This window comes from Caldimonas tepidiphila, assembly GCF_003569765.1.
GTDB classification, from domain to species: domain Bacteria; phylum Pseudomonadota; class Gammaproteobacteria; order Burkholderiales; family Burkholderiaceae_C; genus Caldimonas; species Caldimonas tepidiphila.
The window spans coordinates 1-87,580 of record NZ_QXMG01000021.1 but is presented as its reverse complement, the minus strand read 5'-3'; the positions used below and the strand labels follow the sequence as shown (position 1 = coordinate 87,580).

The window sequence follows — 87,580 nt, the reverse complement described above, 5'->3', positions numbered from 1 at the left end:
AGCGTAGTGGTCGACAGTCTCACAGGATGAGCCAAGCTGAGCTTCGTGACGAATCAGGCGCCAGCGAGCAAAAGACGTCCTCCAGACGCGCCAGAAGGCCCGCAGTAGCGTCATTTCGCATAGGTGAAAGGGTAGACAACATCGCGCCAAAAGAATCGCCCAGAGGCCCTCGGACTCCGCTGCATGCCACAAAATGGGGTGAAAGTGAGTTATAACCACTTGACAAAGCGGGGTACTCGTGGTATACTGCAAAGTGTCTGAGAACTCGCTTTCTCAGCCTCACTTCTGATCCTCCCTGCATTCAGCAGGATTCGGGTCAACACACAGCACAAACACATAGACGGCTGCTCATCCTGGCGGATGCCATGGCGTGCGGTACGTCGAACGCCTTCCGAGAGAGTAGGAATCCAAGCCCAATTCGGGGTCAAACTCATGCGGTTTTTGCATGTTTTTGGACGGAATCTGACAAGCGCGCGGAAGTATTGCAATGCGTCGGGCAAGCGCGGTTTGGCCCGGTTTACTTGACTCAAGGCATGGGCCGGCGATCCCGGCGACTGCAAGACCTTGGGTTTTTTGCGGCCAACAGACAGAAGAACTCAGCCAGTGGGGCCGGTCTTAAAAATGTGCGGATGCACGGATCGCGTACTTTTCCCTCGGTGGACGCCATGCTTTCAGGCGCTTCAATCCACTACAGAATACATCTTCGACCTGAACAAAGCAGAAACACGCAACGCGTGCGAGTTTAGTGAACCCCATGTTAGACGTTGACCCCGTGCAGAGAGTGCATAAAGGGAGTGCTATGTCGCATGGGGTGTGCTGCTGCATGTGAAATGCATACATAAACAACGCATAAGCAGCATCGAAGATGCCTTATAAATCAATAACTTAGCACCGGATGATGGGTGACTACCCCCGGTGCAAATAGGAAGTGAAGGAGACAACAATGAATGAACAGAAGACACTGAATCAGGCTCAAGCAGACAAAGCGATCCGAAGGATCAAGACTCTCATTGAGGAAGGATGCCGCTATGCGGAAATCTGTGAGACGCTGAATCAGGAGGGGTACAAAACAATCAAGGGGTGCGAGTGGACGGTACAGAACTTGAAAGTGATGCTCTACCGACTCAGGCACAAGTGGCGGAGCTTCTACGCCCTCAGTCAGAAGCGGGCCGGATTCATCGTGAAGGAGGCAACAGCATGAGCAAGCCCAGCACCAAGCAGGCGAAGCCCGAGACAGTAGAAATCTGGACCCGGAACGAAGTGACGTTCTACACCGAGCTTCAGAAGTACGTCCTCGACGGTTATGAAGTGATCTTGGATGGATTCCAAGCACCGTTCAACATCGGGGGAGTAATATCTTGTCACCTGAAGCTGAAGACCGCCGAGTAAGCCTCCAAGTAAAGCAGGAACGCAAAATGAGAAAGGGGCGCTGCCCGAAAGCAGCACCCCTTTTGGGTGACCTCAACGCTTCTTGTTTTGGTCTTTTTTCTTGTCACTCGCCTTGAAACGGAAGACCGTCTTGCCCACTTGGCGAGCATAAAGACGCTTTCCGTTCTTCAGCGTGATGTAGGGCGTGTAAACGTACTCAGTGTCGCTCACAGCACATCCTTTCACAATGTGAAAAACACGCCTGTGTGCTGCGACCGCACATTCCGCACTTGCGAAAAATGCAGTCCCGGGCTATTGTTGCCACCTACTTCCGCCAAGAAGTGCAAGTGGGGGAAGGCAGCCGCAGGCTTCCGACCTTCCGCTTACCGAACCGCCCGAGGCCTCCTACAGCCTCAGGGCGGTTTTTCTTTTTCTGCCGCTGATGTTGCCCGTCTGACAGCAGGGCAGACCCGCATCAGCAAGAGCAGGATACCACGGCGGACACTATATATAGTGTCTCAAAGCTCATCAACCCCCTACGGGTAGTGTTTCGGGTCTTTTGGGGGCATCGTGATGCCTGCGACAAGGATGCCCCTACAGCAATCAGCAGAGACAGTCTACAAGTGGGTGGGGGTTTTCCCACCCCCATCCAAAGAATTCTTGTTAACTTTGTGCATAAAGCTGTGGATAAGTCTGTTGATGGCGATTGTAAGTCGTTGATCTTCTACTACTCTTTGTAAAAATCAAAAAAATCTGCATGGCACTGACTCTTGGTTGTGCAAAACCACACAAGACAGTTGGTTTTTCTCGGTGCGGTGGGAGAAGGCACTGTCCCTCAAGGCGGCAGTTGCCGTCCAGGTCAAAACTTGTAAGTTCTGAGCCACCCCGAGAAGTGGCCCTCAGTATGGCTCAAAAGATAGCTTTACATGCTTCTGATACTGGCTCATAATTAACACGGATCTTATGAGCCAAACAGGAACCTCCATGAGCAGCCGCATCGCCTACTTCCGAGTCTCAACCTCGGATCAGTCCATTGAGGCACAGCGCCATGCGCTCGGAGGCAGCTTCAACAAGGAATTTGCTGACGAAGGAATCAGTGGCTCGACGCCCGCAGCACAGCGCCCCGGCTTCGCTTCCCTGCTGAAGTACGTTCGGGAAGGCGACGAAGTTCATGTGTACGCCGTCGATAGGTTGGGCAGAGATGCACTCGATGTTCAGCAGACTGTTCGCGCACTGCTGGAACGTGGCGTGGCAGTGGAAGTCCGCGGCCTTGGTCGCATCGCCAAAGGCGTGGGCGAACTCATCCTCGCAGTGCTGGCGCAAGTCGCGGACATGGAGCGAGCCCGGATCGCAGAACGGTGCGAAGCAGGGCGCCAGAAGGCCCGCCAAGCCCTTGCAGAGACTGGCCTGACCCACAGGGGAAAGGAATCGCTTGGAAGGCCCGTAAAAGACGATCCTGCGAAGGTGAAGGCATGGCGGGATGCCAACAGCGCCAGCATCGCCAAGACTGCGGAACACTTCAGACTGTCTCCCGCCACCGTCAAGCGGTACTGCGCAATCTGAAGCCTTCAGCGAGGGCAGCAGTCCTTTGCCGCCTCGGACACTGTTCTTTTATTCTGTGACCTTTGTCCGTCCCGCCTTCACCCCGGAACGTATCGACTTGCTTTGCAAACGGCGCTGTTTTGACCCGTATGTCGGCTTGGTGGGCCGGCGTGCTCGCTGTACGTGCGCCGCTTCGGCCACCAGTTCTTGCAGACGCCTCAGGGCTTCGACCTTGTTCTGTTCTTGGCTACGCGCAGCCTGCGCCTTGATGACGATGACTCCATCCTTGCTCACTCGCTGATCAGGAAGCGTCAGCAGCCGTTCCTTCACCTCTTGTGGAAGTGATGACGCCCGGATGTCAAAGCGCAGATGGACGGCGCATGAGACTTTATTGACGTTCTGTCCGCCCGAGCCCTGGGCCCGGATCGCGGTGAACTCGACCTCCTCCTCGGAGGGCAGCGGCGGGCCGGGTGAATCGCTCATGGGGTTTGGACGCAGCCCGGGGTGAGGACGTTCCGCGCGCCGGCGGCTGCCGGGTTCACGGCTCCAGCGTCCGGCCGGCCAGCTCCTGCTGCGTCAGCCACAGGCGCAGGTCGAACTCGAGCTGGTGGTAGTCGGGCGCCATGTGCGTGCACAGCTGGTAGAAGGCCTTGTCGTGCGCCTTTTCCTTCAGGTGCGCGAGCTCGTGCACGACGATCATCCTCAGGAAGTCCGCCGGTGCCTCGCGGAACACGCTGGCGATGCGGATCTCGCGCTTGGCCTTGAGCCGCCCGCCCTGCACCCGCGACACCGCGGTGTGCGTGCCGAGCGCGTGGCGGATCACCTGCAGCCGGTTGTCGTAGGCCACCTTGGACAGCGGCTCGGCATTGCGCATGAAGCGCTGCTTGAGCTCGCAGCAGTAGTCGTAGAGCGCGCGGTCGGTGCGCACCTCGTGCGCCTCCGCGTACTTGCGCGCGAGCATCTCGCCGAGGCGCTCCTGCTCGATCAGCTCGCGCACGCGGCCGAGCAGCTCTTCGGGATAGCCGCCCAAGTACTTCAGTTGCAGCATCGGGGTCGCGCCGGGGGCCGGCGGGGTGGAGGGGCCGTGCAGTGTAGGCGGGCCGGCCGCGGCGTGTCGCCGGCGGGGGCGGGACTCCCGGGGGCCCGGCCCGGTCAGGTGCTACTGCACCCGGGTTCTTGCCTCGCTGCGCCGCAAGCGGTATCACTGCAAGGCTTGTCGATCCACAACCACCGAGGAGAGCCGCATGGCGAAGTCCCCCATCAACACCGACGCGCTGATCGAGATGTTCTCGCAGGCGAGCACGCAGCAGGGCGAGGCGCTGCGCAAGGCCGTCAGCGACGCGACGCTCAAGGCGCTGCAGGGGCGCGAGCTGACGCTGCAGAACATCCGCAGCGTGCTCAAGACCGTCACGCAGGCGGCCACCAGCGGCGTCGCGCAGCAGGCCGGCCCGCAGGTCGATGCCGAGGCGCTGCTGTCCAAGGCCTTCGCCGGCATGGATGCCGCGCTGCTGCAGGCGGTCGAGGCGAACCGCCGCGCGCTGCAGCAGTTCGTCGACCAGGGCGTCGGGCTGCAGCAGGGGCAGCTGCAGCATGCGCTCGATGACCTGCAGAAGCTCGAGGACGTGTTCATCTCCACCGTCAGCAAGACCGCGCAGAGCACCGGCACGCCGCTGCAGGGGCCGTGGCAGCAGGTGCTCGAGTCGATGCGCATGAAGGGCACCGACACCGGCACGCAGGCCCAGGCAACCGTCGCGCAGCTGATGCAGCAGACCCAGAACGCGATGCGCGACAGCCGCGCAATGGGCCTCAAGGCAGGGCAGGCACTGATGGAGAGCTACGCTGCGCTCGTCAGCGGCGTGCTGATCGGCATGTCCGAGGGCCTGCGCCAGGGCGGCGCGGCCGCCCCGGGCGAGTCCGCGCCGCCGTCCTCCAAGCCCTGAACCGGCGCCGCGCGCCGTTCGTCATCGTCGTCCCCCAAGGAGCAGGCCCATGAGCAACGACCATGTCTACAAGACCATCGAGCTGACCGGCTCGTCGCCCACCGGCATCGAGCACGCGGTGCAGACCGCGCTCGCCAAGGCGAGCCAGAGCGTGCGCAACATCCGCTGGTTTGAGGTGATCGAGACGCGCGGCCATGTCGAGGAAGGCCGCGTCGCGCACTGGCAGGTGACGATCAAGGCCGGCTTCACGCTGGAGTGAGCCCCCGCTCGGCCGCGCCGCCGCGCCACGGGCCGCCTTGAACTGGCGGCCGGGACCCCCCATCTCCCTGTCATCCAGGAAACGACGCTGCGCCCACGAGGCGCACGGGGGTCTACACGATGAACATCATCCAGGCACAGCGGATTCCGCCCCATCTCGAGATCGTGGTCGTGCTTGCGCGCCTGCTCGAGCGGCTCGAGCGCAGCCCGGCCGGCGTATCGCCGGCGCAGTACCGGGACGTGGCCGAGCGGCTGAGGCAGGCGCTCGAGGCCGCGCCCGCGGATGCCGCGCTGCAGGCGGTGCTCGACGCCTTCCCGGCGGCCGCCGAGCTGTACGAGAACCTGCACTACCGGCACGCCGGCCTGTGCCGCACGCCGCTGGAGCCGGCGCTCGCGGCCGAGCTGCTCGCCCGCGAGGTGATCGGCCGGGCGGCCCGGCGCTCCGGGAGGCCGCCGCACTGAGCGGCGGCGGTGTCGCCACGCCAGGGCCGGTTCAGCGTCCCGGCGTGTCGTCGATCCTCCCGGCATGGGGCACCTCGACGACGAGGTCCCCTTCGGGATGCGCCACGCAGGGCAGGATGAAGCCCTCGCGCTTTTCCTCCGCGCTCAGCCCCGGCCACTCGATGCGGTAGCTCACCCGGCCGCTCGCGAGCCGGCAGATGCAGGCGCGGCAGGTGCCGTTGCGGCAGGAGCTCGGCAGCCGGATGCCGGCGGCGAGCGCCGCCAGCAGCAGCGGCCGCGAGGCCGGCGCGTCGAAGCGCCAGCCGGCCGGCTCGACGCGCGCGGCGAAGACCGGGCCGTCGCCGCTCAATGCAGGTTCCCGCCCCCGGAGCGGGCCAGCTCGGCGAGCCGCTCGCGCAGCGTCTCGGCCTGCGTGTAGCCCTGCGCCACCAGGTGCAGCTCGCCGCCGTGCTCGGCCACCAGTGCTGGGAAGCCGCGCAGCCCCCAGGCCTGGCACTGCGCGAAGTCGGCGCGCGCCGCCTCGCGCATCTCGTCGGAATCGAAGGCCGCCTCGAACTCCTTGAGCGGGATGCCGAGCGGCTCGGCGAGGTCGACCAGCACGTCGCGCTGCGTCACGTCCTGCCCGCCGGCGTAGAAGGCCTGCTGCACCGACTTGAAGTAGCGCCACACCAGCTTCGGCCAGCGCGAGCGCACCGCGACGACGGCGCGGCTCGCCGGCTCGGTGTCGTAGACGAAGCCGGGCCGGTGCAGCGCGGTGTTCGGTGCCGGCGCGAAGGGCAGGCCGCTAGCCTCGTGCACGTGGCGCCAGTGCTCGAAGATCTCCCCGGCGGTGGCCGCCGCGAGCGGCTCGGTGGTGTAGGGGCGCAGGCCGCCCATCACGAGCGCGAGCTGCAGCGGGGCCGCGTCGCCGGGATCGGCGAGCAGCGCTTCCATGGGCTTGGTGAATCCGTAGCACCAGGAGCACATGGGGTCGGCGATGTAGATCAGGTTCATGGCCTCATGCTACCCGGCCGTCCCCGCCGCCGCGGTCGCGCGGCGGCTTCGCCCTGCGCACGACGCGACCGTGCGCCCCGGCGCAATGCGGCGGGGAGGAGGCTGCGCTGCACCTGGGGCAGGAAGGCAGCGGCGCCGGCCGCACCACTTTGGGGTCGGACACATCCTTGGTGCATCCAGCGCTTCCGTCGCGCCCGAAATCGGGGCGTGCGTCCGTATCTCCCGGAAATAGTGCGCACCATTTTAGGCATCGGTCTTGCATTCTTGGTGCGCTCGCGAGAGGGGTCGGTGCGCGATGCACCGGATGGGGTCGGGTGCACGCCGAGCGTCTTAGAAGGGACAACGATGGACGGCTTGAAGCAGGGCGCGGATGCGCTCTTCGTTTTGTTGGGCGGGATCATGGTGCTGGCGATGCATGCCGGCTTCGCCTTCCTGGAGCTGGGCACCGTGCGCCAGAAGAACCAGGTCAACGCGCTGGTGAAGATCCTGACCGACTTCTCCGTCTCCACCGTCGCCTACTTCTTCGTCGGCTACACGGTCGCCTACGGCATCGACTTCTTCAGCGGTGCGACGACGCTCGCGGCCGACAACGGCTACGGGCTGATGAAGTTCTTCTTCCTGCTGACCTTCGCCGCGGCGATCCCCGCGATCGTCTCGGGCGGCATCGCCGAGCGCGCGCGCTTCGTGCCGCAGCTGCTGGCCACCGCCGCGATCGTCGGCGTGATCTACCCGCTCTTCGAGGGCGTGGCCTGGAACCAGCGCTTCGGCGTGCAGGCCTGGCTCGCGGCGAGCTTCGGCGCCGAGTTCCACGACTTCGCCGGCAGCGTCGTCGTGCATGCGGTGGGCGGCTGGATCGGGCTCGCGGCGGTGCTGTGGCTCGGGCCGCGCCACAACCGCTACCGCAAGGACGGCGCGATCAGCGCGCACCCGCCCTCGAGCATCCCCTTCCTCGCGCTCGGCGCCTGGATCCTGGCGGTGGGCTGGTTCGGCTTCAACGTGATGAGCGCGCAGACGCTCGACAAGATCTCGGGCCTGGTCGCGGTGAACTCGCTGATGGCGATGGTCGGCGGCACGCTCGCGGCGCTGGTGTTCGGGCGCAACGACCCGGGCTTCGTGCACAACGGGCCGCTCGCGGGGCTGGTGGCGGTGTGCGCGGGCTCCGACCTGATGCACCCGGCGGGCGCGCTGGTGGTCGGCGCGGTGGCCGGCGGCCTGTTCGTGCTGCTGTTCACGCTGACGCAGAACCGCTGGCGCATCGACGACGTGCTCGGCGTGTGGCCGCTGCACGGGCTGTGCGGCGCCTGGGGCGGCATCGCCGCCGGCATCTTCGGCCACACCGCCTTCGGCGGCGCGGGCGGCGTGAGCTTCATGTCGCAGCTCGTCGGCACGCTGCTCGGCGTGGCCTGGGCCTTCGCGGGCGGCCTCGCGGTCTACGGCGCGCTGCGCGCGACGATGGGCCTGAGGCTGTCGCCCGAGGAGGAGTTCGACGGCGCCGACCTCAGCATCCACCGCATCAGCGCGACGCCGGAGCGCGAGGCGCACTGGTGAGCGGCAGGGGCGGGCAGCGGGCCCGCCCGCCGGTCCCGCCTGATCGGGATGTCCTCGAGGGCGCCTTGCGGTTTCGATTGCCTGAGTTCGTGCATGCGCTGTGGCGTGCCGCGCACGTTGCTTGCAAGGGGAAGCGGCTAGGATGTTCCCGGGTCGCAGGACTGCAGTGCCTGGACCTCTCCGATCCACGGACTCAAGGAGCGCACGCTTGGCCGCATCCACCCTTCTCGCCCTGATCGACGACATCGCTTCGGTGCTCGACGACGTCGCCGTGCTGACCAAGCTCGCCGCCAAGAAGACCAGCGGCGTGCTCGGCGACGATCTCGCGCTCAATGCGCAGCAGGTCACCGGCGTGAGCGCCGACCGCGAGCTGCCGGTGGTGTGGGCGGTGGCCAAGGGCTCGATGCTCAACAAGGTGATCCTCGTGCCGCTGGCGCTGCTCATCAGCGCCTTCGTGCCCTGGCTCGTGACGCCGCTGCTGATGATCGGCGGAGCCTTCCTCTGCTACGAGGGCTTCGAGAAGCTCGCGCACCGCTTCCTCCATCATTCCGAGGAGGACCGCGCGCACGAGCAGGAGCTGCGCCAGGCGCTCACCGATCCGAAGGTGGACCTCGTCGCACTGGAGAAGGACAAGATCAAGGGCGCCGTGCGCACCGACTTCATCCTGTCGGCCGAGATCATCGCTATCACGCTCGGCATCGTCGCCGACGCGCCCATCCTGACCCGCGTCGCGGTGCTGGTGGGCATCGCGGTGTTGATGACGGTGGGCGTCTACGGGCTGGTCGCCGGGATCGTCAAGCTCGATGACGCCGGCGTGCACCTGAGCGGCAAGACCGGGGAGGGCGGCTTCGCGCGCTTCCAGCGCGGCCTGGGCGGGGCGATCCTGAGCACCGCACCATGGCTGATGAAGGCGCTGTCGCTGGCCGGCACCGCGGCGATGTTCCTTGTCGGCGGCGGCATCCTGACGCACGGCATCCCCTTCCTGCACCACCTCGTCGAGCGCGTGGTGCACGGCGCCGCAGCGGCGGGCGGCGGGGTGCTGGAGCTGCTGGCCGGCCTGCTCGCGGACGGGCTGGCCGGGCTCGTCGCCGGCGCACTGGTGCTGGGGGTCGTCACGCTGGTGCAGCGCATGAGCGGCACCGCGAAGCACGCCTGAGCGCAGGCTGCGGCTGCAGCCCGCACCAGCCGGCGCGCTTCAGGGCTGCCGCGGCGCGGCCGGCGGGTTCAGCGCCGCGAGCTCGTCGAGCAGCGCCGGCCAGTTCTCGGTGCCGCGCTCCCTGCCGAGGCGCACGATCACCATCTCCTGCTGCGGCGCGACGAAGACGTACTGGCCGTGCTGGCCCCGCGCGTAGAAGTTCGGCCCGGGGCGCACGCCGAGCGGCGTGCCGGGCGCGGCCACCGGGTGGCGGCGCCACTGCCAGGCGTAGAAGGCCGCCAGCGGCGTGCCGGGCAGCTCCAGGTTCCAGCGCGAGGCCTCGCTGTCCGCCGCAGGGCGCTCGCGCGCCGCGGTGCTCTGCGCGACCCAGTCGGCGGGTACCACCTGCTGCCCGTTGAAGCGGCCGCCGTGGAGGAACACCAGCCCGAGGCGCGCGAAGTCGAGCGCGCGCGCGTTCAGGCAGCAGAAGGCCTTGGCCTGGCCTTGGGCGGCGCTGTCGAGGCTCCAGCTCGCGTCGAAGGCCGCGCCCATCGGCTGCCACAGCCGCTGCTCGGCGTAACGGGCGAGCGGCATCCCGGTGGCGCGTTCGATCGCCATGCCGAGCAGCTGCGTGTCGCCGCTGCTGTAGTGGTAGGCCTCGCCGGCCGGCCGCCCGATGCGCAGTCCGGCCACCTTCGGCGCGAGCTCCGGCGTCAAGTAGAAGCGCGCCGCGTCGGCCCAGGGCGTGCGGTAGCCTTCCTCGAAGGCGATGCCGCTGCGCATCTCCAGCAGGTGGCGCAGCGTCACGTCGGCGAAGCGCGCATCGTTGCGCAGCAGCTCGGGCAGGTAGCGCGTGATCGGATCGTCGACGCTGCCGATCCTGCCCTCGTGTAGCGCGATGCCGACGAGCGCCGAGACCACCGACTTCGCGACCGAGAACGAGGTGCCGAGGCTGTCGCGCTCGAAGCCGTGGAAGTAGCGCTCGTGCACCACCCGGCCGCGCTGCACGACGACGAAGGCCACCGTGCCGTTGCGCTCGAGCCGCGCGTCGAAGCTCTCGCCGGCGGCGCCCTGCGGCAGGCGCAGCGCCGCCTGCGGCTCGGCGGGCAGCGGCGAGGGCTGCGCGGCGCGCGCGATCGGGGCGTTGTCGAAGCGGCGGTGGTCGGCGATGGACGAGCGCTGCTGCGCGACCATCCACAGCGGCAGGTCGGCGCAGCCGCCGAGCAGCGTGGCGGCAAGGAGGACGGGAAGGGCGAGGCGGCGGGGACGCATGGTTCGTGGCGGAACGGAACGGGGACACTTATTGTTGCACCCGCCCGCTGGGAGGCCGGGAACGGGCGGTGCCCGTGGCATGCCAGGTCCGTGCCCGCCCGCTACAGTGCGGGTCAGCGCCCGCGCGACGAGCGGGCGGCGGAGCTTCCTGCATGCCGAGCCCTCGTTCACTGTCCCCTCGTCCGCTCACCTTCCGGCCGCTGCTGCCGCTCGCGGCGCTGCTGCCGCTGGCCGCGCTGGCGCAGGACCCCACCAGCACGCCTTTGCTTCCCGGGCCCGCACTCGTGCGCGCCGATCCGGGCCTGCCGAAGTGGGAGGCGGGCCTGGTCGTCGGCGGCGGCCGCGTCGCCGACTATCCCGGGGCCGACCGCTCCGAGACGCGCGGGCTGCTCGCGCCAGTGCTGATCTACCGCGGCGACGTGCTGCGCATCGAGGGCAACAGCATCCGCGGCCGCGTCGCACGCAGCAGCGACTGGGAGCTCGACCTGTCGGCGAGCGCCGCCTTCAACTCGCGCAGCAACCCGGCGCGGCGCGGCATGCCGGCGCTCGACTACATGTTCGGGCTCGGGCCGCAGCTGGTCTACAAGGGCCTGCGCGACCGGCCCGGCAGCCCGGCGCTGCACCTCAACGCGCGCGCGGTGATGTCCACCGACTTCAGCGGGGTCGCGCACCGCGGCGCGGTGGTCGATCCGGAACTGCGCTGGCGGCTCGACCCGGCGCTGGGCGTTCCGGCGCGCGTCACCTTCGGTATCCAGCCGACCTGGGCGAGCCGCTCGCTGCAGCACTATTTCTACGGCGTGAGCCCGGAGCAGGCGACCGCCTGGCGTCCCGCCTACGAGGCGCGCGCCGGCTACCTCGGCACCGAGTTCAAGCTCACGGTCAGCCGCAATCTCGGCCGCAGCGCGAGCTGGTTCGCGGGGCTGCGTGCGCTGTCGCTGCACGGCGCGGCCAACGACGCGAGTCCGCTGCTGCGCGACCGCAGCAACTTCAGCCTCGGCGCGGGCGTGAGCTGGACGCCGTGGCGCAGCGGGGACCGCGCCGCCGACTGAGAGGGACGGCGCCTGCGTCATCGGGAAACACACCATCTGCAAACCCCCTTGCAAAACGATGCATTGGGGATTTGAGGAAACTGGCGCCTCTTTCTCTACGATGCGCGGCGTGCCTGCGAGCACACCGAACCCGTGAAGTCTTGGGTCTGCCGGCCCCCCCATACGTGATTGCCGTGTTCCGGTCGTGACCGGCGCGCCATGGCTGAAACGGCCCCGTGCGTGAATTTTGCCGGGGCCCGCCTCTTCAGCAGGCTCCTGGCGGGCCGTAAAGCGTATTTACCCGGCCTCCCGGGCCGCTTCCGAATACGCGGAAACCTTTCCCATGTCTTTGCTGAAGAACGCCCTGAAGAACCGATTCGTCCTGTTCTCCCTCGCCGCCCTGCTGCTCGGTGCCATCGGCACCGGCACCTGGATGCTGAAGCAGCGCATCGCGGACGAGGCCGACAGCCGCAAGAGCCCGACCGCGCTGCTCTACGAGAGCGCCCCGGAGCAGTGGCTGAACAACCCGCGCGACATCTCCCAGTTCGAGTCGCTGCTCGAGCGCTCCCAGCTCGACAGCGTCGCCGTCAACGGCCGCAGCGTCCTCTACACCGACCGCCAGGGCGGCCGCTACAGCTCGCAGATCACCGGCTGCAAGAGCGACGAGCCCTGCGCCAGCCCGCTGCTGGCCAAGCTCGGCGAGGCGAGCGTGCAGCAGGGCTTCGCGCTCACCCATGTCGAGATCGACGCCCGCACCGACGCGCAGAAGGTCAGCGACGGGCTGGAGCTGGCGGGCCTGATCCTGCTGCGCGTCGGCTTCGTCGGCCTCGTGCTGTGGGTGGTGTGGTACTTCGTGTGCCAGTCGCGCTCGACCCGCATCAAGCTCGCCGAGAAGCCCGAGACCCGCTTCGACGACGTGATCGGCGCCGACGAGGCCAAGCAGGCGCTGCGCCGCGTCACCGCCTTCCTGAAGGACCCCGGCCGCTACGTCGACGTCGGCGCGGTGCCGCCGCGCGGCGTGCTGCTCGAAGGCCCCCCGGGCACCGGCAAGACGCTGCTGGCGCGCGCGCTCGCGGGCGAGTGCGGCGCCAACTTCATCGCGGTGGACGGCTCCTACTTCACGTCGGCGCTGTACGGCGCGGGCGTGAACAAGGTGCGCGAGCTGTTCGAGGAGGCGCGCAGGAACGCGCCCTGCGTGCTGTTCATCGACGAGGTCGACGGCCTCGGCCGCCGCCACAGCGGCCGCGAGACCTCGGGCGGCGAGGGCGAGCAGAACCGCATCATCAACCGCATCCTGGTCGAGATGGACGGCTTCTCGAAGCTCGAGAACGTCGTCGTGCTCGCCGCGACCAACCATGCCGACAACGTCGACGAGGCGCTGCGCCGCCCGGGCCGCTTCGACATGACGGTGCGCATGGCGCTGCCGACGGTGCACGAGCGCGAGCGCCTGTTCGCGCTCTACGTCGGCAAGGTGAAGGCCTCGAGCGGGCTCGATCTCAGCACGCTGGCGCGCACCGCGTCGGGCATGTCGCCGGCCGACATCGCCAACGTCGTCAACAAGGCTGCGTCGAGCGCAGCGGAAGCCGGCGTGCGCCAGGTCGACCAGGAGCACCTGTTCCAGGCGGTCGAGGCGCACCAGCTCGGCGGCGAGGTCTCCTCCGTCAAGAACATCCTGACCGCCGAGACGCGCGAGCGCATCGCGGTGCACGAGGCCGGCCACGCGCTGGTGGGCCACGTGCTGAACGCCGGCAGCGTCGAGCGCGTCAGCATCGAGCCGCGCGGCGGCGCGCTGGGCGTGACCTACATGACGCGCCACACCGAGGAGCCGCTGTACGGCGAGGCCGAGCTGCATTCGCGCCTGGCGATGATGCTGGCAGGCCGCGAGGCGGAACTGATGTGCTTCGGCAACACCTGTTCGGGGGCCTCGGACGACCTGAAGCGCGCTTCCGAACTCGCCACGTCGATGGTGGGGTCTTACGGCTTCAGCGAGACCTTCGGGCTGCTGAGCCTGGCCGGCGTGCCGAAGGAGCTGATCGGCCCGGACATCCAGCATGCGTTGCTGCAGGAAGCGCGGCGCATCCTGGAGGAGGCGCAGGCGAGCTGCCGGAAGGTTTTGCTGCAACGCCGCAAAAGCCTGGAAGCACTGCGCGACGCGCTGCTGGTCGATGAGACCGTCAGCGGCGAGCCGCTGATGGAACTGCTGGGCGACCCGGCGGGGACGCAGCTTCACGTGGCCTGAGGACGGGTACTGTGCCGCTGCCGCGAGGCCGCCCGTCGGGCGGCCTTTTTCATGGGGAACAGGGGCAGGAAACGAGGGGCGATGCTGCGGTGCAGCGAGGCGTGATGCTGCGGTGCAGCGGGAGGCCGGGAGCGCCACGCCCCACCGGAAGCGGGCGGCCGAGGGGCCGACGCCTGCCGACCCGTAAGGAAATGTCGGGCCGCGGCGCGGTCCTTCAGTTCGGCCCGCCACAGACAGCCACCTGCGGCGTCGCGAACTCGAGGCCGATGACCGCGCGGGCATAAAGATAGTTGTTGAGAGCCTTCTCGCTCAGGGTGTTCATGTCCACGTTCCCGGAGGCATCGCAGGGGAAGGAATAGCCCCGTCCTTCGTTGACGAGCGACTGGAAACGCAACTCGTAGCGTTGTTCCAAAGCCACCTGGGAAGCTTGCATGGTGTACTCCCTTTCGTTCGGTACGGCATGAAGGTTCTCGTTGACTCAAAGCCCGAGCCGGGGAGACGGGGCGCCGACCGGCGTTTCGTTCTCCAGCCCCCCGGCTCCCGCCGCCTGCATCCGTACCGGGAGGTCCCATGAGCGGTCGGCTTGAACCGAGTTACCCGGTATCAGGCAACTGGCATGCCAGGTTTTGCAGTCCGGGGGGTTCACTATTCCGAGGCTGCCTTACACGAACCCTGCAACGTATTGCTACAAGTCTGCCGGGGCTTCGATGCCCTCCGGCAGGCTGCACGAGCAGCGCCGCCCGCCCGCCAGCCCCCGGTTCGGCGCCCTCGGATGAGGCAGTGCAGCAAAGCACGCACACGCCGATGATCCGCGGTTTCCCGCGGCAGGCAGGGAGGTCTTCGCGGCGCGACTCCCGCAAAGCCCGGGGTGTTCGGGCCGAGGCGATGGATGCCGGAAATACCGTCAAGTGAAAAGCCGCATGCGCGTTTTTGCGCTGCAGCATGGCAAGGCAGGCGCAAGCCGCCGGGTGCCACCCGGCAGCCGCGCCCCGGCCTTCACTTCGCCCAGGAGTCCTTCAGCCCGGTGATCTTGTTGAACACCGGCGAGGCAGCCGAGTGGTCCTTGCGGTCGGCGACGAAGTAGCCGTGGCGCTCGAACTGGAAGCGCGTGTCGGGCGAGGCCTGCGCGAGCGAGGGTTCCACGTAGGCGGTGACGACCTTCTTGCTGTCCGGGTTGAGGACCGTCTTGAAGTCGCGCCCGCCCGCGTCGGGCTGCGCCTCGGTGAACAGGCGGTCGTAGAGCCGCACCTCCGCGGCGACGCCGTCCGTCGCACCCACCCAGGTGATCACGCCCTTGACCTTGACGCTGTCCGCGCCCGGCGTGCCGCTCTTGGTGTCGGGGATCAGCCTCGCGAGCACTGCGGTGACGTTCCCCGCCTCATCCTTGTCGCAGCCGGTGCACTCGACCACGTAGCCGTATTTCAATCGCGCCTTGTTGCCCGGGTAGAGCCGGTGGTAGCCCTTCGGGGGCTGCTCCATGAAGTCCTCGCGCTCGATCCAGACCTCGGCGCCGAGGCGGAACTCGCGCTTGCCGAGCTCGGGCCGTGCCGGGTGCGCCGGCGCGCTGCAGGACTCCAGATGCCCGGCGCTGCCGAACACCTCGGCCCAGTTCGTCAGCTTCAGCTTCACCGGGTCGAGCACCGCCATCGCGCGCGCGGCCTTGCCCTCGAGGTCGTCGCGCAGCGCGATGTCGAGCGTGGAGTAGTCGATCCAGCTGTCGGCCTTGGACACGCCGATGCGCTCGGCGAAGAGCTGCAGCGCCTCGGGCGTGTAGCCGCGGCGGCGCAGGCCGACGATGGTCGGCATGCGCGGGTCGTCCCAGCCGTCGACATGGCCCTCGTTGACGAGCTGCGCGAGCTTGCGCTTGCTGGTGACGACGTAGGTCAGGTTGAGCCGCGCGAACTCGTACTGCCGCGGCAGCGGATGCGCGATCAGCCCGCCCTCGGCCAGGCGCTCGAGCACCCAGTCGTAGAAGGGCCGCTGGTCCTCGAACTCGAGCGTGCACAGGCTGTGCGTGATGCGCTCGAGCGCGTCCTCGATCGGGTGCGCGAAGGTGTACATCGGGTAGATGCACCAGGCGTCGCCGGTGTTGTGGTGCGTCGCGTGCTTGATGCGGTAGATGGCCGGGTCCCGCATGTTGATGTTGGGGCTGGCCATGTCGATCTTCGCGCGCAGCACCATCGCGCCGTCGGGATGTTTCCCGTCGCGCATCTCGCGAAAGCGCGCGAGGTTCTCCTGCGGGCTGCGGGCGCGGAAGGGGCTGTCCTTGCCGGGCGTCGTGAAGTCGCCGCGGTTGGCGCGCATCTCCTCGGGCGTCTGCTCGTCGACGTAGGCGAGGCCCGCCTCGATCAGGTACTCGGCCGCGCGGTACATGAAGTCGAAGTAGTTGCTCGCGTAGTAGAGGTGGCTGAATCCGTTGGCCTCCCAGCCGAAGCCGAGCCACTGCACCGCGTCGAGGATCGAGTCGACGTACTCCTGCTCCTCCTTCTCGGGGTTGGTGTCGTCGAAGCGCATGTGGCAGACGCCGCCGTAGTCGCGCGCGAGGCCGAAGTTCAGGCAGATGCTCTTGGCGTGGCCGACGTGCAGGTAGCCGTTGGGCTCGGGCGGGAAGCGGGTGCGGATCCGCGCCGGGTCGAGCGGACCCGCGGCGTGGTGCGCCGCGTCGCCCGGCGTGCCGGCGAAGCGCCGTTGCGCGTAGGTTCCCGCCTCGAGGTCGCGCTCGATGATGCCGCGCAGGAAGTTGCTCGGCTTGTGTTCGTCTTTGCCCGGGGTGTTGGCTGGAGCCGTCATGGGAAGGTCGGTCTTGAAAGCGTGTGTTGCGGTCATTCTATCGAGGGGGGTGGGGCCGTCGCGGCCGCGGCCGCAGGGGCCCAGTCCCCTTGCGGGATAGGGGAAACGGGCGCAGAAGGCAACGTTTTGTTGCGCTTGAAACGAGTGCCGGTATATCTGGGAACGTGTCCCATGCGTTACTTCACGGCAGGCCCCGCTTCGTTGCGCGGGGCGAGCGGATTCGAAGGAGATCGAACATGAAACTGCTGTCCCTGCAAGTGCGCCTCTGCGGCGCCGTCCTGGCCGGCGTGATGGCGCTGACAGCCGCGCCGGCGCAGGCCCGCGACGTCTACTGGTCGGTCGGCGTGCAGGCCCCGGTCGTCGGCGCGACGATCTCGAACGCGCCCCCGGTGGTCTACGCCCCGGCGCCCGTCTACGTGCCGGCGCCGGTGGTGGTGGCCCCTGCGCCGCGCGTGGTCTATGCACCGCCGCCGGTGGTCTACACGCCGCCGCCGCGCGTGGTGTACGCGCCGGCGCCGACCTACATCGTGCAGGCGCCGCCGCACAAGCACTGGAAGCACAAGCACCATGGCCACGGCCATGGCGAGTGGCGCCACGGCGGCCACTACCACGGTGGCGCGGTCGGCCATGTGCGCCACGGCGGCGGCCGCTGGGACGACTGAAGCGGCTCGACGCAGGGCCCGGCCGCGGCGTGCTGCATCGGCTTGAAGCGCGGCGCGACCTGCCGCGGGCACGCGCCCGATGCAGGCGGGGCCGCGGGGCACGCGCCTTGCCGATGCGGGGCGTGGCAGCCAAGGAGCATCCATGAGCACGACACGCACCGAACGCGACGCGATGGGCGAGATCGAGGTGCCGGCCGATCGGCTGTGGGGCGCGCAGACGCAGCGCTCGCTGCAGTACTTCCGCATCGCCGGCGACCGCATGCCGCGCGAGCTGCTGATGGCGCTGGCCGAGGTCAAGCGCGCCTGCGCGGTGGTCAACGGCGCGCGCGGGCTGCTCACGCCCGAGAAGGCCGCCGCGATCGTGCAGGCCGCCGACGAGGTGCTTGCCGCGCGGCACGACGAGGAGTTCCCACTCGTCGTCTGGCAGACCGGCTCGGGCACGCAGACCAACATGAACATGAACGAGGTGCTCGCCAACCGCGCCTCGGAGCTGCTCGGCGGCGAGCGCGGCGCGAAGCGGCTCGTGCACCCGAACGACGACGTCAACCTGGGCCAGAGCTCGAACGACATCATCCCCACCGCGATGCATGTCGCCGCGGTGCTGGCGGTCGAGCGGCAGCTGCGGCCGGCGCTCGCCGGGCTGCGCGCGAGCCTGATCGACAAGGCGCATGCCTTCGCCGGCCTCGTGAAGATCGGCCGCACCCACCTGCAGGACGCGACGCCGATCACGCTCGGGCAGGAGTTCTCGGGCTACGTCGCGCAGCTCGACCACGCCGAGGCGGCGCTCGCCGCGGTGCTACCGCCGCTGCACTCGCTCGCGGTGGGCGGCACCGCGGTCGGCACCGGGCTCAACACCCCGCCGGACTTCGGCGACGAGGTCGCCGCCGAGCTTGCGCAGCGCACCGGCCAGCCCTTCGTCAGCGGCGCCAACAAGTTCGCGCTGCTTGCCGCGCACGACGAGCTGGTGTTCGCGCACGGCGCGCTCAAGACGCTCGCCGCGGCGCTGATGAAGATCGCCAACGACGTGCGCTGGCTCGCGTCCGGCCCGCGCGCCGGCCTCGGCGAGATCCGCATCCCCGAGAACGAGCCCGGCAGCTCGATCATGCCCGGCAAGGTCAACCCGACGCAGAGCGAGGCGATGACGATGCTGTGCTGCCAGGTGTTCGGCAACGACGTGGCGGTCAACATCGGCGGCGCCTCGGGCAACTTCGAGCTCAACGTCTTCAAGCCGCTGCTCGCGCACAACCTGCTGCACAGCGTGCGGCTGCTGGCCGACGGCATGCGCAGCTTCGACGAGCACTGCGTGCGCGGCATCGAGGCGAACACCGGGCGGATGGCCGAGGGCGTGCAGCGCTCGCTGATGCTGGTGACGGCGCTTGCGCCGCACATCGGTTACGACGCGGCCGCAGGCATCGCGAAGAAGGCGCACCGCGACGGCAGCACGCTCAAGGAGGCAGCGCTCGCGCTCGGCCTCGTCAGCGCCGAGGACTTCGACCGCTGGGTGCGCGCCGAGGACATGGTGGGTGGCGACGCGGGCGGGGCCTGAGGGCTCGGTCCGGCCCTCCCGTTCCGCGATGCGCTGGCGAGCGGCGCGAGCCGCACGTCGGCGATCGCGGTCGGGCGGAGGCCGCCCCGCAGCACGGATGCGCGGGATCGCGAGCGGAAGCCGCGCCCATGACGCGGACGCCCGGCCCCTTCCTCCTGGAGCCGCGAGTACGGACGTGAGCGCGAACAGGCCAGGCCTGTTCGCGCTCCCCAGGGGAGGCGCGCGCTCAGAGCGAGGTCTGCACGGTGCGCCTCAGCCGGTGCACCTCGTAGCCCTGCCCGGCAGCGAGCGACGCGAGCCGGTGGAAGGTCGTGTCGTCCATGCGCGGCGTGCGCGACAGCAGCCAGAGGTGGTCGCGCTCGGGCGTGCCGACCACGGCGTGGCTGTAGTCGTCGTCGACATGCAGCACCCAGTAGTCGGCCCAGGTGAAGGGCAGCCAGCGCAGCATGTCCGGCGCGAAGCTGAGCTTGAGCTTGCCGGGAGCGGCCGGGTCGGGCTGCTGCGCGATGCCGGTGACAGCCTCCACGCTGCCGTCGTCCTGCACGCAGCGGTTGGTCACCACCAGCGTGTCGTCGCCGCGCAGCGTGTAGCGCGTCGAGGCGTCGCGACTGCAGCCGCGCTCGAGGGCGGTGGGCAGCCGTGCGACCTCGTACCAGTCGCCGGCATAGCGATCGAGGTCGAGCAGCGGCACCGTGCGCGGGTCCTCGCCGCCGCCGCCGTGCGTGGCGACCGGCGGCGCGATCGTGCCGGCCGCACGCGTGACCATCGGCAGCGCCATCGCCATCACGAGCGCCGCGGCGCGCGGGCCGACGGTCTGACGCAAGCGGGTGCTCGCGAGCGGCGCGACCACCGGCACGAGCAGCGGCAGCAGGCGCGCGAGCAGCCGCATCAGCGGCTTGGCGCGCGACTGGCGGTGCGGGCGCCGCGCCTCGGCATGCCGCCCGATCGTCCTCACCGGCGCATGCCGCGACGAGCGGCCCGACTTCCACAGCACGAGGCCGAGCGCGAGGGCGCCGGCGCCGATCATCATGCCGGTGCGTGCCTGGCTGCGCACCGCCTCGCGCGCGTTGCTGCGCAGATCGTCGACGCCATGGCGCAACGCCTCGTCGTGCTCGATCACCTCGCGCTCGGTGTCGGCGATGCGCTCGGCGAGCGTGCGCGGCTCGGACGGGTGCGGCCGGGCCGGCGCCCGCCCGGGCTCGGGCGGCGTGGCGGCGGGGGCCGCTTCCACCGCTGGCATCGTCGTGTGCAGGTCGGTCGGCGTCACCGGGTGCGTGCGGGCTCGCAGGTCGGCTTCACGGGTTTCCATCGGCAGCTTCCTGTCGTGGGGACGGAGGGACGATCGGTTCGGGCTCCGAGCGGTGCGGGCCGAAGCGCAGCCGGCGCTTGGTCGCGGGGAAGCCCAGGTCGGAGGTCAGCGAACGCGCGCGCATCAGCGCCGCGACGGCGCCGCCGCCGTTGATCAGCAGCACGGCGAGCACGGCCAGCGACCAGTGCAGGCCCAGGCTCACCAGCACCATGTACAGCCCGGCCATCAGCGTGAGCCAGGCGACGCTCGCCAGCAGTCCCGCCAGCAGTGCCAGGGCCACCATCTGCGCCACGGCCGAGCCGGTGCGGCGCAGCTCCAGCGAGAACAACTCCATGCGGCCGCGCAGCGCGCCGTTGGCCTCCTCGAGCAAGGTGTTGACGGTCTGCAGCAGTGCCTTGACGCTGCCGGGCGGGCCGCTTTCCTGGGGCGGCTCGGGAGGCAGCGTGCCGGCGGCGGGGCCGGTCGCTGCCGCCGAGGCCGCCGAGGGCGGAGTGGTGGCGGCGCTCTCCATGCTCAGTGGTGGTGATCGGACGAGGACGAGGACATGCGGCTGATCAGCATGCCGGCCACCACCGCCACCGCGATCGAGGCGAGCGGGTGCTCGCGCACGGTGGTGCGGGCCATCGTGACCCACTCCTCTTCCATCTGGCCGAGCTCGCCGTACTTCTGGCGCATCCGCTCCTGCGCATCGCTGGCCATCGAGCGCATGCGCTCCATCGCCGGCCCGCTCTGGCCGGTGAGGCGGTCCACCGTCTCGTGCGCCGCCCGTGCGGCCCGGTCCACCAGGCTGTGTGCCTGCGTCTTCATGTCGTTGCCGGAGGCGTCCATGCCGGAGGAGGTGCCCATGCCGGAAGAGGTGCCCATGCCGGAGGTCGTACCCATTCCGGAAGAGGTGCCCATGCCGGAAGTCGTGCTCATGCCGGAGGTCGTGCCGGTCGAACCCATGCCGGTGGAGGAGGTGGTGCTGCCGGTGTCGTTCGGATTGGTATCCATCAGTTTCTCCTTGGGTTTGTGAAAGGTTGCGGCGCAATCTCGGCGATGCGCTCCGGCCAGGCCGTCCCCGGCTGGGAGCGGCGCGTTGGCGCCTGTCGAGACGCTTGCCACGCCATAGCATGCGGTTCAGACGGTATGCCGCAGGCCATCGCCTGCGGGGGGAGGGGGGCGGGCGCCGAAGGCGGCGTGCCGGCCCCTCGCCACCGCAAGGGACGGTTAGCGCACGCGACCTCTGCGGAAGAGATTGACGATGGCCAGCAGGATCACCGAGCCGAGCAGCGCCACGAGCAAGGCGCCGAGACTGAAGTTGCCCGAGCTCATGCTGGGAATGCCGAGCAGCGGCGAGATCAGCCAGCCGCCGAGCGCGGCACCGATGATGCCGACGACGATGTTGAGGAACATGCCTTGTTCCGCATTGGTCCGCATGATCATGCTGGCGACCCAGCCGATCAATCCGCCAACGATGAGCCAAACGATGAAGTTGATCATGGCCTACTCCTGTTGAGAGTTCACTGAACGAAAAGAACACGAGAAACACTGCGAACCGCCGTACCCGCGATCCCTGCCTCCTTGGAGGGAAGGGTTCGCAGCATGGCTGTGCGCATGTCCGACTTCGGCAAACGCCGTGCCCTCGGGGTCTTCCTTGCGCGCGCATGTCAAGACCCCGTAATCCCGATGAAAAGGGGTGCGCTTGTTGCCGCAACCCCTGCGAAGGCAGGGAGTCCGGGCGTGGCCCCGCAACATTTGCCGGCGGGTGTAAGGGGTGCGTCGGTAAAGTGGCGCGAATCTGCGTGAAACCCGGATTTCCCCTATGACGAGGGTTTTCAGGCAGCGGCACGCTTCTTGCGCAACGGGGGATATGTGCCCTGCATCGTTGGGTGGGGCCGAAGAGGTTTCCGATGGCACTTTTCCCTGATGAGAGGACGCCGCAGAGAATGGCGCTCGATGCATCGACCGATCCGGGCGCGGGCCGCACCGCCCCGTCTTCTTCCGGCTGCCCGCCGCTCGCCGAGGGCGAGCAGTGCTTCCGCCAGTTCGTGGAGAGCAGCGACGACGTGTTCTGGGTCGCCGACCTCGCCGCCTGCCAGTTGCTCTACGTGAGCCCGGGCTTCGAGCGGCTCTGGGGCGCCACGGCCGCTGAGCTGCTGGCCGACCCGCAGGTCTGGAGCCGCGCCGTCGCCGCCGAGGATGCCGCGCGGCTGCCGCAGCCCTTCTTTGCCGAGGATCCGCAGCGCCTCGCGGCCGACACGGTGCGCGAGTACCGCATCGTGTCGCGCGACGGCGAGACGCGCTGGATCCGCGACCGGCGCTTCTTCCTGCGCGGGCCCGACGGGCGCGGCACGCGCCTCGGCGGCGTCGTCGAGGACATCACCGAGCGCAAGGCGCGCGAGATCGAGCGCGAGGAGCTGCTCGACCGCGAGCGCGCCGCGCGCGTCGAGGCCGAGGCGCTCGCGTCGTCGAAGGACGAGTTCCTCGCCGTGGTCTCGCACGAGCTGCGCTCGCCGCTCAACGCGATCCGCGGCTGGGCCCACGTGCTGCGTCAGACCGGGGGGCTGCAGGCGATGCAGCTCAAGGCCCTCGACGCGATCGAGCGCAACACGCAGTCGCAGGCGCGCATGGTCGACGACCTGCTCGACGCGCAGCGCATCCTGTGCGGCCAGCTCCAGCTCGAGCTGCGCCGCGCCGGTCTCGCCTCGGTGATCGACCAGGCCGTCGAGACGGTGCGCCCGGCCGCGCAGGCGAAGAACATCACGCTCGAGATCCGGCACGACCCGGCCGTCGGCATGGTCCTGCTGGACCTCGACCGCATGCGCCAGGCAATCGCCAACCTGATCTCGAACGCCGTGAAGTTCACGCCCGAGGGCGGCACGGTGAGCGTGCGCAGCGCGCGCGGGCCGCAGACCATCGCGGTCGAGGTCAGCGACACCGGCATCGGCGTCGAGCCCGCGCAGCTGCCCTTCGTGTTCGATCGCTTCCAGCAGGCCGACGGCTCGCGCACGCGGCGCCAGGGCGGGCTGGGACTGGGACTGTCGCTGGCCCGGCAGCTGATCGAGCTGCATGGCGGCAGCGTCAACGCGCACAGCGAGGGCATCGGGCGCGGCGCCACCTTCACGATCGAGTTGCCCGACCGGCTCGCCGCCAACGAGCTGCCGCCCGTCCTCGAGCCGCTGCCGGCCGACCCGCAGGCGCCGCTCGCGCACAAGCGCATCGTCGTCGTCGAGGACGATGCGGACGGCCGCGAGATCCTGGAGCTGATCCTGCGCGGCGCGCAGGCCGAGCTCGTGAGCTTCGACTGTGCCGCGCGTGCCTACGACTACCTGTCGCACACCACGCCCGAGCAGCAGCCCGACGCGGTGATCTCCGACATCGCGATGCCCGACGAGGACGGCTACAGCTTCATGCAGCGCGTGCGCGCCTTCGAGCAGCGCAACGGCCGCCCGCGCATGGTGGCCGTGGCGCTGACGGCCTTCGCGCGTGCCGAGGACCGGCGCCGCGCGCTGCAGGCGGGCTTCGACGTGCATGTCGGCAAGCCGATCGACTCGACCAGCCTGCTGGAGACGCTTAAGCAGGTGATCCGGCCGTCGGTGTCCTCACCGCAGTGGGCGGCGAGCGCCTGAGCGCGGGATCGGGCCGGCGGGGCGGACCCGCCGCAGCCCGGGTCGAACGAAGGGGGCATGCAGGGCAGGGTGCGGGCCGGACGCGCCGCCCGCCCCCGGCTCCTCAGCGGTTCACGACCTTGAGCGTGTCGCGCAGCAACTCGTCGGCGGCGTCGTCGCCATCGTCGCCGATCAGCCGCTCGTCGAACTCACCCCCCGGATGCGGGGTGCTCGGCGGCAGGCGCAGGCGGCCGTGCAGCCGCGGCACCGCGGGCCGGGTGTCGGCGTTCATCACGCGCTGCAGGTAGGTCAGCGCCATCTGCTTGCGCTCGGGCGTTTCCGACGCGGTGCAGTCCTCGGGCACCCAGAGGTCGTAGCCCCTCAGATGGGCGTCCATCGCGGTGAACTGCACGCAGATGTCGGCGGCCAGCCCGACGATGATCAGGTGCCGGGTGCGCATTTGCGCCAGTAACAATTCCAGAGGAGTGCAAAAAAATCCGGAATGTCGCGGCTTGATGATCGTGAGGTCCTGCGGCTTGGGCGCCAGCAGCTCGGCGATCTGGCGGGCCGGCCCGCCGAGCGAGATGCAGTGGCGCAGCACGTCCGCGAACTCGGAGTGCCAGGTGCCGTAGTTGTCGTTGGCATAGATGCACTGGACGCCTCGGCGGGCCACGCGCGCCTTCAGGGCCGCCGTGTACGCGGCGGCCTCCACGGCATGCGGGGCCAGCTGCTCCGAACCCGCAAACTGCATCGGGTTAATGAAGTCGACCAGCAGCATCACGGTCCGGCTGCGGTGCAAGGTCGGCTCCTTGCCGCCGATGCCCACAGCGGGGGTGTTTCGGTGTCGTGTTGATACATCCATGGTGTACAGATTAAGGGGGCAATCGCGATACCCGTACCCCCTGATACGCATGAGGCACGCGACTTCAGGTAAGGTTTGCCTGCAATATGGAGGCCCCTGCACGCTCCACCCCGGGTGTCAGGGGCTCAAAATCGTCCGCCGCCGGAGTCGGCGAGCGGATTTCACGGGAGGACCTTCATGAGCCACGCGCTGATCGTCGAAGACGACGCTGATTCCGCCGAGATGATGGCGGCCCTGATTGCCAGCGAAGGCTTCACGACCGCCACTGCCACCACGCTGGCCGATGCCCGGCGCCAGCTGGCGCTGCACGAGCCGGACATCGTGCTGCTCGACCTGATGCTGCCCGACGGCTCGGGCATGCAGCTGTTCGACGACCCCGCCGCCCTCGCCAATTCCGAGGTCGTGCTGATCACCGGCCACGCCAGCCTCGACACCTCGATCCAGGCGCTGCGCCTGGGCGCGGCCGACTACATCATCAAGCCGATCAACATCAAGCAGCTGCAGGGCATCCTGTCGCGCGTGATGAAGCCCTCGGCGCTCAAGGCCGAGCTCGCCGACCTGAAGGCGCAGCTCGAGCGCGACGGCCACTTTGGCGGCCTGTGGGGCCGCTCGCCGGCGATGCAGCGCGTCTACGAGCAGGTCTCGCGCGTGTCGCAGACCGCCGTGACGGTGCTGATCACCGGCGAGAGCGGCACCGGCAAGGAGGTGGTCGCGCGCACCGTGCACGACCTCAGCCGCCGCCGCCGCCGCCCCTTCCTCGCCGTCAACTGCGGCGCGATCTCGCCGCACCTGATCGAGAGCGAGATCTTCGGCCACGAGAAGGGCAGCTTCACCGGCGCCGACCGCCAGCACCAGGGCTTCTTCGAGCGCGCGCATGGCGGAACGCTGTTCCTCGACGAGGTCACCGAGATGCCGCTGGAGCTGCAGGTCAAGCTGCTGCGCGTGCTCGAGACCGGCACCTTCATGCGGGTGGGCTCGACCGTGCTGCAGGAGGCGGACGTGCGCATCATCGCCGCGACCAACCGTTCGCCCGAGCAGGCGGTGGCGTCCGGCAAGCTGCGCGAGGACCTCTTCTACCGTCTCAACGTGTTTCCGATCCAGCTGCCGCCGCTGCGCGAGCGGCTGGAGGACATCCCGCTGCTGGCCAACCACTTCCTCGGCGACGTCATCCAGCGCGAGGGCCAGCACAAGCGCTTCTCGCCCGAAGCGCTGGCGCGCATGGCGCAGTACCGCTGGCCGGGCAACGTGCGCGAGCTGCGCAACGTGGTGCAGCGCGCCTACGTGATGGCCTCCGGCGGAATGATCTCCGACGAGTGGCTGCCGACCAGCGGGCCGGCGGCCGCCGTGGCCGCGCCGGCGGGCGGCGGCGAGGGCGGAGCGGCCAGCGCGCCGATGAACATCATCGGCAACGGCACCGGCCCTCTGCTGACGGTGCGGGTCGGCACCTCGCTCGCCGACGTCGAGCGCCAGCTGATCCTCGCGACCCTGGAGCACTACGGCGGGCACAAGGAGCGCACCGCGGCGGCGCTCGGCGTGAGCCTGAAGACGCTCTACAACCGCCTGAAGGAATACGCGAGCGAGGCCGCCGGGGCCACCTCCGACCAGCAGCCGGCCTGAGGGCGCGGCCGCGCGCGGCTCAGCCCGGCGCGTCGGCGTCGCCGAACAGCGGCAGCGTCTCGCCGAGGGCCTGCGCCGCCGCCCGCTGCGCACGCGCTGCGGCCGCCGCCGGCCGGCGCGCGCTGCGCGCGCCCTGCGGTCCCTGCGCCGCCTCGAGCGATCCCACCCGCACGCCGAGCAGGCGCAGGCGGCGCTCGAGCGGCACGCGCTTGAGGCACTGGCCGGCGGCGGCGCGGATCGCCCGGGCGTCGGCGGTGGGCGCCTCGAGCGTCAGGTCGCGCGTGACGGTGCGGAAGTCGTCGAAGCGCAGCTTCAGCCCGATCGTGCGGCCGACGTAGCCCTTGCGCCGCAGGTCCTCCGCGACCCGCTCGCACAGCTGCGTGAACAGCTGCGACAGCAGCGCGCGGTCGTGGCGCGGGTGCAGGTCGCGCTCGAAGGTGGTCTCGCGGCTGATGCTCTTGGGCTCGCTGTGAGTGACCACCGGCCGCGCGTCGCGCCCGTGCGCGGCCTCGTGCAGCCACGCGCCGTAGCTGCGGCCGAAGTGCGCGATCAGCAGCGCCGGGTCGGCCGCCGCGAGCTCGCCGATCGTCTCGATGCCCAGCCCCTGCAGCGCGAGGTTCGCCTTCGGACCGATGCCGTTGATGCGCCGCACCGGCAGCGGCCAGATCCGCGTCGGGATGTCGGCCTCGGTCAGCAGCGTCAGCCCGTCGGGCTTGTCGAGGTCGGAGGCGATCTTCGACAGCAGCTTGTTGGGCGTGACGCCGATCGAGCAGGTGAGGCCGGTGGCCTGCCGCACGTTGTTGCGGATCTGCTGCGCGAGCGCGCGCACGCCGCCGTGCGGGTCGTAGCCGATCGGCTCCTGCGCGCCCGGCACCTCGCTCAGCTCGATGTAGATCTCGTCGATGCCCCGGTCCTCGATCACCGGCGCGATCTCGGCCACCGCGGCCTTGAAGAGCCGCGAGTGGCGCCGGTACTCGTCGAAGTCCGCCGGCAGCAGCAGCGCGTCGGGCGCGAGCGCCGCGGCCTTCATCAGCCCCATGCCGGAATGCACGCCGCGTGCGCGCGCCTCGTAGGTGGCGGTGGTGACTACGCCGCGGCCGGCGTAGTCGCGCAGCGTGGCGAAGGCCGCCTCCTCGCCGCCGCCCTGCGCAGAGGACGCGCGCCTGCGCCCGCCGCCGACCACCACCGGCCGGCCGCGCAATTGCGGGTAGCGCAGCAGTTCCACCGACGCGTAGAACGCATCCATGTCGAGGTGGGCAATCCAGCGGCGCGGCATCGGTGCTTCGGTCAAGGGATGCGGCAGAGTATCGCCCCGGGCACGGGGCTTGCGACTGCGCGGCAGCTTTCAGGAGGGCGATGTTCCGGCAATCCGAGTCCCTGGCGCGCGAGGTGGTCGAGTGGCTGCGCCTGGCGGTCGAGACCCTCAGCGCGCTGATCATCGCGATCGGCGTGGCGGTGGCGGTCGGCTCGATCGCCGTGTCGCTGCTGCGCCGCCAGGGTGGGGGCTTCAACCGCGTACGGCTGCAGTTCGCGCGCTACCTGACGCTCGCGCTCGAGTTCCAGCTCGCCGCCGACATCCTCTCCACCGCGATCGCGCCGAGCTGGGAGCAGATCGGCAAGCTCGACGCGATCGCGCTGATCCGCACCGCGCTGAACTTCTTCCTGATGTTCGAGATGCGCGAGGAGGCGCGCCAGGCCGAGCGGGAGTCGGACGCGCATCCCGACGCGCCCCGCCCGCGGGCCTGAGGCGAAGGCCCGCTGCCCCGCCGCGCGGGCGCTCAGCGCAGGTGTCCCAGGGGGCCCGGGGGCGGCGCGGCGGCAGCGGGCGTCCCCTCGTGCTCGAGCCGCGCGAGGATGCCGCACTGCGCGCCCTCGCCCGGCGCGGTGCAGGACTCGCGCAGCACCTCGAGCTGCCCGCGCAGCTGCTGCAGCTCGGCAATGCGCTGCTCGACATGCGCGAGGTGCGACTCGATCAGCCCGGTCACGCCGGCGCAGGACGCGCGCGGCGCATCGCGCACCGCCAGCAGCTCGCGGATCTCGGCCAGCGACAGGTCGAGTGCACGGCAGTGCCGGATGAACTTCAAGCGCGCGAGCGCCGCCTCGCCGTAGTCGCGGTAGTTGCCCTCGCTGCGCGCGGCGGCGGGCAGCAGCCCCTCGCGCTCGTAGTAGCGCACCGTCTCGACCGCGGTGTCCGAGCGCCGCGCCAGCTCGCCGATCCTCATCGCTGCTCCTTCCCGCTTCGACCCCGAGGACCGCAGGGCGGCCGCGGGGCGGTGCTTGACTCTGTAGCCGCTACAGGGTTTGCAATCACTGTAGGCGAGGGCGGCCCGGCGGCGGGGCGCCTGTTCGGGAAACCATGAAAGGAGATCCGCGATGGCTTGCGACTGCCACGATCACTGCGAGGCGCCGGCAGCGCGGCGGCGCGCCGCCGACCCGCGCTGGCGCCGGGTGCTGTGGATCGCACTGCTCGTCAACGCCGCGATGTTCGCGCTCGAGTTCGGCGCCGGCGTGCGCGCCGACTCGGCCGCGCTGCTCGCGGACGCGGTCGATTTCGCCGGCGACGCGCTGAACTACGGCCTGTCGCTGGCGGTGCTCGGCATGGCGGCGGTGTGGGGCACGCGCCTGGCGCTGCTCAAGGGCGTGGTGATGGCGCTGTGGGGCGTCGGCGTGCTCGCGCAGGCGCTGTTCTCGGCGCTGCACGGTTCGGCGCCGCAGGCGACGCTGATGGGGGGCGTGGGCCTGCTGGCGCTGGCGGCCAACCTCGGCGTCGCGGCGCTGCTCTGGCGCTGGCGCGACGGCGACGCGAATGCCGAGTCGGTGTGGCTGTGCTCGCGCAACGACGCGCTCGGCAATGCCGCGATCGTGCTCGCCGCGCTCGGCGTGTTCGGCACCGGCTCGGCCTGGCCGGACCTGCTGGTGGCCGCGATCATGGCCGCGCTCGCGCTCAGTGCCGGGGTGCGCGTGATGCGGCGCTCGCGCCGGGAGCTGCGCGAGGCGCAGGCGGCCGCGGGCTGAAGCGGCCGCGCGGCCTCAGGCGCAGCTCGCGCTGCCGCAGCCGGTGATTGGCGCCTGCGGCAGCGCGGGGGCCGCGGCACCGGGGCGCAGCGCCTCCTCGGTCGTGTCGTAGCCGAGCTGCGCGCAGTGGTAGGCGAGCGCCGCATCCATCATCTCGGCGTGCTGCGGGAACCAGCTCGCGAGCTCCGGCACCAGCCGGCGGATGAACTCGGTCTCGCCGCCGGCGGCACGCTGCTCCACCTCGCGCATCACCTGCAGCACCATCGCGTGCTGCGTCTGGTGGCAGTTCTCCGGCGCGAAGCCGGTGGCGAGCATCCAGCGCTCCTCCTGCGCGAAGTGCTCGACGGTGTGCTCGAGCAGCTCGCGGAAGCCCGGCAGCAGCGCCTCGTCGTCGGCGGCGGCCACCGCGTTGAGCAGCTCGACGAACTCGCGATGCGTGGTGTCCATGCGCGGGTTGTCGAGCACGAGCGTGTCGGTCCAGGTGAGAGCGGTCATCGCCAAAGCCTCGAATCGGAAGATGCGCCCGACTGTAGGCCGCGGTGAACCGGGCCGCCTTGATCCAGGACAGTCCATCGGCAGGCCGAACGCACAGCTCCTCAGCCTCGGGGGACGCCCTTCCCAGGGCGGCGGACGCCGGCGCACCCCGGCGGATGCGGGGGCGGGCGCGCGGTCTTTTCTTGATGCAGCGCAAGTCCCCGCCGCGGGAGCGGGGGGACGGCGCGGGCTCAGCCGAGCCGGCTGCGGTGGCGCCCGATCTGCGCGCGCACCTGCGCGGGCGCGGTGCCGCCGAGGATGTTGCGCGCGTTCAGCGAGCCGCGCAGCGACAGCACCTCGAACACGTCCTCGCCGATGCCGGGGTGGAAGGCCTGCAGCTCCGCGAGCGGCAGCTCCGAGAGGTCCACGCCGTGCCCGATCGCGGTCTTCACCGCGTGCGCGACGACCTCGTGCGCGTCGCGGAAGGGCAGGCCCTTCTTGACCAGGTAGTCGGCGAGGTCGGTGGCGGTGGCGTAGCCGCGCAGCGCCGCGCGCTCCATCGCCTCGGGCTTCACCGTGATGCCGGCGGCCATCTCGGCGAAGATGCGCAGCGTGTCCTTGAGCGTGTCGACGGTGTCGAACAGCGGCTCCTTGTCCTCCTGGTTGTCCTTGTTGTAGGCGAGCGGCTGGCCCTTCATCAGCGTGATCAGGCCCATCAGGTGGCCGACGACGCGGCCGGTCTTGCCGCGCGCGAGCTCCGGCACGTCCGGGTTCTTCTTCTGCGGCATGATCGAGGAGCCCGTGCAGAAGCGGTCGGCGATGTCGATGAAGCCGAAGCTCTGGCTCATCCACAGGATCAGCTCCTCGCTCATGCGGCTGACGTGCACCATCACGAGCGAGGCGGCGGCGGTGAACTCGATCGCGAAGTCGCGGTCGCTCACGGCGTCGAGGCTGTTCTGGCACACGCCCTCCATGCCCAGCGTCCTCGCGACGCGCTCGCGGTCGAGCGGGTAGCTGGTGCCGGCGAGCGCCGCGGCGCCCAGCGGCAGGCGGTTGACGCGGCGGCGCACGTCGGCCATGCGCTCGGCGTCGCGCGCGAACATCTCGACGTAGGCGAGCATGTGGTGGCCGAAGCTGACCGGCTGCGCGACCTGCAGGTGGGTGAAGCCGGGCAGGATCACGTCGGCGTTCTTCTCCGCCAGCTCGAGCAGCGCCTTCTGCAGGTCCGAGAGCAGCCCGCCGATCAGGTCGATCTCGTCGCGCAGCCACAGCCGCACGTCGGTGGCGACCTGGTCGTTGCGGCTGCGACCGGTGTGCAGCCGCTTGCCGGCGTCGCCGACGAGCTGCGTCAGCCGCGCCTCGACGTTCAGGTGCACGTCCTCGAGGTCGAGCTTCCACTCGAAGGCGCCGGACTCGATCTCCTGCGTGATCTGGGCCATGCCGCGCTGGATCGCGGCATGGTCGTCCGCGGAGATCACGCCCTGCGCGGCGAGCATCTCGGCGTGCGCGAGGCTGCCGGCGATGTCGGCCTTCCACAGCCGCTTGTCGAAGAAGACGCTGGCGGTGTAGCGCTTGACCAGCTCGCTCATCGGTTCGGAGAACAGCGCGGACCAGGCTTCGGATTTCTTGTCGAGTTGATTGGAGGACATGGCAGACGACGGGTGGGGGCGGCGCGGCGCGCGACGCGGTCGGGGCGGGCAGGGGCGGAGCGCCTGGCGCTTGCGAAGCGCGGCGCCCGTCTTGCAGAATGCCCGGGATTGTAGGCGCCCCCTCCCTCCCGCCGCCCGGCCCCGACCCCCAGCAGCCCTTGCCGTCCTCCCGTCCTCCTGCCGCCCGCGCCGACGCGCCGGGCAGTGCCTTCGGCCACAGCACGATCTTCGACGTCGCCGCAGCCGCCCGGCCGCCCGGCGGCAGGGAGCCGCCCGCCCCGGTCTCGCCCTTCGACGCCTGCCACGTCGGCGTGGTGCTGCGCGCGGTGCTGCTCGTGCATGCGGTGCTCGCGGTGGCGCTCGCCTTCACCGCGGCCAGCGGCTGGGGCTGGCTGCTCGATTTCATGCGGGGCTCGGCGGTGGCGCTGCCCGCCACGCTGCTGTGGCTGGTGCTCGCCTGCGCGCTCAAGCGCCCGCTGGCGACGGTGGGCGACGCCTGGCAGTGGGCTGCGGCCCTCGGGCTCGGCGCGCTGTGCGGCGCCTTCGGCTGGTGGCAGGCCGGGCTGACCGGGCTGATGGAGCCGCCCGCCGGCCTGCCGGCGGCGCCGTGGCTGGGGGGCGCGGGGCTGTCGGCGGCGCTGTTCTATGCGCTGCGGCTGCGCGCGCGCAGCCGGCTGCCCGCCGACACCGCGGCGCGGCTCGCCGAGCTGCAGTCGCGCATCCGGCCGCATTTCCTGTTCAACACGCTCAACACCGCGATCGCGCTGGTGCGGGTCGACCCGGCGCGCGCCGAAGCGGTGCTGGAGGACCTGGCCGAGCTGTTCCGGGTCGCGCTCGGCGCGGGCGGCGACGCGGTGACGCTCAGCGAGGAGGTGGAGCTGGCGCGCCGCTACCTGGCGATCGAGCAGCTGCGCTTCGGCAGCCGGCTGCAGGTGAGCTGGCAGCTCGACCCCGCGGCCGGCGCGGCGCGGGTGCCGCCGCTGCTGCTGCAGCCGCTGGTGGAGAACGCGGTGCGCCACGGCGTCGAGCCGGCGGAGCAGGGCGGCTGGCTGCGCGTGAGCACGCGCGTGCGGCACGGCATGGTCTGGTTGACGATCGTCAACTCGCTGCCCCCGGGGGAGGCGGCAGCATCGCGTGCCGGACACGGCATCGCGCTGAAGAACGTGCGGGAGCGCCTCGGCCTGCTGCATGATGTGTCGGCCCAGTTCGCGGCCGGCGCGCACGGCTCCACCTGGCGGGTGCAGATCGCGGTGCCGCTGGACTGAGGCGACGGACAGGCCACGAGTACAAGAAGAGGGGAGGGCATCTTCGATGTTGAACGTGCTGATCGTCGACGACGAGGAACTGGCGCGCATGCGGCTGCGCTGCCTGGTGCAGGACAACCCCGACCCGCTGTCGGTCGCGACCGGCGAGGCGGCGAGCGCGACGGAGGCGCTGGCCTGGCTCGACGCGAACCGCTGCGACGTCGTGCTGCTCGACGTGCAGATGCCGGGGATGGACGGCACGGCGCTGGCGGCGCGGCTGCGTGAACGCAGCCCGGCGCCGGCGGTGGTCTTCGTCACCGCGCATGCCGAGCACGCGGTGGCGGCCTTCGAGCTCGACGCGGTGGACTACCTGACCAAGCCGGTGCGGCGAGAGCGGCTGCAGACCGCGCTGCAGCGCGCCGCCGAGCGGCTGCGCGCGCGCGGCGTCCCCGCGGCGGACGAGGAGCCGGTGCTGGTCGTCAACGACCGCGGCCGCGTGATCCGCGTGCCGGTCTCGGAGGTGCTCTACCTGAAGGCGGAGTTGAAGTACGTGACGCTGCGCACTGCGCAGCATTCCTACGTGCTCGACGACTCGCTCGCGGAGTTGGAGGAGCGCCTGGGCGGGCGTTTCCTGCGCATCCACCGCAATGCGCTGGTCGCGCGCCGCGCGGTGCGCGCGATGGAGCGCCGCGCGCTCGCGGCGGGCGAGGGCGAGGAGGGCGCCAAGGAGGGCTGGGCGGTGCGCGTCGAGGGCCTCGACGAGTGGCTGGCGGTGTCGCGGCGGCAGATGTCGCAGGTGCGCGAGGCCCTGCTCGGCGAAGGGGCCTGAGCCGCCCTTCTCGGGAACCCCCCCGGATGAAGGGGTCGGAGGATGCTTTGTAACAGGACTGTCACGGGCTGGTCATAGACTCGTTTTCCATGACCCTGTCTCCTGCTGAGAAGCCCGCGGCCTTCGTGCCTTCCGTCGTCCCCCCCGTCGCCCAGTCGCTAAAGCTCTTCAACCGCGAGTGCGCGATCCTCGAGTTCAACCGCCGCGTGCTGGCCCAGGCCGAGCGCGAGGACGTGCCGCTGCTCGAGCGGCTGCGCTACATCTGCATCGTGTCGTCCAACCTCGACGAGTTCTTCGAGGTGCGCTTCGGCGACTACATCGAGGCCTCGCGGCGGCCCGGCGGCGAGGTGTCGGACGTGGACCTGCAGGAGGTCGCGGCGGCCGCGCACGAGCTGGTCGACCGGCAGTACGCGCTCTTCAACGAGGTGCTGATGCCGGCGCTCGAGGGCGAGGGCATCGTGATCCGCAACCACGCCGAGCGCGACGCGGCGCAGCGGCAGTGGGTGGACCAGTTCTTCCAGCGCCAGGTGCGGCCGCTGCTGGTGCCCGTCGGGCTCGACCCGGCGCATCCCTTCCCGCTGGTGGCCAACAAGTCGCTGAACTTCATCGTCAAGCTCAACGGGCGCGACGCGTTCGGGCGCGAGAACTCGATCGCGATCGTCAAGGTGCCGCGCGTGCTGCCGCGCGTGATCCGGCTGCCCGAGGAGGTCAGCGGCGGCCAGCAGGTCTTCGTGCTGCTGTCCAGCGTGATCCGCGCGCACCTGCACGAGCTCTTCCCCGGCCGCACGGTGGAGGCCTTCTCGCAGTTCCGCGTCACGCGCGACTCCGACCTCGCGGTGGACGAGGAGGAGGTGCTGAACCTGCGCCAGGCGCTGCGCTCGAGCCTGACGACGCGCCACTTCGGCCAGGCGATCCGGCTCGAGGTGGTGTCGAGCTGCCCGCCGGAGCTGTCGTCCTTCCTGCTGGCGCAGTTCTGCCTGCCGGCGGCGGCGCTCTACGCGGTGCACGGCCCGGTGAACCTGGTGCGCCTGAACGCGCTGATCGACCAGGCCGACGCGCCGGCGCTGCGCTTTCCCCGCTTCGAGCCCGCGTGGCCCGCGGCGCTGCCGCGCACGCTGCCGATCTTCAGCCGGCTCAAGCAGGGCGACGTGCTGATGCACCATCCCTTCGAATCCTTCGAGCCGGTGGTGCAGATGCTGCGCGAGGCGGTGCTCGACCCGGACGTGCTCGCGATCAAGCAGACCATCTACCGCGCCGGCACCGAGTCGGTGCTGATGGAGCTGCTGATCGAGGCGGCGCGCCGCGGCAAGGAGGTGATGGTGGTGGTCGAGCTCAAGGCGCGCTTCGACGAGGAGGCCAACATCAACTGGGCCGAGCAGCTCGAGAAGGTCGGCGCGCAGGTGGTCTACGGCATCGTCGGCCTCAAGACCCACGCCAAGCTGCTGCTCGTCACGCGCCGCGAGGAGGGCCGGCTGCGCCGCTACGCGCACCTGTCCACCGGCAACTACAACGCCAAGACCGCGCGGCTCTACACCGATGTCGGCTACCTGACCGCCGACCCCGAGCTCACCGCGGACGCCGACGCGGTGTTCCAGCAGCTCGCCAGCCTCAACCGGGTGCGCACGCCGCGCCACCTGCTGATGGCGCCGTTCACGCTGCACCGCCAGATGCTGCGCCACATCCATCAGGTCGCCGACGCGGCACGCGCGGGCCGCACCGCGCGCATCGTCGTCAAGGTCAACGCGCTCACCGACGCGGCGCTGATCGAGGCGCTGCTCGCCGCGAGCCAAGCCGGCGCGCGCATCGACCTGATCGTGCGCGGCGCCTGCGTGCTGCCGCCGGGCGTGCCGGACGCGACCGACAACATCCGCGTGCGCTCGGTGGTCGGCCGCTTCCTCGAGCACACGCGGGTGCTGTACTTCCGCTGCGGCGAGGGCGAGGAGGACGAGGCGCTGTACCTGTCGAGCGCCGACTGGATGAGCCGCAACATGTTCCGCCGCATCGAGGTGGCCTGGCCGGTGCGCGACGCCAAGCTGCGCCAGCGCGTCATCGACGAGTGCCTCGTGCCCTACCTGCACGATGCGCGCGACGCCTGGCAGCAGCGCAGCGACGGCGGCTACGATCGCATCGGCGCCGACGGCCCGAGCGCGCAGCAGGCGCTGATCGAGCGCTACAACACCGCCGCACCCTGATCCCGGAGGCCGCATGGACCTGATTCTGTGGCGCCACGCCGAGGCGCAGATGCTGTCGCCCGACGAGCCGCACGGCCCGGACGCGGACCTCGCGCGCACGCTCACCGCCAAGGGCGAGCGCCAGGCCGCGCGCATGGCCGACTGGCTGAACCAGCGCCTGCCCCGCTCGGCGCGCGTGATCGCGAGCCCCGCGCGGCGCACCCAGCAGACCGCGCAGGCGCTCGAGCGCCCCTTCGAGACCGTGGACACGATCGCGCCCGGCGCATCGGTGGAGGCGTTGCTGAAGGCGGCACGCTGGCCCAGCGCGCCCGGCGCCGTGCTCGTCGTCGGCCACCAGCCGACGCTCGGCCGCGTGGCGGCCCGGCTGCTCACCGGCACCGAGCAGCCCTGGTCGGTGCGCAAGGCCTCGGTGTGGTGGCTGCGCCGCCGGCTGCGCGAGGGCCAGCCCCAGGTGCTGCTGATGGCGGTGCACTCGCTCGAGCTGTTCTGAGCACCGCCGGGGCGCGGGCCTTCAGTCCCTGCGCGCCGTCCTGAGCACCAGCCGCAGCGCGCCGCTGCGCTCCCACAGCGCCTTCTCCTCCTGCAGCAGGTAGACGCTGCGCGGGTGCTGCTGCGCCCAGTCGGCCTGCATCGTCAGCGTCGCGGTGGTGCCGGAGCGGCGCAGGACGAGCGCGTCGAGGTCCGGCGCGCTGCGGGCATGGCACAGCAGCACTGCGAGCCGCAGCGCCAGCACCTGCCGCGCGAAGCCGGGGTCGGCGAGCGCCTCCTCGATCTTGCGCAGGCCGCCGCGCTGGCCGAGCACCAGCGTGCCCAGGCGCCGCTGCTGCGACTGCGAGAAGCCCGCCGCGTCGACGTGCGCGAGCAGGTAGGCGCTGTGGCGGTGGTGGTCGTGGTGCGAGACCGTCATGCCGAGCTCGTGCAGCGCGGCGGCCCAGCCGAGTTCGCGCCGCGTCTCCTCGTCGGCCTTCGGGTCGAGCGCCCGGTGCAGCGCAAGTGCTGCCGCCTGCACGCGCCGGGCCTGCGCGACGTCGACCCGGAAGCGCTCCTGCAGCAGCTGCACCGACTCGTCGCGCACGTCGTGCGCGTCGTCGCCGTCGTGCCGCGCGGCCGACAGCCGCTCGTCGAGATCGAAGATCACGCCCTGGCGCAGCGCGCCCTTGGCCGGGCGCAGCGCGTCGATGCCGAACTGCGTGCTCAGCGCGCCGAGGATGGCCAGCCCGCCGCCGAGCACCGCGCGGCGCTCCTCCTTGAGCCCGCTGAGCTGCAGCCGCTCGGCGCTGCCCGCCTTCAGGCACTGCTCGATGCACCAGGCGAGGCCCTCGGGCGTGATCGAGCCGTCGGTGATCTCGTGCGCGAGCAGCAGCTGCGACACCGCGCCGGCGGTGCCCGAGGAGCCGAGCGCCTCGCTCCAGAGGCCGGGCGCGAAGGCCTCCAGCGCCTCCTCGAGCTCGGCGCCGGCGGCAACCTGCGCCGCGCGGAAGGCTTCCTCCGTGAAGCGGCCCCCGGGGAAGAAGCGCATCGACAGGCTGACGCTGCCGATCTGGAAGGACTCGGCCACCAGCGGCGTGGCGCCCTCGCCGAGGATCATCTCGGTCGAGCGCCCGCCGATGTCGATCACGAGGCGCCGCCCGCTCGCGGCGGGCGCCAGCCGCGAGACGCCCTTGTAGATCAGCCGGGCCTCCTCGCGGCCCGAGATCACCTCGATCGGGTGGCCGAGCGCGACCGCGCCGCGGTCCAGGAACTCGTCGCGGTTGCGCGCCTCGCGCAGCGTCTGCGTGGCCACCGCCCGCACCCGGCCGGGCGCGAAGCCGCGCAGCCGCTCGGCAAAGCCCGCCAGGCAGGCCAGCCCGCGCTGCATCGCGTCCTCGGTGAGCCGGCCCTCGGCGTCGAGCCCGCCGCCGAGGCGCACGGTCTCCTTCAGGTAGTCGCTGCGGCGGTAGCGGCCGCGCTCGACCTGCGCGATCTCGAGACGGAAGCTGTTGGAGCCGATGTCGATCGCCGCCAGCGGCAGGCCGGCCTCGGCGCTGCCGTCCGGGGCCGGTTGCGGCTGCTGCTGCGGGGCACGCGCGAGGCGGCCGGGAGTGTCTTGCGTCATTGTGGAATTGTCGTGGCAAATCGGCGGCATCCGCGTGACAGGCCCGCCCCCGGCTTGCGCACGGGCGTGGACGCCGCAAGCGCCGCTGCCCGGGCGCCACGGCGGCGGGCAGCGGTGCCGAAACCATTGATAAGATGAAGGCCTTGCGGGCCGTCGGCAGTGAGGCGGCCCGCCCGTCGAGGTTTGCGGCGTGCCCGGATGCGCCGCACGCCTTCCATGCCGGCTGCCGCCCGAGTCGCCGCGAGCCCGCCGCCCAGGACGGGCTGCGGCGCCGCCCGGCGTGGCAGCGGCAACACGGCGTCGCGTGGACCGAAGGCCTTGTCCCCCGGGGACGGGCCGCGCGGTTCGCGCGGCTTTTTTTTGGACCCTCCCACTGCATGACCCTGACCTACATCGTGCTGGCCACCCTGCTGGGCGGCCTGCTGTCGGTGACGATCGCCGCGGCGTTGACGGTGGCCGTGCTCGGCCGCCTGGTGCGCCATCTCGTGAGCCTGTCGACCGGCGTGCTGCTCGGCACGGCGCTGCTGCACGTGCTGCCCGAGGCCTTCGAGAGCTCGGCCGGCGCGCACGAGCTGTTCCTCACGCTCCTGGCCGGCCTGCTGTTCTTCTTCCTGCTCGAGAAGGCCGAGCTCTACCGGCACGGCCACCATCACGAGGGCGACCACCCGCACCACCACCATCATCACGGCTTCGACGCCGAGCAGGCCGGGCGCGGCGGCTGGAGCGTGCTGGTGGGCGACAGCATCCACAACTTCTGCGACGGCGTAATCATCGCCGCGGCCTTCCTCGCCGACACGCAGCTCGGCGTCGTGACCGCGTTCGCGGTGATCGCGCACGAGATCCCGCAGGAGGTGGGCGACTACATCGTGCTGCTCAACGCCGGCTTCACGCGCCGCAAGGCGCTCGTCTACAACGCGCTGTCGGGAATGGCGGCGGTGGCGGGCGGCGTGGCGGGCTACTTCGTCGTCGGCGCCTGGGAGGAATACTTCCCCTACCTGCTCGTCGTCGCCGCGTCGAGCTTCGTCTACGTCGCAGTGGCCGACCTGATCCCGCAACTGCAGCGCCGCCTCGCCTGGCGCGAGACGCTGGCGCAGCTGCTGTGGCTGGGTGCCGGCCTGGGCTTCATCGCGCTGCTGGTGGGGCAGTTCCACGGGCACTGAGCGCGGGACCCGCGGATGCAGGAAGGCCGCGCCCGGGCGCGGCCTGCGTCGTGGCGGGCGGCGGAGGCTTCAGCGCACCACGAGCACGGGAATGGTGCTGTGCGTCAGCACCTTCTGCGTCTCGCTGCCGAGCAGCAGCGCCTGCACGCCGCGGCGACCGTGGGAGGCCATCACGATCAGGTCGCACTCGAGCGTGCGCGCCTGCTCGATGATCGCGTCGAAGACGCTGGCCGACTCGACCGACAGGCCGGTGCAGGGCACGTCCGCGGCGCTGGCCGCCTCCTTGACGCGCGACACGTTGCGGCTGGCGATGCGCTCCTGCCGGTCGAAGAATTCCTGCGGCAGCGTCGGATAGGTCTCGCCCATCGCGCTGTACGGGTAGGGGTCCTTCACGCCGAGGGCGATCAGCTCGGCGCCTAGCGTCTTGGCGAGTTGCACCGCGGTGGCGGTCGCCTTGGCGGAGATGTCGGAGCCGTCGGTGGGGACGAGGATGCGCTTGTACATCTGTGCCTCCTGGGAAGCTGTTGTTGGCAGTATTCCATCTTCCCCGTTCGCCCGGGGCAGGAGTTGACGTCCGTCAAGGGATTCAGCCGCGCGCGACCGGGCGGGCGGGGTCGGCGCACCACTCGCTCCACGAGCCCGGATAGAGGGCCGAGCCGGGCAGCCCGGCGATCTCCATGGCCAGCAGGTTGTGGCAGGCGGTCACGCCCGAGCCGCACTGGTGGACCACCGTGTCGGGTGCGTGGGCGCCGAGCAGCGCGGCGAACTCCGCGCGCAGGCGCGAGGCCGGCTTGAAGCGCCCGTCCGCGTCGAGGTTGTCCTTGAAGAAGCGGTTCACCGCGCCAGGGATGTGCCCGGCGACCGGGTCGAGCGGCTCGACGTCGCCGCGGAAGCGCTCGGGCGCGCGGGCGTCGACGAGCCGCAGCGTCGCGTCGTCCAGCCGGGCGAGCAGCGTGTCGGCGGGCACCGTGGCGACCAGCGGCGCGCCAAGCGGGTAGCGCGAGCCGCCGCGCGGTGCCACCGCGCCGGCCTCCGTCGCGCCCCCCGCGGCCAGCCAGGCGGCGAAGCCGCCGTCGAGCAGGTGCACGTCGGCATGGCCGATCCAGCGCAGCATCCACCACAGCCGCGCGGCGAAGGCGCCGCCCTGGCGGTCGTGGACGACGACGGGCGTCGCGGGCGTGACGCCCCAGCGGCCCACGGTGGTCGCGAAGGCCTCGCGGTCGGGCAGCGGGTGGCGGCCGTTGCGGCCGGTCTTCGCGCCGCACAGGTCGGCGTCGAGGTCGGCGTGCTGGGCGCCGGGCAGGTGCGCGGCCTCGAAGTCGCGCCGGCCGGCCTGCGCATCGGCGAGGTCGAAGCCGGCGTCGAGCACGACCGGGGGCTGCGAGCCGGCGAGCCGCGCGCGCAGCGCGTCGGCGGAAATCAGCGGATTCATCGTCAGGACTCCGTGGACGGGGTGGCGGGGTTGTGCACCGGCAATTGTGCGCGGCTGCGCAGCAGCGTGGCGGCCAGCCCCGCGCCGACGATCAGGGCCATGCCGGCCAGCGCCATCCAGGTCACGGGGTCGTCGAACAGCAGCATGCCGTAGACGAAGGAGAACACGATGCCGAGGTACTGCAGGCTCGCGTTGACCAGGGGCGTGCCCGTCGCGTAGGCGCGCGTCATCAGCAGCTGCGCCGTCGTCGCGAGCAGCCCGACCGCGAGCAGCAGCAGCGCGCCGCCGACGGTGTGCGGCTGCATGCCGTTGATCGCCATCAGGCCCGCGCCGGCCGCCATGCCGCCGAGCGAGAAGTAGAAGACGGTGCGGTACTCGGGTTCGCCGACGCGGCCGAGCGCGGCGATCTGCAGGTAGGCGACGGCCGAGATCATCCCCGACAGCAGCCCCATCACGCCGTGCCAGAGCTGCTCCTGCTCGACGGTGGGCCGCAGGATCAGCACCACGCCGGCGAAGCCGGTGAGCACCGCGGCGAAGAGCCGGCCGTCGACGCGGCTGCGGCCCATCGCGATCGCGCCGCCGATCAGGAACAGCGCCATCCACACCGAGGACATATAGTTCAGCGTCACCGCGGTCGCCAGCGGCAGCCCGCCGATCGAGTAGAACCACAGGCACAGCGCGGTGACGCCGGCGATGCTGCGCCACAGGTGCATGCCGGGCACCGGCGTGCGCAGGCTGCCGCCGCGGCGGCGCGCGACCAGCGCGATCATCAGCGCGCCGGTCAGGCCGCGGTAGAACACGATCTCCCCGGTGCCGTAGTGCACGGAGGCGAGCTTGACGCACACGCCCATCGTCGCAAACAGCAGCGTGGACAGCGCGATCAGCAGCGGGGCGGGCAGGGTGGGCATCAGTCGATCACTTCCTCGGGGCGCATCAGCTCGGGCGGGGGCGGCGGCAGCGCCGCGTCGCGTGGCAGCGCGTAGACCGCCACCGTCTGGTCGCGGCCGCGCAACTGCTGCTCGCCCAGCGCCACCAGGTGGCGGCGCAGCGCCAGGGGCAGCAGGTCGTGGGTCTCGGCGTTGACGAGCGCGGCCATGCCGGGATGTTCCTTGTCGAGGCCCTCGAGGCGCGCGGCGATGTTCACGGTGTCGCCGATCACGGTGTAGATGCAGCGCTCGGGCGAGCCGATCTGGCCCGCGAGCGCGGTGCCGCTGGCCAGGCCGATGCCGATGCGAAGCAGAGGCGCGCCGTAGGCGGCGCGCTCGGCATTGAACTCGTCGAGCGCCTGCTGCATCGCCACCGCCGCGTAGAGCGCGCGCTCGACGCGATGCGGGTCGGGGCGCGGCGCGCCGAACACCACCACCATCGCGTCGCCGATGAAGTTGTTGATGTAGCCCTCGTGGCGCCGCACCGCCTCGGTCATGCGCGTGAAGTACTCGTTGAGCATCAGCACGATGTCGCGCGGCGCGAGGCTCTCGCACAGCGCGGTGAAGCCGCGGATGTCGCACAGCAGCACCGTGACCTCGACCTCGTGGCCGCCGAGCATCAGCTCGCCGTGCATCAGTTGGTCGCGCACCTCGGGCGACACGAGCCGGCCGAACACGTCGCGCTCGCGCTCGCGCTTCTCGAGCTCCATGCTCATGTGGTTGAAGGAGCGCGCCAGCAGGCCCAGCTCGTCGTCGCGGCGCGACTCGACGTGGGCGTTCAGGTAGTGGCCGCGCAGGATCGCGCGCGCCGAGCGCGCCACCTCGCGGATCTCCTGCGCGAGCCCGCGCGCGAAGCCCCAGGCCAGCCAGGCGCTGCAGACCGACACCACCAGCCCGATCAGGCCGAAGCGCAGCGCCTCCTGGCGCACCAGCGCCCGGTAGGCGTCGGGCGGCTCGCTGACCACCACCGTCCAGCCGGTGGCCTCGACCGGCGCGCGCGCGCTCAGCACCGCCTCGGCCGGGCGCGCCAGCGCCGCGAGGTCCTCGGCGCCGAGGCCCTCGCTGGCGGCGATCGGCATCGCCTCGGCCGTGCCGGCGCGCGGCAGCAGCAGCGCGCGGATGCGCGTGCCTTCGGCATCCCGGTTCAGCGTGAGCAGCTCGCCGAGCGCGCGCGGCGCCATGCCGAGCCGCACCCAGCCGATCGTGCGGCCTTCCTCGAGCACCGGCTCGAAGCGGTCCAGTCCCGGGGCGGCGAGCCGCGGCCGCCAGTGCGGCCCGGTCTCGGGCGACAGGCGCACGAAGCGTGCGGCCGCCGTGGTCCGGACCAGCGGCCGCCCGGCGGGGTCGAGCACCTCGATGCGGTCGACCTCGGGTCGGGCGCGCTCGATGCGGCGCAGCTCGTCGGCGAGAACGGGCGCGGCGTCGGTCCCGGACGCCGCCGGCTGCAGTGCGGCGCGCGTGGTCGCGTCGCCCGCGACCAGGCGGGCGAGCCGCTCGGTGCCGGCCAGGGCGTGCTCGACGCGCTCGGCGAGCAGCGTCGCGGTGTGGCTCAGCCGCCGCTCCTGCTCCACGCGCAGGCGCTGCGCGACGCCGGTGAGCGTCAGCACGCCGGCGATCAGCAGCGGCACGACCGTGAACAGCAGCGCCACCAGCGGCAGCGTGCGGCTCAGCGATCGGGGCGGGGGCAGGAGGGGAGGCTTCACGGAAGGGGGAAGGGATGGCGCGCGGCACGAGGCGCGAGGGCACGGCGGCTGCCTGCCATTGTCGGGCAGCACGGCATGCGGGGGCGGAAACGGCGACGCCCGGGAGGGCCGGGCGTCGCGAGGGGAGGGAGGAGCCGTCTCAGCCGCGGAAGTTCAGCACCTTGCGGTACCACTCGTGGAAGTGCTGCATGCCGTCCTCCATCGGCGACTGGTAGGGGCCGACCTCGTTGTCGCCGCGATCCAGCAGCGCCTTGCGGCCCTGGTCCATGCGCAGGCCGATCTCGTCGTCCTCGATGCAGGTCTCCATGTAGGCGGCCTGCTCGGCCTCGACGAACTCGCGCTCGAAGGCGGCGATCTCCTCGGGGTAGTAGAACTCGACGACGTTGAGCGTCTTCTGCGGGCCCTTCGGGTAGAGCGTGGAGACCACCAGCACGTGCGGGTACCACTCGATCATCACGTTCGGGTAGTAGGTCAGCCAGATGGCGCCCTGCCTGGGCGGCTCGCCGTTGCGGTACTTCAGCAGCGCGTCGTGCCAGCGCTGGTAGGTCTTCGAGCCCGGCTTGCCGAAGGTCTTGGCCACGCCCACCGTCTGCACCGAGTACTCGCGGCCGAACTGCCAGCTCAGGTCGTCGCAGGTGACGAAGTTGCCGAGGCCGGGGTGGAAGGGGCCGACGTGATAGTCCTCGAGGTAGACCTCGATGAAGGTCTTCCAGTTGTAGTCGCACTCGTGCAGCTCGACCTTGTCGAGCACGTAGCCCGAGAAGTCGAACTGGTCGCGCACGCCCATGCCGGCGAGATCGGCCTCGATGTCGCGGCCGTTGTCCTCGAACAGCAGGCCGTTCCAGGAGCGGACCTTGTAGTTGTTCAGGTTCAGGCAGGGATCGCTCGCGAAGTGCGGCGCGCCGAGCAGCTGGCCCGACAGGCCGTAGGTCCAGCGGTGCAGCGGGCAGACGATGTTGCTCTTCGTGTTGCCGCGCCCGCGCAGCATCACCGCCTGGCGGTGGCGGCAGACGTTGGAGATGAGCTGCACGCCGTCCGGCGAGCGCACCAGCGCGCGGCCCTCGCCCTCCTGCGGCAGCGCGTAGTAGTCCCCCACTTCGGGGATGGCCAGTTCGTGCCCCAGATACCGGGGCCCATGCTGAAAGATGAGCTCCATCTCGCGACGAAACAGGTCGTCGTCGAAATACACCGATACCGGCAACTGCGACTGGCTTTGCTCGAGTGCAAGGCTTAGGTCTGACATGATCCCCAGGATCTCCAAAAACCAATGTCCAACCACCACCCCAAGGTGGGCTCCTTCCCGCTGCGGCGGGTGCAAACGACCGTGCCGCGTTTTCCTGTCGGCGGGGGAGGGTCGGCGGATTTGCGCGCTCGAAGGGGAACCGGCTATTGTACCCGGTGGGGAATGCGCGGACTTGACCTGCGCCAAGCCGCCCCGCCCCGCATGGATTTCCCGCCAGCCCGCCTTCGGGCCGTGCCCCGCCGGGGTGCATACAATCAGCTCTCGACTCACCAAATGCCCAAGACGTCCTCCCCCCCACCCGCCGCCGAACCGGCGAGCTACGAACAGGCGCTCGCCGAGCTCGAGCGCATCGTCGCCGAACTCGAATCGGGCCAGCTGCCGCTGGACCGCCTGCTCGAGGGCTACCAGCGCGGCGCGCGGCTGCTCGAGCACTGCCGCGCGCGGCTCGATGCCGTCGAGCAGCAGGTGAAGGTGCTGGAGGACGGTCAGCTCAAGCCATGGATGGAAACCTGAACACCGCCAGCTTCGAGCTGTGGTCGCGGCAGCAACTCGACCGCGTCGAGTCGGCCCTGGAGGCCTGGGTGCCGGCCGACGTGCCGGCGCGGCTCGGCGAGGCGATGCGCTACGGCGTGCTCGACGGCGGCAAGCGGCTGCGGCCGCTGCTGGCGCTGGCCGCCGCGGAGGCGGTCGGCGGGCACGAGCCCGCGGCGCTGCGCGCGGCCTGCGCGGTGGAGCTGATCCACGCCTACTCGCTGGTGCACGACGACATGCCCTGCATGGACAACGACGTGCTGCGCCGCGGCAAGCCGACCGTGCACGTGCGCTACGGCGAAGCGCTGGCGATGCTCGCCGGCGACGCGATGCAGGCGCTCGCCTTCGAGGTGCTGACGCCCGAGGACGGCTCGGTGCCGCCGGCGCTGCAGGCGCGGCTGTGCGCGCTGCTGTCGCGCGCCGCCGGCCACGCCGGCATGGCCGGCGGGCAGGCGATCGATCTCGCCAGCGTCGGCGAGAAGCTCGACGAGCAGGCGCTGCGCGAGATGCACCGCGGCAAGACCGGCTCGCTGCTGCATGCGAGCGTCATGATGGGCGCGGTCTGCGGCGCGCCGTCCGCGGCGGCGCTGGACGCGCTGTCGGACTTCGGCTGGAAGGTGGGTCTCGCCTTCCAGGTGGTCGACGACATCCTCGACGTCACGCAGGCCTCCGAGACGCTCGGCAAGACCGCCGGCAAGGACGCCTGCGACAACAAGCCGACCTACGTGTCGGTGCTCGGCCTCGACGCCGCCCGCCGTTACGCCGCCGAACTGCTCGACGGGGCGCATGCCGCGCTCGCGCGCAGCGGGCTGGCGGACACCCGATGGCTCAAGCTCCTGGCCGACAAGGTCGTGGACCGGCAAAGCTGATGACTCAATCCCTGCTTCAAACGATCGACTCCCCGGCCGACCTGCGGCGCCTGCCGCGTGCCGAGCTGCCGCGGCTCGCGGCCGAGCTGCGCGACTACCTGCTGCACAGCGTCGCCAAGACCGGCGGGCACCTGTCGTCCAACCTCGGCACGGTCGAGCTGACGATCGCGCTGCACTACGTCTTCGACACGCCGCGCGACCGGCTGGTGTGGGACGTCGGCCACCAGACCTACCCGCACAAGATCCTCACCGGTCGGCGCGACCGCATGCCGACGCTGCGCCAGCTCGGCGGCATGAGCGGCTTCCCGCGCCGCGACGAGAGCGAGTACGACACCTTCGGCACCGCGCACTCGTCGACCTCGATCTCGGCAGCGCTCGGCATGGCGCTCGCCGCCAAGCTCAAGGGCGAGGACCGCCGCGCGGTCGCGATCATCGGCGACGGCGCGATGACCGCCGGCATGGCCTTCGAGGCGCTGAACAACGGCGGCGTGTCGCAGGCCGACATGCTGGTCGTGCTCAACGACAACGACATGTCGATCTCGCCGCCGGTGGGCGCGCTCAACCGCTATCTCGCGCGGCTGATGTCGGGCCGCTTCTACGCCGCCGCGCGCGACACCGCGAAGTCGGTGCTGAAGAACGCGCCGCCCCTCTTCGAGCTCGCGCGCCGGCTCGAGGAGCACGCCAAGGGCATGGTCGCGCCGGGCACGATCTTCGAGGAGTTCGGCTTCAACTACGTCGGCCCGATCGACGGCCATGACCTCGACGCGCTGATCCCGACGCTGGAGAACCTGCGCAAGCTGAAAGGGCCGCAGTTCCTGCACGTGGTCACGAAGAAGGGCTACGGCTACAAGCTCGCCGAGACCGACCCGATCGCCTACCACGGCCCCGGCAAGTTCGACCCGAGCGTCGGCCTGAAGAAGCCGGCGACGCCGCCGAAGCAGACCTTCACGCAGGTCTTCGGCGAGTGGCTGTGCGACATGGCCGAGCGCGACGCGCGGCTCGTCGGCATCACGCCGGCGATGCGCGAGGGCTCGGGCATGGTCGAGTTCCACCGGCGCTTTCCCGAGCGCTACCACGATGTCGGCATCGCCGAGCAGCATGCGGTGACCTTCGCCGCGGGCCTGGCCTGCGAGGGCCTCAAGCCCGTGGTCGCGATCTACTCGACCTTCCTGCAGCGCGCCTACGACCAGCTGATCCACGACGTGGCACTGCAGAACCTGCCGGTGGTGTTCGCGCTCGACCGCGCCGGCATCGTCGGCGCCGACGGCGCGACGCACATGGGCGCCTTCGACATCGCCTTCGTGCGCTGCATCCCGAACATGAGCCTGCTGGCACCGGCCGACGAGAACGAGTGCCGCCAGATGCTCTACACCGCCTACCGCCAGGACCATCCGGTCGCGGTGCGCTACCCGCGCGGCAGCGGCGCGGGCGTCGCGGTGCAGTCCGAGATGGCCGAGCTCCCCTTCGGTCGCGGCGAGGTGCGCCGCGAGGGGCGGCGCATCGCGATCCTCGCCTTCGGCACGCTGCTGTACCCGGCGCTCGAGGCGGGGGCGCGGCTGGACGCCACGGTGGCGAACATGCGCTTCATCAAGCCGCTGGACACGGCGCTGGTGGCCGAGCTCGCGCGCAGCCACGACGCGCTCGTCACCGTCGAGGAGGGCTGCCTGCCGGGCGGCGCCGGCAGCGCGGTGGCCGAGGCGCTGCAGGCCGCAGGGCTGGCGACGCCGCTGCTGATGCTCGGCCTGAAGGACGAGTTCCTCGAGCACGGCGAGCCGGCCCAGCTGCTGGCGCAGCAGGGGCTGGACGCGGCCGGCATCGAGCGCGCGATACGCGAGCGCTTCCCGGCGCCGCAGCCCGCCGCGCTCGCTGAGCCGGTGGTGCTGCGGGCCTGAGCGAGCCGCGCGGCGGCCGCGGATCAGGGCGGCCGCCCGGGGCGCGCCCGCGCCGCGAGCTCAGCGCAGCTCGACGCGGGCTTCGCCCTCGTGCACCGCGCCGATCACCGCGGCCGCGTCGAAGCCCTGACGCGCGAACACCTCCAGCACTGCCTCGACGCTGTCCGGCGCGCAGCTCACCAGCAGCCCGCCGCTGGTCTGCGGGTCCGTGAGCAGCGCGCGCTCGCTGTCGGCGAAGCCCTGCGGCAGCGCCACCTGCTCGCCGTAGCTGCCCCAGTTACGGCCCGAGGCCCCGGTGACGAAGCCCTGCGCGGCGAGCTCGCGCACGCCCGGCAGCAGCGGCACGCGCGCCCACTCGAGCTCGACCGTGCAGCCCGCGCCGCGCGCGATCTCCAGCGCGTGGCCGGCCAGGCCGAAGCCCGTCACGTCGGTCATCGCGTGCACGCCCGGCAATGCGGCAAGCACCGGGCCGGGCGTGTTCAGCCGCGTCGTCGCGTCGATCATCGAGCGGTAGCCCTCGGCGTCGAGCCGCTCCTTCTTCAGCGCGGCCGACAGCACGCCAACGCCGAGCGGCTTGCCGAGCACCAGCACGTCGCCGGGCCGCGCGTCGGCATTGCGCTTGATGTGCGAGGGGTGCGCGAGGCCGAGCGCGACCAGGCCGTAGATCGGCTCCACCGAGTCGATCGTGTGGCCGCCCGCGATCGGGATGCCGGCGGCGGTGCAGACGCTCTGGCCGCCGCGCAGGATCTCGCCGATCGTCTCGAGCGGCAGCACGTTGATCGGCATGCCGACGATCGCCAGCGCCATGATCGGCCGCCCGCCCATCGCGTAGACGTCCGAGATCGCGTTGGTCGCGGCGATGCGGCCGAAGTCGAAGGGGTCGTCGACGATCGGCATGAAGAAGTCGGTCGTCGCGATCAGCGCCTGCTCGTCGTTGAGCCGGTAGACGGCGGCGTCGTCCGCGGTCTCGATGCCGACCATCAGCGCCGCGGGCAGCGGCAGCGCGCTGCCGCTGTGGGATTGCAGGATGCGGGCCAGCACGCCAGGGGCGATCTTGCAGCCGCAACCGCCGCCATGCGACAGCGAGGTCAGGCGCGGAGGGGTGAGGGGGGATGAAGTGGAGTTCATGCGTAAGGTCCAAGCCCGGGATAGCTTGCATCAATCGCCCGGATTGAAGAATTTTCTTTTGATCAATCTCAACTTATCAGGCTTCCTGCCGAAAATCTATGTTGAATTGTTCCTGTAAGTCTTTGATTCGTTGGTTTCCTGTAAGCCGCGCGTGAGCTTGTTCTGAACAATACCGCCTTCATACGTGTTTCACCTAATGGTGCGTTGTACACGCTCACTTACATTCGCGCCAGCCCTCTCGACTGCTCCACGCTTTCCAATTCAAAAGACGAGCGAAAGACCGCGACATGCAAAATCGTTCACATAACAAGGCCGCCGCGGCGCCCGGCGAAAACGCCGGGCTGAAGCGCCGCGGCATGCTGTTCGGCCTCGGTGCCGCCGGCGCGATGGCGGCGGTGGCGACCACCGCGGTCGTGCGCCAGGCACCGGCCGTGGCCGAGGCGCCGCAGCAGCCGGCTCCGCAGCCCCCCGAGAACGGCGGCGGCTATCACCTGTCGCAGCGCGTGCTGCGCTATTACGAAACCACCAAAGTCTGACCCCGGGGGGCCTGTCCCCCCTCAGGAGGAGTCATGTTGCTCACGCGCAAGTCTTCCGGCGCGGGTGCGGTCGCGCCTGTGTCGTCCCAATTCGTTTCCAGCCTGGTCCGCGGCGTCTCGCGCGCGATCCCGACCATGGACCGTCGCGCCTTCCTGCGCCGCTCGGGCCTGGGCGTCGGCGCGGGCCTCGTCGCCACGCAGCTGACGCTGGTGCGCAAGGCCGAGGCCGGCAACGCCGCCGCGGCCGGCACCGCCGGCTCCACCGGCAAGGTCGAGGTCAAGCGCACGGTCTGCGGCCACTGCTCGGTCGGCTGCGCGATCGACGCCGTGGTCGAGAACGGCGTCTGGGTGCGCCAGGAGGCGGTGTTCGACTCGCCGATCAACCTCGGCTCGCACTGCGCCAAGGGCGCGGCGGTGCGCGAGCACGGCCACGGCGAGTACCGGCTGAAGTATCCGATGAAGCTCGTCAACGGCAAGTACCAGCGCATCAGCTGGGACCAGGCCCTCGACGAGATCAGCAAGAAGATGCTCGAGCTGCGCCAGCAGAGCGGCCCGGACTCGCTGTTCGTGGTCGGCTCGTCCAAGCACAACAACGAGCAGGCCTACCTGCTGCGCAAGTGGATGAGCCTGTGGGGCAGCAACAACTGCGACCACCAGGCGCGCATCTGCCACTCCACCACCGTCGCGGGCGTCGCGAACACGTGGGGCTACGGCGCGATGACCAACTCCTACAACGACATGCAGAACGCCAAGGTGGCGCTCTACATCGGCTCGAACGCGGCGGAAGCGCACCCCGTGTCGATGCTGCACCTGCTGCATGCCAAGGAGACCGGCTGCAAGGTGATCGTGGTCGACCCGCGCTTCACCCGCACCGCGGCCAAGGCCGACGAGTACGTGCGCATCCGCTCCGGCACGGACATCCCCTTCCTGTTCGGCGTGATGTGGCACATCTTCAGGAACGGCTGGGAAGACAAGAAGTACCTCGAGGACCGCGTCTACGGCATGGACAAGGTCCGTGAAGAGGTGCTCTCGAAGTGGGATCCGAAGTCGGTCGAGGAGGCCTGCGGCGTCGACGAGGCCACGACCTACAAGGTCGCCAAGATGATGTCCGACAGCCGTCCGGGCACGATCGTGTGGTGCATGGGCCAGACCCAGCACACGATCGGCAACGCGATCGTGCGCGCCTCCTGCCTGCTGCAGCTGTCGCTGGGCAACGTCGGCAAGAGCGGCGGCGGCACCAACATCTTCCGCGGCCACGACAACGTGCAGGGCGCCACTGACGTCGGCCCCAACCCCGATTCGCTGCCCGGCTACTACGGCCTGGCCGAGGGCTCGTGGAAGCACTTCGCGAAGATCTGGGACCTCGACTACGAGTGGCTCAAGGGCCGCTACGCGCCGGGCATGATGAGCAAGTCCGGCATCACGGTCTCGCGCTGGATCGACGGCGTGCTCGAGAAGAACGAGCTGATCGACCAGGACTCGAACCTGCGCGGCCTGATCTTCTGGGGCCATTCGCCGAACTCCCAGACGCGCGGCCTCGAGATGAAGCGCGCGATGGACAAGCTCGACCTGCTGGTCGTGATCGACCCCTTCCCGAGCGCCACCGCCGCGATGGCGGCGATGCCGGGCGCGGCCGAGGACAGGAACCCGAACCGCGCCGTCTACCTGCTGCCCGCGTGCACGCAGTTCGAGACCTCGGGTTCGTGCACCGCGTCGAACCGCTCGATCCAGTGGCGCGAGAAGGTCATCGAGCCGCTGTGGGAGAGCCGCACCGATCACATGATCATGGCGCAGCTCGCCGACAAGCTCGGCTTCGGCAAGGAGCTGCTCAAGACCTACAAGATGGTCCCCGGCAAGGGCGGCATGCTCGAGCCCGAGGTCGAGTCGATCCTCAAGGAGATCAACAAGGGCCTGTGGACCATCGGCTACACCGGCCAGAGCCCGGAGCGCCTGAAGGCCCACATGCGCAACATGCACGTCTTCGACGTCAAGACGCTGCGCGCCAAGGGCGGCATCGACAAGGAGACCGGCTACAAGCTCGACGGCGACTACTTCGGCTTGCCGTGGCCGTGCTTCGGCACGCCCGAGCTCAAGCACCCCGGCTCGCCCAACCTGTACGACACCTCCAAGCACGTCATGGACGGCGGCGGCAACTTCCGTGCCAACTTCGGCGTCGAGCGCGAGGGCGTGTCGCTGCTGGCGGCCGACGGCTCGCACTCCAAGGGCGCGGACATCACCACCGGCTACCCCGAGTTCGACCACGTGTTGCTCAAGAAGCTGGGCTGGTGGGACGAGCTGACCGATGCCGAGAAGGCCGCGGCCGAGGGCAAGAACTGGAAGACCGACCTCTCGGGCGGCATCCAGCGCGTCGTGATGCAGAACCACGGCTGCCACCCCTTCGGCAACGCGAAGGCGCGCGCCGTCGTCTGGAACTTCCCCGACCCGATCCCGAAGCACCGCGAGCCGATCTACTCGACGCGCCCGGACATGGTCGCGAAGTACCCGACGCACGACGACCGCAAGGCCTTCTGGCGCCTGCCGACGCTCTACAAGTCGATCCAGGAGAAGAACGCCGACATCGGCAAGACCTTCCCGCTGATCATGACCTCGGGCCGCCTGGTCGAGTACGAGGGCGGTGGCGAGGAGACGCGCTCGAACCCGTGGCTGGCCGAGCTGCAGCAGGACATGTTCGTCGAGCTCAACCCGGTGGCGGCCAACGACCGCGGCATCCGCAACGGCGAGATGGTGTGGGTCAAGACGCCGACGGGCGCGAAGATCAAGGTCAAGGCGCTCGTCACCGAGCGCGTGGACCGCGAGACGGTGTTCATGCCCTTCCACTTCTCGGGCCACTGGCAGGGCCAGGACATGCTCGCCTACTACCCCGAGGGCGCGGCGCCGATCGTGCGTGGCGAGGCGATCAACACCGCCACCACCTACGGCTACGACAGCGTCACGATGATGCAGGAAACGAAGACCACGGTCTGTCAGGTCGAGAAGGCCTGAGAACGGTCGAGGTCAGGAGAATCACATGGCAAGAATGAAGTTCATCTGTGACGCCGAGCGCTGCATCGAGTGCAACGGCTGCGTCACCGCGTGCAAGAACGAGAACGACGTGCCCTGGGGCGTGAACCGCCGCCGCGTCGTCACCATCAACGACGGCGTGCCCGGCGAGAAGAGCATCTCGGTCGCCTGCATGCACTGCTCCGACGCGCCCTGCATGGCGGTGTGCCCGGTCGACTGCTTCTACCGCACCGACGAGGGCGTGGTGCTGCACGACAAGGACATCTGCATCGGCTGCGGCTACTGCAGCTACGCCTGCCCGTTCGGTGCGCCGCAGTTCCCGAGCAACGGCACCTTCGGCCTGCGCGGCAAGATGGACAAGTGCACCTTCTGCGCCGGCGGCCCCGAGAAGAACGGCTCGCAGGCCGAGTTCGAGAAGTACGGCCGCAACCGCCTCTCCGAAGGCAAGCTTCCCGCCTGCGCCGAGATGTGCTCGACCAAGGCGCTGCTCGGCGGCGACGGCGACGTCGTGGCCGACATCTTCCGCACCCGCGTCGTCAAGCGCGGCAAGGGCTCCGAGGTCTGGGGCTGGGGCACCGCCTACGGCAAGCCCACCCAGGGTGCGTCCGTCCAGCAACCCGCTCCCACCGCGGAGGTCGCCAAGTCATGAGCAAGCAACTGATCGCAAGCGCGCTGCTCGCAGCGCTGGCCGTGGGCGGCCTCGCCGCCTGCGGCGAGAAGCCGCAGACCGCCCAGGCCGCGTACAAGAAGTCCGAGGACCAGGCCTGGAAGGGCCCGAACACGGCCTTCTCGGCACCGGGCTGGCAGGCCGGCGACCAGACCAGCTGGCAGTCGCAGATCCGCACCCGCGGCCAGGGTCAGAACGACTACGCCCGCGCGAATTGAGCGCGCCGGCAAGTTCAGGAGACACCATGCAAGGCCTCATCCCCAGCGCGCTGCGGCGCGCTGCACTCGGCGGCGCGCTTGCGCTGTCGCTGTGCGGGCCGGCACTGGCCGCCGAGCCGCCGCAGCCGGGAGCCGCTCCCGCCGCTGCAGCGGCCGCGACGGCAGCGCCCGTCCTGCCCCCGGCCGGCTTCGTCGCGCCGGCCGAGCCGCGCGCCGACGAGACCAACGCCGAGCGCGCCAGAAGCCAGCCGCAGAACAACGCGCCGATGTGGCGCGCGGTGCGCGAGTCCGGCACCACCGAGGGCTACAGCAGCCTGCCGGCCGCCGAGTCCGGCGTGCTGATCCAGCGCTTCACGCAGTACCCGGGCTCGGCGCTCACCAACGCCGGCGAAGCCTGGCGCCAGGTGCGCAACCAGTGGCTGATCCCCTACGGCGGCTCGCTCGTGCTGATCGTGCTGCTGGCGATCGCGATCTTCTACTGGAAGAACGGCCCGCTCGAGAACCACGAGCCCGACACCGGCCGCAAGATCGAGCGCTTCACCGCACTCGAGCGCGCGGCGCACTGGACGGTGGCCGGCAGCTTCTCGCTGCTCGCGATCTCCGGCCTCGTGATGATGTTCGGCAAGTTCCTGCTGCTGCCCCTCATCGGCGGCACGCTCTTCGGCTGGCTGACCTATGCCCTGAAGAACGTGCACAACTTCGTCGGCCCGCTGTTCTCGGTCGGCCTCGTGCTGATGATCGCGCTGTTCATCAAGGACAACCTGCCCAAGGCGCACGACATCGACTGGCTCAAGAAGGGCGGCGGCCTGCTGACCGGTCAGCACGTCCCCTCGCACCGCTTCAACGCGGGCGAGAAGGTGCTGTTCTGGGGCGGCGTGTTCGTCCTCGGCATGATCGTCTCGGTCTCGGGCTTCTGGCTCGACAAGATCATCCCCGGCGCGGACTACACCCGCGGCGCGATGCAGATCGCGCACATGGTGCATGCGGTGGCGACCGTGCTGATGATGGCGATGTTCCTCGGACACATCTACATGGGCACGATCGGGGTGAAGGGCGCGCTCGACGCGATGCGCACCGGCGAGGTCGACGAGGCCTGGGCCAAGGAGCACCACGAGCTGTGGTACGACGACGTGAAGGCGGGCAAGATCCCCGCGCGGCGCAGCGCCGATGCGGGCGCGACGGGCCGGGCGGCCACGCAGGCCTGAGGAGCAACTCGATGAAGAAGACGCTGACGATGATCCTGCTGGCCGCGGCCGGCTCCATGGCGATGGCCAAGCTGCCGCCGCTGTCCGACGAGGCCAAGGCCAAGGCGGACGAGGCCAAGGCCAAGGCCGACCACACCGCGAAGGTCGACGCCTACAAGCTCTGCCTCGCGCAGGACCGCACCGCCGCGCACTACCTGCGCACCGCGAAGGACGCCAAGCCCGTCGCGACGGCCCCGTGCGCCGACCCGGGTGCCTTCCAGCCGCCCAAGCCGCTCGAGGCGGCCGCAGCGCACTCGCCCGCGGCCACCGCGGTCGCGCCGCCGGCCGACAAGAAGGCCGACGCGGCGCAGGCCGCCGCGAAGAAGTAAGCGACGCGGCGCGGGCCGCGTGCCCGCCGCCGCAGGGGACCGCTTCGGCCAGTCCGGAGCGGTCCTTTGTTTTTCGGCGGTCATCGGACGGGCGCCCGGATTGCCCGTCGTTCCCGATGCCGCTCCCGGCGCCCCCCGGCGTCCCGTTCCCGCCTCTGCCGTGATGACCGACCAGCCGAACCGCTCCCGCCCGCGGATGACCGCGGCCACCACCCGCTTCACGCAGGCCCTGACCGTGCTCGACGAGCACGGCGCCGAGCGTGCGGTGGAGATGCCCGCGGAGCGCGACCTCACCCTCTACCTCGACAGGCGCGAGCTGGTCACGCTGATGACGATGGGTGCGCAGCCCGAGCTACTCGCGCTCGGCTACCTGCGCAACCAGCGCTTCGTCGCCGACATCGCGCAGGTCGAGAGCGTGCAGGTCGACTGGGAGGTCAACGCCTGCGCGATCACCACCGCGGGCGGCGTCGCCGACATCGAGGCGCGCACCTCCCGGCGCATCGTCACCACCGGCTGCGGGCAGGGCACGGTGTTCGGCGGGCTGATGGACGAGATCGACTCCTTGGTGCTGCCCGGCACGCGCCTGTCGCAGCGCGCGCTCTACGCGCTGCTCGACGCGATGCGCCGCCACGAGACCATCTACAAGTCGGCCGGCTCCGTGCACGGCTGCGCACTGTTCGAGGTGCGGGGCGACGACGCCGGGCTGCTGATCTTCACCGAGGACGTCGGCCGCCACAACGCGCTCGACGCGATCGCCGGCTGGATGTGGCTCGAGGGCGTGGGCGGCGACGGCAAGCTGCTCTACACCACCGGGCGGCTGACGAGCGAGATGGTGATCAAGGCGGCGCAGATGGGCGTGGCGGTGGTGGTGTCGCGCTCTGGCATCACCGAGATGGGGCACCGGCTCGCGACGCAGCTCGGCATGGCGCTGTTCGCGCGCTGCACCAACCGCCACTTCCTGCTCTACAGCGGGCGCGAGCGCTTCGACGGCGAGCCCGCGCTCGCGCTGCCGCGCCGCGAATGATCGGCGCGCAAGGCCGTGTGCCGCGCGCTGCCTAGAATCCCGCCCTCGACACAGGAAAGCGCATGAGCATCAAGTCCGACAAGTGGATCCGCCGCATGGCCGAGCAGCACGGCATGATCGACCCCTTCGAGCCGGGGCAGGTGAGGAACGCCGCCGACGGCCACAAGATCGTCAGCTACGGCACCAGCAGCTACGGCTACGACATCCGCTGCGCGCGCGAATTCAAGATCTTCACCAACGTGCACAGCACCGTGGTCGACCCGAAGAACTTCGACGAGAAGAGCTTCGTCGACTTCGAGGGCGACACCTGCATCATCCCGCCCAACAGCTTCGCGCTCGCGAGGACGGTCGAGTACTTCCGCATCCCGCGCAACGTGCTGACGATCTGCCTGGGCAAGAGCACCTACGCGCGCTGCGGCATCATCGTCAACGTCACGCCCTTCGAGCCCGAGTGGGAGGGCTACGTGACGCTCGAGTTCAGCAACACCACGCCGCTGCCGGCCAAGATCTACGCCGGCGAGGGCTGCGCGCAGGTGCTGTTCTTCGAGAGCGACGAGGTCTGCGAGACCAGCTACAAGGACCGCGGCGGCAAGTACCAGGGCCAGCACGGCGTGACGCTGCCGAAGACCTGAGCGTGCCCTCCCGCGCGGGCTGCTCGCCGAGTGACCCCGCCCGCTTGCCCGGCATCGCAGCGAGCACACGCGCACCGCGCCGCCCCGGCGCTACGATGGTCCCGAGCCCTTCGGGCGACTTCGGACCCTCAGGCAGGACGCGGCGATGAGATGGCAAGGCGAGCGCGAGAGTGAGAACGTCGAGGACCGGCGCGGTGCCGGCCGCGGCTTCGGCGTGCCGGGCGGCCGCGGCCTGCGCATCGGCGGCGGCGGGCTGAGCCTCGGCGGCGTCGTGGTCGCGCTGGTGCTGAGCTGGCTGCTGGGCATCAACCCGCTGGTGCTGCTCGGGCTGGCGGGGGGCGAGGCGGTGCCGGGCGGTGGCCTACAGCGTCCCGCCGCGGAGCAGGGCGTGCCGGCGGACGACCAGCTCGGCCGCTTCGTCTCGGTGGTGCTCGCGAGCACCGAGGACGTATGGCGGCAGCAGCTGCCGGCGGCCACCGGCATGAGCTACCGCGAGCCGCGTCTGGTACTGTTCCGCGGCGCCACGCCCACCGCCTGCGGACGCGGGCAGTCGGCGATGGGGCCCTTCTACTGTCCCGCCGACGAGCGCATCTACATCGACCTCGGCTTCTACGACACGCTCAGGGAGCGGCTCGGCGCCCCCGGCGACTTCGCGCAGGCCTACGTGATCGCGCACGAGGTCGGCCACCACGTGCAGAAGCTGCTCGGGCTGACCGAGCGCGTCGATGCACAGCGCGGCCGCGTCAGCGAGCGCGAGTACAACGCGCTGAGCGTGCGGCTGGAGCTGCAGGCCGACTGCTTGGCCGGCGTCTGGGCGCACCATGCCGACGCGACGCGCCGCCTGCTCGAGCAGGGCGACATCGAGGAGGCGCTGAACGCCGCGGCGCAGATCGGCGACGACACCTTGCAGCGGCGCTCGCAGGGGCAGGTCGTCCCGGAGAGCTTCACGCACGGCAGCAGCGCGCAGCGCCAGACCTGGTTCCGGCGCGGCCTCGAAAGCGGCAGCCTGCGGCAGTGCGATACCTTCGACGGACGCATCGAGTGAACTCCATGAGACGAAGCTCGCGCTCCGGTGCGCTGATCGCAGCCTATTTCGACACGCTCGACCCTGCCGCCCGCTCGACGGTGCAGGAGCTGCGGCAGGCCGTGATGGCGGCGGCACCGCAGTTCCAGCAGGTGCTGAAGTGGGGAAACCTCTGCTTCCAGCTCGACGGGCGGACCCTGCTGATGATTTCGGCCCACAAGACGCACGCGAGCCTGCAGTTTTTCAACGGCGCCGCGCTCGCGGAGCAATTCCCGCAACTCGAGGGGCCGGGCCGGAGCGTGCGCCTGCTGAAATGGCGCTACAGCCAGCCCGTGAATCAGGCGCTGGTGCGGGAGTTGGCCGCGGCAGCCGTGCAACTCGGCCTGCCGGCTTCTTCCGGGAGCGAGGGGTCGTGCTGACGCGGCGCGGGCCGGGGCTACTTCAGTGGTCGGCGTTGGCACCCTGCGGCGCCACGCGCAATTCCTCGACGGTATAACCCTCGCGGATCAGCGCGTCCTTCAGCCACTGCGGCTGCGAACCCTCGCCGTCCCAGGTATGGCCGTGCACCGGATGGCGATAGCGCGGAGCATGCTCCTGCTGCTCGATTTTCGGCGCCGGCGCGCGCGCGATCTGCTCGGGCGTGATTCCCCAAAACTCCACCAGGGTGCGTGCTGCATTGAGTGCCGCGCGGCGGCGTGCTTCCCAGACCGGGTCGCGCATTTCGACGGAATTCGACATCGAAAGAAAACTGCTGAATTTCTTGCAACAAACTGAAAAGAGTACCGGAAATATCGACCCGGGCGTTTGAATCGAACTCCGGGTTTCCTTTGGCGGCAACTCAAGCTTAACTGAGCGGCATTTGCGTGCCGGGAGATGCGCGTACAGACAACGGGGTTTATATCCTCGTTGGCGCGACCCTGCTCGAATCCCGGCTCCTTGCGACGGAGCCGAGGCGCGCATTGTGCCGTGTCCCGTCGCGGCCGGTATTCCTGCCGGCGTCCTTCTCTCCCGCTGCCGTCTGGTGGACCCGGGCGGCGGCCGAAAAGTTCACACGCCGCCTTGCGGGTCCGACGGCGGCTCGCCCTCGCGCAGGGCGTCGCCCAGCCTGTCCTTGCCGCCGAGGACCTGCGCCTCGGCGGAGCCGGGGCTGCGCGCCGACTCGGGCTGCTGGTGCGCCTGCGGACCGAGCTTGCCCTGCTCGCTGTCGTGCACGCCGGCGGCGCCCTGCTGGGCCAGGCGGCCGTCGCGCGAACTGCCCGGCTGCATCTCGCTGCTGGCGTCACGACGCTCTCCCTGCGGCCGCTGGTTCTCGAGACCCTGCTGCGTCAGCCCGCTGGCGGCGTTGCTGCGCGTGTCAGAGGGGCTGCTCGACGGGCGCGACGAGGAGGTGCCGGCGGGGCCACCGTCGCGGTCCTGGGGGTTCGTGTCTTGCGGCCGGTTCATGTCGTGCTCCTTGCGTGAGGAATCGGGGGCGGAGGGGGGTGCGGAACATGCGGCAAGGGACGTGCCCTGCAGCAGGGTGGGGCCGCGTCAGGCACAGCGCTTGCCTCGCCGCCCGGATCCCCCCAGCCGCCTTACGTCCCGCACCCGCGATGTCTCAGAACCCCCCTTCCACCGCCTCCCGTGCCGCCCGCAGCGTCTGGCGCCAGGACCTGCCCCGGCTGCTGCGCCGCACCTTCGGGCTCGCGCGGCTGCGCGACGCGCAGGAGGCGGTGATCGAGCACATCATGGGCGGCCGGTCGACCCTCGCGGTGATGCCCACCGGTGCCGGCAAGTCGCTTTGCTTCCAGCTGCCGGCGCTGATGCTGCCCGGCCGCACCATCGTCGTCTCGCCGCTGATCGCGCTGATGAAGGACCAGTGCGACAAGCTGCGCGCCGAGGGCGTGCAGGCGGTGGCGCTGCACAGCGGCCTCAACGCCGCCGAGGCGGGTGAGGCCGACGCGGCGCTCGACGACGCGGCCACCCGGCTCGTCTACACCACGCCCGAGCGCCTCGCCGAGCCGGAATTCCTGCGCCGCCTGCGTGCGCACCCGGTGAGCCTGCTGGCGGTGGACGAGGCGCACTGCATCTCGCAGTGGGGGCACGACTTCCGGCCGGCCTTCCTCGAGATCGGCAGCGCCTGGGACGCGCTCGGCCGCCCGACGCTGCTGGCCCTGACCGCGACGGCGAGCGAGGAGGTGACGCGGGACATCGTCGCGCAACTCGGCGTGCCGGGCATCGAGATCGTGAACACCGGCGTCTACCGGGCGAACCTGCACTACCGCGTCTTCGCGCTCGTCGACGAGGACGAGAAGCTCGCGAAGCTGCTCGCGCTGCTGCGGCAGACCGAGGGGGCGGGAATCGTCTACGCGGCCACTGTCAAGGCGGTCGACATGCTGCATGCCGCGCTGCACGAGGCCGGCGAGTCCGTCACCCGCTACCACGGCCGTCTCGCCGCCGGCGAGCGGCGCGTCAACCAGGAGGCCTTCATGTCGGGCGAGGCGCGCGTGATGGTCGCGACCAACGCCTTCGGCCTCGGCATCGACAAGCCCGACACGCGCTTCGTGCTGCACTACCAGATGCCCGGCGGGCTCGACGCCTACTACCAGGAGTCCGGCCGCGCCGGCCGCGACGGGCAGGACGCGGTCTGCACGCTGCTCTACCGCACGCAGGACCGCGGCGTGCAGCAGTTCTTCCTCGCCGGCCGCTATCCCGACCGCGAGGATATCGGGGCGGTCTGTCGCGCGCTGCTCAAGCCGCCGCCGGACGGGGGCGCGTGGACGCTGCCGCGGCTGAAGGACACGCTGCAGCAGCCGGCCACCCGGCTGCAGGTGACGCTGAGGCTGATGCGCGAGCAGGGCCTGGTGCGCCTGAACCGCCGCCGCGAGATCCGGTTGCGCGACACGGCGCTCGACGGCGAGCGGCTCGACGCGATGGTGGCCGACTTCGAGGAGAAGGCGCAGCACGACCGCGAGATGCTCGAGCGCATGGTGTTCTACAGCCAGACGGGCGGCTGCCGCTGGCGCGTGCTGCTGGAACACTTCGAGGAGGGGCCGCCCTTCGACCGCTGCGGCCACTGCGACAACTGCGTGCGCACCGCCGCGCACCTGGCCGAGGCGCGCGCCGCGGCCCAGGCGCATGCGCAGGCGGCGCGCGAGCAGGCCGTGCAGGACCCGCAGGAGGCGCTGCTCACCGGCGCGCCGCCGCCGCGCTCGCCGCACGCAGCCTTCGACCTCGGCGATGCGGTGCGGGTGCCGCGCTACGGCGTCGGCGAGGTCACGGACGCGGACGCCGAGAGCGTCACGGTCGAGTTCCCGGACGGGCGCCGGCGCAGCTTCGTCGCGCAGTACGTCGAGCCGGCCTGAGCGCGGCGCGGGGCACGCCGGTTGCTGCACGGGTGGACCGAGGCCCGCGGGCCGCAGTACACGACGAGGAGAAAGACATGGCGCACAGCAACATCGCCGGTTCCGACGACATTCCCCAGCAGGCCGCCGGCCGCAGCACCGCCGACCTGGGTCCCAGCGACACCACCGACAGCGGCAGCGACATCATCGGCGCCGAGGGCGTCGGCCTGGACACCGCCGACGACCTCGACAGCGGCACCACCTCCGACAGCAACAGCGCCGCGGGCGCCGGGCTCGACATCGGCGACGCCAACCTCGACAGCGACAGCGACTCCACCGGCACCGGCGAGCGCCGCGCCGCCGGGCGCGACAACGGCTTCCGCGAGGCCGACGACATCTCGCCCGACCAGATTACGCGCGACCCCGGTGGCCTGCTCGGCGGCGAGGACCCGGGCGGCATCGGCGTGAGCAGCGACCGGGACGATCCGCGCCGCACGGGCGAGCTCGACCTCGCCGACGACCTCGACGAGGGCCGCTACGCGCAGGAGCAGGCCGACCAGGACGATGCCGCCGGCAGCGTCAACACATCGGCGATCGACAATTCCACCGAGTCGCTCGGTTACACCGATCCTGAGAACGAGCAGGACTCCGACCGCGACCGGGGCATCCCGGTCGGCGGCGGGGGCGGCACGGCCAGCCAGGGCCGCAGCGGCGCGCCCTGAGCTTTCCCGGGCCGGGGAGCCCGGGACCCTGCGGGCCGTCCTCAGCCGGTGTTGCGCAGGCCTGCGGCGACGCCGTTGATCGACAGGTGGATGCCGCGCTGCACGCGCTCGTTGACGAGCCCGCTCTCCTTCTGCGCGCGGTAGCGCCGCATCAGTTCGACCTGCAGGTGGTTGAGCGGGTCGAGGTAGGGGAAGCGGTGCTCGATCGAGCGGGCGAGCGCCGGGTTGGCCGCGAGCCGCTGGTTCTCGCCGGTGATGAGCTCGAGCGCCTCGTGCGTGCGTTGCCACTCGGCCTCGATCGCGCCGAAGATGCGCTTGGCCAGCTTGCGGTCCTCGACCAGGTCGAGGTAGCGGCGCGCCAGGCCCAGGTCGGTCTTGGCCAGCACCATGTCCATGTTCGACAGCAGCGTGCGGAAGAAGGGCCACTGCTTGTGCATGCGCTGCAGCAGCTTCAACTGCTTGTCGCGCTGCGCCTCGTCGCTGCCGAGCAGCGCGGCGACCGCCGAGCCGAAGCCGTACCAGCCGGTGAGCGCGACGCGGCACTGGCCCCACGAGAAGCCCCAGGGGATGGCGCGCAGGTCCTCGATCGCGCGCGTGGCCTTGCGCGAGGCCGGGCGCGAGCCGATGTTGAGCTCGGCGATCTCGCGGATCGGCGTCGCGGCGAAGAAGTAGTCGGTGAAGCCGGCGGTCTCGTAGACGAGCTTGCGGTAGGCCGCCATGCTGGCCGTCGAGATCGCCTCGGCGGCCTCGAGGAAGGACTTCGGCGCGCTCTTGGCCGGCTGCAGCAGCGTCGCCTCGAGCGTCGCGGCCACCAGCGTCTCGAGGTTGCGGCGGCCGATCTCCGGGTGCGCGTACTTCGACGCGATCACCTCGCCCTGCTCGGTGAGGCGGATCTGGCCGTTCACGGTGCCCGGCGGCTGCGCGAGGATGGCCTGGTAGCTCGGGCCGCCGCCGCGGCCCACGGTGCCGCCGCGGCCGTGGAAGAGGCGCAGCGTGATGCGCTCGTTCTCCGCGCCGTCCTTGCCGGCCCCCGCGTTGAGCGCGTCGAACATCCCGACCAGCGCGACTTCCGCGCGGTAGAGCTCCCAGTTGCTCGTGAAGAAGCCGCCGTCCTTGTTGCTGTCGCTGTAGCCGAGCATCACGTCCTGCTCGGCGCCGCCGCGGCGCACCAGGTCCAGCACGCCGGGCAGCGCATAGAACTCGCGCATGATCGGCGCGGCATTGCGCAGGTCGCCGATGGTCTCGAACAGCGGCACGACGATCAGGTCGGCCTGCGCCTCGTCGTCGAGCGTGCCGCGCAGCAGGCCCGCCTCCTTCTGCAGCACCAGCACCTCCAGCAGGTCGCTGACCGTCTCGGTGTGGCTGATGATGTAGTGGCGGATCGCCTGCGGGCCGAAGGCCGCGCGCATCTCGCCCGCGCACTCGAAGATGCCGAGCTCGCTCTGCGTGTGCTCGCTGTAGCGCGCGCCGCGCACGCGCAGCGGCCGCGCGTCGTTGAGCAGCTTCATCAGCAGCGCGACCTTGGCCGGCTCGGCCAGGCCGCTGTAGTCGGGCTCGAGCCGCGCCACCGACAGCAGCTCGTGCACCACCTCCTCGTGGCGGTCCGAGCTCTGGCGCAGGTCCACGGTGGCGAGGTGGAAGCCGAAGACCTGCACCGCGCGCATCAGCGGGTGCAGCCGCGTGGCGGCCATGGCGCTCGCGTGGTGCGAGGCGAGCGAGGCGTCGATCACGCGCAGGTCGGCCAGGAAGTCCTCGGCCGCCTCGTACGGGACCGACGGGGCGACGGCGTGGCGCAGCGCCTCGGTGCCGGTGAGCTTCTCGAGCGTCGCCGCGAGCCGCGCGTACATGCCGATCAGCGCGCGGCGGTAGGGCTCGTCCTCGCGGTGCTCGTTGCGGTCGGGCGAGCTCTCGGCGAGCTGCCGCATCCCGGGCGTGACCTGCACCAGCGTGCCCGACATCGACAGCTCCGCGCCGAGCTCGTGCACCTCGGTCAGGTAGTGGCGCAGCGCCGTCTCGCCCTGGCGCGCCAGCGCGAAGCGCAGCGTCTCGGCGGTGACGAAGGGGTTGCCGTCGCGGTCGCCGCCGATCCAGTTGCCCATGCGGAAGAAGGGCGCGACCTCGAAGCCCGGCAGCAGCCGCTCGAGCTCGCGGTACATCGCCGGGATCTGGCGCAGGAAGGTGGTGTGGTAGTAGGAGAGCGCGTTGTCGATCTCGTTGGCCACCGTGAGCTTGGTGTGGCGCAGCATGCGCGTCTGCCACAGCTGCGTGACGCGCGCGCGCAGCTGCGCCTCGTTGTCGGCGAGCTCGCGCTCGCTGCGCAGCTCGTCGCGCTGGCCGATCAGCGCCGCGACCGCGCGCTCGGCGTCGAGGATGGACTTGCGCTGCACCTCGGTGGGGTGCGCGGTCAGCACCGGCGAGATGTAGGCGCGCTCGAGCATGCGCGCGACGTCGGCTGCGCGCACCTCCTGCTCGGCCAGGCGCTCGAAGCTCATCGCGAGCGACCCCTCCTGCAGGTGGCCCTGGCGCTCGTGGTGCTCGCGGCGGCGCACGTGGTGGCGGTCCTCGGCGATGTTGGCCAGGTGCGAGAAGTAGCTGAAGGCGCGGATCACGCTCACCGTCTGGTCGGTCGACAGGTTCTTCAGCACCCGGTCGAGCGTGCGCCCGGCCTGCGCGTCGGCCTTGAGCCGGTAGCCCACCGCGAGCTGGCGGATGCGCTCGATCAGCTCGAAGGCCTCCTTGCCCTCCTGCTCGCGGATCACGTCGCCGAGGATGCGGCCGAGCAGCCGGATGTCCTCGCGCAGCGGGCGGTTCTTCTCCTCCGCGTCGCGCAGCGCGCTGGTCTTGCGCGGTGCGGCGGCGCGGGCCGGCTCGGCGGGCTCCGGCGTGACGGCCGGGGAGGGGGGCTGGGATCGTGCGGCGCGCGGCATGGGTCTCCGTGAGGGCAGGGTTGGAAATCTTTCTTGCCGCGCAATCTAGCACCAGCGGCGCGCGGCACCCCCGCGCGGCGATCGCGACAGGCCCGCCTGCTAGCATGCCGGGATGCTGCCCCAAGACCATTCCGACCCGCGCGCACCGTGGGTCATCGCCACCCGTGAGAGCCGGCTCGCCCTGTGGCAGGCCGAGCATGTGCAGGCGCTGCTGCGCGAGCGCTTCGGCCACCCCGTCGAGCTGCTCGGCATGACCACGCGCGGCGACCAGATCCTCGACCGCACGCTGTCCAAGGTCGGCGGCAAGGGCCTGTTCGTCAAGGAGCTCGAGGTCGCGCTCGAGGAGGGCCGCGCCCACCTCGCGGTGCACTCGCTCAAGGACGTGCCGATGGAGCTGCCCGAGGGCTTCGTGCTCGCCGCCGTGCTCGAGCGCGAGGACCCGCGCGACGCCTTCGTGTCGAACCACCATGCCTCGGTCGACGAGCTGCCGCAGGGCGCCGTCGTGGGCACCTCGAGCCTGCGCCGCGTCGTGCAGCTGCGCGCGATGCGGCCCGACCTGCGCGTCGAGCCGCTGCGGGGCAACCTGGACACGCGGCTGCGCAAGCTCGACGAGGGCCACTACGACGCGATCGTGCTCGCGGCGGCTGGCCTGGTGCGCCTGGGCCTCGCGCCGCGCATCCGCGCGGTGTTCGAGCCCGGCGCGATGATCCCGGCAGCCGGCCAGGGCGCCCTCGGCATCGAGGTGCGCACCGGGCAGGCGGCGCTGCGCGAGAAGCTCGCGACGCTGGTGCACCAGCCCAGCTGGCTCGCGGTGCATGCCGAGCGCGCCGTGTCGCGCACGCTCGCCGGCAGCTGCAGCGTGCCGCTCGCCGCGCACGCGACCTGGCACGGCGAGGAGCTGCGCCTCGCCGCCGCGATCGGCGACCCGAACGCCGCCGAGGCGCCGCTGCTGCGCTCGCACGCCGCCGGCCCCGTGCTCGACACCGCCGCCGCCGAGGCGCTCGGCGTGCAGGCGGCCGAGGCGCTGCTCGCGCAGGGCGCCGACCGCATCCTGAAGAGCCTGTGACGGCGGGCCCGAGGCTGCTGGTCACGCGGCCGGCCGCGCAGGCGCACGGCTGGGTCGAGCGCCTGTGCGCTGCCGGCGTCGATGCCGTGGCGCTGCCGCTGATCGAGATCAGCGACGCGCCCGACCCCGCCGCGGTCGAGGCGGCGTGGCGCGCGCTCGCCGGCTACCGGCTCGCGGTGTTCGTCAGCCCCAATGCCGCGCAGCGCTTCTTCGCCGCGCGGCCGCCGGGGCTGGGCTGGCCGGCGGGGACACTCGCCGGCTCGACCGGGCCGGGCACCACGCGCGCGCTGCACGACGCGGGGATGCAGCCGCCGCAGTGGGTCGCGCCGCCGGACGACGCGCCGCAGTTCGACTCCGAGGCGCTGTGGGCGCTGGTCCGCGACTGGCCTTGGCAGGGGCGGCGCGTGCTCGCGGTGCGCGGCGACGGCGGCCGCGACTGGCTCGCGGCGCGGCTGCGCGAGGCGGGCGCCGAGGTCGACTTCGTCGCCGCCTACCGCCGCCAGGCGCCGCGCCTCGACGCGGCGGGCCGCGCGCTGCTGGACGCGGCGCTCGCCGCGCCGGCGCGGCACCTGTGGTTCTTCAGCAGCTCCGAGGCGATCGACAACCTGCTCGCGCTGTGCGCGGCCGAGCCCGACCGCGCCCTGCCGCAGTGGCGCGAGGCGCGCGCGCTGGCGAGCCACCCGCGCATCGCCGAGCGGGCGCGCCGCGCCGGCTTCGGCCAGGTCGTCGAGGTGACGCCTTCTCCGGCCGCGGTCGTGGCAGGCATCGGCCGCGTCCTACAATCGCCGGCACCGTGAGCGAGATTCCAGACCGACCGGCCGCCGTCGACGAGGCGGCCTCCCCTCCTTCCTCCACCCCCGCGGCGCGACCCGCCGAGAGCGGCTCCGCAAGCCGGGGCCTGATGTGGGCCGGCCTGGCCGGCCTGCTGGTGCTGACCGTCGGCAGCGTCGTGCTGGCCTACCAGTCGCACGAGCGCGTGATGCGCCTGGAGCAGGAACTGGTGCGCCGCCAGCAGGACAGCCAGGGCCAGGCCACCGAGGCGCGGGCCCTGGCGCGCCAGGCGCAGGAAGTCTCCACCGAGGCCAACGCGAAGGCCGCGCTGCTCGAGGCGCGGCTCGCCGAGGTGGCGCTGCAGCGCAGCCAGCTCGACGAGCTGATGCTGTCGCTGTCGCGCTCGCGCGACGAGAACCTGCTGGTCGACGTCGAGGCCGCGCTGCGCGTCGCGCTGCAGCAGGCCTCGATCACCGGCAGCGCCGAGCCGCTGGTGGCCGCGCTGCGCTCGGCCGAGGAGCGCCTGGCGCGGCTGAACCAGCCGCGCCTCGAAGGCGTGCGCCGCGCGGTGCTGCGCGACCTCGAGCGCATCGAGGCGGTCAATCTCGCCGACGTGTCGGCGCTGGTGATGCGCATCGACGAGGCGATCCGGCAGGTGGACGAGCTGCCGCTGCAGTCCTCGCCCGCAGCGCGCGCGCCCGCCCCCTCGGCGTCCTCCCGCGCGGCCGCCGCGCCGGCGCCGGGCGCGAGTGCGCCTGCCGCCCCGTCGATCGGCGAGCTCGCCTGGTGGCGACAGGCCGGGGCGCTGGTCTGGCACGAGGTGCGCGACCTGGTGCGCGTCACGCGCATCGACCGCCCCGAGGCGATGCTGGTGGCGCCGGAGCAGGGCTACTTCCTGCGCGAGAACCTCAAGCTGCGCCTGCTCAACGCGCGGCTGGCGCTGCTGAGCCGCCAGTTCGACACCGTGCAGTCCGACCTGGAGGTCGCGTCGCGCTCGATCCAGCGCTATTTCGACCCCCGCTCGCGCCGCACCACGACCGTGCAGGACCTGATCCGGCAGGTCGCCGACCAGGCCCGCCACTCCAGCGTGCCGCGGCCGGACGAGACGCTCGCGGCCCTGACCGCAGCCACCGCGGGGCGTTGACGATGCGCGCGATCATCTGGCTGGTGCTGCTGTTCGCCGTCGCGGTGGTGAGCGCGACCGCGTTCGGCCGCAACGACGCGCTCGTCACCTTCTACTGGGCGCCGTGGCGGCTCGACCTGTCGCTGAACCTGTTCCTGATCGCGCTGGTGCTCGGCTTCCTGACGATCTACGCCTTCGTCAACGGCGTCGGCGCGCTCGTGCGGCTGCCGGCGCGCGCCCGCGAGTGGCGCAACGCCAAGCGCGAGCGGCTGGCGCAGCAGGCGCTGCGCGAGGCGCTGTCGCTGTACTTCGGCGGCCGCTACAGCCGCGCGCACAAGGCGGCGCAGCGCGCGCTCGCGATCCAGGCCGAGACCCGCGGCATTGACGATGACCGGGAGTTCACGATGCTCGGCGAGCTGCTGGCCGCGGGCAGCATGCACCGGCTGCAGGACCGCGCCCGGCGCGACGATCACCTCGCGCGCGCGCTCGGCGCCGGAGGCTCGCCGGCCACGCGTGCCGCGGAGGAGGGCGCGCGGCTGCTGGCGGCCGAGTGGGCGCTCGACGACCGCGACGCGGAGCGGGCGCTGCAGCTGATCGGCGAGCTCGCGCCCGGCGTCGCGCGACGCACGCAGGCGCTGCGCCTGAAGCTGCAGGCCTCGCAGCTCGCGCTGCAGCCGCTCGACGCGCTGAAGACCGCGCGGCTGCTGGCCAAGCACCAGGCCTTCTCGCCGGGCGCGGCCAAGGGCCTGCTGCGCTCGCTCGCCTGCGACGCGCTCGATTCGGCCTACGACGCCGACCAGCTGCGCCGCGTCTGGCAGCAGCTCGAGGTCGCCGACCGACGCGACCCCTTCGTCGCCGCGCATGCCGCGCAGCGCATGGGCGTGCTCGGCGGCCGCGCCGAGGCCCGCGCCTGGCTGCGCCCCTTCTGGGACCACATCGCCGAGCGCAGCGAGGACGAGCGCGCGGTGCTCGCCGACGCCCTGGTCTCGTGCATCGAGGGCATCGAGCCGGAGTGGCTGCCGCGGCTCGAGGCGGCGGGCCGCCTGCAGCCGCGCGACGCCGCGCTCAGCCATGCGATCGGCCGTGCGCTTGCCGCGGTGCAGCTCTGGGGCAAGGCGAGGCAGCAGCTCGAGGTCAGCGCGATCGATGCGACGCTGCCCGCGGTGCAGCGCCGCGATGCCTGGCTGCGCCTTGCGGAGATCGCGGAGCGCGAAGCCGACCTCGAACGTGCGACGGAATGTTACCGGCAGGCCGCGCTTGTTGCGTAGCTCGCAAAAAACGTGTTATAGTTTCTTTCTCGGCGGCTGTAGCTCAGTTGGATAGAGTACTTGGCTACGAACCAAGGGGTCGTGGGTTCGAATCCTGCCAGCCGCACCAGAAAGCAAAGGGCTGATTTCTTCGGAAGTCAGCCCTTTTTGCTTTTTTCACTCCAGTGTTGCAGGGGGGGGGCAGGCGTTTGCGGGGGCGACGCATCGGAGGGCAGGGCTGCTTCTAGCGCAGGTCCCCTTGAGGAACAAGCCGGCTGCCCCACCAAGGTCGGCAATGATCCGGAGATGGCCGGATTCTCGAAAGATTGCAGAATCTATTGCGGCGGCCCGAATTCGTGTTATAGTCTCTTTCTCGGCGGCTGTAGCTCAGTTGGATAGAGTACTTGGCTACGAACCAAGGGGGCGTGGGTTCGAATCCTGCCCGCCGCACCAGAAAGCAAAGGGCTGATTTCTTCGGAAGTCAGCCCTTTTTGCTTTGGGCGGCCCGGCAGCCGCGAGGAAGGCGGGGGCGGGGCGCAAGGATGCGTGTGCCCCCGCGCCGGCTCACAGCGCGAGCGTCATGCCGGCGAACCAGCGCCGGCCGGGCGCGGGCTCGAAGAAGCGGCCGTTGCCGTCGTTGACGATCACCGAGCCGGCGTAGCGGCGGTCGAACACGTTGTCGGCGCGCACGAACCACTGCACCGCTTGCCCCGCGAGCCGGCGCTGCCCCGAGAGCTTCAGGTGCGCGACCGCATAGCCGGCGGCGTGATCGCTGTTGCGGTCGTCCACCGCGACGCGGCTTTCCGCCCGCACTTCCGCGCCGATCGCGAGGCCGGGCGCGAAGCGCCAGCCCAGGTCGGCCCCCAGGCTGTGCTCCGGAATGCCGGGCAGGCGGTTGCCGGCGGGAACCGTCGTCGCGCTGCCGTTGACGCTGCGCGTGAAGGACTGGCCGAAGCTCGCGTCGAGCCAGGTGTAGCCGAGGCCGAGCTGCCAGGCGCCGCCGAGCGGCCGCTGCCAGCCGAGCTCGACGCCGCGGCGCTCGACCTCGTCGACGTTCTGGAAGCTCGAGCGGCCGTTGCGCGTGTCGACCGGCACGATCTCCTGCCGCGTGCGGCTGCCGAACCAGGCTGCCTGCCACAGGCCGCCGCCCTGGCGCCCTCGCAGGCCGAGCTCGACCTGGCGGCTGCGCGCCGCCTGCAGCCCGAGGTTCAGCCCCGCGTTGCCGTCCGGCCGGTAGGCGACCTCGGTGAGCGTCGGCGTCTCGAAGCCGCGCCCGGCGTTGGCGTAGACGTTGAGCGTCTCGCTCGCGCGCCACAGCACGCCGAGCACCGGGCTCGTCTGCTCGTGCAGCGCGGCGCCGCTGTCGTCGCCGTTGACGCCGCGGATGTAGCGATCGGCGACCGACAGGCGCACGCGGCTCGTCCGCAGCCCGCCGGTCAGCGTCACGCGCTCGGACGCGTCCCATTCGAGCTGCGCGTAGCCGTCGTCGTTGCCGGCGCGGTTGGTCTCGTCGCGCCGCAGCGTGCCCTGCGTGCCGCCGTTGTTGTCGTAGCCAAGCCGCTCGTCGGTCTGGCGGTCGATGTCGACGCCGAGCGTCAGGCGCCACGGCAGGCCGCTGTCGCGGACGCCGCACCGGCTCCACTGCAGGCCCGCGCCGCCGTACTCGCGGTCGAGATCGACGACGCCGCCGGCGCCGCGGGTGACCGGTGCGGCGCTGGGCGGGATGCTCAGCGTCTGCCGCACCAGGCGGTGTCCGCCGTACAGGCGCGCGCTCAGCGTGTCGCGATCGCCGGGCCGGTACTCGGCGACGAGGCCGAGCTGGTGCTGCTCGAGCGGCTTGCGGGTGTCGTAATCTCCCGCCTCGCGCGTGGTCTGGTCCGGGTTCGCGTCGAACTGCGCCCGCGTCAGCCCAAGCGGGTCCTGCGCCTTCAGGTTCAGGCTGTTGAGCACGCCGGTGAGCTTCAGCCCGCTCGCCGGCTGCGCCACCACCTTCGCGTTCAGGTGGCGGCGCCGCATCTCGCTGTGCGGCCGGAAGCCCTCGCTCTCGTCGGCCGACAGGCCGAGCACCGCGCCGAGGCTGCGGTCGCCGGCCGTCGTGCGCAGGCCGAGCTGGCGCTGGCCGTCCTCGCCGATGCCGCCCGACAGCTCGCTGCGCACGCCCGCGTCCACGGCGGGCGGGTCGGCGGTGAACACCGACACGACGCCGCCGGCCGCGTTGCCGTAGAGCTGTGCGACCGGGCCGCGCAGCACCTCGACGCGCTGCGCGGTGCGCAGCTGCGCGGTCGAGGTCTGGCCCTGGCCGTCGGGCATGCTCGCCGGGATGCCGTCCACCAGCAGTCGCACGCCGCGCACGCCGAAGGTGGCGCGGCTGCCGAAGCCGCGGATCGACAGCTGCAGGTCCTGCGCCTGGTTGTGGCGCTCGCGCACCGTCAGCCCCGGCACCGTCAGCAGCAGCTCCGACAGGCTGGCGAGCGGACGGTCGCGCCGCAGCGCCTCGACGTCGACCGCGTCGATGCCCGCGGGCGTGTCGAACAGCCGCTGCTGCTGGCGGCTCGCGCTGACGACGACCGGCTCGAGCTCCTCGCCCGCCGGGGCCTGCGCGAATGCCGGGGCGGCGGCGGTGGCGAGCGCCGCGGCGAGGGCCGGCAGCCGGCGAGGGCAGGGCAGGGAGGTCCGGCGGCGGGCCGGCAGGGCAGGGCGTTGCATCAGGGTCTCCTTTTTCTGGGCCGGCGCCTCGAAGGCGCCGCCTTTTCTCGGGCGGCCATTGTGCATGCGCGAGCGCGACGCCGAGCTGCCGCCGCAGCGGGCATCTGAGCTGTCTCAAGGCGGGCACCCGCCTTGCACGGGGAGCGGGCGCGGCCCGGCTGCCGCAGGAGCACGATGCACATGTCCGATCCCGAGTTTCTCGATTGCCTGGTGATCGGCGGTGGCCCGGCCGGCCTGACCGCCGCGCTCTACCTGCGCCGCTTCCACCGGCACGTGCTGGTCTGCGACGCCGGCCACAGCCGCGCCGCCTGGATTCCGCGCACGCACAACTACCCGGGCTTTCCGGACGGCATCGTCGGCACCGAGCTGCTGGCGCGGCTGCGCGAGCAGGTGACGCAGCACGGCGGCGAGGTGCGTCCGGTGACGGTCACCGGGCTGCAGCGCCTCGAGGGCGGCGGCTTCGAGGCCGACCTCGACGGCCGGCCGCAGCGCACGCGCACCGTGCTGCTCGCCACCGGTGTGGTGGATCGCGCGCCGCCCGTGCCGGGCAGCGAGGCGCTGCGTCAGCAGGGCCTGATGCGGCAGTGCCCGATCTGCGACGGCTACGAGTACACCGACCGCCGCGTCGGCGTCATCGGCGGCGGCGCGCACGGGGCGCGCGAGGCGCTCTTCATCAGCAACTTCACGTCCGACCTGACGCTGGTGATCCACAGCGACCCGGACGAGGTGGACGAGGCGCTGCACGCCGAGCTCGCCGCGCGCGGCGTGCGGATCCTGCCCGGCCCGGTGCTCGAGCTCTGCGCGCTGCCGGGCAGCCGCGTGCTGATGCGCCGCGACGGCGGCTCCGAGGAGTCCTACGACGTGGTCTACAGCGCGCTCGGCACGCGCGTGCGCTCGAACCTGGCGCTCGGGCTCGGCGCGGCGGCCGACGACCAGGGCTGCCTGCAGGTGGACGACCACCTGCAGACGCAGATCGAGGGGCTCTACGCGGCCGGCGACGTGGTGGCGAGCCTCAGCCAGCTCGCGGTGGCCACCGGTCAGGCGGCGATCGCCGCCACCGCGATCCACAACCGGCTGCCGCGGCGCCGCCCGGGGGGCGGGGGCTGAAACGGCCGGCGCACCGGTGCCAGAATCCACGCATGAGCAAGGCATTCACCCGCGAAACAGACGCCCCGGACGACGAGGATGACGACATCGCCGCGGCGCCGCTGCCCTCCGGCAGCAAGAACTACATCACCCCGCAGGGCTACCGGCGCCTGCGCGAGGAGCTGCTCGCGCTGATCGACGTCGAGCGGCCGAAGGTGGTCGAGATCGTCTCGTGGGCGGCGTCCAACGGCGACCGCTCCGAGAACGGCGACTACCTCTACGGCAAGAAGCGGCTGCGCGAGATCGACCGGCGCATCCGCTTCCTGACCAAGCGGCTCGACATCGCCGAGGTGGCCGATCCGTCGGCACACCATGGATCGGACCAGGTCTTCTTCGGTGCCACGGTCACCTACGCCAACAGCCGCGGCGAGGAGCGCACGATCACGATCAAGGGCGTGGACGAGGTGGACGCCCTGCAGGGCGAGGTGAGCTGGGTCGCGCCGATCGCGCGCGCGCTGCTCAAGGCGCGCGAGGGCGACGAGGTGCAGCTGATGACGCCGGGCGGCCCCGAGCGGCTGGAGGTGATCGAGGTGCGCTACCCGGCGCCGCAGCGCGACTGAGCTCCGCCGCGCCGCCAGGGGGCGGACCGCTCAGGTCGGCTTGGCGCGCGCGGCCTTCAGCACGGTGGACGAGCGGCGCAGCGTGCGCAGCACGTCGGCGAGGTGCTGGCGGTCGCGCACCGTGATCACGAGGCGCAACTCCATCGTCGAGTGGCCCGGCTCGTGCGCCATGTCGATGTGCGTGATGTCGGCCTCGGCCTGGCTGACCGCGGACGCGACCTTCGCGACCGCGCCCTTGCTGCTGTGCGCGAGCACGGTGACGCCGGTCTCGAAGCCCCGCTGCGGCTCCTCGGCCCACTCCACCGGGATCCAGCGCTCGCTGTCGCGCTGGAACAGGCGCTTGCCGGTCTGGCATTCGCCGGTGTGCACGACCAGCCCCTCGCCGCGGCCGAGGTAGCCGACGATGCCGTCGCCCGGGATCGGGCGGCAGCAGTGCGCCATCTGCACCGTCGCGCCTTCCGAGCCGTCGATCGTCACCATCGCGTGCGAGGGCGAGCTGTCGTCGGCGAGGTAGCGGTTCATCGACATCGTCACCGCGTTCGGCTTTGCGCCGGCCTCGGCCAGCAGCTTGGCGAGGCGCTTGGCGACGATGGTCGCGATCTTCTTGCCCAGGCCGATGTCGATCAGCAGCTCGCGCCGGCTGCGGTTGCCGCTCCAGCGGATCAGCGCCTGCCACTGCGCCGCCGCGCTGCCGCTGCCGCTCTCGTCGCCCGGCGGCGGCTCCAGGCCCTCGGCGCGCATCGCCTGCGCGAGCAGCTTGGCGCCGAGCTCGGCCGACTCCTCCTGCGTGACGTTCTTCAGGTAGTGCCGGATGCGCGAGCGCGCGCGGCCGGTGCGCACGAAGTTCAGCCACGCGGGGTTCGGGCGCGACACCGGCGCGGTGATGATCTCGACCACGTCGCCGCTGCGCAGCTCGGTGCGCAGCGCCACCTGCTCGCCGTTGACCTTGGCCGCGACGCAGCGGTCGCCGACGTCGGAGTGGATCGCGTAGGCGAAGTCCACAGGTGTCGCCCCCTTCGGCAGCGCGAGGATCTTGGACTTGGGCGTGAAGACGTAGACCGCGTCCGGAAACAGGTCGACCTTGACGTGCTCGAGGAACTCGGCCGCGTCGCGCGTCTCGTCCTGGATGTCGATCAGCGACTGCAGGCCCACGGTGCCGATGCGCTGCGCGTCGCCGGTGTCCGCGCCCTGCACCTTGTAGAGCCAGTGCGCCGCGATGCCGGTTTCGGCGACGACGTGCATCGGCTCGGTGCGGACCTGGAACTCCACCGGCGTGCCGAGCGGGCTCACGAGCGTGGTGTGCAGCGACTGGTAGCCGTTGGCCTTCGGGATGGCGATGTAGTCCTTGAAGCGCCCCGGCATCGGCTTGTACATCTGGTGCAGCACGCCGAGCGCGAGGTAGCACTCGGGCAGCGTCGAGACCACGATGCGGAAGCCGAAGATGTCGTTGACCTGCGCGAAGGACAGGTGCTTCTCGCGCATCTTCGCGTAGATCGAGAACACCGTCTTCTCGCGGCCCCAGACCTGCACCGAGATGCCGGCCTCGGCGAAGGCGCGCTCGACGTCGGCGCGGATGCGGTCCACCAGGTCGCGCCGGTAGCCGCGCGCGCGCTGCACGGCCTTCGTCAGCGCCGCGAAGCGCCAGGGCAGCAGGTGCTGGAAGCTCAGCTCCTGCAGCTCGCGGTAGATGCGGTTGAGGCCGAGCCGGTGCGCGATCGGCGCGTAGATGTCGAGCGTCTCGCGGGCGATGCGGGCGCGCTTCGGGGCCGCCATCGCCTCCATCGTGCGCATGTTGTGCAGCCGGTCCGCGAGCTTGATCAGGATGACGCGCACGTCGCGCGCCATCGCCAGCAGCATCTTGCGGAAGGATTCGGCCTGCGACTCCTCGCGGGTCGAGAACTGCAGCTTGTCGAGCTTGGTCAGGCCGTCGACCAGCTCGGCGGTGGCGACGCCGAAGCGCTCGACCAGCTCGGTCTTCGTGACGCCGCAGTCCTCCATCGCGTCGTGCATCAGCGCGGCCATGATCGCCTGCGCGTCGAGCTTCCAGTCGGCGCACAGGCCGGCGACCGCGATCGGGTGCGTGATGTAGGGCTCGCCGCTGGCGCGGAACTGGCCGAGGTGGGCCTCGTCGGCGAAGCGGTAGGCGTCGCGCACGCGCCGGATGTCGGCGGGATCGAGGTAGTCGAGCTTGTGCGTCAGCGCCGCGAAGGAGGCGCTCGCGGCGTCGCGCGCGCCGTGGTCACCCGGCTCGGGTGGCGGGTGCTTCGGTGTCGCGTGGGGAGGAGCGGCTTGCAGACCCATCGGGCAACTTTAGCTTGGATTGCAAAGGCCCTAGGCCGAGGGCGCCCTAAACGGGCGCGCCCGAATCGAGGTTCGGGCGCGGGGTGGGGCGGGCGCGCCGACGGGGCGCCCGGGCAGGCCTTCAGGCCGCGGGGAACGTCAGGTCGGGACCTTGCGCAGCATCTCGACGCCGACCTGGCCGGCGGCGATCTCGCGCAGCGCGGTCACGCCGGGCTTGTTCTTGCTCTCGATCTTCGGCGTGTGGCCCTGGCTCAGCATGCGCGCGCGGTAGGTCGCGGCGAGCACGAGCTGGAAGCGGTTCGGGATCTTCTGCAGGCAGTCTTCGACAGTGATGCGGGCCATGGAATCAACTCCAGCGCTGCGCGGGGCAGCGCGACAGAAAACGTTTCAGGTGAGCTCGAGCGCGTCGAAGACGACCTTCTTGGTGCGCCGCTGCGCGGCGTACTTGAGCCGCTGCGCGTGCACGATCGCCTTCAGGTCGAACAGCGCCGTCTCGAAGAGGGCGTTGATTATAACGAAGTCGAAGTGCCGGGCCTGCGCCACCTCGTGGCGCGCGTTGGCCATGCGCTCCTTGATGACCTCGGGCCCGTCCTCGCCGCGGCGCTGCAGGCGCTGCAGCAGCTCCTCGTAGCTCGGCGGCAGGATGAAGATCAGGATCGCGTTCGGGAACAGCTGCTTGATCTGCAGCGCGCCCTGCCAGTCGATCTCGAGCACCACGTCCTCGCCGGCGGCCATGCGCGACTCGATCGCCGCGCGCGAGGTGCCGTAGAGGTTGCCGTGCACCTCGGCCCACTCGAAGAAGTCGCCGCGCTCGACCATCGCGCGGAACTCCTCCTGGGACGTGAACAGGTACTCGCGGCCGTGCTGCTCCTGGCCGCGCGGCGCGCGGGTGGTGTGCGACACCGAGACCATCAGCCGCGCGTCGAGCTCGAGCAGCGCCTTCACGAGGCTGGACTTGCCGGCGCCGCTCGGGGCGGCGACGACGAAGAGATTGCCGGGATATTCCATGTCGGCGCGCCTTATTCGATGTTCTGGACCTGCTCGCGCATCTGCTCGATCGCGACCTTCATCTCGACCGAGACCTGCGTGAGCTCGAGCGCGGCGGACTTCGAGCCGAGCGTGTTGGCCTCGCGGTGCAGCTCCTGGATCAGGAAGTCGAGCCGCTTGCCGAGCTCGCCGCCCTTCTGCAGCAGCCGTTCGATCTCGTCGAGGTGCGCGCGCAGCCGCGCGAGCTCCTCGGCCACGTCGATGCGCAGCGCGTAGGACGCGGCTTCCGACAGCGCGCGCTCGCGCAGCGCCTCGGCGCTCATCGCCTGCGCCGCGCCCGCGCTGTCGAGCGCCTGCTGCCAGCGCTCGAGGAAGCGCTGCTGCTGGCGCTCGACCACCTGCGGCACCAGCGGCTCGGCCTGCACGGCGAGCTCGCGCAGCCGCGCGACGCGCTCCATCAGGATCTGCACCAGGCGCCGGCCCTCGCGCTCGCGCGACTCCATCAGCCCGTCGAGGCATTGGCGCGTCGCGGCGATCGCCGCCTCGTCGAGCCGCTCGGCCGGCGCGCTGCCCTTGCACCACAGCAGCGCCTCGTGCACCGACAGCGGCTGGGCCTTGGGCAGCCAGTTCTGCACCGAGCCTTCGAGCCGCGCGAGCCGGTTGAGCTGCTCGGCCTGCGGCTGCGGCAGCGCCCCGTCGTGCTCGCGCGCGGCGTTCAGGCGCAGCTCGACCTTGCCGCGGCGCAGCCGGGCGGTCAGCAGCTCGCGCAGCGCGGGCTCGAGCGCGCGCAGCTCGTCCGGCATGCGGAAGGCGAGGTCCAGGAAGCGGCTGTTGACCGAGCGCAGCTCGACCGTGACGGCGCTGCGCGCACCGTTCTCGGGGCGCGCTGCCGCCTCGTTGCCGGGCTCGGCTGCGGGCGCGGCGGCGCCGGCGGCGAGGGCCTGCGAGCTGGCGCTCGCGTAGCCGGTCATGCTGTAAACTGACATGAACTCTTCGTCACACTACAAAAGCCGATTATGTCAAAGCCGAAGCCCGCCCCGTTGCCGCCGGGCACCGTGGTGGGGGGCTACCAGATCGTCAAGCGACTGGCATCGGGGGGCTTCGGCGTGGTCTACGTCGCCGAGGACCAGGAGAAGCGGCTGGTGGCGATCAAGGAATACCTGCCGGCCACGCTGGCGGAGCGCCTGCCCGGCGAGCTCGCCCCCCGCGTCAAGCCCGACAAGCAACCCCTGTACCGGCTCGGCCTCAAGAGCTTCTTCGAGGAAGGCCGCTCGCTCGCGCAGATCTCGCACCCGAGCGTGGTCTCCGTGCTGAACTTCTTCCGCGAGAATGAGACCGTCTACATGGTGATGAACTACCTGCAGGGCGACACGCTGCAGGACTTCATCGTCACCGCACGCGACCTCAAGCGCGACAAGGTCTTCCGCGAGTCCACCATCCGCTCGCTGTTCGACGAGGTGCTGCGCGGCCTGCGCATCGTGCACCAGCACAAGATGCTGCACCTCGACATCAAGCCCGCCAACGTCTTCATTACCAACGAGAACAAGGCGGTGCTGCTCGACTTCGGCGCGGCGCGCGAGGTGCTCTCCAAGGAAGGCAACTTCATCCGCCCGATGTACACGCCGGGCTTCGCGGCGCCGGAGATGTACCGCCGCGACGGCACGCTCGGCCCCTGGACCGACATCTACGCGATCGGCGCGTGCATCTACGCCTGCATGCAGGGCTATCCGCCCAACGACGCGCCGCAGCGCATGGAGAAGGACCGGCTGACGCTGTCGCTCTCGCGCCTGCGCAACATCTACTCCGACAACCTGATCGAGGTGACCGAGTGGTGCATGGCGCTCGACCCGCTGTCGCGCCCGCAGAGCGTGTTCGCGCTGCAGAAGGAGCTGTCGCGCGAGACCGAGCGCCGCTACACCAAGCTCAGCTTCAGCGAGCGGCTGAAGCTGCAGCTGGAGAACATCAAGGGCAACGCGAAACCCTGACGAGGCGTCCGCGATGAAATTCTCCGTCTACCAGGTCAGCCGCCGCGGCGGTCGCGAGAAGAACGAGGACCGCATGGGCTACTGCTACACGCGGGACGCCGGGCTGTTCGCGCTCGCCGACGGCATGGGCGGCCATCCGGAAGGCGAGGTCGCGTCGCAGCTCGCGCTGCAGACGCTGGCCACGCTGTTCCAGCGCGAGGCGAAGTCCACGCTCAAGGACCCGACGCGCTTCCTCAACGATGCGCTGTTCGCCGGGCACCGCCAGCTGCTGCGCTACGCGACGCAGCGCGCGCTGATCGACACGCCGCGCACCACGATCGTGGCCTGCGTGATCCAGGGCGGCGCGGCCTACTGGGCGCACTGCGGCGACTCGCGCCTGTACCTGGTGCGCGGCGACAAGCTGGTGGCGCGCACCCGCGACCATTCGTACTCGGAGCTGCAGCAGGGCGGGCGTGCCATCGCAGGGCGCGTCAACCGCAACGTGCTCTTCACCTGCCTCGGCAGCCCGGGCAAGCCGGTGCTCGACGTGGCCGGGCCGGTGCTGCTGCAGCAGGGCGACCGGCTGCTGCTGTGCTCGGACGGGCTGTGGAGCAGCGTGTCCGACGCCGACATCACGCAGCAGCTCTCGGCACTGCCGGTGTCCGAGGCGGTGCCCGAACTCGTCGAGCAGGCGCTGCGCCACGCCGGCCCCAAGAGCGACAACGTGACGGTGCTCGCGGTGGAGTGGGAGCGCGCCGACGACGACAACCGCAGCGGCTCGATCTCCACGCAGGTGCTCGGCGAGGACGACTTCGCGTCCACCATCCATGCCTCCACGCCCGACGAGGCCCGCGAGGCGGTGGCCGAGACCCCGCTGCTCGACGAGGCCGAGATCGACCGCTCGATCCGCGAGATCAACGAGGCGATCCGCCGCAGCTCGAAGCTGCGCAGCCGCTGAAGCCCGCCGCGCTCCGGGCCGCGCTATCCCCCCGCCGCGCCGCGGGCCGTCCCGCACAGGCAGGGCGGCACCCGGCGCCGCTTCGCTACCATGTCCGGCTCCGGTCCTCGCGGCCGGCTCCCTCTTCCTTCCGAGAATCCGCATGCCCCCCCAGTTCCAACGTTCGCAAGGCCGCGCCGCCGACGCGCTGCGCCCGGTGCGCCTGACGCGCCACTACACCCGCTACGCCGAGGGCTCGGTGCTGGTCGAGTTCGGCGAGACCAAGGTGCTGTGCACCGCGTCGGTCGAGGAGCGCGTGCCGCCGCACAAGCGCGGCTCGGGCGAGGGCTGGGTCACCGCCGAGTACGGGATGCTGCCGCGCTCGACGCACACCCGCAGCGACCGCGAGGCCGCGCGCGGCAAGCAGAGCGGGCGCACGCAGGAGATCCAGCGCCTGATCGGCCGCTCGATGCGCTCGGTGTTCGACCTCTCGCTGCTGGGCGAGCGCACCATCCAGCTCGACTGCGACGTGATCCAGGCCGACGGCGGCACCCGCACCGCTGCGATCACCGGCGCCTTCGTCGCGGCCCACGACGCGGTCGCGGGCCTGCTCGCGAAGGGGAAGATCGCCGCGAGCCCGATCCGCGACTTCGTCGCCGCGATCTCGGTCGGCGTCGTCGAGGGCACGCCGCTGCTCGACCTCGAGTACGTGGAGGACTCGGCCTGCGGCACTGACATGAACGTCGTGATGACGGGCAGCGGCGGCTTCGTCGAGGTGCAGGGCACCGCCGAGGGCGCGCCGTTCACGCGCGCCGAGATGGACGCGCTGCTCGGCCTCGCCGACAAGGGCATCCGCGAGCTGCTCGCGCTGCAGCGCCAGGCGCTCGGGCTTTCGCAGTGAGGTCCGCGATGCGACTCGTGCTCGCCTCCAACAACGCCAAGAAGCTCGTCGAGCTGCAGGCGCTCTTCGCGCCGCTCGGCCTGGAGCTCGTCGCTCAGGGCGCGCTCGGCATCCCCGAGGCCGAGGAGCCGCATGTCACCTTCGTCGAGAACGCGCTCGCCAAGGCGCGCCATGCCGCGCAGGCGGCCGGGGGCGCGGCGATCGCCGACGACTCGGGCATCAGCGTCGACGCGCTCGGCGGCGCGCCGGGCGTGCTGTCGGCGCGCTACGCGACGCTGTTCGGCCGGCCGAAGGGCGACGCCGAGAACAACTCGGTGCTGCTGGAGAAGCTGCAGGGCGTCGCCGACCGGCGCGCGCGCTTCGTCTGCGCGCTGGTCGCGGTGCGCTCGGCCGACGATCCCGAGCCGCTGGTGGCCATGGGTCGCTGGGAGGGCGAGGTCATTTCGGAATTGCGCGGCGAGGGCGGCTTCGGCTACGACCCGCTGATGTTCATTCCCGCGCTCGGCCGCACCGTGGCCGAGCTCGGGGCGGAAGAAAAGAACCGCTGCAGCCACCGCGCGCTCGCCGCGGTCCAGATGCAGCAGCTGATGCGGGAGGTCTGGCACCTTGGCTGACGCGATGTCCGTCGTCGAGCGCTACCTGCGCCCCGGCACGCTGCAGCTCGGCGCGCCGCCGCCGCTGTCGCTCTACGTGCACCTGCCCTGGTGCATCCGCAAGTGCCCCTACTGCGACTTCAACTCCCACGAGTGGCGAGGGGAGGGGGGCACGGGGCGGCCGCCCGAGGACCGCTACCTCGACGCGCTGCGCGCCGACCTCGAATCCGCGCTGCCCTCGGTGTGGGGCCGGCGCGTGCACAGCATCTTCATCGGCGGCGGCACGCCGAGCCTCTTCTCGCCCGAGGCGATCGACCGGCTGCTGGCCGACATCCGCGCGCGGCTGCCGCTCGAGCCCTTCTGCGAGGTCACGCTCGAGGCCAACCCCGGCACCTTCGAGCGCGAGCGCTTCAGGGCCTTCCGCGCCGCGGGCGTGACGCGGCTGTCGATCGGCGTGCAGAGCTTCGACGACGCCAAGCTCAAGGCGCTCGGCCGCGTGCACGACCGCGCGCAGGCGCTCGCGGCGGTCGAGGAGGCGCAGCAGGCCTTCGAGACCTTCAACCTCGACCTGATGTACGCGCTGCCCGGGCAATCGCTCGAGGAATGCGAGGCCGACCTGCGCCAGGCACTCGCCTTCGAGCCGCCGCACCTGTCGCTCTACCACCTCACGCTCGAGCCCAACACGCAGTTCGCGCGCCGCCCACCGGTGCTACCCGACGATGACACCGCCTTCGAGATGCTCGACCGGCTGATCGAGGGCACCGCGGCCGCCGGCCTGCAGCGCTACGAGGTCTCGGCCTATGCGCGAGCGGGCCACGAGTGCGCGCACAACCTGAACTACTGGCGCTTCGGCGACTACCTCGGCATCGGCGCCGGCGCGCACGGCAAGCTCAGCTTCCCGCATCGCGTGATCCGCCAGGTGCGCTGGAGGGAGCCGGCGCGCTACATCGAGCAGGCGCTCGCGGGCTCGCCGATGTCGCAGGACGAGGAGGTGCCGCGCCACGCGCTGCCCTTCGAGTTCATGCTCAACGCGATGCGGTTGAAGGAAGGCTTCGCGCTCGCCGACTTCACCGAGCGCACCGGGCTGCCGGTGACGGTGCTGCGCAAGGGCCTGGACGAGGCCGAGCGGCTCGGCCTCGTCGAGCGCGACTGGACGCGCGTGCGGCCGACCGTGCGCGGCCTCGACTTCCTGAGCGACCTGCAGGCGCTGTTCCTCGCGGACCCGCCGGCCGCCAAGGGCGGTTGAGGGGAGAACCCGACGACCTTCCCGGCCGTCCTCGGAGGGTCGCCGGGATGCGGGGGCGCGGCGTCAGACCCGGTTGATCGACATCCCCGCGGTACTGCGCAGCCGCTCCATCAGATGGGGTGCGATCTGCGCGAGCGGCAGCACCTCGTGCGCGGCGCCGGCGGCGATCGCCTCGCGCGGCATGCCGAACACGACGCAGCTCGCCTCGTCCTGCGCGTAGTTGTAGCTGCCGGCGTCGCGCATCTCCTTCATCGCGCGCGCCCCGTCGGCACCCATGCCGGTGAGCATGATGCCGATCGCGTTGCGGCCGACGACGCGCGCCGCCGACTTGAACAGCACCTCCACCGAGGGCTTGTGGCGGTTCACCGGCTCGCCGTCCTGCACGCGCGCGATGTAGTTCGCGCCGCTGCGCTCGACGCTGAGGTGGCGGCCGCCCGGCGCGATGTAGGCGTGGCCCGGCAGGATGCGCTCGCCGTCCTCGGCCTCCTTGACCGCGATGCGGCACAGGCCGTCAAGCCGCGTCGCGTAGCTTCTCGTGAAGCCCGGCGGCATGTGCTGCGTGATGACGACCGCCGGCGCGTCGGCGGGCAGGTTCACCAGCACCTCGCGCGTCGCCTCGGTGCCGCCGGTGGAGGCGCCGATGAAGATCAGCTTCTCGGTGGAGAGCCGCCCCAGGCTCGCCGGCGCCGGGGCGGGCGCGGCGGCACGCGGCTCGGCCGCGGCAGCGCCAGCGGGGGGCGCGGCGGCCGCCGGCAGGTGCAGCTTGCGCACCTGCGCGCGCGCGGCGATGCGGATCTTCTCGGTGATCTGCTGCGCGAGCTGCTGCAGCCCGTCGGCGATGCCGATCTTGGGCTTGGCGACGAAGTCGACCGCGCCGAGCTCGAGCGCGCGCAGCGTCACCTCCGCGCCGCGCTCGGTCAGCGTCGAGACCATCACCACCGGCATCGGCCGCAGCCGCATCAGCTTGGCCAGGAAGTCGATGCCGTCCATGCGCGGCATCTCGACGTCGAGCGTGATCACGTCCGGGTCCAGGTTGCGGATCATCTCGCGCGCGACGAAGGGGTCGCTCGCGGCGCCGATGCACTCCATGTCGGGCTGGCGGTTGATGATCTCGGCGAGCAGGCTGCGCACGAGCGCCGAGTCGTCCACCACGACGATGCGGGTCTTCGCCATCGTGCTTTCCTCCGTCAGAACAGATCGATCGAGCCGGCCCCGCTGGCCGGCGGCACGAAGCGCTGCACCGCGGCGCGGTCCTGCGCGGCAAGGGCCTCGAGATTGGTGGAGGCCAGGCGCTTGACCATCGCCTTGCCGCTGTGCGGCAGGAAGCAGACCTTGCGCGCGTGGATGTCGAGCAGGTCCTGCGACACCACCGGGATGCGCTCGGTGCGCAGGTACTCGAGCACGAAGTCGGCGTTGCGCTGGCCGACGTTGAGCGTCGTCATGCCGCCGATCACCTGCCCGCCGCCGAAGACCTTGGCCTCGAGCGAGCCGCGGCTCGCACCGCGCTTGAGCAGCTCGTTGATCAGCAGCTCCATCGCATAGGAGCCGTAGCGGCCCGAGTCGGTGGCGCCACCCGCGTCCGGCAGCATGAAGTGGTTCATGCCGCCGAGGCGCGCATGCCGGTCCCACAGGCAGGCCGCGACGCAGGAGCCGAGCGTCGTCGTCAGCAGCAGGTCCTCGTCGTGCACGAAGTACTCGCCCGGCAGCACCTTCACCGCCTCGTTGCGGAAGTGCGCGTCGTAGAAGAAGAAGGAGGCCTCGCCGGGCCGGGGCGGGCGCGCGCGCAGCCGCTCGAGCCGCGAGGCGGGCACGGCCTGGGACGACGCGGGCGGCGGCGGGAAGCCGCGCGGGGACGGGGAACTGGCGATCATCGGGGCAGGCTCCTGTCGGGTGCGGCGCTTGCGCCACGGGCCGGGCCCACGCGCTGGTAGACGGTCTTGCCGCGCAGCTGGAACAGCTCGCGCGCGTCGGTGAAGTTCTCCGAGTGGCCCACGAACAGCACCCCCTCGGGCTTCATCACCCCGTGGATGCGCTCGAGCACGCGGCGCTGCGTCGGCGCGTCGAAGTAGATCATCACGTTGCGGCAGAACACCAGGTCGAAGGGGTCGCCGAGCGACCAGGCCGAGGCCATCAGGTTGAAGTGGCGGAACTCGATCAGGCGCGCGAGCTCGGGCTTGATGCGGATGCGGCCCGCGTTGGTGCCGGTGCCGCGCAGGAAGTGGCGCTTGAGCCGCTCGGGCGACAGGCCGCGTGCGTCGTCGGTGTAGACGCCGCGGCGCGCGGTCTCCAGCACCCGGGTGTCGATGTCGCTCGCGACGATGCGCACCGGCGCGTCGGCGCCGAGCGTCTCGGCCACCGTCATCGCCAGCGAGTAGGGCTCCTCGCCGGTGGAGGCGGCGTTGCACCAGATGCGCAGCGGCGCGCGGCCGCCCCGCAGGCGCAACTCCTGCGCGAGCAGCTCGAAATGGTGCTCCTCGCGGAAGAAGGCGGTCAGGTTGGTCGTCAGGCAGTTGACGAACTCCTGCCACTCGGCTTCCGCCTGCGCGCCGTGCGCCTGCTCCAGCCACTGCAGGTAGGCGCCGATCGAGCGGTGGCGGGTCTCGCGCAGCCGGCGCGACAGCCGGCTGTAGACCATCGCCTGCTTGCCTTCGTGCAGGCTGATGCCGGCGTGCTGGTGGATCAGCCGGCGCACGCGCTCGAAGTCCGCCGGCTCGAAGCTGAACTCTTGCGTGCGCGGATCGATCCCCGGCTCGGCCGGCGCTTGAAGGGGGCTCGACAGGAGGGTCATCGGCGAAGGGTGGGGTGTGGACATCGCGGGACGGAAGGCGGCGCGCTCGCGGCGTGCCGCCCGCCGCCCTGTTATCGGCAGTCGCAGCCCGGGCTTGAGCCCGCCGCCGGCACGCGGGCGCATTGTTGCGGCGCTTGCGCGAGTCCGTCCCGGGCGCTTGGGTTTCGGCCCCCGGCCCGTGGCGCTGCCTAAGATCGGGGCCGGTTCCCGGCAGCGCAGAGGCAGTGCCGGCGCGGACGCGGCGGCGCACCGGCCCGTCCCTTGTCCGTCCTCGGGAGACTTCCAAATGCAGGAATGCCTTGCCGCCGTCGCGCTCGGGCTGCTGCTCGCACTGTCAGGCTGCAGCCCCGTGCCCGTGCCCGTGCCCGTGCCCGTGCCCGCGCCCGCGCCCGCAGCGCAGGCCGCCGACCCGCCCCGCGCGAGCGGGGACACGCTTTTCGAGCAGGCCTTCCAGCCCGGGTTCTCGCTGCGGCACGGCGGCGAGAAGGTGGATCTCGAGGTGCGCACGATCGGGCGCTTGCGCAGCCGCTCGGGCCGCCTCGTCGCCTGCGATCCCTTCGCCTGCGAGCGAGCCCGGCCCTTCGCGCAGCCCGTGCCGCAGGGCGAGTTCGAGTTGCGGCTGGCGCTGGTGCGCTTCGGCACGGAGCAGCGGGTGGCGCTGGCGCGGCTGAGCTTCCTGCCCGGTCCGGTGCGGCGCTGGGAGCCGGCGCTGGTGGCGGGCGAGGATGCCGCACGCGGCCACTACGGTTACGGTGTGGACACCGGCACCGGCGCCTTCCTCGACGGCGCGGCCTGGCAGGCGTATTCGCAGCGCATGCGGCGCGAGCCGGAGGCCTTCGCCGAGTCGCTGCTGCGGGAGTTCGACCGCAACGCGGCGCCGAGCCGCTCGTGGCTGCTGTTCGAGATGGAGGAGGGCGGGGTCGCGCTCTTCTCGAGCGGGTGGGGCGACGGCGGCTATGCGAGCTACTGGGGCTACGACGGCGAGGGCCGCCTCGCCGCGCTGCTGACGGATTTCCAGGTGCTGCAGGACGCAGCGGAGGCGGGGGGCGACGACGAGCGCTAGCGGGCGGGTCGCCCGCTGGCGCTCGTCAGGGTGGGGGGCGTCAGCCGGCGAAGGCGCCGCGTTCCTGCGCCTCGAGCCGGAAGGCGCTCATCAGCGTGCCGAGCCTTGCGGTCTGCTCGCGCAGGCTCTCGGCGGCGGCGGCCGACTGCTCGACCAGCGCGGCGTTCTGCTGCGTCATCTGGTCGAGCTGCACCACGGCCTGGTTGACCTGGCCGATGCCCTGGTTCTGCTCGGTGGCGGCGGCGCTGATCTCGCCGATGATGTCGGCCACGCGCTGCACCGAGCCGACGAGCTCCTGCATCGTCCGCCCGGCGTCGGACACCAGCCGGGAGCCGCCCTCGACCTGCTCGACCGAGGCGCCGATGAGCGTCTTGATCTCGCGCGCGGCCTGCGCGCTGCGCTGCGCGAGGTTGCGCACCTCGCCGGCGACGACCGCGAAGCCGCGGCCCTGCTCGCCGGCGCGCGCGGCCTCCACGGCCGCGTTGAGCGCGAGGATGTTGGTCTGGAAGGCGATGCCGTCGATCACGCCGATGATGTCGGCGATCTTGCGCGAGGCGGCATGAATGCCGCCCATCGTCGCCACCACCTGCGAGACGACCTCGCCGCCGCGGCCCGCGAGGCTCGCGGCGGAGCCGGCGAGCTGGTTGGCCTGGCGGGCGGAGTCCGCCGACTGCCGCACCGTGTCGGTGAGCTGGGCCATCGAGCTGGCGGTCTGCTGCAGGCTGGCCGCCGCCTGCTCGGTGCGTCCGGACAGGTCCTGGTTGCCGCTGGCGATCTCGGTCGACGCGGTGCCGAGGTTGCTGGTGGACTGGTGCACCTGCTCGACGATGTGGCGCAGTGAGCCCTGCATCTCCTGCAGCGCGCGCAGCAGGTCGGCGGTCTCGTCGCGGCCCTCGACGTGCAGCTCCCGGCTGGACAGGTCGCCGCCGGCGATCGAGCGCGCGAGTGCCTGCGCCTGCTCGAGCGGGCGGCAGATGCTGCGCAGGTTCAGCAGCGTCAGCGGCACCACCACTGCCACCGCGATCAGTACTGCGATGCCGAACATCAGCAACGTCTGGCGGCGCGCCTGCTGCGCGGCCTCGGCAGCTTGGGCCGCCTCGGTCGCGATCGCCTGCTTCAGCGCGTTGAGTTGCTGCTCGCCCTCGTCGTAGGCCGCCACGCCCTTGCCCATTACGCGCCCGGCCACCGTCGCGCTGTCGTAGCCGCTCGCGGCGAGCTGGCGCGCCACGGCAGCGAAGACCGACCGGTAGCCCTCGAGGTGCCGTCCGATCGCCTCGAGCGCCGCCTGGTCCTGCGCACGCGCGCTGCGCTGCAGCGCGGCGAGCGATTCGCCGGTCTGCTTCCAGGCCTCGTCCCACTGCTGCTGGCCGCGCGCGACCTGCATCGCGTCCTCGTAGCCGATGATCATGTCCTTCTCGGCGCGGCGCAGCCGGTGCATCGCGTCGTGCAGCTCGGACAGCCCGGCGGCCTCGGCGACGGAGTTCTCGAGGAAGTGCTGGCTCAGCGAATCGATGCGGTGCATGCCGAGCAGGCCGGCGCCGCCGACGATCGCGAGCAGGCACATCACGACGGCGATGGCCCCGATCATCCGCACTCGGATCGTGAAGCTGCGCATCAGGGGGATCAGGTTCATGGGGTTCTCGTTGTCAGGTTGTTGTCGTTGCAGCGGGCAATGGCGGGACGGCGAGGCCTCAGAAGGTCTCCCAGTCGCCGTCGTCGGCGGCGGTCGCCGCCGGCGCGGGCCGGGGGGCCGGGGCGGCAGCCGCTGCAGCTGGGGCGGGCGTCGCTTTCACGGCGGCAGCGGGGGCGGCGGGCTTGCGCGCCGGGGCGGCCATCGTCGCGGCCGGCGGCGTGCGGGGACGCTCGACCGGCGCGGCGGCCGCGGGACGGACGGCGCCCACGTGGATGCTGGCCATCAGCGAGGCGAGGCGCTGGGCCTGCTCGCGCAGGCTGTCGGAGGCGGCGGCGGAC

General features: G+C 71.1%; 84 protein-coding genes, 2 tRNA genes and 1 pseudogene. 50 read left to right on the top strand and 37 right to left on the bottom strand.

Translation table 11 applies throughout. The annotated features are described in order from the left end of the window. The first annotated feature begins 943 nt into the window (after positions 1-943). Both D3A59_RS14810 and D3A59_RS14805 read left to right on the top strand, forming a co-directional pair. Positions 944-1,201, top strand: a complete 258-nt coding sequence (locus D3A59_RS14810; protein ID WP_119155714.1) for a recombinase family protein — start codon at positions 944-946, stop codon at positions 1,199-1,201. Then, positions 1,198-1,389, top strand: a complete 192-nt coding sequence (locus D3A59_RS14805) for a hypothetical protein (RefSeq protein WP_119155713.1) — start codon at positions 1,198-1,200, stop codon at positions 1,387-1,389. Before D3A59_RS14810 ends, D3A59_RS14805 begins: the two co-directional genes overlap by 4 nt. A 72-nt stretch (positions 1,390-1,461) precedes the next feature. Here D3A59_RS14805 and D3A59_RS25845 read toward each other — a convergent pair whose 3' ends face one another. Continuing rightward, a complete protein-coding gene (locus D3A59_RS25845) occupies positions 1,462-1,599 on the bottom strand; it encodes a hypothetical protein (RefSeq protein ID WP_170162351.1) in 138 nt (45 codons plus the stop codon). 753 nt (positions 1,600-2,352) lie between these two features. Between D3A59_RS25845 and D3A59_RS14800 the strand changes: the two genes are divergently transcribed. Next, positions 2,353-2,931: a recombinase family protein gene (locus D3A59_RS14800; RefSeq protein ID WP_119155712.1), complete on the top strand. Its 579-nt coding sequence runs from the start codon at positions 2,353-2,355 to the stop codon at positions 2,929-2,931. A gap of 48 nt (positions 2,932-2,979) precedes the next feature. Here D3A59_RS14800 and arfB read toward each other — a convergent pair whose 3' ends face one another. Continuing rightward, entirely contained in the window at positions 2,980-3,393 is a 414-nt protein-coding gene (gene arfB / locus D3A59_RS14795; protein WP_119155711.1) for an alternative ribosome rescue aminoacyl-tRNA hydrolase ArfB, read from the bottom strand. A gap of 55 nt (positions 3,394-3,448) precedes the next feature. Beyond that, complete coding sequence (locus D3A59_RS14790) at positions 3,449-3,958, bottom strand: M48 metallopeptidase family protein (protein WP_119155710.1); 510 nt, start codon at positions 3,956-3,958, stop codon at positions 3,449-3,451. A 196-nt stretch (positions 3,959-4,154) separates the two neighbouring features. Between D3A59_RS14790 and D3A59_RS14785 the strand changes: the two genes are divergently transcribed. From D3A59_RS14785 to D3A59_RS14775, 3 genes are all read left to right on the top strand, one after another. After that, entirely contained in the window at positions 4,155-4,850 is a 696-nt protein-coding gene (locus tag D3A59_RS14785) for a DUF6781 family protein (protein WP_119155709.1), read from the top strand. Positions 4,851-4,899: 49 nt separating this feature from the next. Further along, positions 4,900-5,109, top strand: a complete 210-nt coding sequence (locus D3A59_RS14780; protein WP_119155708.1) for a dodecin — start codon at positions 4,900-4,902, stop codon at positions 5,107-5,109. A gap of 119 nt (positions 5,110-5,228) precedes the next feature. Further along, positions 5,229-5,570 carry a hypothetical protein gene (locus D3A59_RS14775; protein ID WP_119155707.1) on the top strand — a complete coding sequence of 114 codons (342 nt, stop codon included), beginning with the start codon at positions 5,229-5,231 and terminating at the stop codon, positions 5,568-5,570. 31 nt (positions 5,571-5,601) lie between these two features. Here D3A59_RS14775 and D3A59_RS14770 read toward each other — a convergent pair whose 3' ends face one another. Together D3A59_RS14770 and D3A59_RS14765 are read right to left on the bottom strand one after the other, a co-directional pair. After that, positions 5,602-5,919 carry a 2Fe-2S iron-sulfur cluster-binding protein gene (locus tag D3A59_RS14770; RefSeq protein WP_119155706.1) on the bottom strand — a complete coding sequence of 106 codons (318 nt, stop codon included), beginning with the start codon at positions 5,917-5,919 and terminating at the stop codon, positions 5,602-5,604. Further along, complete coding sequence (locus D3A59_RS14765) at positions 5,916-6,563, bottom strand: DsbA family protein (protein WP_119155705.1); 648 nt, start codon at positions 6,561-6,563, stop codon at positions 5,916-5,918. The genes D3A59_RS14770 and D3A59_RS14765 overlap by 4 nt, the downstream gene beginning before the upstream one ends. 345 nt (positions 6,564-6,908) lie before the next feature. On the opposite strand from D3A59_RS14765, the gene D3A59_RS14760 reads away from it, so the two are divergent. Continuing rightward, the gene (locus D3A59_RS14760; RefSeq protein ID WP_119155704.1) at positions 6,909-8,111 is read left to right on the top strand and encodes an ammonium transporter; all 1,203 of its coding nucleotides are present in this window, start codon (positions 6,909-6,911) and stop codon (positions 8,109-8,111) included. A gap of 208 nt (positions 8,112-8,319) precedes the next feature. Continuing rightward, positions 8,320-9,267 carry a DUF808 domain-containing protein gene (locus tag D3A59_RS14755; RefSeq protein ID WP_119155703.1) on the top strand — a complete coding sequence of 316 codons (948 nt, stop codon included), beginning with the start codon at positions 8,320-8,322 and terminating at the stop codon, positions 9,265-9,267. Positions 9,268-9,306: 39 nt separating this feature from the next. Here the strand turns inward: D3A59_RS14755 and D3A59_RS14750 are convergent, their stop codons facing one another. Next, positions 9,307-10,518 carry a serine hydrolase domain-containing protein gene (locus D3A59_RS14750; RefSeq protein WP_157991537.1) on the bottom strand — a complete coding sequence of 404 codons (1,212 nt, stop codon included), beginning with the start codon at positions 10,516-10,518 and terminating at the stop codon, positions 9,307-9,309. Between the two features lie 152 nt (positions 10,519-10,670). Between D3A59_RS14750 and D3A59_RS14745 the strand changes: the two genes are divergently transcribed. Together D3A59_RS14745 and D3A59_RS14740 are read left to right on the top strand one after the other, a co-directional pair. After that, positions 10,671-11,567, top strand: coding sequence for a MipA/OmpV family protein (locus D3A59_RS14745; protein WP_119155701.1), 897 nt, complete (start codon positions 10,671-10,673; stop codon positions 11,565-11,567). A 322-nt stretch (positions 11,568-11,889) separates the two neighbouring features. Continuing rightward, entirely contained in the window at positions 11,890-13,785 is a 1,896-nt protein-coding gene (locus D3A59_RS14740; RefSeq protein ID WP_119155700.1) for an ATP-dependent metallopeptidase FtsH/Yme1/Tma family protein, read from the top strand. A 214-nt stretch (positions 13,786-13,999) separates the two neighbouring features. Here the strand turns inward: D3A59_RS14740 and D3A59_RS14735 are convergent, their stop codons facing one another. Then, positions 14,000-14,218, bottom strand: a complete 219-nt coding sequence (locus D3A59_RS14735; RefSeq protein ID WP_119155699.1) for a hypothetical protein — start codon at positions 14,216-14,218, stop codon at positions 14,000-14,002. A gap of 563 nt (positions 14,219-14,781) precedes the next feature. After that, positions 14,782-16,575 (bottom strand): glutamine--tRNA ligase/YqeY domain fusion protein, encoded by a 1,794-nt coding sequence (locus D3A59_RS14730; protein ID WP_119155698.1) that lies wholly within the window; start codon positions 16,573-16,575, stop codon positions 14,782-14,784. Between the two features lie 236 nt (positions 16,576-16,811). On the opposite strand from D3A59_RS14730, the gene D3A59_RS14725 reads away from it, so the two are divergent. Continuing rightward, entirely contained in the window at positions 16,812-17,237 is a 426-nt protein-coding gene (locus D3A59_RS14725) for a hypothetical protein (RefSeq protein WP_119155697.1), read from the top strand. A gap of 142 nt (positions 17,238-17,379) precedes the next feature. After that, on the top strand, positions 17,380-18,783 hold the full coding sequence (gene fumC, locus D3A59_RS14720) for a class II fumarate hydratase (protein WP_119155696.1): 1,404 nt from the start codon (positions 17,380-17,382) through the stop codon (positions 18,781-18,783). A 226-nt stretch (positions 18,784-19,009) separates the two neighbouring features. Here the strand turns inward: fumC and D3A59_RS14715 are convergent, their stop codons facing one another. From D3A59_RS14715 to D3A59_RS14700, 4 genes are all read right to left on the bottom strand, one after another. Beyond that, positions 19,010-20,092: a lipocalin family protein gene (locus tag D3A59_RS14715; protein ID WP_119155695.1), complete on the bottom strand. Its 1,083-nt coding sequence runs from the start codon at positions 20,090-20,092 to the stop codon at positions 19,010-19,012. Next, on the bottom strand, positions 20,079-20,603 hold the full coding sequence (locus D3A59_RS14710) for a phage holin family protein (RefSeq protein WP_119155694.1): 525 nt from the start codon (positions 20,601-20,603) through the stop codon (positions 20,079-20,081). Before D3A59_RS14710 ends, D3A59_RS14715 begins: the two co-directional genes overlap by 14 nt. A 2-nt stretch (positions 20,604-20,605) precedes the next feature. Further along, positions 20,606-21,085, bottom strand: a complete 480-nt coding sequence (locus tag D3A59_RS14705; RefSeq protein WP_157991536.1) for an ElaB/YgaM/YqjD family protein — start codon at positions 21,083-21,085, stop codon at positions 20,606-20,608. Positions 21,086-21,301: 216 nt separating this feature from the next. Beyond that, positions 21,302-21,571 (bottom strand): GlsB/YeaQ/YmgE family stress response membrane protein, encoded by a 270-nt coding sequence (locus tag D3A59_RS14700; protein ID WP_119155719.1) that lies wholly within the window; start codon positions 21,569-21,571, stop codon positions 21,302-21,304. 449 nt (positions 21,572-22,020) lie between these two features. Here D3A59_RS14700 and D3A59_RS14695 point away from each other — a divergent pair, with 449 nt between their 5' ends. Next, positions 22,021-23,703 (top strand): PAS domain-containing hybrid sensor histidine kinase/response regulator, encoded by a 1,683-nt coding sequence (locus tag D3A59_RS14695; protein WP_170162350.1) that lies wholly within the window; start codon positions 22,021-22,023, stop codon positions 23,701-23,703. 103 nt (positions 23,704-23,806) lie between these two features. Here D3A59_RS14695 and D3A59_RS14690 read toward each other — a convergent pair whose 3' ends face one another. Further along, complete coding sequence (locus D3A59_RS14690) at positions 23,807-24,481, bottom strand: cysteine hydrolase family protein (RefSeq protein WP_240636067.1); 675 nt, start codon at positions 24,479-24,481, stop codon at positions 23,807-23,809. Positions 24,482-24,721: 240 nt separating this feature from the next. Here D3A59_RS14690 and D3A59_RS14685 point away from each other — a divergent pair, with 240 nt between their 5' ends. Beyond that, complete coding sequence (locus D3A59_RS14685) at positions 24,722-26,161, top strand: sigma-54-dependent transcriptional regulator (RefSeq protein WP_119155690.1); 1,440 nt, start codon at positions 24,722-24,724, stop codon at positions 26,159-26,161. 19 nt (positions 26,162-26,180) lie between these two features. Here the strand turns inward: D3A59_RS14685 and dinB are convergent, their stop codons facing one another. Further along, positions 26,181-27,437 carry a DNA polymerase IV gene (gene dinB / locus D3A59_RS14680; RefSeq protein ID WP_119155689.1) on the bottom strand — a complete coding sequence of 419 codons (1,257 nt, stop codon included), beginning with the start codon at positions 27,435-27,437 and terminating at the stop codon, positions 26,181-26,183. Positions 27,438-27,517: 80 nt separating this feature from the next. Here dinB and D3A59_RS14675 point away from each other — a divergent pair, with 80 nt between their 5' ends. Beyond that, entirely contained in the window at positions 27,518-27,907 is a 390-nt protein-coding gene (locus D3A59_RS14675; RefSeq protein WP_119155688.1) for a DUF1622 domain-containing protein, read from the top strand. A gap of 32 nt (positions 27,908-27,939) precedes the next feature. Here D3A59_RS14675 and cadR read toward each other — a convergent pair whose 3' ends face one another. Beyond that, positions 27,940-28,383 (bottom strand): Cd(II)/Pb(II)-responsive transcriptional regulator, encoded by a 444-nt coding sequence (gene cadR / locus D3A59_RS14670; protein ID WP_119155687.1) that lies wholly within the window; start codon positions 28,381-28,383, stop codon positions 27,940-27,942. 151 nt (positions 28,384-28,534) lie between these two features. Here cadR and D3A59_RS14665 point away from each other — a divergent pair, with 151 nt between their 5' ends. After that, positions 28,535-29,176, top strand: a complete 642-nt coding sequence (locus D3A59_RS14665) for a cation efflux transmembrane domain-containing protein (protein ID WP_119155686.1) — start codon at positions 28,535-28,537, stop codon at positions 29,174-29,176. Positions 29,177-29,191: 15 nt separating this feature from the next. Here D3A59_RS14665 and D3A59_RS14660 read toward each other — a convergent pair whose 3' ends face one another. Beyond that, positions 29,192-29,671 carry a hemerythrin domain-containing protein gene (locus tag D3A59_RS14660; RefSeq protein ID WP_119155685.1) on the bottom strand — a complete coding sequence of 160 codons (480 nt, stop codon included), beginning with the start codon at positions 29,669-29,671 and terminating at the stop codon, positions 29,192-29,194. A gap of 230 nt (positions 29,672-29,901) precedes the next feature. After that, on the bottom strand, positions 29,902-31,299 hold the full coding sequence (argH, locus tag D3A59_RS14655) for an argininosuccinate lyase (protein WP_119155684.1): 1,398 nt from the start codon (positions 31,297-31,299) through the stop codon (positions 29,902-29,904). Positions 31,300-31,457: 158 nt separating this feature from the next. Between argH and D3A59_RS14650 the strand changes: the two genes are divergently transcribed. The 4 genes from D3A59_RS14650 (at position 31,458) to D3A59_RS14635 (ending at position 36,054) form a co-directional block, all read left to right on the top strand. Beyond that, entirely contained in the window at positions 31,458-32,564 is a 1,107-nt protein-coding gene (locus D3A59_RS14650) for a sensor histidine kinase (protein WP_240636066.1), read from the top strand. Positions 32,565-32,610: 46 nt separating this feature from the next. Continuing rightward, complete coding sequence (locus D3A59_RS14645) at positions 32,611-33,372, top strand: LytR/AlgR family response regulator transcription factor (protein ID WP_119155682.1); 762 nt, start codon at positions 32,611-32,613, stop codon at positions 33,370-33,372. A gap of 89 nt (positions 33,373-33,461) precedes the next feature. Beyond that, complete coding sequence (ppk1, locus tag D3A59_RS14640; RefSeq protein WP_119155681.1) at positions 33,462-35,564, top strand: polyphosphate kinase 1; 2,103 nt, start codon at positions 33,462-33,464, stop codon at positions 35,562-35,564. Positions 35,565-35,577: 13 nt separating this feature from the next. Continuing rightward, positions 35,578-36,054, top strand: coding sequence for a SixA phosphatase family protein (locus D3A59_RS14635; RefSeq protein ID WP_119155680.1), 477 nt, complete (start codon positions 35,578-35,580; stop codon positions 36,052-36,054). 21 nt (positions 36,055-36,075) lie between these two features. Here the strand turns inward: D3A59_RS14635 and D3A59_RS14630 are convergent, their stop codons facing one another. Then, complete coding sequence (locus D3A59_RS14630; protein ID WP_119155679.1) at positions 36,076-37,659, bottom strand: Ppx/GppA phosphatase family protein; 1,584 nt, start codon at positions 37,657-37,659, stop codon at positions 36,076-36,078. 377 nt (positions 37,660-38,036) lie between these two features. On the opposite strand from D3A59_RS14630, the gene D3A59_RS14625 reads away from it, so the two are divergent. Continuing rightward, positions 38,037-38,819 (top strand): ZIP family metal transporter, encoded by a 783-nt coding sequence (locus D3A59_RS14625; protein WP_119155678.1) that lies wholly within the window; start codon positions 38,037-38,039, stop codon positions 38,817-38,819. Between the two features lie 69 nt (positions 38,820-38,888). Here D3A59_RS14625 and D3A59_RS14620 read toward each other — a convergent pair whose 3' ends face one another. The 5 genes from D3A59_RS14620 to D3A59_RS14600 form a co-directional block, all read right to left on the bottom strand. Beyond that, the gene (locus D3A59_RS14620) at positions 38,889-39,323 is read right to left on the bottom strand and encodes a universal stress protein (RefSeq protein ID WP_119155677.1); all 435 of its coding nucleotides are present in this window, start codon (positions 39,321-39,323) and stop codon (positions 38,889-38,891) included. A gap of 82 nt (positions 39,324-39,405) precedes the next feature. Then, positions 39,406-40,257, bottom strand: coding sequence for a sulfurtransferase (locus tag D3A59_RS14615; RefSeq protein ID WP_240636069.1), 852 nt, complete (start codon positions 40,255-40,257; stop codon positions 39,406-39,408). Further along, entirely contained in the window at positions 40,254-41,159 is a 906-nt protein-coding gene (locus D3A59_RS14610; RefSeq protein WP_119155675.1) for a DMT family transporter, read from the bottom strand. Before D3A59_RS14610 ends, D3A59_RS14615 begins: the two co-directional genes overlap by 4 nt. Further along, positions 41,159-42,880, bottom strand: coding sequence for an adenylate/guanylate cyclase domain-containing protein (locus D3A59_RS14605; RefSeq protein WP_157991535.1), 1,722 nt, complete (start codon positions 42,878-42,880; stop codon positions 41,159-41,161). The genes D3A59_RS14610 and D3A59_RS14605 overlap by 1 nt, the downstream gene beginning before the upstream one ends. 139 nt (positions 42,881-43,019) lie before the next feature. Beyond that, positions 43,020-44,123: an aromatic ring-hydroxylating oxygenase subunit alpha gene (locus D3A59_RS14600; protein WP_119155718.1), complete on the bottom strand. Its 1,104-nt coding sequence runs from the start codon at positions 44,121-44,123 to the stop codon at positions 43,020-43,022. Positions 44,124-44,396: 273 nt separating this feature from the next. On the opposite strand from D3A59_RS14600, the gene xseB reads away from it, so the two are divergent. From xseB to dxs, 3 genes are read left to right on the top strand one after another with little or no spacing between them, the layout of a single operon-like run. Further along, positions 44,397-44,636, top strand: a complete 240-nt coding sequence (gene xseB, locus D3A59_RS14595) for an exodeoxyribonuclease VII small subunit (RefSeq protein ID WP_119155673.1) — start codon at positions 44,397-44,399, stop codon at positions 44,634-44,636. After that, entirely contained in the window at positions 44,621-45,523 is a 903-nt protein-coding gene (locus D3A59_RS14590) for a polyprenyl synthetase family protein (RefSeq protein ID WP_119155672.1), read from the top strand. Before xseB ends, D3A59_RS14590 begins: the two co-directional genes overlap by 16 nt. Continuing rightward, positions 45,523-47,415: a 1-deoxy-D-xylulose-5-phosphate synthase gene (gene dxs, locus D3A59_RS14585; protein ID WP_119155671.1), complete on the top strand. Its 1,893-nt coding sequence runs from the start codon at positions 45,523-45,525 to the stop codon at positions 47,413-47,415. The genes D3A59_RS14590 and dxs overlap by 1 nt, the downstream gene beginning before the upstream one ends. A 60-nt stretch (positions 47,416-47,475) precedes the next feature. Here the strand turns inward: dxs and selD are convergent, their stop codons facing one another. Continuing rightward, positions 47,476-48,543 (bottom strand): selenide, water dikinase SelD, encoded by a 1,068-nt coding sequence (selD, locus tag D3A59_RS14580; protein ID WP_119155670.1) that lies wholly within the window; start codon positions 48,541-48,543, stop codon positions 47,476-47,478. Between the two features lie 287 nt (positions 48,544-48,830). On the opposite strand from selD, the gene D3A59_RS14575 reads away from it, so the two are divergent. The 10 genes from D3A59_RS14575 (at position 48,831) to D3A59_RS14530 (ending at position 57,657) form a co-directional block, all read left to right on the top strand. After that, positions 48,831-49,079 (top strand): formate dehydrogenase, encoded by a 249-nt coding sequence (locus tag D3A59_RS14575; protein WP_240636064.1) that lies wholly within the window; start codon positions 48,831-48,833, stop codon positions 49,077-49,079. 33 nt (positions 49,080-49,112) lie between these two features. Next, positions 49,113-52,082 (top strand): formate dehydrogenase subunit alpha, encoded by a 2,970-nt coding sequence (locus D3A59_RS14570; protein ID WP_119155668.1) that lies wholly within the window; start codon positions 49,113-49,115, stop codon positions 52,080-52,082. A gap of 25 nt (positions 52,083-52,107) precedes the next feature. Beyond that, complete coding sequence (gene fdh3B / locus D3A59_RS14565; protein WP_119155667.1) at positions 52,108-52,749, top strand: formate dehydrogenase FDH3 subunit beta; 642 nt, start codon at positions 52,108-52,110, stop codon at positions 52,747-52,749. Continuing rightward, positions 52,746-52,985, top strand: a complete 240-nt coding sequence (locus D3A59_RS14560; RefSeq protein WP_205665199.1) for a hypothetical protein — start codon at positions 52,746-52,748, stop codon at positions 52,983-52,985. The genes fdh3B and D3A59_RS14560 overlap by 4 nt, the downstream gene beginning before the upstream one ends. Before the next feature lie 26 nt (positions 52,986-53,011). Next, positions 53,012-54,190 (top strand): formate dehydrogenase subunit gamma, encoded by a 1,179-nt coding sequence (locus D3A59_RS14555; protein WP_119155666.1) that lies wholly within the window; start codon positions 53,012-53,014, stop codon positions 54,188-54,190. 11 nt (positions 54,191-54,201) lie between these two features. Further along, entirely contained in the window at positions 54,202-54,558 is a 357-nt protein-coding gene (locus D3A59_RS14550; RefSeq protein ID WP_119155665.1) for a hypothetical protein, read from the top strand. 163 nt (positions 54,559-54,721) lie between these two features. Beyond that, positions 54,722-55,582, top strand: a complete 861-nt coding sequence (locus D3A59_RS14545; protein ID WP_119155664.1) for a formate dehydrogenase accessory sulfurtransferase FdhD — start codon at positions 54,722-54,724, stop codon at positions 55,580-55,582. 62 nt (positions 55,583-55,644) lie between these two features. Continuing rightward, entirely contained in the window at positions 55,645-56,214 is a 570-nt protein-coding gene (gene dcd, locus D3A59_RS14540; protein WP_119155663.1) for a dCTP deaminase, read from the top strand. 145 nt (positions 56,215-56,359) lie between these two features. Further along, complete coding sequence (gene ypfJ, locus D3A59_RS14535) at positions 56,360-57,259, top strand: KPN_02809 family neutral zinc metallopeptidase (RefSeq protein WP_119155662.1); 900 nt, start codon at positions 56,360-56,362, stop codon at positions 57,257-57,259. 5 nt (positions 57,260-57,264) lie between these two features. Further along, positions 57,265-57,657 (top strand): DUF1801 domain-containing protein, encoded by a 393-nt coding sequence (locus tag D3A59_RS14530; RefSeq protein WP_119155661.1) that lies wholly within the window; start codon positions 57,265-57,267, stop codon positions 57,655-57,657. A 22-nt stretch (positions 57,658-57,679) separates the two neighbouring features. On the opposite strand, the gene D3A59_RS14525 is transcribed toward D3A59_RS14530, so the two are convergent. Together D3A59_RS14525 and D3A59_RS14520 are read right to left on the bottom strand one after the other, a co-directional pair. Next, entirely contained in the window at positions 57,680-57,976 is a 297-nt protein-coding gene (locus tag D3A59_RS14525; RefSeq protein ID WP_240636063.1) for an H-NS family nucleoid-associated regulatory protein, read from the bottom strand. A gap of 309 nt (positions 57,977-58,285) precedes the next feature. Then, the gene (locus D3A59_RS14520; RefSeq protein ID WP_119155660.1) at positions 58,286-58,681 is read right to left on the bottom strand and encodes a hypothetical protein; all 396 of its coding nucleotides are present in this window, start codon (positions 58,679-58,681) and stop codon (positions 58,286-58,288) included. A gap of 149 nt (positions 58,682-58,830) precedes the next feature. Here D3A59_RS14520 and D3A59_RS14515 point away from each other — a divergent pair, with 149 nt between their 5' ends. Both D3A59_RS14515 and D3A59_RS14510 read left to right on the top strand, forming a co-directional pair. Then, the gene (locus tag D3A59_RS14515; protein ID WP_119155659.1) at positions 58,831-60,582 is read left to right on the top strand and encodes a RecQ family ATP-dependent DNA helicase; all 1,752 of its coding nucleotides are present in this window, start codon (positions 58,831-58,833) and stop codon (positions 60,580-60,582) included. A gap of 77 nt (positions 60,583-60,659) precedes the next feature. Further along, complete coding sequence (locus D3A59_RS14510) at positions 60,660-61,283, top strand: hypothetical protein (protein ID WP_119155658.1); 624 nt, start codon at positions 60,660-60,662, stop codon at positions 61,281-61,283. A gap of 41 nt (positions 61,284-61,324) precedes the next feature. Here D3A59_RS14510 and ppc read toward each other — a convergent pair whose 3' ends face one another. Beyond that, positions 61,325-64,210 (bottom strand): phosphoenolpyruvate carboxylase, encoded by a 2,886-nt coding sequence (ppc, locus tag D3A59_RS14505; protein ID WP_119155657.1) that lies wholly within the window; start codon positions 64,208-64,210, stop codon positions 61,325-61,327. 112 nt (positions 64,211-64,322) lie between these two features. Here ppc and hemC point away from each other — a divergent pair, with 112 nt between their 5' ends. The 6 genes from hemC (at position 64,323) to D3A59_RS14475 (ending at position 68,870) form a co-directional block, all read left to right on the top strand. Next, on the top strand, positions 64,323-65,276 hold the full coding sequence (gene hemC / locus D3A59_RS14500; protein ID WP_119155656.1) for a hydroxymethylbilane synthase: 954 nt from the start codon (positions 64,323-64,325) through the stop codon (positions 65,274-65,276). Next, a complete protein-coding gene (locus D3A59_RS14495; RefSeq protein WP_119155655.1) occupies positions 65,273-66,073 on the top strand; it encodes a uroporphyrinogen-III synthase in 801 nt (266 codons plus the stop codon). Before hemC ends, D3A59_RS14495 begins: the two co-directional genes overlap by 4 nt. Further along, positions 66,070-67,191, top strand: coding sequence for a uroporphyrinogen-III C-methyltransferase (locus tag D3A59_RS14490; RefSeq protein ID WP_336470420.1), 1,122 nt, complete (start codon positions 66,070-66,072; stop codon positions 67,189-67,191). The genes D3A59_RS14495 and D3A59_RS14490 overlap by 4 nt, the downstream gene beginning before the upstream one ends. Before the next feature lie 2 nt (positions 67,192-67,193). Then, the gene (locus D3A59_RS14485) at positions 67,194-68,438 is read left to right on the top strand and encodes a heme biosynthesis HemY N-terminal domain-containing protein (protein WP_119155715.1); all 1,245 of its coding nucleotides are present in this window, start codon (positions 67,194-67,196) and stop codon (positions 68,436-68,438) included. Positions 68,439-68,470: 32 nt separating this feature from the next. After that, positions 68,471-68,547 (top strand) — tRNA-Arg (locus D3A59_RS14480). 246 nt (positions 68,548-68,793) lie between these two features. Then, positions 68,794-68,870, top strand: a tRNA-Arg gene (locus tag D3A59_RS14475). A gap of 111 nt (positions 68,871-68,981) precedes the next feature. Here the strand turns inward: D3A59_RS14475 and D3A59_RS14470 are convergent. Next, the gene (locus D3A59_RS14470; protein WP_119155653.1) at positions 68,982-71,123 is read right to left on the bottom strand and encodes a TonB-dependent receptor family protein; all 2,142 of its coding nucleotides are present in this window, start codon (positions 71,121-71,123) and stop codon (positions 68,982-68,984) included. A gap of 180 nt (positions 71,124-71,303) precedes the next feature. On the opposite strand from D3A59_RS14470, the gene D3A59_RS14465 reads away from it, so the two are divergent. Beyond that, positions 71,304-72,230, top strand: a complete 927-nt coding sequence (locus tag D3A59_RS14465; RefSeq protein WP_205665198.1) for an NAD(P)/FAD-dependent oxidoreductase — start codon at positions 71,304-71,306, stop codon at positions 72,228-72,230. A 32-nt stretch (positions 72,231-72,262) separates the two neighbouring features. Next, entirely contained in the window at positions 72,263-72,829 is a 567-nt protein-coding gene (gene greB / locus D3A59_RS14460; protein ID WP_119155651.1) for a transcription elongation factor GreB, read from the top strand. 30 nt (positions 72,830-72,859) lie between these two features. On the opposite strand, the gene D3A59_RS14455 is transcribed toward greB, so the two are convergent. The 4 genes from D3A59_RS14455 to D3A59_RS14440 all read right to left on the bottom strand — a co-directional run bounded on the left by D3A59_RS14455 (position 72,860) and on the right by D3A59_RS14440 (position 77,103). Continuing rightward, a complete protein-coding gene (locus D3A59_RS14455; protein WP_119155650.1) occupies positions 72,860-75,130 on the bottom strand; it encodes a RelA/SpoT family protein in 2,271 nt (756 codons plus the stop codon). A 138-nt stretch (positions 75,131-75,268) separates the two neighbouring features. Then, positions 75,269-75,472 (bottom strand): DNA-directed RNA polymerase subunit omega, encoded by a 204-nt coding sequence (gene rpoZ / locus D3A59_RS14450; protein ID WP_119155649.1) that lies wholly within the window; start codon positions 75,470-75,472, stop codon positions 75,269-75,271. 45 nt (positions 75,473-75,517) lie between these two features. Beyond that, positions 75,518-76,138 (bottom strand): guanylate kinase, encoded by a 621-nt coding sequence (gene gmk, locus D3A59_RS14445; protein ID WP_119155648.1) that lies wholly within the window; start codon positions 76,136-76,138, stop codon positions 75,518-75,520. An 11-nt stretch (positions 76,139-76,149) separates the two neighbouring features. Continuing rightward, positions 76,150-77,103, bottom strand: coding sequence for a YicC/YloC family endoribonuclease (locus D3A59_RS14440; protein ID WP_119155647.1), 954 nt, complete (start codon positions 77,101-77,103; stop codon positions 76,150-76,152). 30 nt (positions 77,104-77,133) lie between these two features. Between D3A59_RS14440 and D3A59_RS14435 the strand changes: the two genes are divergently transcribed. The 5 genes from D3A59_RS14435 (at position 77,134) to hemW (ending at position 81,758) form a co-directional block, all read left to right on the top strand. Continuing rightward, positions 77,134-78,102 carry a serine/threonine protein kinase gene (locus D3A59_RS14435; RefSeq protein WP_119155646.1) on the top strand — a complete coding sequence of 323 codons (969 nt, stop codon included), beginning with the start codon at positions 77,134-77,136 and terminating at the stop codon, positions 78,100-78,102. A gap of 13 nt (positions 78,103-78,115) precedes the next feature. Next, the gene (locus D3A59_RS14430) at positions 78,116-79,039 is read left to right on the top strand and encodes a PP2C family protein-serine/threonine phosphatase (protein ID WP_119155645.1); all 924 of its coding nucleotides are present in this window, start codon (positions 78,116-78,118) and stop codon (positions 79,037-79,039) included. Between the two features lie 142 nt (positions 79,040-79,181). Next, a complete protein-coding gene (rph, locus tag D3A59_RS14425; protein ID WP_119155644.1) occupies positions 79,182-79,919 on the top strand; it encodes a ribonuclease PH in 738 nt (245 codons plus the stop codon). A gap of 8 nt (positions 79,920-79,927) precedes the next feature. Further along, complete coding sequence (gene rdgB, locus D3A59_RS14420) at positions 79,928-80,533, top strand: RdgB/HAM1 family non-canonical purine NTP pyrophosphatase (RefSeq protein WP_119155643.1); 606 nt, start codon at positions 79,928-79,930, stop codon at positions 80,531-80,533. A gap of 4 nt (positions 80,534-80,537) precedes the next feature. After that, positions 80,538-81,758 (top strand): radical SAM family heme chaperone HemW, encoded by a 1,221-nt coding sequence (gene hemW / locus D3A59_RS14415; RefSeq protein WP_119155642.1) that lies wholly within the window; start codon positions 80,538-80,540, stop codon positions 81,756-81,758. A 63-nt stretch (positions 81,759-81,821) separates the two neighbouring features. Here hemW and D3A59_RS14410 read toward each other — a convergent pair whose 3' ends face one another. Genes D3A59_RS14410 through D3A59_RS14400 form a run of 3 tightly spaced genes read right to left on the bottom strand, consistent with a single transcriptional unit; the run spans position 81,822 to position 84,546 of the window. Further along, a complete protein-coding gene (locus D3A59_RS14410) occupies positions 81,822-82,931 on the bottom strand; it encodes a protein-glutamate methylesterase/protein-glutamine glutaminase (protein ID WP_119155641.1) in 1,110 nt (369 codons plus the stop codon). A gap of 14 nt (positions 82,932-82,945) precedes the next feature. Beyond that, a complete protein-coding gene (cheD, locus tag D3A59_RS14405; RefSeq protein WP_119155640.1) occupies positions 82,946-83,629 on the bottom strand; it encodes a chemoreceptor glutamine deamidase CheD in 684 nt (227 codons plus the stop codon). Next, positions 83,626-84,546, bottom strand: coding sequence for a CheR family methyltransferase (locus tag D3A59_RS14400; protein ID WP_119155639.1), 921 nt, complete (start codon positions 84,544-84,546; stop codon positions 83,626-83,628). Before D3A59_RS14400 ends, cheD begins: the two co-directional genes overlap by 4 nt. Before the next feature lie 286 nt (positions 84,547-84,832). On the opposite strand from D3A59_RS14400, the gene D3A59_RS14395 reads away from it, so the two are divergent. Continuing rightward, the gene (locus D3A59_RS14395; RefSeq protein ID WP_119155638.1) at positions 84,833-85,609 is read left to right on the top strand and encodes a DUF4241 domain-containing protein; all 777 of its coding nucleotides are present in this window, start codon (positions 84,833-84,835) and stop codon (positions 85,607-85,609) included. Between the two features lie 40 nt (positions 85,610-85,649). Here the strand turns inward: D3A59_RS14395 and D3A59_RS26715 are convergent, their stop codons facing one another. Beyond that, positions 85,650-87,242, bottom strand: coding sequence for a methyl-accepting chemotaxis protein (locus D3A59_RS26715; protein ID WP_119155637.1), 1,593 nt, complete (start codon positions 87,240-87,242; stop codon positions 85,650-85,652). A gap of 58 nt (positions 87,243-87,300) precedes the next feature. After that, positions 87,301-87,580, bottom strand: a pseudogene (locus tag D3A59_RS14385) (methyl-accepting chemotaxis protein); the annotation flags it as partial.

Bases quoted from the DNA above. Each gene is read 5' to 3' on its own strand.
- rdgB (WP_119155643.1), top strand. From the start codon at position 79,928: ATGCGACTCGTGCTCGCCTCCAACAACGCCAAGAAGCTCGTCGAGCTG.
- D3A59_RS14430 (WP_119155645.1), top strand. From the start codon at position 78,116: ATGAAATTCTCCGTCTACCAGGTCAGCCGCCGCGGCGGTCGCGAGAAG.
- dxs (WP_119155671.1), top strand. From the start codon at position 45,523: ATGACTCAATCCCTGCTTCAAACGATCGACTCCCCGGCCGACCTGCGG.
- D3A59_RS14590 (WP_119155672.1), top strand. From the start codon at position 44,621: ATGGATGGAAACCTGAACACCGCCAGCTTCGAGCTGTGGTCGCGGCAG.
- D3A59_RS14630 (WP_119155679.1), bottom strand. From the start codon at position 37,659: ATGACGCAAGACACTCCCGGCCGCCTCGCGCGTGCCCCGCAGCAGCAG.
- D3A59_RS14545 (WP_119155664.1), top strand. From the start codon at position 54,722: ATGACCGACCAGCCGAACCGCTCCCGCCCGCGGATGACCGCGGCCACC.
- fumC (WP_119155696.1), top strand. From the start codon at position 17,380: ATGAGCACGACACGCACCGAACGCGACGCGATGGGCGAGATCGAGGTG.
- D3A59_RS26715 (WP_119155637.1), bottom strand. From the start codon at position 87,242: ATGAACCTGATCCCCCTGATGCGCAGCTTCACGATCCGAGTGCGGATG.
- D3A59_RS14455 (WP_119155650.1), bottom strand. From the start codon at position 75,130: ATGGGTCTGCAAGCCGCTCCTCCCCACGCGACACCGAAGCACCCGCCA.
- D3A59_RS14805 (WP_119155713.1), top strand. From the start codon at position 1,198: ATGAGCAAGCCCAGCACCAAGCAGGCGAAGCCCGAGACAGTAGAAATC.
- D3A59_RS14635 (WP_119155680.1), top strand. From the start codon at position 35,578: ATGGACCTGATTCTGTGGCGCCACGCCGAGGCGCAGATGCTGTCGCCC.
- D3A59_RS14710 (WP_119155694.1), bottom strand. From the start codon at position 20,603: ATGGAGAGCGCCGCCACCACTCCGCCCTCGGCGGCCTCGGCGGCAGCG.
- cadR (WP_119155687.1), bottom strand. From the start codon at position 28,383: ATGAGGATCGGCGAGCTGGCGCGGCGCTCGGACACCGCGGTCGAGACG.
- hemC (WP_119155656.1), top strand. From the start codon at position 64,323: ATGCTGCCCCAAGACCATTCCGACCCGCGCGCACCGTGGGTCATCGCC.
- D3A59_RS14675 (WP_119155688.1), top strand. From the start codon at position 27,518: ATGTTCCGGCAATCCGAGTCCCTGGCGCGCGAGGTGGTCGAGTGGCTG.
- argH (WP_119155684.1), bottom strand. From the start codon at position 31,299: ATGTCCTCCAATCAACTCGACAAGAAATCCGAAGCCTGGTCCGCGCTG.
- D3A59_RS14740 (WP_119155700.1), top strand. From the start codon at position 11,890: ATGTCTTTGCTGAAGAACGCCCTGAAGAACCGATTCGTCCTGTTCTCC.
- D3A59_RS14465 (WP_205665198.1), top strand. From the start codon at position 71,304: ATGTCCGATCCCGAGTTTCTCGATTGCCTGGTGATCGGCGGTGGCCCG.
- D3A59_RS14800 (WP_119155712.1), top strand. From the start codon at position 2,353: ATGAGCAGCCGCATCGCCTACTTCCGAGTCTCAACCTCGGATCAGTCC.
- D3A59_RS14520 (WP_119155660.1), bottom strand. From the start codon at position 58,681: ATGAACCGGCCGCAAGACACGAACCCCCAGGACCGCGACGGTGGCCCC.
- D3A59_RS14470 (WP_119155653.1), bottom strand. From the start codon at position 71,123: ATGCAACGCCCTGCCCTGCCGGCCCGCCGCCGGACCTCCCTGCCCTGC.
- ppc (WP_119155657.1), bottom strand. From the start codon at position 64,210: ATGCCGCGCGCCGCACGATCCCAGCCCCCCTCCCCGGCCGTCACGCCG.
- D3A59_RS14695 (WP_170162350.1), top strand. From the start codon at position 22,021: ATGGCGCTCGATGCATCGACCGATCCGGGCGCGGGCCGCACCGCCCCG.
- D3A59_RS14395 (WP_119155638.1), top strand. From the start codon at position 84,833: ATGCAGGAATGCCTTGCCGCCGTCGCGCTCGGGCTGCTGCTCGCACTG.
- D3A59_RS14440 (WP_119155647.1), bottom strand. From the start codon at position 77,103: ATGTCAGTTTACAGCATGACCGGCTACGCGAGCGCCAGCTCGCAGGCC.
- rph (WP_119155644.1), top strand. From the start codon at position 79,182: ATGCCCCCCCAGTTCCAACGTTCGCAAGGCCGCGCCGCCGACGCGCTG.
- D3A59_RS14435 (WP_119155646.1), top strand. From the start codon at position 77,134: ATGTCAAAGCCGAAGCCCGCCCCGTTGCCGCCGGGCACCGTGGTGGGG.
- ppk1 (WP_119155681.1), top strand. From the start codon at position 33,462: ATGACCCTGTCTCCTGCTGAGAAGCCCGCGGCCTTCGTGCCTTCCGTC.
- rpoZ (WP_119155649.1), bottom strand. From the start codon at position 75,472: ATGGCCCGCATCACTGTCGAAGACTGCCTGCAGAAGATCCCGAACCGC.
- greB (WP_119155651.1), top strand. From the start codon at position 72,263: ATGAGCAAGGCATTCACCCGCGAAACAGACGCCCCGGACGACGAGGAT.
- D3A59_RS14575 (WP_240636064.1), top strand. From the start codon at position 48,831: ATGCAAAATCGTTCACATAACAAGGCCGCCGCGGCGCCCGGCGAAAAC.
- D3A59_RS14780 (WP_119155708.1), top strand. From the start codon at position 4,900: ATGAGCAACGACCATGTCTACAAGACCATCGAGCTGACCGGCTCGTCG.
- fdh3B (WP_119155667.1), top strand. From the start codon at position 52,108: ATGGCAAGAATGAAGTTCATCTGTGACGCCGAGCGCTGCATCGAGTGC.
- D3A59_RS14685 (WP_119155690.1), top strand. From the start codon at position 24,722: ATGAGCCACGCGCTGATCGTCGAAGACGACGCTGATTCCGCCGAGATG.
- D3A59_RS14570 (WP_119155668.1), top strand. From the start codon at position 49,113: ATGTTGCTCACGCGCAAGTCTTCCGGCGCGGGTGCGGTCGCGCCTGTG.
- D3A59_RS14735 (WP_119155699.1), bottom strand. From the start codon at position 14,218: ATGCAAGCTTCCCAGGTGGCTTTGGAACAACGCTACGAGTTGCGTTTC.
- D3A59_RS14410 (WP_119155641.1), bottom strand. From the start codon at position 82,931: ATGGCGAAGACCCGCATCGTCGTGGTGGACGACTCGGCGCTCGTGCGC.
- hemW (WP_119155642.1), top strand. From the start codon at position 80,538: ATGTCCGTCGTCGAGCGCTACCTGCGCCCCGGCACGCTGCAGCTCGGC.
- D3A59_RS14760 (WP_119155704.1), top strand. From the start codon at position 6,909: ATGGACGGCTTGAAGCAGGGCGCGGATGCGCTCTTCGTTTTGTTGGGC.
- D3A59_RS14645 (WP_119155682.1), top strand. From the start codon at position 32,611: ATGTTGAACGTGCTGATCGTCGACGACGAGGAACTGGCGCGCATGCGG.
- D3A59_RS14810 (WP_119155714.1), top strand. From the start codon at position 944: ATGAATGAACAGAAGACACTGAATCAGGCTCAAGCAGACAAAGCGATC.
- D3A59_RS14515 (WP_119155659.1), top strand. From the start codon at position 58,831: ATGTCTCAGAACCCCCCTTCCACCGCCTCCCGTGCCGCCCGCAGCGTC.
- dinB (WP_119155689.1), bottom strand. From the start codon at position 27,437: ATGCCGCGCCGCTGGATTGCCCACCTCGACATGGATGCGTTCTACGCG.
- D3A59_RS14745 (WP_119155701.1), top strand. From the start codon at position 10,671: ATGCCGAGCCCTCGTTCACTGTCCCCTCGTCCGCTCACCTTCCGGCCG.
- D3A59_RS14560 (WP_205665199.1), top strand. From the start codon at position 52,746: ATGAGCAAGCAACTGATCGCAAGCGCGCTGCTCGCAGCGCTGGCCGTG.
- D3A59_RS14530 (WP_119155661.1), top strand. From the start codon at position 57,265: ATGAGACGAAGCTCGCGCTCCGGTGCGCTGATCGCAGCCTATTTCGAC.
- D3A59_RS14790 (WP_119155710.1), bottom strand. From the start codon at position 3,958: ATGCTGCAACTGAAGTACTTGGGCGGCTATCCCGAAGAGCTGCTCGGC.
- gmk (WP_119155648.1), bottom strand. From the start codon at position 76,138: ATGGAATATCCCGGCAATCTCTTCGTCGTCGCCGCCCCGAGCGGCGCC.
- D3A59_RS14705 (WP_157991536.1), bottom strand. From the start codon at position 21,085: ATGGATACCAATCCGAACGACACCGGCAGCACCACCTCCTCCACCGGC.
- selD (WP_119155670.1), bottom strand. From the start codon at position 48,543: ATGAACTCCACTTCATCCCCCCTCACCCCTCCGCGCCTGACCTCGCTG.
- D3A59_RS14600 (WP_119155718.1), bottom strand. From the start codon at position 44,123: ATGTCAGACCTAAGCCTTGCACTCGAGCAAAGCCAGTCGCAGTTGCCG.
- D3A59_RS14620 (WP_119155677.1), bottom strand. From the start codon at position 39,323: ATGTACAAGCGCATCCTCGTCCCCACCGACGGCTCCGACATCTCCGCC.
- dcd (WP_119155663.1), top strand. From the start codon at position 55,645: ATGAGCATCAAGTCCGACAAGTGGATCCGCCGCATGGCCGAGCAGCAC.
- ypfJ (WP_119155662.1), top strand. From the start codon at position 56,360: ATGAGATGGCAAGGCGAGCGCGAGAGTGAGAACGTCGAGGACCGGCGC.
- D3A59_RS14555 (WP_119155666.1), top strand. From the start codon at position 53,012: ATGCAAGGCCTCATCCCCAGCGCGCTGCGGCGCGCTGCACTCGGCGGC.
- D3A59_RS14660 (WP_119155685.1), bottom strand. From the start codon at position 29,671: ATGACCGCTCTCACCTGGACCGACACGCTCGTGCTCGACAACCCGCGC.
- cheD (WP_119155640.1), bottom strand. From the start codon at position 83,629: ATGATCGCCAGTTCCCCGTCCCCGCGCGGCTTCCCGCCGCCGCCCGCG.
- D3A59_RS14485 (WP_119155715.1), top strand. From the start codon at position 67,194: ATGCGCGCGATCATCTGGCTGGTGCTGCTGTTCGCCGTCGCGGTGGTG.
- D3A59_RS14750 (WP_157991537.1), bottom strand. From the start codon at position 10,518: ATGCGTCCCCGCCGCCTCGCCCTTCCCGTCCTCCTTGCCGCCACGCTG.
- xseB (WP_119155673.1), top strand. From the start codon at position 44,397: ATGCCCAAGACGTCCTCCCCCCCACCCGCCGCCGAACCGGCGAGCTAC.
- D3A59_RS14400 (WP_119155639.1), bottom strand. From the start codon at position 84,546: ATGACCCTCCTGTCGAGCCCCCTTCAAGCGCCGGCCGAGCCGGGGATC.
- D3A59_RS14715 (WP_119155695.1), bottom strand. From the start codon at position 20,092: ATGGAAACCCGTGAAGCCGACCTGCGAGCCCGCACGCACCCGGTGACG.
- D3A59_RS14510 (WP_119155658.1), top strand. From the start codon at position 60,660: ATGGCGCACAGCAACATCGCCGGTTCCGACGACATTCCCCAGCAGGCC.
- D3A59_RS14525 (WP_240636063.1), bottom strand. From the start codon at position 57,976: ATGTCGAATTCCGTCGAAATGCGCGACCCGGTCTGGGAAGCACGCCGC.
- D3A59_RS14785 (WP_119155709.1), top strand. From the start codon at position 4,155: ATGGCGAAGTCCCCCATCAACACCGACGCGCTGATCGAGATGTTCTCG.
- arfB (WP_119155711.1), bottom strand. From the start codon at position 3,393: ATGAGCGATTCACCCGGCCCGCCGCTGCCCTCCGAGGAGGAGGTCGAG.
- D3A59_RS14730 (WP_119155698.1), bottom strand. From the start codon at position 16,575: ATGACGGCTCCAGCCAACACCCCGGGCAAAGACGAACACAAGCCGAGC.
- D3A59_RS14625 (WP_119155678.1), top strand. From the start codon at position 38,037: ATGACCCTGACCTACATCGTGCTGGCCACCCTGCTGGGCGGCCTGCTG.
- D3A59_RS14725 (WP_119155697.1), top strand. From the start codon at position 16,812: ATGAAACTGCTGTCCCTGCAAGTGCGCCTCTGCGGCGCCGTCCTGGCC.
- D3A59_RS14665 (WP_119155686.1), top strand. From the start codon at position 28,535: ATGGCTTGCGACTGCCACGATCACTGCGAGGCGCCGGCAGCGCGGCGG.
- D3A59_RS14610 (WP_119155675.1), bottom strand. From the start codon at position 41,159: ATGCCCACCCTGCCCGCCCCGCTGCTGATCGCGCTGTCCACGCTGCTG.
- D3A59_RS14550 (WP_119155665.1), top strand. From the start codon at position 54,202: ATGAAGAAGACGCTGACGATGATCCTGCTGGCCGCGGCCGGCTCCATG.
- D3A59_RS14775 (WP_119155707.1), top strand. From the start codon at position 5,229: ATGAACATCATCCAGGCACAGCGGATTCCGCCCCATCTCGAGATCGTG.
- D3A59_RS14765 (WP_119155705.1), bottom strand. From the start codon at position 6,563: ATGAACCTGATCTACATCGCCGACCCCATGTGCTCCTGGTGCTACGGA.